Here is a 115,343-nt window from a genome sequence, read left to right on the forward strand (position 1 = left end):
GAATGGCGTAACGATGGCGGCGCTGTCTCCACCCGAGACTCAGTGAAATTGAAATCGCTGTGAAGATGCAGTGTATCCGCGGCTAGACGGAAAGACCCCGTGAACCTTTACTATAGCTTTGCACTGGACTTTGAATTTGCTTGTGTAGGATAGGTGGGAGGCTTTGAAGCGTGGACGCCAGTTCGCGTGGAGCCAACCTTGAAATACCACCCTGGCAACTTTGAGGTTCTAACTCAGGTCCGTTATCCGGATCGAGGACAGTGTATGGTGGGTAGTTTGACTGGGGCGGTCTCCTCCTAAAGAGTAACGGAGGAGTACGAAGGTGCGCTCAGACCGGTCGGAAATCGGTCGTAGAGTATAAAGGCAAAAGCGCGCTTGACTGCGAGACAGACACGTCGAGCAGGTACGAAAGTAGGTCTTAGTGATCCGGTGGTTCTGTATGGAAGGGCCATCGCTCAACGGATAAAAGGTACTCCGGGGATAACAGGCTGATACCGCCCAAGAGTTCATATCGACGGCGGTGTTTGGCACCTCGATGTCGGCTCATCACATCCTGGGGCTGAAGCCGGTCCCAAGGGTATGGCTGTTCGCCATTTAAAGTGGTACGCGAGCTGGGTTTAGAACGTCGTGAGACAGTTCGGTCCCTATCTGCCGTGGACGTTTGAGATTTGAGAGGGGCTGCTCCTAGTACGAGAGGACCGGAGTGGACGAACCTCTGGTGTTCCGGTTGTCACGCCAGTGGCATTGCCGGGTAGCTATGTTCGGAATAGATAACCGCTGAAAGCATCTAAGCGGGAAACTAGCCTCAAGATGAGATCTCACTGGGACCTTGAGTCCCCTGAAGGGCCGTCGAAGACTACGACGTTGATAGGTTGGGTGTGTAAGCGCTGTGAGGCGTTGAGCTAACCAATACTAATTGCCCGTGAGGCTTGACCATATAACACCCAAGCAATTTGAGTCGAAAGGCCAGATTGCGGTGTGTGAAGACGCAATGAACCGAAAGTTCGTATCTCACAAAACACCGATTTCTATCACATCCCCAATTTGCTGAAGCGCGGCCGACTGGCCACGATTCGGTACCCGAATTTCTTGACGACCATAGAGCATTGGAACCACCTGATCCCATCCCGAACTCAGCAGTGAAACGATGCATCGCCGATGGTAGTGTGGGGTTTCCCCATGTGAGAGTAGGTCATCGTCAAGATTAAATTCCGAAACCCCAATTGCGAAAGCAGTTGGGGTTTTGTCTTTAAAGTAGAAACATCAAGAATTCGCTGGCACGTCGTCAACGACGGACTCGCACACAGAATTTCTTGACGACCATAGAGCATTGGAACCACCTGATCCCATCCCGAACTCAGCAGTGAAACGATGCATCGCCGATGGTAGTGTGGGGTTTCCCCATGTGAGAGTAGGTCATCGTCAAGATTGATTTCCAAAACCCCTGTCTGCTAACGCAGACAGGGGTTTTGTCATTTCCGGGACTAGAAAAAAGCGGCAGATGTAAAAAAGCCAGCGCCTGAGTCCAGGGGCTGGCTTTTGCGTATGGGCGAGTACCAATGAGAACGAATTGCTAATTGTCGCAGCGGCAAATGCCACCATCCCACACGCAAGCCAACAAGTGGCGCGCATCGAATTGTTAGGCGACCCTACTGCCCAGGTTTGGCAAGGCGCCGTTACGCCGATAGGCATTATGAGAACAAAGTTTGTTCCACTGTACTGAGGATCACTTTGGAGTGTTTCTGGCCACAACTTCCGGGCTGTTGAGGTAGCGTGTGATGACCTCCACCGCCCGATTCAGGTGATGCTCAAGCAAATTCACCGAGCGGTCGACATCCCGGTCTTGCGCGGCCTGCAACAGCGCTCGGTGATCGTCCTCTGACAGTTTGCCCAACCCCATGGACTCCAGATTGAACCGCAAGAAACGCTCCTCTTCATTCAGACCGTCTTCGACCAGTTTCAACAGTCGGCGATTGGGTGTCCGGCAGTAAAGCGTCATGTGAAAGAGCCGGTTGAGTCGCCCGATCTCCGTGAAGTCGTGCTCGGACTCCAGGGCTTCGATGTATCGACGAGCCTGTTCAACATCCTCTTCCTCAAGCAGCGGCACTGAGAGGCGCAAGGCTTGCGATTCCAGCAGAATTCGCAACGCGTACGTCTCCACGGCGTCGCCCTGGACCAATGGCGCGACAACAGCACCTTTATGAGCGATCACGTTGAGCAGAGCTTGTGCTTCGAGTTGGCGCAAGGCTTCGCGAACAGGCATGCGGCTGACGCCGAACAGGTCGGCCAGATCCTGCTGGCGAAGGGCGGTACCACAGGGAATGCGTCCGTCGAGTATGGCCGAGCGCAGGGTTTGTTCGATCACTGCGCGTGCCAGATGCGAGGGAATCGGCCCATTGACCTGGATACTGCTGAGAGGATTGGGCTTTTTTGTCACTACAACGCACTCTGATTGGCAGATATTTTGGATCCAAAAGACATTAGTGACTGCCTGGCACCTTGTCAATCGGGCAATCGAATGCCTTATTTACAGTTTAGCGTGCCCCGATGATCTCATCGTGCCATTGTCTCTTGGGTTTATCTTCACTCTTCAAGAGCACCCTCCTACCTATCCTGAATGCCTCGTATTGGCGGCGCGTTTAGCGATCCCCGGATTTTTCCCTGATCAGCCGAAGGGCGCCGGCGATTGTGAAGACTACGCTATAGCCAAGTACCTCAGCCTGCGTCTTCTCGGCTTGGTAAGGCAACAAGAAGGTCGGTGGTACCAAGCGCTTGTCGCGCTGACAGGATGTGTTGAAAAACGCCGGCCGAAGATTTCCCGGTCGAGACGACTCACTAGGAGCATGTGCTCAGATGTCTTTGTTCAAACAGCTGTTGATTGCTATCTGTCTGTTCCTGGTTGTCGCTTTCACCGGCAGCTTCATGGTCAGCCTGGAGAGCTCGCGCACTCAGTACGTCAACCAGTTGCGCTCCCACGCTCAGGATGCGGCAACGGCATTGGCGCTATCGCTGACTCCGAATATCGACGATCCGGCGATGGTCGAGTTGCTGGTGAGTTCGATCTTCGACAGCGGTTACTACGCGAGCATTCGCGTCGTCGATTTGAAAACCGATCAGCCTTTAGTCGAGCGCAGTGGCATTCCAGCGGTCACTCATGTGCCGGACTGGTTCGTCGAGCTGATCGGCCTGGAGCCTGCCGGTGGCGATGCAATCGTCAGTCGTGGTTGGGAGCAGGCGGCGCGTGTCGAGGTGGTCAGTCACCCGATGTTCGCCGTCGGCAAATTGTGGCAAAGCGCATTGGGCAGCCTGGGGTGGTTGTTGCTCTGCGGAGCAGTCAGCGCCGGGCTTGGCGCGCTCTTGCTGCGCCGGCAGTTGAGGCCGCTCGATTACATGGTCAAGCAATCCCACGCCATCGCCCGACGGGAGTTTCTCAGCCTGCCGGAACTGCCGCGAACCCCCGAACTGCGTCGGGTGGTGCAGGCCATGAACCAAATGGTCGAGAAGCTCAAGGCGCTGTTTCAGGAGCAGGCCGAGCGCAGTGAAAAGCTGCGGGCCGAGTCCTATCAGGACACATTGACCGGGTTGGCCAACCGACGTTACTTCGAGATGCAGTTGAATGCGAGGGTGAGTAATCCGGAACAGGCCAGCTCGGGTTATCTGCTGCTGTTGCGAGTCAAGGATCTGGCAGGTCTCAATCAGCGCCTCGGTGGCCAGCGCACCGATGAAGTGCTCAAGGCGGTGGGCGAGCAACTGTCTCGCGAGTGCGCCAAATACCCGGAAACCCAGAACCTGGTGACGCGTATTCGGGGTGGCGAATTTGCCGTGCTGGCGCCGGGGTTGGTGCGCGAGGAGGCGTTGCATCTGGCACAACAGCTCGACAGTGCCCTGGCCAGCCTTCACTCCACGGGTGCGACGGATGTGCCGGCTGTTGCGTCGATTGGCCTGGCGCCGTTTGCTCATGGTGATTCACCGCAGGCCGTGCTCAACCTCGGTGATCAGGCTCTGGCCCAGGCAGAAAGCCAGGGAGAACAGAACTGGGCATGCCTGGAGCACAACCTTTCGGCCAGCGTCGGTGATGATCACCATGCCTGGCACCGGCTGCTCGATCAGGCGCTGACTCAGCGGCGTTTCCAGCTTTATTTCCAACCGGTGGTGGCCGCCCAGGACACTCAACTGGTGCTGCATTATAAAGTGTTGTCGCGGCTGCTCGACGATCAGGGCCAGACCATTCCCGCCGGGCGTTTCCTGCCATGGCTGGAGCGCTTCGGCTGGACCGTACGGCTCGATCAAATGATGCTCGAACGGGTGCTGGAGCAAATGGATGAGCATGACCAGTCGCTGGCGCTGAACCTGTCTTCGGCGACCCTGACCGACCCCCAGGCGCAAAACAAAGTCTTCGAACTTTTGCGCGCGCATTCCAATCTCGGTCCGCGCCTGACCCTGGAAATCGGCGAAGAGCAATTGCCCGAACAAGCAGTGCTGGAGCAACTGACTCGACGCCTGCGCGAACTAGGCTTCTCATTGAGTCTGCAACATTTTGGTGGCCGCTTCAGCATGATCGGTAATCTGGCGCGGCTGGGGCTGGCCTATCTGAAGATCGACGGCAGTTACATACGGGCGATTGATCTGGAGACTGACAAGCGCCTGTTCATCGAGGCAATCCAGCGGGCGGCACACAGCATCGATTTGCCGCTGATTGCCGAACGGGTTGAGACACAAGGTGAGTTGTCGGTCATTCGCGAGATGGGCATGTATGGGGCACAGGGGCAGTTGTTCGGTGAGCCCAAGCCTTGGCAGTAAGGTTTCCGAACCGGGTTGTCAGAGCAGCTATCGCCAGCAGGCTTGCTCCCACTCGGGATTTGAATGGTTATCTCGAGGCGGTCCAGCTCGCGATGTGGCTGGAACAGTCACTGAAAAGTGATCAGATCAATCCGCTTTCATCCTCATCAATCAAATGGCTCAAACCACCCAGTGCTTCACGGGCCTGAGTACGGTCCATGAGCTTGGCTTGCGCGGCAATCGGCAGGTCGGTGACACGGATCACGCCTTTGTCTGTCAGCGCCTGAATCAAGTCGTCGAGCACCCGGATCATTTCCGGATCGCTTTGTCTGAGTCGTTTGAGGTTGGAAGCCAGTTTTTTGTTGGCTAACCAATCCTTGAGCTCCGGATGTTCCGCAGGCAGTGTTTCCGTGGCCTCGGGGTAGGCTTGTGCTTCCACACGGACCAGTTGTCCTTCTGCATCGCGTTGCACGTAAAACATTGCGAATCCCTCATAAGTAAGCCGGCACCATGTGACAGCAGCATAGACAATGCCGCGCCAGTAAAGGGATGCCCGAGCAGTGTCAAATTCTTAACTGAATTCGCTCTTTGCTCTTTGCCGTTGAAGTAACTTCATGCTTGTAACTAAGATCTTGATTTGAAAGATTTATATTCAGCTTGTCATTAATGCCCTATATAAATTAGTTCAACTGGTCCGTTAATTGCTTTAACATTTTATGCATTCTATCGAGACCATCCATCTAGATGGGCGCCATTCGCCGAAAATCATGTGCGCCTCTGAATGGTATGCAGGATAATACCGCGCCGTCGTTCAGGCCGCGTAGACCGGCGCTTGTGGTGCGATCAGGGTTCGACGTTCAGATAGCGCGCCAAATAAATAATGCTGTTTTTCCGTCAAAAACATGGCGATAAAAAGATTTTTTTTAATCGCGATCCGATATTACACTTGCGGCAATCAAAATATTGGCGATATCATTTTGATGGCTCGCATTATTGAATTCACGAGCTACATGCTCTTTATGTGCCAGCGACTCGGGTAATCCATTATGAATCGAACAGACGATATATCGAATCTATTCAACAGGTTCGGAGCAAGTGCGGACAGTTATCTCGAGTTCGGAAGTCAATTCGATTACAAGGAAAAGCCTCTCGCGCTGGCACCGATGCCGCAGGCGGCCGTCGTCGTTGAAAGCGTTCAACCGCAGAAAAACATCAATGAAGCTCCGTTGATCAAATCAAAGCTCGCTAACGAGACCCGTATGCCGGCTCGGGATGTTTCGCCGTCTGAGACCCCACTTCGCCACTTGTTGGCTGAAGTGGCATTGGCGCGTCAGGCTGAGGCGCAGGCGCGTAACGAAGAGGCGCTGCGCCAGGTTTTACCTCAAGTTCGTCCAGCCAAGTCACCGGCCCATGTCATTGCGGTGATATCGGCCAAAGGAGGTGTCGGCAAGACAACGCTGTCTTCGGCATTGGCCACCGCTTTGCGGCTGGAAGGCGCAAAAACACTGGCCATTGATCTTGATCCACAAAACGCTTTGCAACATCACTTGGGGGCTCAGCCGGATGTAGCGGGCCTGGGCAGCGCAAGCCTTAATGGTGAAAACTGGAATTCACTGCTATTGACCGGTTCTGCAGGTGCGCTGGTATTGCCTTATGGCGTGGTGACTGAAGCGGAGCGTAGGACGCTGGAGCGCTATCTGGCAAACGATCGTTACTGGCTGGCCGGTCAATTGGCGAAGATGGACCTGGGCGAAAACGATGTGGTGATTCTCGACACTCCCCCTGGTCGCACTGCCTACCTGGATCAAGCCCTGATGGTGGCCGACCAGGTACTCGTTGTCGCGACTGCCGATGCGGCGTGTTTCGTCACGCTTGAGCAGGTGGAGCGGATTCTGACCGAGCACATGTCCGTTGGGCAGGCGCCGAAGTGCAATTACGTGATTAACCAGTTCGACGGCTCTCGCATGTTCTGCCGCGATATGCATGAAGTGCTCAAGCGTCGGCTGGGTTCGAATCTGCTAGGTGTAGTTGCACTGGATCATGCCGTTGGCGAAGCGCTGGCATACGGTCACAATCCTCTGCTGGAGGCCGAATCGTCCAAGGCCTGCCAGGACATGATGATGTTGATTGACACACTCAAGGCGCAGTTGAAATCCATGGATGTTGCAGAGTCATACGCCTCGTGATCAACCCTTCGACACCAGAAACGTCACCCCTGACCCCGTCTCAGCGCTTCGCTCAGGCGGTTTCCGATCGCCTGGACAAAATGCCCGGGTCGTTGCGTCGGGTGATGACCATCGGCGTCACATTGCTGTGCGGCCTGCTGGCGTTGTTTATCATCACAGTCCCGTTCGACTTGTACTCGCAGTGCATTTTCGCCCTTGGCTGCTTTATTGCTGCTCTGCTGCTGCGCAAAGTTCCAGGCCGCCTGACGGTGCTGATACTCATCGGGCTGTCTCTGACCGCTTCACTGCGTTATCTGTACTGGCGGCTCACCTCCACCCTCGGATTTGAGGGATGGGTCGACATGCTGTTCGGTTACGGGCTGGTTCTGGCCGAGCTGTACGCGATGATCGTGCTGGTGTTCGGGTACCTGCAAACCGCGTGGCCCTTGCGCCGCAAACCGGTGTTGATGAGCGCTCCGCCGAGCGAGTGGCCAACGGTCGATGTGTTCATCCCTTCCTACAATGAAACCCTCGATATCGTGAAAGTCACGATCTTCGCCGCCCAAGCCATCGACTGGCCTAGGGACAAGCTGCGTGTGCATGTGCTCGATGACGGACGCCGCGAAGATTTCCGCGACTTCTGCGAGCAGATCGGCGTGGGCTACATCGTTCGTGACAACAACCGTCACGCCAAGGCGGGCAACCTGAACGAAGCGCTAAAAGTTACCAGTGGCGAGTTCGTGACCATTTTCGATGCCGATCACGTACCGACACGCTCTTTCCTGCAAGTTTGTGTCGGCTGGTTCATCAAGGACCCGAAGCTGGCGATGCTGCAAACGCCGCACTTTTTCTTCTCCCCGGACCCTTTCGAGAAGAACCTCAATACCTTCCGCTCCGTACCGAACGAGGGCGAGTTGTTCTACGGGTTGGTGCAAGATGGCAATGACTTGTGGAACGCCACGTTCTTCTGCGGCTCCTGCGCGGTCATTCGACGAGCGCCGTTGCTGGAAATCGGTGGTGTGGCCGTCGAAACCGTGACCGAAGATGCTCACACTGCGCTCAAGCTCAACCGCGCCGGTTACAACACCGCCTATCTTGCCATTCCTCAGGCGGCCGGGCTGGCGACGGAAAGCCTGTCGCGGCACATCAGCCAGCGGATTCGCTGGGCACGAGGCATGGCGCAGATTTTCCGCACCGACAATCCACTGTTCGGCAAAGGCCTGAATCTCGGTCAGCGTCTGTGTTACCTGAACGCGATGCTGCACTTTTTCTACGGTTTGCCGCGCCTTGCGTTTCTCACGGCACCCCTGGCCTTTCTGTTTTTCGATGCGCAGATATTTCATGCCTCGGCGTTGATGATCACGGCCTATGTACTGCCGCACATTCTCCACGCGAGTTTGACCAACTCCAGCATTCAAGGACGTTTCCGGCATTCGTTCTGGAACGAGGTCTACGAGACGGTTCTGGCCTGGTACATCATGGGGCCGGTACTGATGGCGCTGGTCAATCCCAAGTTTGGTGGCTTCAATGTCACCGACAAGGGGGGAGTCATCGAAGAAAAGTATTTCGAGTGGAAGCTGGCTCGTCCTTACATCGTGCTGCTGATCCTGAATGCTGCGGGTCTGATCTACGGAGTGGTCCGGCTGATGGAAGGCGCCGAGGGCGCCACCACCACCATCCTGATCAACCTGGCGTGGACCGTCTACAACCTCATCATCACCAGCGCCTCCGTGGCGGTGGCCAGTGAAACACGTCAGGTGCGCTCCGAGCCGCGCGTGGCAGCGGCTCTGCCGATGCGTCTGACCCGTGCCGATGGCACCACGGTCGAAGGCGTGACCCAGGACTTCTCGCAAAAAGGCCTGGGCTTCCGATTGCAGGGGGGCGACCTTGTACCTCAGGGCGAACGGGTGAAAATTTCGCTGTTCCGCAATCAACAATTGAGTGTGTTCCCGGCGGTCGTCGTTTTCAGTCGCGATGGCCTTCTGGGAGCGCAATTCGACGGGCTGACCCTGCGTCAGCAAAGTGAGTTGATACGCCTGACCTTTTCCCGCGCCGACACCTGGGCCGCGACCTGGGGCGGCGGTCAAGTCGATACGCCACTGGCTGCCTTGCGTGATGTCAGCGGTATTGGCCTGCGTGGCATCTACGAACTCTTCAAAGCCACGGTCATGGAAACACGGCGTCTGTTACGTCGCCGCCGCGCCACCCCACCTTCCCTAGAAAACGTTTTGGACAAGTGATGAACTCGAAGTCTTTCGCTTTCGCTAATCTGCGCGACCGCGCACTGGCACGCCTGGCGTGCGCCTTGCTGGCTTTGGGTGGTGGCACTGCGGTCTACGCCGAAACGGAGCCGGCGGACGTGGCACCGGGTGCCACCGGTTACAGCATGACGCTCAAGCAATTGGGTCGGAACTATCCAATGAGCCTGCGCGGGGTGGAGTCTACCGACAGCGTCAACTTCGATGTGCGCGCCGATTCGATTGTCACGGGCGCCAAGCTGACGTTGCAGTACACCTATTCGCCGTCGCTGCTGGCGGATCTGTCGCAGATCAACGTCATGGTCAACGATGAAGTGGCCGCAAGCCTGCCGTTGCCCAAGGAAAATGCCGGGCAATTGCAGAAGCAGGTGGTCGATATCCCGGCGCACCTGATCACCGAGTTCAACCGCCTGAGTCTGCAATTCGTCGGTCATTACACCATGGGCTGTGAAGACCCGCAGCATTCCAGCCTGTGGGCGAAGATCAGCAACGCAACCGAGCTGAGTATCGAGGTGTCGCCGCTGGCTTTGCCGAACGACTTGTCAATCATGCCGCTGCCGTTCTTCGACCGCCGCGATGCCCGGGCACTGAACCTGCCGTTCGTGTTTGCCGGCACACCGGATAACACCACCCTGGAGGCGGCCGGCGCGTTGTCATCCTGGTTCGGCGCCCAGGCCAGTTATCGCGGAGCGACATTTTCCTCGCGCTTTAACCAGATACCGGCCCATGGCAATGCGGTGGTGCTGCTCAGCGGTCCTGGCGCGCTGCAGGTTGGTGGCTTGAGCCTGCCTGAAGCCAAGGGCCCCACGCTGACCGTGATGACCAACCCCAATGACGCCAATGGCAAGTTGTTGGTGATCATCGGACGTGATGGTGCCGAACTCAAGCAGGCGGCCACGGCGCTGGTGCTCGGTAGCCAGGCACTGTCGGGCAGTAGCGTCGTGATCGATCGTCTCGACCAGGTGCAACCGCGCAAGCCTTATGATGCTCCGAACTGGTTGCCTGGCGATCGTCCGGTCAAACTTGGCGAGCTGCTGCCGGCCAAACAATTCAACGTATCGGGCTACAACCCGGGCGACATCACGGTACCGCTGAACTTTGCGCCAGACCTGTTTACCTGGCGTGATGAAGGTGCACCGCTGCACCTCAAATACCGTTATACGCCGCAAGAGAAATCGACCAACTCGTCATTTATCGTCAGCTTCAACGATGGTTTGATCCAGTCGCAGAACCTGTTGTCCCAGGACAAGCTCGACAGCGGTGTGCTCTCCGCCCTGAAACTCAACGACACACTGGATCGCGAAATCCGCGTGCGCCTGCCATTGAATTCGGTCGCCCTGCAATCGCGTCTGCAACTGCGCTACATGTTCGATTACATCAAACAGGGCGAGTGCGGCGACATCATTATCGACAACATGCGCGGCAGCGTCGATCCGGAGTCGACACTCGACCTGAGTGGCTATGATCACTTCATGGCCATGCCGAACCTTGGCGTCTTCAAGGATGCGGGCTTTCCGTTCACGCGCCTGGCGGATCTGTCGGAAACTGCCGTGGTGCTCCCGGATAACGCGGGTGCTCCCGAGCTGGATGCCTACCTGACCGTGCTCGGCCGTTTCGGCCAGTCCACCGGTTACCCGGCCACTGCTGTGCTGGTAATTCAGGCGGCGCAAATCCAGGCTGCCGCTGACAAGGATTTGCTGGTACTTGCGTCTGGCGCCAACCAACCGTTGCTGACCCAGTGGGCCGATCAGTTGCCTGCTGCCGGTAATGACGGCCAGCAAAGTTTCCATCTATCTGATCTGCCGATGCGCGTGCGTGACTGGTTCAGTCCCGATCCAGAAGCCAATCAACGCAAGGCGCGTTTGGCCCTGGCATTTTCCGGTGGTCAGCCCAGCACCTACCTGACCGGCTTCGAATCGCCACTCAAAAGTGGCCGCAGCGTGGTAGTGATTGCCAGTGGCAAGCCCGCAGGGCTGGCGGACGCGACCAACGCCTTGATCGGTGGCGAGGATTACTCCCAGTCGATCCAGGGCAGCCTGGTGGTGGTTCGCGGCAAAACCATCGAACCATTGGTGGCGGACGAGCAGTATTACGTTGGCAGCCTGAGCCCGATCAAATATCTGCAGTGGATGCTGTCGCGTCATGTGCTTTTGACGATGTTGCTAACAGGGGTTGGTGTATTGCTGCTCAGTTGCCTGGCTTATCTGTCGCTGCGTTCGCGCGCCAAACGTCGTCTTAATGGGTCTTGAGGCCGTGCAGTTGATGAAGCCATTCTCTGCCATGCAAACTCTGGAGCGTTGTGCGCGATGGCTCAGTCTGTCGGCATTGCTGATGGCCTGGCTGTTGCCTGTAACAGCGCGTGCCGAGAGCAATTGCAGTCAGGAGACATGGCCGCTGTGGCAAACTTTCGTCGAACATTTCGTGCAGCCCGATGGTCGGGTATTGGATGCCAGCACACCGCAACGGCATAGCTCATCGGAAGGCCAGTCTTACGCGATGTTCTTTGCGCTGGTGGCCAATGACCGTGTGACGTTCGACAAATTGTGGCGCTGGAGCCAGGACAACCTTGCCGGCGGGGATATCAAGACGAACCTGCCAGGGTGGTTCTGGGGACTGGACGAGAATGGAAGCTGGCGTTTGCTGGACAGTAACTCGGCCTCTGACGCCGATCTGTGGTTTGCTTACGCTTTGCTTGAAGCCGGACGCTTGTGGCACGTCGACGCCTACACCCTGGCTGCGCGGCAGATCTTGCACAACGTCGCGACCCAAGAGGTTGCCGATTTGCCGGGGTTGGGCAAAATGCTGATGCCGGGCAAGGTCGGTTTCATCAAGCCAAACCTGGAAGCGCCCAACCAGTGGCAACTTAACCCCAGCTACATGCCTGTGCCGATTCTGCGTCGCTTTGCCGAATTTGACCCCAAAGGTCCCTGGGCGCAAATCACCAAAAACACCGTGACCCTGATCAAAGCGGTGAGCGCGAAGGGATACGTTGCCGACTGGGTAAGCTATCGCGCCACCGGTGTTAAAAGTGGCGAGTTTATCGTCGACCCGGTGAAAGGTGAGTTGGGCAGTTATGATGCAATTCGCACTTACCTGTGGGTGGGCCTGATGCCCGTTGGCGACAGGTTCCGCAAACCCTTGCTCGACAGTCTCGGTGGCATGGCGCAAGCCACGGCAGTCGATGGCGTTCCGCCGGAGAAAGTCCAAGCGCAAAGCGGGGTGCGAAGCGGTGTCGGGCCTTTCGGATTTTCGGCCGCGCTGCTGCCGTATTTCAAAGCCTTGGGGAACGCATCTTTGCAACAACAGCAGGCTCTGCGCGTGCAACAACTCATGGCACAGAGCCTGACGCCTGAAGCGGTAAAGGCCGCTCAACCACCCTATTACTTTTTTGTACTCAGCCTGTTTTCGCTGGGCTTTATGGACAATCGCTATCACTTCCTCGAACACGGGAAGTTGCAACCGATCTGGGAGATGAAATGCCAGCGCGCCGTCACGCCGTAGCCTTCGGGATACTTGCCGCCCTGATTCACAGCAGCAGTCATGCCGCGCTCAACGACGCAGGCAAGGCGCTGCTGCAGCAGGGGCAGTTCTGGCAGGCACAAGACAACCAGGCCCGGGCGACCGAAGTCTGGAAAAAGCTGCTGTTGATCGATCCACAGCAAGCCGATGCGCTCTATGGTCTGGGTCTGCTTGAGCTCAAAGCCAAGCGTATCGAAGGGGCGAATCAGTATCTGGACAAGCTCAGGCAGTCCCATCCGGGTGAGCCACAGACCTTGCTGCTCGAGCAAGCCATCGCCATGCAGGCCGGCGAAAAAGGCGATGAACTGGAACAGGCGCGGTTGCTGGCCACTGCGGGTGACCTGGATAAGGCAATACCAATTTATCGACAAATTTTTGCTGACAAACCACCGCAAGGTGAGCTTGGACTGGAGTTCTACAGCTACCTTGGTTACACGTCAGGCGGCTGGAGTGAAGCGCGCCAGGGCCTGGAGCGTTTGCTGCAACAGAACCCGGACAACGCCAAGGTCAAATTGGCATTGGCCAAATTGTTGATTCGCAATGAAACCACGCGGGTCGAAGGTATTCGGCGCCTCGGGCAATTGTCGACCCTGCCGGAACTGGGAGGCGAGGCCACCGAAAGCTGGCGTGAAGGCCTGACATGGCTGGGCTCGCCACGGCCTGCTGAAATTCCATTGTTCGAGGCCTATCTCAAGGCAAATCCGGACGATGATGAAGTCCGTACACAAATGAACAGCCGTGGCGCTGCTGCCGTGGCGGCACAACAGAGTCCGTTCTTGGTGCGTGGTTTCAAAGCCTTGCAGGACAATCAGCTCGCGATCGCCGAACAGGCATTTCTCGCACGCCTTAAAGAGCAGTCCCAGGACGCAGATGCCTTGGGTGGCCTTGGCGTCGTGCGCCAGCGTCAGGGCCGTTTCGGTGATGCCAATGAGTTGTTCACCCGCGCTGCTGCCCGTGGCGGCAATCCGCGCTGGCAGTCGGCGCTGGAGAGCAATCGCTACTGGGATCTGCTTGGGCAGGCCGAGAGGGCCAAGGCCAATCATGATTTGCAAAAGGCTCGCAGCTTCCTGCAGCAAGCGATCGCCAGCAAACCGCGTCAGGTTGAGGGCTACGTTGCCCTGGGCGATGTCCAGGCAGAACTGAGCCAGCTGGACAATGCCGAGGCGAGCTATCGCCGGGCACTGACACTGGACAATGACAACCCGGGCGCACTGCTGGGACTGATCACAGTGATGGCCCAAAACGGTCAGGCCAGCCAGGGCTTGAAGATGATTGAGGGGTTGGACCCGGCCCAGCAGCAACGGCTTGGTGATTTGCGTCCGATGCGTGCAGCTGTCGCCGTGGGACAGGCAAAAAATGCCGAAAGCAGCGGTGATTTGAAAGGCGCGATTGCCGCCCAGCAAGAAGCTGTTCGCAATGACCCGAAAAATGTATGGATCCGTTACGATCTGGCGCGTTATTACGCCCAAGCCAAGACCCCGGACAAGGCCCGGCAAACTATGGCAGAACTGCTCAAGGCCGATCCGCAACGTATCGACGCCTTGTACGCCAGCGCCCTGTTGTCGAGCCAGTTGGGTGATTGGACGGCGGCACAAAGTACCCTGGATCGTATTCCGCTGAGCCAGCGCACTACAGCGATGCAGCAACTGGCTGCGCAGGTTCAGGTGCAATCGCTGACAAGCCAGGCTTCGACCTTGGCCAAACAGGGAAATCGTACTCAAGCCATCACCTTGCTGCGCCGCGCCGAACTGGCGGCCAATGGCAAACCTGAGTCCATGGGCCTGCTGGCATCAGCGTATGTGGATGCTGGCGAAACCGAGCATGCGCTGTCGATGCTGCGCAATGCTATCGCGCAGAGCAGTACTCCTTCGCCGGCACTGCGTTTGGCCTATGCCGGTGTGCTGCTCAAAACCGGTGACGATATGCAGGTCAACCAGTTGCTCCATGAGTTGCAGAGCCAGCCATTGTCGCCCGCCGATCAGCGTAGCTACGACGAATTGCTGTATTTGTACGCCATACGCCAGGCCGATTTGCTGCGTGAGAAGGGCGACCTTGTCGCCGCCTACGATACCCTTGCACCTGCCTTGGCCCAGCGTCCAAATGACCCGTTGGCAGTCAGCTCGCTGGCGCGTATGTACCTGGCCAACAACAACGCCCAAAAAGCCATCGAGCTTTATCGACCGTTGCTCGACAAAGCGCCGGATGATCCTCAATTGCAGATAGGCATGGCCCAGGCCTTGAGCAAGTCCGGTGACGCTCGAGGGGCCGAGAAAGCCACGGAAAAGGCACTGGAGCTGGCGCCGAACGATGCACAGATTCTTGCGACCGCCGCAGGCATTTATCGCACCCAGGGCAAGAGCGCCAAAGCGGCTGAACTTTACGCGCGCGCGCTGGCATTGCAGGGACCGGCCAAGGAAGATGCCAATCCTTTTGCCGGCACCGTTGCCGCCAACCCATTCGTGGGCAAAAGCGGTCAACGCAGCCAGTCGCGACTGTCTGAGGCTACACTGTCGCAGATTCCTGCACCGGCTCAGGTGCAGATTGCGACCGCGAGCGAAGAACCTGTCCCTTCCACGCGACTGCCTGCTGCCAATACGCTGGCGATGAACGATGACGCTGAAGCCTATATGCCACAACCGACTCGTGGCAGTGTCGACGCAACCCCTCGTATGGCCTCAACCAAAACCCTGGACCCTCAAGCCGAGGCGCGACAGTCGATGCAGAGCGCCCTCAATCAGATCAACCAGGAGCGCAGCCCGCAAATCACGCAGGGTGCGACCATCCGCAGCAACGACAGTGAGTCTGGACTGAGCAAGATCACTGACGTCGAAACGCCGTTGGAAATAAGCCTGCCGGTGGGTGATGACCGCGTTGCCTTGCGTATCACGCCGGTGTGGTTGAATGCGGGTGGAATGAGCGATTCTGCCCAGACGCGGTTTGGCGGTTTCAGTGATTCGAAGGTTGGCGAACTTCAAGGTTTGCTCGCAACCGGTCCGACGGCCGATCAATTGGACGCGTTCGACGCCAGCATCGACGGATCCGTTGGAAGCCAGAAAGACAGTGGCGTTGGCTTCGCGGTTGCCTACGAGAACCCTTCACTGGGCCTCAAGGCCGACCTGGGCACCAGCCCCGTGGGCTTTCTGTACAGCACCGCGATTGGCGGCATCAGTATCGATCGCTCCTTCAGCGAAGACAGTGATTTTCGCTATGGCCTGAGTCTTTCCCGTCGTCCGGTCAACGATAGCCTGACCTCCTTTGCCGGTACCCGCGATGACCGCAGTGGCTTGAAGTGGGGCGGCGTCACGGCCAATGGCGGTCGCCTGCAGCTGAGTTTCGACAATGGCGACTACGGCGCATACGGTTATGGTGGTGCGCACAAGCTGGTGGGCAACAACGTCGAATCCAACAGCCGAGTGGAAGCCGGTAGCGGGGTGTACTGGTACTTGCTTAACGACGATAGCCATCAACTGACGCTGGGGCTGAACCTCACAGGCATCAGCTACGACAAGAACCAGAACAATTTCACCTATGGCAATGGCGGCTACTTCAGCCCGCAGAACTTCTTCTCCATCGGCGTGCCTGTCGGCTGGTCGCAACGGACCGATCGCCTGAGCTACTCGATAAAAGGTGCGGTAGGCCTGCAGCATATCGAGCAGGACTCCTCACCGTATTTCCCGAACGACAGCGACATGCAGGCGGTACTTGAGCAGGCCTCGCAGATTTATGCCGCGGCGGGTACCAGTGTGCCGACCCACTTTTCGTCGCAGAACAAAACCGGCATCGGCTACAACCTCAATGCAGCCGCAGAATACCGTTTTGGCGACAATGTCTTTTTCGGTGGCAGCCTGGGGCTGGATAACGCCCAGGATTACAAGCAGTGGACCGGCGGCTTGTACCTGCGGTACATGTTCGAAGACTTCACCGGCCGCATGGCGATGCCGGTCAGTCCATACCGTTCCCCTTATTCGAATTGAGTAGCAGGAGTTTCTATCGTGGCAGCATCGATTTTAGCGGGCATGACTATCCTGATGATTGGCGACAGCCACCTGGCGACGCCTGACTATCTGATTTCCAGCCTGCATGACAACCTGGTAGCACAGGGCGCGAAAGTGCATACCCTGGGGATTTGTGGCGCCAATGCTGGCGACTGGCTCAAAGCCACGCCGGGCACCTGTGGTGGTGCCGAGCGCCGCGACAGCGAAAAGACCGTTGTGCTGGGAGGCAAAGCCGCAACCTTGCCGATCAGCCAGTTGCTGGCCAGCGACAAGCCGGACCTGGTTCTGATTGTCATGGGCGACACCATGGCCAGCTACACCAAACCCGCGTTTCCCAAAGCCTGGCTATGGCAGCAGACCACCGCGCTGACCAAGGAGATTTCGGCCAACGGGACCCGCTGTGTCTGGGTCGGACCGAACTGGGGAACCGAAGGCGGCAAATACGGCAAGACGTTTGCCCGCGTCGAAATGACGTCCAAGTTTCTCGCCAGCAACGTTGCACCCTGCAGCTATATCGACTCGTTGCAGTTCTCCAAGCCAGGCCAATGGGCCACGGTCGACGGACAGCATTTGACCGCGCCCGGTTACAAAACCTGGAGCCAGGACATCAGCAAGGCATTGCTCGAAGCACCTGCCGTCAAGGACGCCAAAAAATGACCAAGTTGTCCGCAGCGCTAATCGCCCTCCCGGTGTTGGTGATCAGCACCCTTGCCAGTGCAGAAGTTGCGTTGTATCCCACCGGTCCCAGCGAAGACGCAGCGTTCATTCGCTTCGTCAACGCCAGCACCGCGCCATTGGACGTGATTGCTCAGGCGGGTCAGCCGCCGATGCGCCTGGAAGCGGCGCAACCGGTGTCGCTGTTTTTCCCGGTGCAGGCGAGCAGTCCGGTCAAGGGTACTTTGGTCAGTGGTGCACAAAAACTGGCCATGGACCTGAAAATCGAACCCGGGGAATTCGCCACGGTGGTCGCGATTCCAGACGGTAATGGGATCCGGCAAGTCGCGGTGCGCGAGCAGCCGGACGACTTCAACGGCCTGAAGGCGTCGCTGGCGTTCTTCAACGTCGACGCCGGGTGCCCCGATGCCAGCCTGCGCCCTGCCGGGCGTACTGCCGACCTGTTCAAGGCGGTGCCTGTCGGCAGTCTGCAGCGTCGGTCGATCAACCCGGTAACCCTGTCGGTGCAACTGGTGTGTGCAAACGCCAACGTCGGTAATCCGCTGGATTTGGGCGAGCTCAAGGCGGGCGAGCGTTACAGCGTGCTGCTGGTGCCTTCGTCCACCGGGCCGCGTCTTTTGAACGCCACGGACACTTTGTCTCACTGATCGGATTCTGCCGCCGCCATGGTCTTCGCCTCACTCGAGTTCCTGACGCTGTTTCTGCCTGCGTTCCTGTTGGTGTATGCCCTGGGCAAACCCGCCTGGCGTAACGTCATCCTGCTGATTGGCAGTTGGCTGTTCTATGGCTGGCTGAGTCCGCTGTTCCTGACTCTGCACGTGGTGTTGACCATCGTCGCTTGGGTCGGTGGTCTGCTGGTGGACCGTGCCCGGGACGGTTCAAAGGGCCGGGTGCGGCTGTTGATCGCATTGATCGTCTTCAACACGGCTGTGCTGTGCTGGTACAAGTACGCCAACATCCTGGCCGGAACCTGGAGCGAGCTGATCACCTACTACGGCGCCATGCCGCTGGAGTGGCAGCGGGTGGCGCTACCGGCAGGGCTTTCGTTCATCGTGTTGCAGGCGATCTCATACCTGGTGGATGTCCACCGGCATACGGTGCCGGTGGAGCGCAACTTCATCAATTATGCGACGTACATTTCGATGTTCGGGCACTCGATTGCAGGTCCGATCATTCGTTATGACTGGGTGCGCCGTGAACTGACGCAACGCTATTTCAGTTGGCAGAACTTTTCACTGGGTGCCCGGCGCTTCATGATCGGCATGTGCATGAAGGTGCTGGTGGCGGACACTCTGTCGCCACTGGTGGACGTCGCTTTTCATCTGGAAAATCCGTCCTTTGTCGATGCGTGGATCGGCTGTCTGGCCTATTCGCTGCAGCTGTTTTTCGACTTTGCCGGCTACAGCGCGATGGCGATCGGCCTGGGCCTGATGCTGGGTTTTCACTTCCCGGAAAACTTCAACCGCCCGTACCTGGCCAGCAGCATTCAGGACTTCTGGCGGCGCTGGCATCTGTCGCTGTCGAGTTGGCTGCGCGATTACCTGTACATCGCTCTGGGCGGTAATCGCAACGGCGCCTGGAAGACCTATCGCAACTTGTTCCTGACCATGGCCATTGCCGGTTTGTGGCATGGCGGCGATAGCTGGAACTACCTGTTGTGGGGCTCGGCCCATGGCATCGCGTTGTGCCTCGATCGCTTATGGTCGCGCTCCAACCTGCCAGGCATTCCGCCCTTGTTGTCGCACACTCTGACGCTATTGTTTGTGTTCCTTGCCTGGACCTTGTTCCGTGCCCCTGACTTCCATACGGCGTTGTCCATGTACGCCGGCCAGTTCGGTCTGCACGGCTTCGCCCTGGGCGATGCGCTGGCGGTGACCCTGCGTCCGGTGCATGGTCTTGCGGCCTTGCTCGCAGTGGTGTGCATCGTTGCGCCGCTGTTGCACGGCCGTTATGAGCAGCGGTTTGGCGGCTATGGGTTCTATGCACCAATGGCGGCCTTGTGGCCGGTGGCGGGTTTTCTGCTCTCGTTCGCGTTGATCGCGAGTCGTGAAGCCGTACCCTTCCTGTACTTCCAGTTCTGATGGCCGCGCACATGTCCTCTTCATCCCACGTCCCGGTTCCTCCAAGCGAATTCAATGCCCGCATCAGCAAGATGGCGGGCGTTGCATTTGTCACGTTCCTGGCGGTTGGCTTTGCTTCCTGCGCGTGGCTGTTGCTCAGTGGCAAGGTCGAGATGCTGCCGCCAAAGCTGACGATGGACGACGTGCTGCACGGCGAGGTGACCCACAAGATCGCCAAGCAACTGTCGAAGGCCGTGGTGCCGGAGCTGGCTGCGAACCTTGAGCGTGGCGGCAGCTGGCTGTTGCTGCACGATACCGGTCCGCGGGTACGCTCCGGTTGTGAGCACTGGTTGTTCCTGACTGACGAGATGCGCATCAACCGCCACGCCCAGGCCAATGCAGTGACCAAGGCCGATGTCGTACGTGATGTCCAGCAACGATTGGCCAAACGCGGTATTGCGCTGCTGGTGGCGGTGGTACCGGACAAGAGTCGAATCGCCAGCGCGCAACTGTGTGATCTGCGTCGCCCGACGCAGTTACAGGCGCGTGCCCAGGCATGGGTAGAAGGCTTGAACCAGGCGGGTATCGCCGCCATAGACCTGGCGCCGACGTTGCAGCCTTTGGGTGCCGAGGCCTACCTGCGCACCGATACTCACTGGAGCGAAACCGGATCGGCGGCGGCTGCCAACGCTGTCGCTAAGCAGGTTCAACTGATGGGCATCAGCGCCACGCCGCATAAAGAATTTGAAGTGAAGGTGCAGGCGCCGGCGCGCCGCCCTGGCGATCTGGTTCGCCTGGCTGGCCTCGAATGGCTGCCAGTGAGCTGGCAACCGACGCCGGAAATCGTGGTCGCCACCCAGACAAGCGAAAAGACTGCCCAAGTCCAAGGTGGCGACGATAACCTTGATGACCTGTTCGGTGACGACAACTTGCCGAACGTGGCGCTGATCGGCACTTCATTCTCGCGCAACTCCAACTTCGTCGGCTTTTTGCAACAGGCCCTGGGTGCACCGATCGGCAATTTTGCAAAGGACGGTGGCGAATTCTCTGGTGGTGCCAATGGTTACTTCAACAACCCGGCATTCAAACAAACGCCACCCAAGCTGATTATCTGGGAAATCCCGGAGCGGGATTTGCAGACGCCTTACAGCGAAGCAATTGACTGGGCCGGATAGCGGATTACCTGGGCAATGGCAGTCGTCAAGGACGCAGTGAAAATGCAATATCGTTATTCGTTAACGGTATTTAAATTAAGTTTCTTATACCTATAAAGTTAATCCCCTGCGTACCTGCCGACCAATCGGCGCGCCGCACGACACGAACCAACACGGGACATCCGTGAGTTTCTGATCGACGCGCGCGCCTTTGAGCGTGCCGTGCGTGGGAGTGATTTATGTCTTCAGCTTCAGCTTCGCCAAGTATCGCGCCACAGTTTTTCGACATCCGCCCGTTTGACGGAGCGGTAGGCGCCGAGATCATCGGTCTCGATTTGTCCCGTCCGATCAATGATCAGGATTTCGCCAGCATTCACCGCGCGCACCTGGATCATCACGTGGTGGTGTTCCGCGACCAGCGCATCACTCCTGAGCAACACATTGATTTCAGCCGCCGGTTTGGCGTGTTGCAGATCCATGTGCTCAAGCAGTTTTTGTTGGTCAACCACCCGCAAATCCTCATCGTTTCCAACATCGTCGAAAACGGCCAAAACATCGGCCTCGGCGATGCCGGGAAGTTCTGGCACTCCGATCTCTCCTATAAAGAACTGCCAAGCCTGGGCTCGATGCTGCATGCCCAGGAGCTGCCGTCAGAAGGCGGCGATACATTGTTCGCCGACATGCACAAAGCCTGGGACAGCCTGCCGCTCGCGTTGCGCAAAGCGGTGCAAGGGCGCTCGGCGGCGCACTCCTACACGGCGCGTTACAGCGAGACCAAATTCGAAGGCAACTGGCGCCCGACCCTGACGCCGGAGCAACTCGCCCAGGTCGCTGAAGTCGTCCATCCGGTCGTGCGCACCCACCCGGAAAACGGCCGCAAGGCATTGTTCGTCAGCGAAGGGTTCACCACCCGCATCGTTGGCTTGCCGGAAGACGAGAGTCAGCAACTGCTGACCGAGCTCTATGCCCACAGCGTGTTGCCGCAAAACATCTACCGACATCAGTGGCAGCCCCACGACCTGGTGTTCTGGGACAACCGTTCGCTGATCCACCTCGCCGCCGGATGCCCCAGCCATCTGCGCCGCAAGCTGTATCGCACCACCATCCAGGGCGACGCGCCTTTCTGATTTGTCGGAGATCTGATCATGTCCAAACGTCTTCCATTCGCACCGCTGGCCGCCGCAATCGGCCTGGGGTTCAGCCTGATCGCCGGCAGCCTGGTGGCGCCGACCGTGGCCCACGCCGAGGGTGAAATCCGCATTGCCGAACAGTTCGGCATCGTTTACTTGCTCCTCAATGTGGTACGCGATCAAAACCTGATCGAGAAGTACGGCAAGCAGGAAGGTATCGACATCAAGGTCGACTGGACCCAGCTCTCGGGCGGTGCAGCGGTCAACGATGCGTTGCTGTCGGGCTCGATCGATATTGCCGGCGCCGGTGTCGGCCCGTTGCTGACTATCTGGGATCGTACCCACGGCAAACAGAACGTCAAAGCCGTGGCTTCCCTCGGCAACTTCCCGTACTACCTGGTGAGCAATAATCCCAAGGTCAAAACCATCGCCGACTTCACCGAGAAGGACCGCATCGCGGTACCGGCGGTCGGCGTTTCGGTGCAGTCGCGCTTCCTGCAGTACGCGGCTGCCAAGCAGTGGGGCGACAAGGAGTTCAACCGTCTCGACAAGTACACCATCGCGGTTCCGCACCCCGACGCGACAGCCGCGCTGGTGGCCGGCGGCACAGAGCTGAGCGGGCATTTCTCCAACCCGCCGTTCCAGGATCAGGAGCTGGCCAATTCCAACGTACATGTGGTGCTGAACACCTATGACCTGCTCGGCCCGAACTCGCCGACGGTACTGTTCGCCACCGAAAAATTCCGTGATGAGAACCCGAAAACCTACAAGGCGTTTATCGATGCGCTGACAGAAGCGGCGCAATTTGCGCAGAACGACAAAGGCGCCGCGGCCGACACTTACATTCGCGTCACCAAGGCCAAAATCGATCGCGCCGAGCTGCTGAAAATCATCGACAACCCGCAGTTCGAATTCAGCGTCACGCCGAAAAATACTTACCCTTTGGCCGAGTTCCTGTACCGCGTCGGCGCGATCAAAAACAAGCCGGACTCATGGAAGGATTACTTCTTCCAGGACGCCAAACCGCTGCAAGGGAGCTGACTGAAATGAACGCCCCTTTGCAAGGCCACACGGTCAGCAAACCGATCGCGGCAGCCCAAGCGCTGCTGTCGGTCGATAATGTCAGCCTGGAATACCGCACGCCGCAGCGCGTGGTGCGGGCGACGCATCAAGTCAGTTTCGAGATCGATCCGGCGGACCGCTTTGTCCTTCTGGGCCCGTCCGGTTGTGGCAAGTCGACGTTGCTCAAGGCCGCCGCAGGCTTCATTCAGCCAGTGGAAGGCGAGATCCGTCTGCAAGGCCAGCGCGTCGATGCGCCGGGACCGGACCGGATCGTGGTGTTCCAGGAGTTCGACCAACTGCCGCCGTGGAAAACCGTAAAGCAGAACGTGATGTTCCCGCTGCTGGCATCGAAAACCCTCAAACGCAAGGACGCCGAAGAACGGGCGCTGCACTATCTGGAAAAGGTCGGACTGGCGGCGTTTGCCGATGCCTATCCGCACACCTTGTCCGGTGGCATGAAGGCCCGGGTCGCCATTGCCCGGGCGCTGGCGATGCAGCCGAAAATCCTGTTGATGGACGAGCCCTTCGCGGCCCTGGATGCCCTGACCCGACGCAAGATGCAGGAAGAGTTGCTGCTGCTCTGGGAGGAGGTGCGCTTCACGCTGTTGTTCGTCACGCACTCCATCGAGGAGGCGTTGGTGGTGGGCAACCGCATCCTGTTGCTGTCGCCGCATCCGGGCCGGGTGAGGGCGGAGGTCCACAGCCATCAATACGATTTGCACAGCCTGGGCGGTGTGGCGTTTCAGGAGTCGGCGCGGCGCATCCATCGGTTGCTGTTCGATGAAAACCAGTCGCCGCAAACCGAGCACGAGCTGGATTTTGCCGACATCCGTATCGCTTATTGAGCCAGTTGAGAGGAGGGCCCGATGAGCCATTTATCATCCCCGCGTGAAGAATTCGAAACGCTGTTGCAGCCGCTGACCAGCGTGCCGCTGGAGCGCGAACTGCCGCTTGGCCAGCGCCTGTGGCAACAAGGCTGGCTGCGTAAAAGCCTGATCCTGATTTTGCTGGCGGTGCTTTGGGAAGCCGTTGCCCGCTATCAGAACAATGACCTGCTGTTGCCAAGTTTTTTGCAGACTTCTCACGCTTTATACGAGGGTATGCTCAGCGGTGAATTGCTCGGCAAAGTCTGGATTTCATTAGTGGTGTTGCTCAAGGGTTACCTGATCGGCATCGTTCTGGCGTTTGGCCTGACCACGCTGGCGGTGTCGACTCAATTCGGACGAGACCTGCTCAGTACCCTGACCTCGATGTTCAACCCGTTGCCGGCCATTGCGCTGCTGCCGCTGGCGCTGCTGTGGTTTGGGCTGGGGCAGAACAGCCTGATTTTCGTGCTGGTGCATTCGGTGCTTTGGGCCTTGGCGCTGAACACCTACGCCGGCTTCCTCGGCGTCTCGGAAACCCTGCGTATGGCCGGGCGTAACTACGGTCTCAAGGGCATGCGTTTTGTGCTGTTCATCCTGATTCCGGCAGCACTGCCGTCGATCCTCGCCGGCCTGAAAATCGGTTGGGCGTTTGCCTGGCGTACCTTGATCGCGGCCGAGCTGGTGTTTGGTGCGACGAGCGGCAAGGGCGGGTTGGGGTGGTACATCTTTCAGAATCGCAATGAGCTGTACACCGACAAGGTGTTTGCCGGGTTGGCGGTAGTGATCCTGATCGGGTTGCTGGTGGAGAACCTGGTGTTTGATTCGTTGGAGCGGGTAACGGTGAAGCGGTGGGGGATGGTGCGGTGATCCGTTGATTTTGTGTCGGGTTGGGAAAAGATCGCAACCGTCGGCAGCTCCTACATGGATCTGCGTACATCTGTAGGAGCTGCCGAAGGCTGCGATCTTTTGATCTGCTAGCATTGCGTGTGAATCAACCCTGATCAGTCATGAGTGCTCGCGATGCAGTTGCCAGACATGAACCTGCTAATCGCCCTCGACGCCTTGCTCGATGAGGGCAGTGTCGTGGGCGCTGCGCGGCGGATGAACCTCAGCCCGGCGGCGATGAGCCGGACATTGACACGCATTCGCGAGGCCATCGGCGACCCGATCCTGGTACGTGCCGGGCGAGGCCTGGTGCCGACGCCCAAGGCGCTGGAGTTGCGCGAGCAGGTGCGCAGTGTGGTGGAGCAGGCGGCGTTGCTGTTTCGTTCGGCCGATGCGGTGGAGTTGGGCTCATTGCGGCGGCGGTTCAGTATTCGGGCCAACGACTTTTTTGTCGGCGTTTACGGCGGTAAGTTGTTCGATACCCTCGACCGGCAGGCGCCGCACTGTGAGTTGCGTTTTGTGCCTGAGGGTGATGGCGACGATGAGGCGCTGCGTGAGGGGCGCATCGATTTGAGCATCAGCAACACCCGGCCGCTGACGCCGGAAGTGAAAGTGCAGAATTTGTTTTCCACGCACTTTGTAGGCCTGGTGCGTGAGGATCATCCGCTGTTTGATGAAGAAATCACTGCAGAACGGTATGCCGGATTTTCTCATATCAGCATGTCCCGACGCGGTATCGCGCGAGGGCCGATCGATACCGCACTCAATGCACTGGGGTTGGAGCGTCGGGTGGCAGTGATTGCGCCGAGTTTCCATGCGGCAATGTTCGCGTTGCCCGATTCGGACCTGATTCTGCCGGTACCCAAGGAAGCATTGTTGAGCGTGCGACGGCTGGGATTGAAGCTGCGCTCCTTTGACCTGCCGATCCCGTTGCCGACCTTGATGCTGACCCAGGCCTGGCACCCACGTTTCGACAAGGACCCGGCCCATCGGTGGATGCGCGAAACGGTCAAGGCGTGTTGCGATGAGACGTGGCTCGCCGCGCAACCCGTTTGAAATCCTGCCCAAATCCCTGTAGGAGCGAGCCTGCTCGCGATGAGGGCTGCGCAGGCACATCTTCATCGACTGGCTTGGCGCCATCGCGAGCAAGCTTGCTCCTACAGGGTTTGTATTGTTGCGTCTGGTGCATTTATAAGCTGCCGAGAAGTTGATTTTCGTCAGGCATCACCCTTCCTAAAATGCTTCCGGTACTTTCCTTCCGGAGCTCGCAGTAATGACTTCCCTCACGGTCCCGACGCCAGTCATCGCGACCCGCTCGGCGCCCTCGGCGCAAGTCTTCGGCCCGCGCATCATCATTGGCCTGGTGGGCGTGTTGCTGGCGGTGCTGGTGTCGGGTCTGAACGAGATGGTGACCAAAGTCGCCCTGGCCGATATTCGCGGCGCGTTGGCCATTGGCTACGACGAAGGCACCTGGCTGGTTGCCAGTTACACCGCGACTTCGGTGGCCGCCATGGCCTTCGCGCCGTGGTGCGCGGTGACGTTCTCGCTGCGTCGGTTCACCTTGTGCGCCATCAGCCTGTTCACCCTCTTGGGCGTGCTGTGTCCGTTTGCGCCGAATTACGAAAGCCTGCTACTGATGCGCACCTTGCAAGGCCTGGCTGGCGGCGCTTTGCCGCCGATGTTGATGACCGTCGCCCTGCGCTTTCTACCGGCCAACGTGAAGTTGTATGGCCTGGCCGGTTATGCCCTGACCGCCACGTTCGGTCCGGGCCTTGGAACGCCATTGGCCGGGTTGTGGACCGAGTATGTCGGGTGGCAGTGGACCTTCTGGCAAATCATCGCACCGTGCCTGATTGCAATGGTTGCCGTGGCGTATGGGCTGCCGCAGGACCCTTTGCGGCTGGAGCGTTTCAAGCAATTCAACTGGCGCGGACTGCTGCTGGGGTTTCCAGCGATTTGCATGCTGGTGATCGGCATTTTGCAGGGCAATCGACTGGACTGGTTCGAGTCCGATTTGATCTGCGTGTTGCTCAGTGGCGGACTGTTGTTGCTGGTGCTGTTCTTGATCAATGAATGGTCGCAGCCGATTCCGTTTTTCAAGATGCAGATGCTCGGCATCCGTAACCTGTCGTTCGCCTTGCTGACCCTGGCCGGCGTACTGGTAGTGCTGCTGGCGGTGATCATTATTCCGTCCAGTTACCTGGCGCAGGTCCAGGGTTATCGCCCGGTGCAGACCGCGCCGATCATGCTACTGGCGGCGCTGCCGCAATTGATTGCGCTGCCGTTGGTGGCGGCGTTGTGCAATTTTCGCTGGGTCGATTGTCGCTGGGTGTTGGGTATCGGCTTGAGCATGCTGGCGCTGTCCTGCATCGGTGGTTCGCAGTTGACATCGGCGTGGATTCGCGACGATTTCTATGTGCTGCAATGGTTGCAAATCTTCGGTCAACCGATGGCAGTGCTACCGCTGCTGATGTTGTCCACCGGCAGCATCAACCCGATGGAGGGACCGTTCGCCTCGGCCTGGTTCAATACCGTCAAAGGCCTGTCGGCGGTGATCGCCACAGGCGTGATTGAGGTGCTGACCACGTCGAGGCTGCACTTCCATTCGACGATGCTCGTTGACCGTCTCGGCAATTCTCCCCTGAACGACGACAACGCCTCTGGCCTCGCCCATCGCATACATGAACAAGCGGTGGTGCTGACGGCTTCGGATCTTTATCTGTGCATGGCCGGCATTGCGGTGACGCTGATCCTGCTGATTTTCTGGCTGCCGACGCGGACTTATCCGCCACGCGCGCCGACCTGATTGCTCCACGGAAACTGAAGGTTTTTATGAAGACTCAAGCAAAGCAAAAAATCGCCGTGGCAGTGGCTGCCGCGTTGGCCGTCGGTGTGCTGTTGTATCTGGCAGTGCCTGACCTGTTCGGCAAACGCACGCAGCAGAGTACCAATGACGCCTTTGTTTCGGCTGACTACACCCTGGTGGTGCCGCGGGTGGCCGGGTTCATCAGGCAGGTGCTGGTCGAAGACAACCAGCAGGTCAAGGCCGGGCAGTTGCTGGCGTTGATCGATGACCGGGATCTGCGCGCCGCTGCCCAGGCTGCCGACGCTGAAACCCTGGTCGCTCGGGCGCAACTGCAAAACGCCAAGGCGACCCTTGAGCGGCAGTCTTCGGTGATTGCTCAAGCGCAATCGTCGGTGGTTTCGGCCAAGGCCGAGATGGCATTCGCCGAGCATGAACTGAACCGCTACAACCACTTGGCCGGCGTGGGTGCCGGTACGGTGCAAAACGCTCAGCAAGCGCGCACGCGCATCGACCAGGCCAGCGCTCGGCTGGCGAATGCCACGGCCGTGCTCGCGGCGGAGCGCAAACAGGTGGAGATCCTCGCCGCTCAACGCGATGCTGCCGAAGGCGGATTGAAGCGGGCGCAAGCAGCACTGGAAATGGCCAGCTATGAATTGTCTTACACACGGATCGTTGCGCCTCAGGATGGCATGGTCGGTGAGCGTGCGGTGCGGGTCGGCGCTTATGTCGTGCCGGGGAGCAAGATCCTCGCAGTGGTGCCGTTGGCTCAGGCTTATGTGATGGCCAACTTTCAGGAGACTCAACTGACCGACGTGCAGCCAGGGCAGCAGGTGCAAGTGCGCGTCGACAGTCTCGGGGGCGCGGCGCTCAGTGGTCGGGTCGAGAGCATTGCGCCGGCCACCGGGGTTACCTTCGCTGCGGTTAAACCGGATAACGCCACCGGCAACTTCACCAAGGTGGTGCAGCGGATTCCGGTGAAGATCGTGCTGGAACCGGGGCAGCCATTGGCTGAACGCTTGCGGGTGGGGATGTCGGTTGAGGCGAGTATCGATACCGTCAGCTCGGTGACGTCTGCGCGCGAGGTGACGCAGCGATGAGCTACGTTGATCGTGCTGACGTCATCGCGAGCAGGCTCGCTCCTACCGTTGACCGCATTCACCTGTGGGAGCGGGCTTGCTCGCGAAGGGGTCATCAGGCGCGACCAGTCCTGGGTGCCTTGCTCGCCATCAGTCTCAGCGCCTGCACCGTCGGCCCGGATTTCCAGAAACCTGATGCGCCGAAAATTTCCGAATGGTCCAAGCCCGCCAGAAGCGGACCCAGCCAAGCCATCGCCGAGTCCTTGGGCGAGCGCTGGTGGGAGGTGTTCAACGACCCCAAACTCTCGGACCTTAGCCAGCGCGCATTGACCGACAACCTCGACCTGAAGCTGGCCAGCAGCCGCTTGCAGCAAAGCCGCGCCGTGCGCCAGGTGAACACCGCCAACCGTTATCCCAATACCGCCGCCAGCGGCAGTTACGCACGCAAACGCAACAGTGGCGAAGGGCTGAACGATCCGTCCGGCCATAACGGCGATTCCGCGTTCAACCTGTGGGATGGCGGTTTTTCAGCTTCCTGGGAGCTGGATTTCTGGGGTCGGGTACGCCGCGAAACCGAAGCCGCCGACGCCACCCTGGAAGTCGCGGAGAACGACCGGCGCGGGGTGCTGTTGTCGGTGCTGGCCGAGACCGCCCAGGACTACATTCAGCTGCGCGGCGTGCAAAACACCCGGCTCGTGACCGAACAGAACCTCGACGTCGCTCGCCACAGCCTGAAGCTTTCGCAGCTGCGCCTGGCCGATGGTGTCGCCACCGATCTGGACGTCGCCGAAGCCGCTGCACAAGTCGCAGCCATCGAAGCGCGCCTGCCGGCGCTGGAGCAACGCCAATCGCAACTGATCAACGCCTTGAGCCTGTTGATGGGTGAGCCGCCCCAAGCGCTGGCGGCAGAGTTATCCACAGACGCGCCGGTGCCGCAAACGCCGCGTCAGGTCGCCATTGGCCTGCCGTCGCAACTGGCCGAACGTCGTCCGGACATTCGTCAGGCCCAAGCGCGTCTGCATGCCGCCACTGCGAGCATCGGCGTGGCCAAAGGTGATTTTTACCCGCGCATCACCTTGTCGGGGAACATCGGCTCACAAGCCATGCAGCTGAGCGATTTCGGCTCCTGGGGTTCGCGCTCATTCGGCATCGGCCCGCAATTCAGCCTGCCGCTGTTCGACGGCGGACGCTTGCGCGGTGTGCTTGATTTGCGCGAAGCGCAGCAGCAAGAAGCGGCCATCGCATACCAGCAAACCGTATTGCGCGCCTGGCATGAAATCGACGATCAATTGACGAGCTACAACGCCAGTCAGCTGCGTCGCGACAGCCTCGCTGAAGCGGTGCGCCAGAACCGTATCGCCTTGCAAACCGCACAACAGCAATACGTTGAGGGTGTGGTGGATTTCGTCACTGTACTGACCGTGCAAGGCGCCTTGCTGGCCACGCAGGAGCAGTGGGTTGAGAGTTCGACCGGCGTGTCGTTGGCCGCGGTCGGGTTGTACAAGGCGTTGGGCGGCGGGTGGCAATCGGTCTATCCGCTGACGGCGCAACGCTGAAAACCATTCAAGGTTTCGACGACAAATCCGCCATGCCCTTGAGCAATTCAATCGGCAGGGGAAAGACGATGGTCGAACTCTTGTCGCCGGCAATCGAATTGAGGGTCTGCATGTAGCGCAACTGCATGGCCCCCGGCTGGCGCCCGAGCATTTCTGCCGCCTGCATGAGTTTTTCCGAGGCTTGCAGTTCGCCCTCGGCGTGGATCACCTTGGCCCGTCGTTCCCGTTCGGCTTCGGCCTGTTTGGCGATGGCGCGGATCATCGATTCGTTGAGGTCGACGTGCTTGATTTCGACGTTGGCGACCTTGATGCCCCACGCATCGGTCTGAGCGTCGAGCACTTGCTGGATATCCAGGTTCAAGCGCTCGCGCTCGGCGAGCAGTTCGTCGAGTTCGTGCTTGCCGAGCACCGCTCGCAACGTGGTCTGCGCCAGTTGGCTGGTGGCGGCGAAGAAATCCTCGACCTGAATGATCGCTTTCTGCGGATCGAGCACGCGAAAGTACAGCACTGCATTGACCTTGACCGACACGTTGTCGCGGGTGATCACGTCTTGCGACGGCACGTCCAGCACCACGGTGCGCAAATCGACCCGGACCATTTGCTGGACCACTGGAATCAGCAGGATCAGGCCGGGTCCCTTGACCTGCCAGAAACGCCCAAGCTGGAACACCACCCCGCGCTCATACTCGCGCAGGATACGGAACGTCGATCCCGCCAATGCGATCAGCAATAACAGCAGCGCGACCATACCCAGTTGCACACCCATGTCTATTCTCCGCCCGGCGCCGCGTCAGCCGCGGCCACTTGCAGCAGCAGGCCCTGGCGCGCCACCACCCGCACCCGTTGACCGGGTTGCAGCGGTGTTGTGCTGAGCACTTGCCATTGTTCTCCTTGCAGGTGCACCCAGCCGCCACAGGCGTTGCCGACTTGCACTGATGTGACCGGCGTTTCGCTGCCGACCAGCCCGGCATCACCGCTGACCGTGTGCCGCGGTCGGGTTTTCAGGGCGTGTATCACCAGAAAAACAAGCAGCAAAGCGCTGAGCAATGCCAAGCCGATCATCAACGGCACAGGCACGTCGGTGTTGGTCAGAATCACCGCGCCGATCACGAACATCACGATCCCGCCCAAGCCGATCACGCCGTAATTGGGCAGGGCGGCTTCGGCAATCAGAAAAGCGATGCCAAAGGTGATCAGCCAGATCCCGACCGGGTTGGGAGCCAGCAAGACAACCGTGTCTGCGGCGAACGTCGATCCGCTCAACGCCAACGCCAACGCCAACAGCAACGCAACGGTACAACAACGCGTGTTCACTTGACCCTCCGGGAGAGTCGTGGAGGTGACTATGAATACAGTTTAGTTGAGCCGGGGCTTGTATGAATTTTGCTCAAATGATAGCGGCGTCCGATGAGCGGATTTCCCGCTGCCACCGGCCAGCGGGCCTAGACTTTCAGTACGGTAAAAAGTGTTAAACCATCGTCCGCCAGAAACTGTGGCGGGCACCGAGGTGCATCATGCGTATGGCAAGAACCGTGCAACGCAGCCTGGAAAAGGCGCAATGCGAATATGACATCGTCACTCACCCGCATTCGGCCAGCAGCCTGGAAACGGCGCGGGTCGCGGGTATTCCGGCGGAACGGGTGGCCAAGTCGGTCATCCTCGATGACCACCATGGTCATTACCTGATGGCGGTGCTGCCCGCCAGCCGTCACCTGGACCTGAGCAAGGTCCGCAGCAGCGGCGAATGGCAGGTCTCCCGGGAAAGCAATCTGCCGCACCTGTTCGACGATTGCGAACGCGGCGCCGTGCCGGCGCTGGGTGAGGCCTATGGGCTGGATGTGGTGATCGATCCGTTGCTGACCCGGCAAAAAGACATCTATCTGGAGGCGGGTAATCACACCAATCTGCTGCACATGAACATGCCGGACTTTTTGAAAATGGTGCCGCATGCTGAAGTGCGGGAGTTGAGTCATTGAGTTTGGCGATGTTCATGGCATTGCGTCCGCGAGCAGGCTCGCGCCTACAGAGAGTCACATTTTCCCTGTAGGAGCGAGCCTGCTCGCGATGACCGCGCAGCGCTCGCAAAATTGACCACAGGAGTCCAACATGGAAAACCCAACACACAGCCTCCCATCCCTGTTCAAACAACTCGGCCTGGCCGACGACGCCGAGAGCATCGACAAATTCATCGCCACCCATTCACCGCTCAAGCCTGATTTGCATCTTGCGGATGCGTTCTTCTGGAACAAGAGCCAGGCGGATTTGCTGCGAGCCGAGATTCTGGATGATGCGGATTGGGCGGAGGTGGTGGATCAGTTGGATGTGCTGTTGAGGAAGGGGCGCGGGGTTTAATTTTTCTGATGGATGGCGGTTTGCTCGATCACTGGTAATAGACCGGAATTAAGACCTTATTTGAGGTCTTAATTATGCAGAGTGTATTGGCCGATATGGCCGTTAGCGTCTCGGAGTTGAAGAAAAACCCATCGGCTGTTTTGAATGGTGCCCATGGGGGACCGGTTGCGGTGCTCAATCACAATCGCGTCATGGGTTACATGGTTCCAGCTGATGTTTTTGAGGCCATGATGGAGCGCCTTGATGATTTGGAGTTGGCGGAGATCGTTCGTTCTCGTCGTGACGAGACACCGATTCCAGTGTCACTGGATGACCTATAGGCATCCAGATGCGGCGCTCAAATTTGTTTCAAAACTTGACGATAAATCCCCTCCAATGCCATATTGATAGTTAGCAAACTAACAGTGTGTGTTTTCCCTCGTGTCCGATCCCCTCGACATTCTCCAGATGAACATCAGCAGTTCCATGGTGGTGGCCGCCAGGCATTGGCGCAAAATCTGCCAGACCACGCTGGCCAACCATGGAATCTCCGAAGCTTGCGCCGTACCGTTGCTGATGATCGGTCGGCTGGGCGAGGGCGTGCGTCAGGTGACGGTGGCTCACGCGGCGGGAATGGAGAGTCCGTCACTGGTGCGCCTGCTCGATCAACTGTGCCATGGCGGCTACGTTTGCCGCACCGAAGATGCGCAGGATCGGCGTGCCAAATGCCTGAGCCTGACTGAAACCGGTCGCGAGCTGGTTCAAACGGTTGAAATCGAGCTGGTGCGCTTGCGCCATGTGGTCCTGGACGGCATTGACCCAAGTGATCTGGAAGCTACGCTGCGGGTACTGAGAGCATTTGAAGCGGCCACGCCGCCATCGGTGGGCAACCCTTGAACGGATTTTTCTCTGGCATGCCCCCGGCGCGGGACTGGTTCTATGGTGTACGCACCTTCGCCGCCTCGATGATTGCGCTGTACATCGCGCTGCTCATGCAAATGCCGCGTCCTTATTGGGCGATGGCCACGGTGTACATCGTTTCCAACCCGTTCCTCGGCCCCACCACGTCAAAGGCGTTGTACCGTGCAATTGGTACCTTTGTCGGCGCTGCAGCGGCGGTTTTGTTCGTGCCGATGTTCGTCCAGAGTCCTTACATTCTGGTGGTGGTGATTGCGCTATGGACAGGGACATTGCTGTTTCTGTCGCTGCATTTGCGTACCGCCAACAACTACGCCTTGATGCTGGCCGGTTACACCTTGCCGCTGATTGCCTTGCCGGTGGTGAATAACCCCTTGGCGGTGTGGGATGTGGCGGAAGCGCGGACTGAAGAAATTTTCCTCGGTATCGCCGTGGCAGCCGTGATGGGCGCAATGTTCTGGCCCCGTCGTCTGGCGCCGGTGTTCAATGATTCGGTGAGCAAATGGTTCGCCGATGCATCGAACTACAGCCTGCGATTTCTCAACCGCGACGTGAAACCTGATGAAGTCAGTGCGCTGCGCATGTCGATGGTCGCGAACTTCAACAGCCTGGAACTGATGATCGGACAGTTGTCCCACGAGGGCTCGCTTCCGCAAACCGTGCGCAACACCAAGGAGTTGCGCGGACGAATGATTCACTTGCTGCCGGTGATCGATGCCCTCGACGACGCATTGTATGCGCTGGAACGACGCACTCCCGAGCTTGTGGATAAGTTCTCGCCGTTGCTGGCGGCGGCCACTGAATGGCTCGACCATAAAGATGCGGATCTCGACCGCTGGCGTGCGCTGAAAGACCAGCTCGATGCCCTGCAGCCCGAGCCGCAAGCGCTGGATGATCGCAAGCAACTGCTGTTTTCCAACGCCATCTACCGCCTCGGCGAATGGATCGATTTGTGGCAGGACTGCCGAAGCCTGCAATACGCCATTCAGTGCGAGAGCCAGGACAACTGGCGCGCGGTCTATCGGCACTGGCGCCTGGGTCGGCTGACACCGTTTCTGGATCGCGGCCTGATGTTCTACTCCGCCGCTTCCACCGTCACCGCGATCATTGTCGCTTCGGTGTTGTGGATTCTGCTCGGCTGGACCGATGGTGGCAGCGCGGTGATTCTGGCCGCGGTGGCGTGCAGCTTCTTCGCCTCGATGGACGACCCGGCTCCGCAGATCTACCGGTTTTTTTTCTGGACGGCGATGTCGGTGGTGTTCGCCAGCCTTTATCTGTTTCTGGTCCTGCCCAACTTGCATGATTTTCCGATGCTGGTGCTGGCCTTCGCCGTACCCTTCATCTGTGTGGGCACGCTGACGGTCAAGCCGCAGTTTTACCTGGGGATGCTGCTGACGTTGGTCAACACCTCGTCCTTCATCAGTATTCAGGGCGCCTACGACGCGGACTTCCTCAGCTTCGCCAACTCCAACCTCGCCGGCCCCATGGGCTTGTTGTTCGCGTTCATCTGGACTCTGATCGCCCGGCCGTTTGGTGCCGAATATGCCGCCAAGCGCCTGACCCGTTTCAGCTGGCGCGACATCGTCAGCCTTGCGGAGCCGGCCACGCTGGCCGAACACCGCCAGTTGGGTGTGCAGATGCTCGACCGGTTGATGCAGCATCTGCCGCGTCTGGCCATGACGGGCCAGGACACCGGCATCGCCCTGCGCGAAGTACGGGTGGCGCTGAACCTGCTGGACTTGCTGGCCTATTTGCCACGCGTTTGCGGCACGCCACAAATGTTGTTGCGTCAGGTGGTGGCCGAGGTCGGCGAGTATTTCAAGGCGTGCCTCAAGGCTGGCGAACGGTTGCAGGCACCGAGCCCGTTGCTCATGACCCTCGATCGCACTCGCCGCGCCCTCAACGGTGCCGGTGATGATGAAACCCGTAGGCACTTGCTGCACGCCTTGAGCGGCCTGCGTCTGGCATTGCTGCCGGGCGTTGAGTTTGTCGGCGCCGCCGAAGTCGAAGAACCGCTTCCCCATGGCATCGATGGAGCGCCTTTATGATCGGTGATCTGGATATCAGCGGGGTGTTCCTGCCCACGCTGCTGGTGCTGATGGGCATTACGTACGTGATTTACCTGTTGGTGCACGGGGTGCTGACGCGCCTGCACTTTTACCGTCTGGTCTGGCACCGGGCATTGTTCAACGTGGCTCTCTACGCCGTGCTGCTGGGCGCCGTGGATTCACTCAGTCGATACCTGATGACATGAAAAAACCGTTTTTAACCTTGGGTCGTGTGGTGTTGACCCTGTTGATCGTAAGCTTCGCCGTTGTCGTGGTCTGGCGCATGGTCATGTATTACATGTTCGCGCCATGGACCCGTGACGGGCACATCCGTGCCGACATCGTGCAGATCGCGCCGGATGTCTCCGGGCTGATCCAGCAAGTGGATGTGCGTGACAACCAGATGGTCAAACGTGGCCAGGTGCTGTTCAGCATCGATCCGGACCGTTTCAAACTGGCCCTGCGCCAGGCGAAAGCGGCGGTCGCTGACCGTGAAGAAACCCTGGCCCAAGCTCAGCGCGAAGCCAAGCGTAACAAGGGTCTGGGCAACCTGGTGCCGGGCGAACAGCTTGAGGAGAGCCAGTCTCGCGTGGCTCGTGCACAGGTTGCGCTGATGGAAGCCCAGGTGGCGGTGGACAGCGCGCAGCTCAACCTTGATCGCTCGGTAATCCGCAGCCCGGTGGACGGCTACGTCAACGACCGCGCCCCGCGTGCCCAGGAGTTTGTCAGCGCCGGGCGGCCGGTGTTGTCGGTCGTCGACAGCAACTCGTTTCACATCGACGGCTATTTCGAAGAAACCAAACTGAACGGCATCCATGTCGGCCAGAGCGTCGACATTCGGGTGATCGGCGACAACGCACGCCTGCGCGGCCATGTGGAAAGTATCGTCGCTGGTATCGAAGACCGCGACCGCACCAGTGGCAACAACCTGCTGCCCAACGTCAACCCGGCGTTCAGCTGGGTGCGCCTAGCGCAGCGAATTCCCGTGCGGATCGCCTTCGATGACGTGCCGGCGGATTTTCGCATGATCGCCGGACGCACCGCGACGGTCTCGATTATCGACGACAAAAATCGGGAGCCTGAGCAATGAGCAAGGCCTCGGGTTTGGCGGTTGCAGGCTTAGGCCTGCTGCTGTCGGCGTGCCAGGTGGTCGGGCCGGATTATCACTTGCCCGAAGCGGCCGCCGTCCACCGCGAAGACTTGCAGGGCAACCTGGCGCACGACGCTAAAACGGTGGTGTCGGCACCCGTCCCCAGCGATTGGTGGCGCTTGTATCAGGACCCGCGACTCGACCAGTTAGTGCAGCAGGCCATGGCCTCCAACACCGATTTGCGCGTGGCGGCGGCCAGTCTGTTGCGGGCTCGCGCTCAGGTCGATCAGGCTGAGGCTGCGGGTGGCTGGAGTGGCGGCGTGAAGATGGGCGCCCAGCGTTTGCAGGAATCTGGCGAAGCGTTCCTGCTGCCGGAAAAAGTGCCGGTGGCCAACATCGGTGACATCGGCATCAGTGCCTCGTATCAGTTTGATCTGTTCGGTACGCTGCAGCGTGGCATCGAGGCGGCCAAGGCCAATGCCGATGCGACCCAGGCCGCCGCTGATACGGCACGCATCACCTTGGTGGCCGACGTGGTCCGCGCCTACACCCAAGTGTGTGCGGCCAATGAAGAGCGGGAAATTGCTCAGCACTCTCTTGATCTGCAATCGCAAAGCACTACGCTGATCCAGCGACTGCGCGATGCCGGGCGAGGGGACGAAACCCAGGTCACCCGTTCGCAAACCCAATTCAAATCCTTGCGCGCTGACATGCCGCGCTATGAAGCGGCGCGCCAGGCGGGTCTGTTCCGTTTGTCGATGTTGCTGGCCAAACCGCTGGATCAACTGCCAGCCGGCACCGCGAATTGCGCCGAACTGCCGAAAATCGCCCAATTGGTGCCAGTGGGCGATGGCGCCGCGTTGCTCAAGCGTCGTCCTGACGTACGGCAAGCCGAGCGGCGATTGGCTGCGGCAACCGCCACCATCGGCGTCGCCACCGGCCAGTTGTATCCGGACATCAGCATCGGCGCGACCATCGGTACCGTCGGTACCCTGGATAATCTGGGCGAGCCGTCCACCAACCGCTGGGGTTTTGGACCGTCGCTGACCTGGACTGTGCCGACGAACGGCGCCCGGGCAAAAATCCGCGAAGCCGAGGCGGTGACCCAGGCAACGCTGGCGCATTTCGACGGCGTGGTGCTTAACGCCATTCGCGAGACTCAAACCGGTCTGGCTCAGTACTCCGCGTTACTTCAGCGGCGCGATGCGCTGGCAGACGCCGAACAATCGGCAAAATTGGCCGCCGATCAGACGCACCGCTTCTTCCAGGCTGGCCGCGCATCGTTTTTGGCCGACCTGCAGGCCACCCGCACCTACACTGATGTGCGAGCGCAGTTGGCCACTGCGAACACCCAGGTCGCCATGAGTCAGATCGATTTGTTCCTCGCCTTGGGTGGCGGATGGGAAAGCGGACGAACGCAAGCATCTAACGCCAGCAAACCCTGAGGCCGTTGCTATGCTTTGAAATGTTGGAAGGGCGCCCCGTGCAAAGCGCCCTTGCTTCACACAAGGCTCGCGCAGGTCATGGGGAAACCAATAATGAAAAACCCTTATGCTCTCGGCTTCTGGTGCGCCGTCGTGGCGCTGGTGCTGCTCTCGGCCACGTATTTCTACGGCATCATGCTGGCCCAGCAGATTGACAAGGCGCTGGCGTTCCTCGACAGCGCCGTCGCACTGATTGCCGTAATGTCCGTCGCAGTGGTGGCCTGGGCATCCGTCCAGACGCAACGCATTAAAAAAAGACAACTCGAACAAGGCAAGACTCTGGTGTTGATCTGGGACACCAAGGTTGCGCTGCGCCGTGTCGAAACGGTATTCGATCGCTATTTCTGGGGCAGCTACTGGCAGCCGGGGCGCACGTTTCAGGAAGTCATGGGTGAACTGACTGGCACACCGCTGGAAAAAAGCCTCGAAACCCTGAAAAAGCAGTGCCTTGAACTGGACAAACAAATCGACGACGACGGCCGACACTGGCTCAGTAACGCCCGGGAACTGGCCGATGTCGCCACGGCCATGGCTCGTGAGCGCTATCAACTGGATTTCTGCGACCCGCGCGGCGAAGTGACGGGTGGGGCGGTGATCAATCGCGATTTCGAGGTGCTGGTTTATACCTGGACCGCGCGGCTGAAATCTTTCGATCATCAACTCGATGAGATCGAAGTCCAATACTCCTGATCGCATCAAGATCGCAGCCTTCGGCAGCTCCTACATGAAATGACGAAAATTCCGTAGGAGCTGCCGAAGGCTGCGATCTTTCCTGACCCTACGTTCCCCCCAAATTCCAAGACACTCTTTAACCTTTAATCATTGGGTCGCCCAGCGCGCCTGGTGCTAATCTGCATTCCACTTTTTGCGCAGTCGAGCCGCAACCCGTCTAGGGTTCAGGGAAGACGACATTTTCAACAACGGACATTGAACGGGTCATACATGAATAAATCAGCAGGCGTGCTTCTGGGAATTGTTGTTGCCATTGGCGCCATCAGCGCAGGCGGAGCCTGGTTCACCGGCACCAAAATCGAAGGTGTGTTGAACACCTCCATTGGCGATGCCAACAAGGAACTGCAAGCGGCCATGGTTGGGTCCAACGGCACTGCGTCGCTGGAGCTGGTCTCGCTGGAACGTCATGTATTCAGCAGTACCGCGCACTACCGAGTGAAGGGCGAAGGTGAAATGTTCGGCGAAGCGCCGATCGAGTTGCTGTTCGTCGATCATATCGAGCACGGCCCGCTGCCGTTCTCGCGATTGATATCGCTGAAATGGCTGCCAGTCATGGCGACCAGTCACTACGAACTGGAAAAAACCCCGCTGACCGAGAAGTGGTTCGCCGCCGCCAAAGACAAATCGCCGCTGACCGGTGTGGTCAATATCGGTTACGACAATTCCACCAACGGCACTCTCGAATTGCAGCCGCTGGAAATGGCGCTGGATGACAAATCGAGCATGAAGTTCTCCGGCCTGAATATGGATGTCTCAGCCAGTGCCCAAGCAAAGAAGGTCAAGGCTGACGGCTACATGGACAGCCTGAAAGTGATCACCGTTTCCGAAGATCAGGCGCCGGTGCAGGTCGAGTTGAACGGCCTGACTTTGGCCAGCAACCTGACCAAAAGCACCTACGGGTTCTATAGCGGCGAGAACGTCCTGGAACTGGCCAGCGGCAAGTCGACGTTTGGCGTAAAACAGTCAGTGCTGGACTTCAAGAAATTCGAAATGAAAAACCACACCGAAGAATCGGGGACCAGCGCTTCCGGGCGGGCCGATTACAAGGTGGCCGAAGTCTCCCTGAACGGTAAGACCATCGGTTCTGCGGCATTGGCGATGAGCCTGAAGAACCTCGACATCCCGGCAACCATGTCGTTGATGCAGGTTTACCAGACCAGGCTGCAGCCGTACGAACGAGCGGCTGCGGAAGCGACAGCGGCCGGGTTGCCGGCACCGGAACTGAAGCTGAGCGAGGCTGAAGAGGCGCTGCTCAAATCCAGCCTGGAAAAACTCCTCGCGGCCGGTCCACAGGTTGCCCTGGAAAACCTGTCGATCAATACCGCCAACGGTGAAAGCCGCGCCAGCCTCGTGCTTGATTTGACCAAACCTCAAGCCATTGATCTGCCGACAGAGCAGTTGGTCAGGCAGTTGATCGCGCTGCTGGATTTCAATCTGAAAGTATCCAAGCCGATGCTGGTAGATGTGCTCACTGTGCAATCGCAAATCGACGGCCAGACCGACGCAAAGCTGATTGCCGATCAGGCGACTGCCACGGCGGACATGTTCAGCGGCATGGCGGTGGGTTCGCAATTGGCGAAACTGGACGGTAATGACATCGTCACCAAGCTGCATTACGCCAACAACCAGGTGGATTTCAACGGCCAGAAAATGACCGTTGAAGAGTTCGCCAGCTTCCTGATGAGCAAGTTCGCGGGTGCTGGGCAAATCCAGTAAAAACCGCACCTGCTCTAGGGAAGGTCTCGAATCAGCCGCCACGCCTCATCCAGCGATAGCGGCTGTTTCATCCTTTCGGCGAGCATCGCCAGCGCCTGGTCCTGCTCACAGGCAATCGCCGCGGTCACCACGCCATCCTTTCCAGGCAGGCCAATGAAGGGCGGGTTGAAGGGGTCGCAACACCGTACGGTCGTAACCAGCGCGCGCTTCCCGATCGATCAGGAACATCCGGCCTGCGAAGCCTTTCTCCCGCAACGCAGCGGCGCCCGCGGGTGGCTCACAGAGTCCCCCATCCTCGATCCGAAACCGGGCCTTGTGCCACGGACAGGCCAAGCGCCCATCGCAAACTGCGCCTTCGGCCAACGGCGCCCCGGCATGCGGACATTCACCCTGATAGGCACGCAATTGGTCACCTGCCCGTAGCAGAAGGATTTTCCTGTCTCCCACCTGTACTTCCAGGCCACGGTTTTCGGGCACATCGGCGAAGTTTGCAACGCGATACAGAGTCATGATCGCTCTCCAAACAAACCTTTCCATTATGAGTTTGGCGCAGATTGCGAGGTTCATCCAAAAGCCACTGCCACGGCGCGAACGGTCCGGCTATAGTTTGCACGCCGACCACGGCCCCACACGCACAAGGTGCTCCGGTATGACCCGATTGTCCTCTTTGAACCCTTGGCTCGCGGCCGTGGCAGTCGCCTTTTGCGTGCAATTTCCGGCCAATGCCGCTCAAGAGCGATTCACCCTGAACATACCGGGTGTCTCGGATGACCGTTTGTTCACCTCGGCCGCCGCCAGCGATGCGCCGGGCTGCGGCGGGCATAACGTTTCCCCGGCGCTGAGCTGGAACCCCGGCCCCGCAGGCACCCTTAGCTATGCCATCGTCATGCACGACCCTGACGGTCAGAAAGGCCAGGGCGTCGATCACTGGGTGCATTACGGCATCAAGGCAGGCACTCACCAGATTGCCTCCGGCGTCGGTGCCAAATCAGCGCTTGAAGGCGTGGGCGGCACCAACAGCAAAGGCACCACCGGTTACATCGGCCCTTGCCCGCCAGTCGGCGACAGCGCCCACCACTACATTATCCAGCTCTACGCCCTGGACCTGGCCCCGGACGCCTTGCCTGCCGGCCTGACCCGCGCGCAATTTCTGGAAAAAATCAAAGGCCACGTGCTGAAAAACAGCAGCGTGGTGCGCCGTTACCACCGCTGAAGAATATTCAGAACGATCTGACCCCGCTCGGCGATTTGGCATTGCAGCCCGAAAACGCGCACTATCGGGCCATAGCCGATGCGTTGGAGGATGCCGTGGCAAAAAAAATCGACCGCATCGCCCAAATGCTCAACTGCCCGCAAAAGGGTGAAGAACTGCGGCGAGCCATTACCGAGAGTCGCAAGGATTTTCTGCTGAATCAGCCGGAAGAAGATGTTGTTGAAGACGACGACCTGGAAGAGGAAGTCTTTGAGGACGACGAAGACGATGGTGATTACGACGAGTTTGACTGGACGACGGAATGAAAAAACCGCTTCGGCGGTTTTTTTGTGGGCCACAAAAAAGCCCCAGACCCATAGGCCTGAGGCTTTCTCGTTACAGCGTATGGTGCACCAGGCGGGATTCGAACCCACGACCCCTGCCTTCGGAGGGCAGTACTCTATCCAGCTGAGCTACTGGTGCGATGCGGGCGCCATGATACTCATATGCGCTGCGGGCGTCCATGCTGCTGAATCGCCTGCGTTTTTCGATGCTGGCGCAGGCGTTTGCTACGCTGATCAGAAAAATGAGGCTAAAACGACGTTTTCGTTCTTTTTTTCGAACAGCCTATTGTCCTTTACCCCCTTTGATCCTAGGATTCGTTTGAGATTTCAAACGCTCTTGTCTGGGTGCTGAACCGCACGAGTTGAATCAGTGCGCTATTTATGTGCTTCAGCCCGGTGAATGATTTCCCTGACGGCAGCCTATTGAGGCGCCTTTCTACAATCATAATTCGCTCCGTATTGTTACGGTGCTGTTAAGGAAAGCCGACATGCAGCTTAAAGACACCCAGTTGTTCCGCCAGCAAGCCTTCATCGATGGCGCGTGGGTCGATGCGGACAACGGTCAGACGATCAAGGTCAACAACCCTGCAACGGGCGAAATTCTGGGCACCGTACCGAAAATGGGCGCTGCCGAAACCCGCCGTGCAATCGAAGCCGCTGACAAAGCGCTGCCGGCCTGGCGTGCACTGACCGCCAAGGATCGCGCGAACAAGCTGCGTCGCTGGTTCGAACTGATCATCGAGAATCAGGACGACCTGGCTCGCCTGATGACCATGGAACAAGGCAAGCCATTGGCCGAAGCCAAGGGCGAAATCGTCTATGCCGCTTCCTTCATTGAATGGTTCGCCGAAGAAGCCAAGCGCATCTACGGTGACGTGATTCCGGGCCACCAGCCAGACAAGCGCCTGATCGTGATCAAGCAGCCAATCGGCGTGACCGCTGCCATCACCCCGTGGAACTTCCCGGCTGCAATGATCACCCGTAAAGCCGGTCCGGCCCTGGCCGCCGGTTGCACCATGGTGCTCAAGCCTGCTTCGCAAACTCCTTTCTCCGCCTTCGCCCTGGCCGAACTGGCCCAGCGTGCCGGCATCCCGGCTGGCGTGTTCAGCGTGGTTTCCGGCAGCGCCGGCGACATCGGCAGCGAGCTGACCAGCAATCCGATCGTGCGCAAGCTGTCCTTTACCGGTTCGACCGAAATCGGTCGTCAGCTGATGTCGGAATGCGCCAAGGACATCAAGAAAGTGTCCCTGGAACTGGGTGGCAACGCGCCGTTCATCGTGTTCGACGATGCGGATCTGGATAAGGCCGTCGAAGGCGCGATCATTTCCAAATATCGCAACAACGGTCAGACCTGCGTCTGCGCCAACCGCCTGTATATTCAGGATTCGGTCTACGACGCATTCGCCGAGAAGCTGAAAGTGGCTGTGGCCAAACTCAAGATCGGCAACGGTCTGGAAGACGGCACCACCACCGGTCCGCTGATCGATGAAAAAGCTGTGGCCAAGGTGCAAGAGCATATCGCTGACGCCGTCTCCAAAGGCGCCACCGTGCTGTCCGGCGGCAAGTCCATCGAAGGCAACTTCTTCGAGCCGACCATCCTGACCAACGTGCCGAACAATGCGGCGGTGGCCAAGGAAGAAACTTTCGGTCCGCTGGCTCCACTGTTCCGCTTCAAAGACGAAGCCGATGTGATCGCGATGTCCAACGACACCGAATTCGGTCTGGCCTCGTACTTCTATGCCCGCGACCTGGGTCGTGTGTTCCGTGTGGCTGAAGCCCTGGAATACGGCATGGTTGGCGTCAACACCGGGCTGATCTCCAACGAAGTCGCGCCGTTCGGCGGCATCAAGGCTTCGGGCCTGGGCCGTGAAGGCTCCAAGTACGGCATCGAAGATTACCTGGAAATCAAATACCTCTGCCTGGGCATCTAAGCTCGGCAAGGCATTGCTTCAAGCGCAAAGGGCACGAGAGCGCTGACCCTTTGCGCCGCTTCAAACGGAATTTTATCTGCGGCCGGGAACGCTGTGGCAGTCGATCATCGCATGCTGCCGCCGTTGACTCCCCGCCGCATTTTCCTTGAACCACGCCGCCCGATGAGCGGCGAATGAGGACTTTATGAGCAAGACTAACGCTTCTTTGATGGCCCGCCGTACCGCTGCTGTTCCACGTGGTGTTGGCCAGATTCACCCGATCTTCGCCGAGTCCGCCAAGAACGCGACCGTGACCGACGTTGAAGGTCGTGAGTTCATCGACTTCGCCGGCGGTATCGCTGTGCTGAACACTGGCCACGTGCACCCGAAAATCATCGCCGCCGTGACCGAGCAGCTGAACAAGCTGACCCACACCTGCTTCCAGGTGCTGGCTTACGAGCCGTACGTTGAAGTGTGCGAAAAAATCAACGCCAAGGTCCCAGGTGATTTCGAGAAGAAAACCCTGCTGGTCACCACCGGTTCCGAAGCCGTAGAAAACGCCGTGAAAATCGCCCGTGCCGCCACTGGCCGTGCCGGCGTGATCGCGTTCACCGGCGCTTACCACGGTCGCACCATGATGACTCTGGGTCTGACCGGTAAAGTCGTGCCTTACTCGGCCGGCATGGGTCTGATGCCAGGCGGCGTGTTCCGGGCGCTGTACCCGAACGAACTGCACGGTGTGAGCATCGACGATTCGATCGCGTCCATCGAGCGCGTCTTCAAGAACGATGCAGAGCCACGTGACATCGCTGCAATCATCATCGAGCCAGTTCAGGGCGAAGGTGGTTTCTACGTCGCGCCTAAAGAATTCATGAAGCGTCTGCGTGCACTGTGCGACCAGCACGGCATCCTGCTGATCGCCGACGAAGTACAGACGGGCGCTGGCCGTACCGGTACTTTCTTCGCCATGGAACAGATGGGCGTTGCTGCCGACCTGACCACCTTCGCCAAATCCATCGCTGGCGGCTTCCCGCTGGCCGGTGTGTGCGGTAAGGCCGAATACATGGACGCCATCGCTCCAGGCGGCCTGGGCGGCACTTATGCCGGTAGCCCAATCGCTTGCGCCGCGGCCCTGGCCGTGATGGAAGTGTTCGAAGAAGAGCACCTGCTGGACCGCTGCAAGGCTGTCGGCGAGCGTCTGGTGACTGGCCTGAAGGCCATCCAGGCTAAATACCCGGTGATCGGTGAAGTCCGTGCCCTGGGCGCGATGATCGCAGTCGAACTGTTCGAAAACGGCGACAGCCACAAGCCGAACGCTGCCGCTGTGGCATCGGTTGTGGCCAAGGCGCGCGACAAGGGTCTGATCCTGCTGTCCTGCGGCACCTACGGCAACGTTCTGCGTGTGCTGGTACCGCTGACTTCGCCGGACGAGCAGCTGGATAAAGGTCTGGCGATCATTGAAGAGTGCTTCTCTGAGCTCTGATCACCAAGTGTGACCCGGTTCACAAAAAACCCGCTTCGGCGGGTTTTTTTACGCTCCTTGAAACCCCTCATGCGCATTAACACTGTATCGAAGGGCCTGCATTGGCTAAGGTTCCTGCATTGCCAGGGAGAGCTGTATGACAACGGTTATTTTACCCGCCGTTCCACGCGTATTGATTGCCGAGGCTGACCCTTGGTCCCGGGATCTGCTCAAGGAAGTGCTGTTGAGCGTTCGTTGCGATGCACGGCTGGATTTGTGCGGTGACGGTCAGCAAGCCTTGGCACTGTTGGCGGCCAATCCGTATGACCTGGTGATCGCCGACTGGGAGCTGCCGGGTGTCGATGGCCTGAATGTCCTGCGCAGTGTTCGTCAGCGCAAACGCAATCCTCCGTTGCCGTTCATGCTGATGAGTAGTCGCAACGATAGCGCCAGTGTGCGTGAAGCCCTGCCGCTGGCGCCGGCCGCGTACCTGACCAAACCCCTGAATATGGAAAGCCTGACCCATCGGTTGCAGGGGTTACTGCTCAATGCTGGCGAAGAAGTCTCCTGTGAAGTGCCGGCTCTCGCACCGGGGATGACCTTGCCTGTGTTTCTAGAGCGACGCCGTGAGCTGGCTGAAGGTGCGCCTCTGATGACGGACGTGCAGGTAGCGGTGAAGCGCAGCCTCCACCCCGGCGGCCTCGATCTGAAAGTGCTGGAAGACGAAATTCGTACCGATCCGCAGGTCACGGCTGTGTTGATTGCTGCTGCCAATAGTGCGGCCCAGCATCATGGCGCAGCGGTGCAAACCTTGTCCCAGGCGCTACATCGCTTGGGCACCGGGCAAAGCATGAACCTGATCCTCGGGCTGGCGCTCAAGCGAAGCGCACGGCTTAGCGATCCCTGTCTGGCGGACTACGCCGAGCGTTACTGGGAGCTGTCGTTACACACGGCCGAATTTGCGCGGACCCTGGCGCGCTTGCTCGATCTGGATCAGGAGCGCTGCTACTGCGCCGGCATGCTGCACCGTCTTGGCGATCTGGCGTTGCTTCGTTGTTTGCAGGAATGGAAACAGGCCGGTGGTGAGTTGGATGAGCTGGAGGAAGTGGGCGAGTCGCTGACCAGATTCGGCGCGGCCTATGGCTCGGCGCTGCGCACGCGCTGGCGGTTGCCGCTGGAGTTGCGCGAGCTGATTGCAGCGGCCTATCAGCTCGGTGGCGGGGTTTATTCTCGAGAAGCGCTGGTGATGAACATGGCGGCGCAGATGGCGCGTCTGACAGAGCATGAGGGCATTGAGGAACTGGCGAAGAGCCGGACGGCGCGGTTGCTCAAGATCGGTTTGCCGGAACTGATGCGCCTGCGCAAAAGACAGTCCTGAAGCAAACCTCCTGTAGCAGCGGGCTTGCCAGCGAAACAGGCGTGTCAGTCGATACTGATTTCGACTGACACGCCCGTTTCGCGAGCAGGCTCGCTCCTACAGGTTTTTTGGCTCAGGCCGCAGCAGGGCGCAGGGAGTAGGTCTTCAACTGATCGGCGAAGTCGCGCAGGGATTGAATCCCGCTGGCTTCTGCCTCATGGATCCAGTCCTTGATGGCGGCCAGCATGTCGTGACCATTTGAGCTGGTCTTGACCCAGATCTGCTGCAAGGCCAAGCGTTTCTCGTAAATTACCTTTAATGCCTGGCTGTGCTCGAGCATGTTCTGAATGCGCACGTGGTGTTTGTCATCCAGCAAGCTGGTTTCTCGCGAAAGCAGGCGTTTGGCGCGGTGGAACTGGTGGCGGACCGAGTGATCGACCTTCTCCAGTTCTTGCTTGACCAGCGGGCCGATCACCAATTTGCGGTACTGGGCCATGATCTGAAAGCGGTTGTTGAGGATCGCCATCGCGGTGTCCATGTCCAGATTGCCCTTGCCTTCGACACGGTGGGCGATCGGCGCAACCCGCTGAACCTTGGCCAGGCGCAGGAAGCTGAACACTTGAATCCAGGCCCAGCCCAGATCGAATTCCCACTTTTTCACCGACAGTTTTGCCGAGTTAGGGTAGGTGTGATGGTTGTTATGCAGTTCTTCACCGCCGATCAGGATGCCCCACGGCACCAGGTTGGTCGCCGCATCGCGGCATTCGAAGTTGCGATAGCCGATGGCATGGCCCAGGCCATTGACCACGCCAGCGGCCCAGACCGGAATCCACATCATCTGGATGGCCCAGATGGTGATGCCGATGGTGCCGAACAGCAGCAGGTCGATAGCGCCCATAATGGCAATGCCCAGCAGCGGGAAGCGACTGTAGAGGTTGCGCTCGATCCAGTCCTCGGGGCAGTTCTTGCCGTAGATGCGCAGGGTCTCGGGGTTTTCCGCTTCGGCGCGGTACAGCTCGGCGCCTTTGCGCAGTACCGTGGACAAGCCCTTGATGACCGGGCTGTGCGGATCATCGACGGTTTCGCATTTGGCGTGATGCTTGCGGTGGATGGCCGTCCACTCGCGGGTGTTCTGCGCCGTGGTCAGCCACAGCCAGAAACGGAAAAAGTGCTTCAGGCCGGCATTCAACTCAAGCGAGCGATGGGCTGAGTAACGATGCAGATAAACCGTGACGGCAATGATCGTGACGTGGGTCATCAGCAAGGTGACTGCCACCAGCGACCAGGGCGACAAGCCAAGAAAACCTTCGTACCACATAGGCTATAGGGCCCTCGATAAATAAAAAAACAGCCGTTGCATTATCACTAAGCTCACACAGAAAACCAGTCGGCCTTTCAGATAAGAGTGCCTGGATGTGTCTTTAAACTACAATGCCCACCTTTTTGCAGGGACATGGATCGCCTGATGTCTGCTACCTATCGCGATGCCTTGCGGGCAGCGCTGCTTTACCTCTTGTTTTCGGTTGTCTGGCTGGTGATTGGCGACTGGTTATTGAGCAGTTTCTTCGATAGTTCCGACGAGCGACTGCGCTGGCAACTGATCAACGGTTATGTTTTGGTGCTGTTGAGTGCCGGGTTGATCTTTATCGCTCGAGCTCGACTGTTTCACTGTCTGGGGATCGGCGCGAGGTTGCGTGAGCGTAAAGCCGATCGTGAGCGTCTGCGCCAGGCCGCTGCGGTGTTCGATTGCACCTGTGAAGGGGTGCTGGTTACCAACACCGAGGGCCTGATCGTCCACGTGAATCGCGCATTCATGGACATCACCGGTTATCAGCGCGAGGACGTACTCAATAAAAGGCCCAGTCTGTTCAAATCGGGGCGGCATCCGCCCGATTTCTATCAGGCAATGTTTTCCACACTCGACAGCCTCGGGGAGTGGAGCGGGGAAATCTGGAACCGGCGCAAAAGCGGGGAGATTTACCCGCAATGGCAGACGATTCGTTTGATTCACGACGACGACGGTCGCCCCAGCCATTATGTGGCGGTTTTTTCCGACATCAGTGCGATCAAGAAGTCCGAACACGAATTGATGCACCTGGCGCACCACGACCCACTGACCGACTTGCCGAACCGCCTGCTGTTCACCGATCGTGCCGAACAGGCCCTGGCCTCGGCGCAGATCAACAAGCGCGGCTGCGCATTGCTGATGGTCGATCTGGATCATTTCAAGATGATCAACGACAGCCTGGGGCACACCATCGGCGATCAGTTGCTCAAGGCGGTCGCCGAGCGGCTGAGCGCCATGTTTGGGCCAGGGGTCACCCTGGCGCGGCTGGGAGGTGATGAGTTCGCCGTGCTGGCCGAAAGTTGTCCGCAATTGGTGCAGGCCGCCGCATTGGCTCAGCGGATCATCGATGGCCTCAAGGAGCCGTTCTCTATCGACGGTCATCAGCTGTTTATCAACACCAGCATTGGCATCAGTCTGTTCCCCAGCGATGCGCAGGGTGCCGAACAATTGCTGCGCAACGCCGATTCGGCCTTGTTCAAGGCCAAGAACGCCGGTCGCAACGGCTACGCCCTGTACACCGAAGAGCTGACGGCTCACGCCCAGCATCGTGTCGAGATTGCCTTCGAGCTGCGCCGTGCGCTCGACCAGCAAGAGTTGCGGGTGTACTACCAGCCGGTTCACGACCTCAAGACCAGTCGCCTTGTCGGGGTCGAGGCGCTGGTGCGCTGGCAGCACCCGCAGCGGGGGCTGGTGTCTCCAGCTGAATTCATCCCGGTTGCCGAGCGAACCGGATTGATCGCCGAAATCGATGCCTGGGTCATGGGGCAGGCGTGTCGTCAGATGTGTCTGTGGCAGCTGGACGGGGTGGCGTTGTCGTTTGTGGCGGTCAACGTTTCTTCGCGCTTGTTCGCTCGTCGTGAGCTGTATCAGCAGGTGGCGCAGGTGTTGCGCGAAACCGGGCTGGAACCCTCATATCTGGAACTGGAAGTCACTGAAAGCGCCGTGATGGAGGACCCGGAGGTCGCGCTGGAGCAGATGCATCGACTGCGCGAATTGGGTGTGCGCCTGGCCATCGACGATTTCGGTACTGGTTATTCGTCGCTGTTGCGGCTCAAGCGCTTACCGGTGCAAAAGCTGAAAATCGACCAAGGCTTCGTGGCCGGATTGCCATGGGATGAGGATGACGCGGCCATTGCGCGGATCATCATCGCCCTCGCCCAGAGTATGGGCATGCAGGTGCATGCGGAGGGGATCGAGCAGGTCGAGCAGGCAGCTTTCTTGCTCGAACACGATTGCGATCTGGGGCAGGGTTACTGGTTTGGGCGGCCAGTGCCAGCCGTGCAGTTGGATTGGGCTCGGGCTCCCGAGATTCGCTGAGCAATCCCTGTAGGGGCTGGCTTGCCAGCGATAGCGGCCTTGAATGCGAATGCAAGGTTTGATGGCCGCATCGCCGGCAAGCCGCCTTCTACAGGTTTTGGGTATGGCTGAAAGCGGGCGATTGGCCTCAAGCCCTTGTCCCTTCAGTTAATCTCTTCTGGTTATATAAACATTCTTAAATAGTCTTTTTAAGAATATCCGCGCCTCTCTACTATTGGTTTCACGCCGCAAGCAGTGCCGCCACTGCCAGGCAACCTCTCAGTTGAAGGAGCAGCCCCATGAGCGCATCCCTGCGTAGTGTCGACGGTCAAGACGAAGCCACCATCCTGCGTGAAATCCAGAGTGCCCTGCGCGACCTGCGCTTTGGCGCCGTGGAAATCACCGTGCACAACGCCCAGGTGGTGCAGATCGAGCGCAAAGAAAAATTCCGTTTGCAGCAGCCGGGCCACAAACCGGGGTGAGGCAGATCAGGCATCGCGGTTCCAGATATCCATAAAAAAAGCCATCACCAACAGAATTCCAGGAGCTTTCACCATGTCGTCGATTCGCCATTTCGCCTTGGCCGCCCTGGCCAGCGCCCTTTTTGCCGGTTCCGCAGTTGCCAAGGACTACGAACTGCTCAACGTGTCGTATGACCCGACCCGTGAGCTGTATCAGGAGTACAACGCCGAGTTCATCAAGTCCTGGCAGAAGGATCACGCTGGTGACACCGTGAAGATCCAGCAATCGCACGGCGGTTCGGGCAAGCAGGGTCGGGCGGTGATCGACGGCCTGCGCGCCGACGTGGTGACCCTGGCCTTGGCGGGTGACATCGACGAAATCGCCAAACTCGGTAAAACGTTGCCGGCGGATTGGCAGAAACGCTTGCCCGAAGCGAGCACGCCGTACACCTCGACCATCGTCTTCCTGGTGCGCAAGGGCAATCCTAAAGGCATCAAGGACTGGGGGGATCTGGTCAAGAATGATGTGTCGGTGATCACGCCAAACCCGAAAACCTCCGGCGGTGCTCGCTGGAACTTCCTCGCGGCATGGGCCTACGGCCTGAAAGCCAATGGTGGTGACGAAGCCAAGGCCAAGGCGTATGTGCAAACTCTGTTCAAACACGTGCCAGTGCTGGACACCGGCGCGCGCGGTTCGACCATCACCTTCGTCAACAACGGTCAGGGTGACGTGTTGCTGGCCTGGGAAAACGAAGCGTTCCTGGCTTTGAAAGAGGATGGCGGTGCCGACAAATTCGACATCGTCGTGCCTTCGCTGTCGATCCTCGCCGAGCCGCCAGTGGCATTGGTGGACAAAAACGCCGAGAAAAAAGGCAACACCGAGATCGCCGAGGCGTACCTCAAACACCTGTACAGCCCGGCCGGCCAGGAAATCGCGGCGAAAAACTTCTATCGTCCACGCGACAAGGATGTCGCTGCCAAGTACGCCCAGCAGTTCCCGAAACTGGAGCTGGTGAGCATCGACAAAGACTTCGGCGGGTGGAAAACCGCGCAGCCGAAATTCTTTAATGACGGTGGCGTATTCGACCAGATCTATCAGGCACAGTAATCTTAAATAGCCATCAACGAGCCTCGAATTTCGATTCGAGGCTTTGTGCGTTCTCAACCAAGGACTTTTATGTCGCGTCGTATCTCCCCCGTCATACCCGGCTTCGGGCTGACGCTGGGCTACACCTTGGTGTACCTCAGCCTGATTGTGCTCATACCACTGGCGGCGATGTTCGTGCATGCCGCTCAACTCACCTGGGATCAGTTCTGGGCAATCATTTCGGCACCACGGGTGCTGGCAGCATTGAAACTGAGCTTCGGCACCGCGCTCTATGCCGCGATCATCAACGGCATCATCGGAACACTGCTGGCCTGGGTATTAGTGCGCTATACCTTCCCTGGACGAAAAGTTATCGATGCAATGATCGACTTGCCGTTCGCATTGCCCACGGCGGTGGCCGGTATTGCACTGACGGCGTTGTATACCCCTACCGGCCTGGTCGGTCAGTTTGCAGCGGATCTGGGTTTCAAGATCGCCTACACCCCTCTGGGCATCACCCTTGCCCTCACTTTCGTGACACTTCCATTCGTGGTACGTACCGTACAGCCAGTATTGGCCGATATTCCTCGTGAAGTGGAAGAAGCGGCGGCGTGCCTGGGTGCGAAGCCGTTGCAGGTTTTCCGCCATATCCTGGTTCCGGCGCTGCTTCCGGCGTGGCTGACAGGGTTCGCCCTGGCCTTTGCCCGCGGGGTCGGCGAGTACGGTTCGGTGATTTTCATCGCCGGCAATATGCCGATGAAAACCGAGATCCTGCCGCTGCTGATCATGGTCAAACTCGACCAATACGATTACACCGGCGCTACCTCCATTGGTGTACTGATGCTGGTGGTTTCCTTCATTCTGCTGCTGCTGATCAACTTGCTGCAGCGTCGCATCGAAACCCCATAAGGAGGCGGCACCCATGTCCCAATCGTCTATTGCTGCCGCTTCCTCGAACGCTGCCCGTCGTGGCAGTGCGACGTCGCGGCGAATCCTGATCGGTCTTGGCTGGCTGATTTTTGCGCTTTTCCTGTTGCTGCCCCTGTTCATCGTGGTGTCCCAAGGCTTGAAGCTCGGCCTCGGTGCGTTCTTCTCCGCGATTTTTGAGCCGGACGCGCTGTCGGCACTGAAACTCACGGTGATTGCCGTGCTGATTTCGGTGCCGCTGAACCTGGTGTTCGGTGTCAGCGCTGCGTGGTGCGTGAGCAAGTACTCGTTCCGCGGCAAGAGCATGCTGGTAACACTGATCGACTTGCCGTTCTCGGTGTCACCGGTGATTGCCGGTCTGGTCTACGTGCTGATGTTCGGCGCACAGGGTTTATTCGGCCCCTGGTTGCAGGACCACGACATCCAGATCGTCTTCGCTTTGCCGGGCATCGTGTTGGCGACGATCTTCGTCACCGTACCGTTCGTGGCGCGGGAGCTGATCCCGCTGATGCAGGAACAAGGCACCCAGGAAGAGGAGGCCGCACGCTTGCTCGGCGCCAATGGCTGGCAGATGTTCTGGCACGTCACCGTCCCCAACATCAAATGGGGCCTGATCTACGGCGTGGTGCTGTGTACCGCGCGGGCGATGGGTGAGTTCGGTGCAGTGTCGGTGGTTTCCGGGCACATTCGCGGGGTGACCAACACCTTGCCGCTGCACGTCGAGATCCTCTACAACGAATACAACCACGTGGCCGCGTTCGCCGTGGCGAGCCTGTTGCTGATCCTGGCGCTCTTCATCCTGCTGCTCAAGCAGTGGAGCGAAAACCGTATTAACCGCCTGCGCGCCAGCGCCGCGGAGGAATAATTCATGTCGATCGAAGTGCGTAACGTCAGCAAGAATTTCAACGCGTTCAAGGCGCTGGACAACATCAGTCTGGACATTCAGAGCGGCGAGCTTGTCGCGTTGCTCGGTCCGTCGGGCTGCGGCAAAACCACGCTGCTGCGGATCATCGCCGGCCTGGAGACTCCAGACCAGGGCAACATCGTGTTCCACGGCGAAGACGTCTCCGGCCACGACGTGCGTGATCGCAACGTCGGTTTCGTGTTCCAGCACTACGCCCTGTTCCGCCACATGACGGTGTTCGACAACGTCGCGTTCGGCCTGCGCATGAAACCGAAAAACCAGCGCCCGAGCGAAAGCCAGATCGCCACCAAAGTCCACGAGCTGTTGAACATGGTGCAGTTGGACTGGCTGTCGGACCGCTACCCGGAACAACTCTCCGGTGGTCAGCGTCAGCGGATTGCCCTGGCCCGTGCTTTGGCCGTAGAGCCAAAAGTGCTGTTGCTCGACGAGCCGTTTGGCGCCCTCGACGCCAAGGTCCGCAAAGAGCTGCGCCGCTGGTTGGCGCGCTTGCACGAGGACATCAACCTGACGTCGGTGTTTGTGACCCACGACCAGGAAGAAGCCATGGAAGTGGCCGACCGCATCGTGGTGATGAACAAGGGTGTGATCGAGCAGATCGGTTCACCGGGCGACGTCTACGAAAATCCGGCGAGCGATTTCGTTTACCACTTCCTCGGCGACTCCAATCGCCTGCACCTGGGGGGCGATAATCACGTGCTGTTCCGTCCGCATGAAGTGTCGTTGTCACGGCATGAACTAGAGGATCACCACGCGGCCGAAGTGCGCGATATTCGTCCGCTGGGCGCGACGACGCGGGTGACGCTGAAGGTCGAAGGGCAGAATGACCTGATCGAAGCCGAAGTGGTCAAGGATCACGACAGCCTGGTGGGTTTGGCGAAGGGCGAGACATTGTTCTTCAAGCCGAAGGTCTGGCAGAAAGTCGCCAACATCTGACTCTGGTCGAAGGAAACCCTGTAGGAGCTGGCTTGCCAGCGATCAATGACAACGCGGTGTGTTAGATGCACCGCTATCGCCGGCAAGCCGGCTCCTACAGATCCGTTCAGGCCGCCGTTTTTTTGCGATTGACCCGAACACCGCCTGCCCGCGCCTCGATCTGCTCTTTGAGCTCATGCCGCATCCCCAGCATGAACGCCAGCTCCGCCACCACGAACAACGGCCCGACAATCAACCCGGTCACGTCATCGACAAATGCCGGTTTGCGCCCTTCGTAGTGATGGCCGACAAACTGGATCGCCCAACCGATGACGAACATCGCCACGCCGCTGCTCAACCAGACCAGCGTGCTTTGCTGTGCCAGCAAATGACCTGCCCACACGGACAGCCCGAGCAACACCGTCATCAGCACCCCAAGACGCAACTCCAGACGCAGGTAAAACCACGCTGACGCCAACGACACGAGCACGGCTGGCGAAATCCACACGCCACCCAGTGACCACTCCGGCCGGGACAACAACACCGCGACAGCCACCACGATCAGCGGGATGCCGATAAAGTGCGAGGCGATGTTGCGCGGGTCACGGTGGTAGGCGGCGTATTGACTGAGGTGGTCGACGAGGTTTTTCATTATTGTTCTCCTGTAGGGTGACTGATCATGCCCCGTGGCCACTTCCCGCTCTGTCAGCCAGGCGACAATCTCTAGGAGTTTTCATGGATATGCAGGTCTGGCGTCCACGCCTGATGAGCGGTCAGTGGTTCAGCCATTTGCCTGACTCCCTACAGGATAGTCTGCTGTCGGTGGCCAGGCTTCGGCGCTTGTCACCGGGCCAGCGGCTGTTCAAACGCGGCGATCCACCCTGCGGCCTGTACGCGGTGCTGGAAGGCGCAGTGCGCGTGGGTGCCGTGAGCGAGCAGGGCAAAGAGGCGTTGCTGAGCCTGGTGGAGCCGCCGCACTGGTTCGGCGAAATCTGCCTGTTCGACGGTCAGCCCCGCACCCACGATGCGTACGGCGTGGGCCAGTGCACGCTGCTGCACATCCCCCAAAACACGTTGCTGGCGCTGCTTGATGAGCATCCGCAGCACTGGCGCCAACTGGCGTTGCTGATGAGCCAGAAATTGCGCATGACCTTCATCAACCTCGAACAACTGAGCCTGTTGCCGGCCCCGGCACGGCTGGCGCACCGCTTGCTGATGATCGCCGAAGGCTATGGCGAGACCGCCCCACCGCGCCGCGTCCTGCAACTGCCCCAGGAGCAGCTTGCCGCCATGTTGTCGCTGTCACGCCAGACCACCAATCAGATCCTCAAGGAGTTGCAGGGCCAGGGGATCATCGGGCTGAGTTACGGTGAAATCGAAATCCTCGATGCCGAGCGATTGCGGGTGTTGGCCACAATCTGAAATTCGACACATATCCCTTGAAGGAGCGAGCCTGCTCGCGATGACGGTGTGTCAGTCTCCAGGTATATAGACTGACAGTCCGCTATCGCGAGCAGGCTCGCTCTTACAGTTGATCTGGGTGAATCATCATCCGGATCAATCAGCGCAACCCATCCCGAAACTGACCCGGTGTCATCCCCGTCCAACGCTTGAATGCGCGGCTGAAACTGCTGGTGTCGGCAAACCCGAGCAGATAACTGATCTCGCTCAGCGATACCTGCGGGTCGCGCAGGTGCAGCAGCGCGAGGTTTTCGCGGCTTTCGTTGAGCAACGTATCGAATCGGCATCCTTCGTCGGCGAGGTGCCGTTGCAGGCTGCGCAGGCTCAGGTGCAGGGCTTTGGCGATGTGTTCGGCGCTGGGCTCGCCTTCGGGCAGTTGTTCTTCAATGGCGTCGCGGACCTTGCGTTCCCACGTCAGCGGCTTGAGTTGCGCCAGAGTGCGCTTGAGTACGGTTTCGTTGTGCTCGGCCAGTTCGGGATTTGCGTCATCGAGGTGGCTTTCGAAGTCGGCGAAGGCGAATTCCAGTCGATCTTCGTCGGCGCCGAAATGCACCGGAGATCGGAAAACCTTGTGCCATTGTTGGGCGTCTGGCGGCTCCGGGCGGCGCAGATACGTCGCCAGTGGCGCGTAGTCACGCCCGAGGCGATTGCGGCAAGTGCGCACGTAAATCGCCATGAACGCATCGATGGCTTCGAAGGCCGGAGGCGGATTGCCGACCGGTATTTTCAAGCTGAAATGGTAGCAATCCTCGGCACGGGTCAGCTCCAGCTCCAGGGCATCGCTGACCACCTGGTGATAGCGCACGATCCGCTCGAACACCTCCCGCAGGCTGCCGCTGGCTACCAGCGCATAACCCAACGCATGAAAGGTGGTGGGGCTGACAAAGCGGGAAACGCGCAATCCAATCGCCGGATCGCCGCTGACCTGCACTGCCAACTCCCACAGGCGCGTGGTACCGGACAACGGGTAACGTGCGTTCGGGTCGTCCATCAACTGCGGGTCGAGCCCTGATTGCCGGCACAGGCTGGTGCTGTCGAGGCCAAGCGCGTCGAGTTGCTTGCGCAAGGCACGGGTCCAGCTGGCGAGGGAGGTCGGTTCAGTCATGCTGATTGGCGCTTCCGGTCAACAGGTTGGCGTTCTCGGCTACCGCGTTGCGAGGCTTCGCAAGGCAGGATGCAACCATCAATAACCAGAGGATGGAAGCATGGACGGTACTTCTGCAAGTCCCCAGCGACTGAATGCAGCCCAACGATCAGCACATATTCGCGAAGTGGTGCTGGCCAGAGGCGTCGAACTGCGCCAGCGTTACCCGATTCTCAAGCATCAGGACGCGCTCGGCGCGGGCATTCTGGCCTTCGCGCTGACCGGCATGATCGGTTCGGCGGCGCTCTACATCACCGGGCACATGGCCTGGTGGGCGTGCCTGTTGCTGAACGCGTTTTTTGCGTCGTTGACCCATGAACTGGAGCACGACCTGATTCACAGTATGTACTTTCGCAAACAGAAGGTGCCGCACAACCTGATGATGGGGCTGGTGTGGCTGGCGCGCCCGAGCACGATCAATCCTTGGGTTCGCCGTCATCTGCACCTTAATCACCACAAGGTTTCCGGCACGGAAACCGACATGGAAGAGCGGGCGATCACCAACGGCGAGCCTTGGGGAATCGCCCGTTTGTTGATGGTCGGCGACAACATGATGTCGTCGTTCATCCGCATGCTTCGCGCAAAAACATGGGCGCAAAAGTACAGCATCATCTACCGCACGTTGAAGGTCTACGCGCCGCTGGCGCTGGTGCATTGGGGCGCGTGGTACGTTTTTCTCGGCTTCCACGCCGCGAACGGCATCGCGCATCTGATGGGCGCGCCAATCGAATGGTCGGCGACCACGCTGTCAGTCATGCAGGTGATCGACATCGCGGCAGTGGTGATCATCGGCCCGAACGTGTTGCGCACGTTCTGCCTGCACTTCATCAGCTCGAACATGCACTACTACGGTGATATCGAGTCGGGCAACGTGATGCAGCAGTGCCAAGTGCTTAATGCCCCATGGCTGTGGCCGTTGCAGGCGTTCTGCTTCAACTTCGGCAGCAGCCATGGTATCCATCACTTTGTGGTGAAGGAGCCGTTCTACATCCGCCAGATGACGGTGCCGGTGGCGCACAAGGTGATGCGCGAAATGGGTGTGCGATTTAATGATTTCGGGACGTTTGCGCGGGCCAACCGGTTTGAGCGCAAGGAAGAAGTACAGGGGCAGACTGTGGAGAGTGCGCGCGCTTGATGGCCTCATCGCTGGCAAGCCAGCTCCTACAGGGTTTATCGGTGTGAATGCGATCGTCGTATCACATCAATCACTGTAGGAGTTGGCTTGCCGGCGATGGCGGTAGATCAGGCTGAATCAATCCGGCTGAAACGGCGACTCGCTCAGGATCACTCCGGTCTCATCCACGTACTGCTGCCAATGCCCGATCAAGGCATTGAGCTTTTCCGGCTGACTCGATGCCAGGTCATGAATTTCCCCCGGATCACTGCCCAGGTCATACAACTGCCAGGTCGCCGGTCCTACTGGCCCTGGAATGTAAACTGCCTTCCACTGCCCCTGGCGAATCGCCCTCCGTCCGAACAACTCCCATCCCGTCACGGTGTGCTCGTCATGCACTTGCGCGGTCTCGCCCGACAGGAACCCCAGCCACGATTTACCGCGAACCTCCGCCACGGGTTTGCCATGCCATTGCTTGCCCGGATGGCGCACGCCGGCAAGATCCAGAATGGTCGGCGTGATGTCCATTACCGTGCCAAACCCATGGCTGATCTGGCCTTTGAGCGGCAACTGCGGATAGTGCACCAGCGCCGGTACGCGAATCCCGCCTTCGGTGGTGAACGCCTTGAACAGCCGCGATGGTGCGGTTGCCACCTGCGCCCAGTTCGGGCCATACCAGACGTAGGAATTGGCGCGGCCGATGTTGTCCAGGCTGTTGTCGTAATGCTGGTTGAGATAGGTCAGTAATTGCGGGCCGAATTTCGGGAAAGCCTCCAGCAATGCCCCTTCAGCACCGTTATCGGACATGAACAGAATGAAGGTGTTGTCCAGTTGTCCTTGCTGGCGCAAGTAATCGACGACGCGCCCGATATTCCAGTCCATGCGCTCGACCATTGCGGCGTAAACCTCCATGGCCCGCGCAGAAATCTGCCGTTGCTCATCGCTCAGGGCATCCCATTGTGCAGTCAACTGGATCAACGGATGCGGCTCGACATCGGCCTCGATCAGCCCTAGTTGCTTGAGCTTTTCCAAGCGCTCCAGTCGCAGTACTTCAGGGCCAGCGTCATAACGCCCGCGGTATTTTTCCACCACATCAGCCGGCGCCTGCAATGGCCAGTGCGGTGCGGAAAATGGCAGGTAGGCGAAGAACGGCCGAGTCTGATCGCGCTCCTTGAGGTATTGCAGCAGCTTGTCGCCGAAGGCGTCGGAGGAATAGAAATCCTTTGGCAGTTCATCGATGAATTGGTCGTCTTCGATGTACAGCGCCGGGGTGGATTTGAGTAGTCTCGGCGTCGTTTCATCGTAGGTCGGCTCGAAGCCGTAATGGTTGGCGGCGCCGGGCAGCAGTGAAAAAGAGCGCTCGAAACCCCGGGCGTGGGGTGCCAGTTCTGCGGTCAGGCCCAAGTGCCATTTACCGCTCATCAGGGTCTGGTAACCGGCCTCGCGCAACAGCTCGGGCAGGGCAACGACGCGGTCGTTCAGGTGCCCTTCGTAGCCCGGTTTGCCGATCAGGTCCGGGGTCAGCGCTTCGGCCATGGTGCCGATGCCAGCGATGTGATGATCGGTGCCGGTCAGCAGCATCGAACGGGTCGGCGAGCAGGTTGGCGCGGTGTGAAAATCTGTCAAACGCAGGCCGTTATTGGCCAGGGCATCGAGGTTCGGTGTGTTGATCTCACCGCCGAATGCACCGAGATCGGAAAAGCCCAGGTCATCGGCCAGAATCACCAGAAAGTTGGGACGTTGTGGCATCAAAAATTTCCTTTTTCAGTAGGCAATGAAAGACAGCGGCAGATCGCGGATCTGCACCGGGATGGGCGGTTGGTAGTGATCGTCGCTGGTGAGTTCGTGCAGCAGTTCTTCGCGCAGTTGATGGAAGTCGAAACTGCTGCGCTGACGCGGATGGGGCAGGGCGATGTCGACCACTTGCTTGATCCGGCCCGGACGCGGCTCCATCACCACCACGCGGTCGGCCAGGAAAATCGCTTCCTCGACATCGTGGGTCACCAGGATGGTGGTGATTTTTGCCCGTGTGCGGATCGCCAGCAGTTCGTCCTGCATCTGCTGGCGAGTGAGGGCGTCGAGAGCGCCGAATGGCTCATCGAGCAGCAGAATCCGGGGGCTGGCCACCAGGCCGCGAGCAATCGCCACGCGTTGCGCCATGCCGCCGGAGAGCTGGTGCGGATAGGCGCGGGTGAAGTCGCTCAGGCCCACCAGTTCGATGAAGTCATCGATGCGCTTTTTCTTTTGCGCGGCGCTCAACGGTTCGTTGACCAGGCCCAGGCCGATGTTGTCGGCCACGCTCAGCCACGGAAACAACCGGTGCTCCTGAAAGACGATGCCGCGTTCGCCGCCGATGCCGCTGACGGCTTTTCCGTCCACGGTGATCTGCCCGCGAAACTGCGTATCGAGGCCCACCAACAGCCGCAGCAAAGTGGATTTGCCGCAACCGCTGGAGCCGACGATGGCGACAAACTCGCCCTCGGCAATGTCCAGGTTGAATTCGCGAATGGCCTCAAGTGTGAAGCCGTCGACGTCGAAGGTTTTGCCCACGTGATTGAAGCTGACAATCGGTGCGTTCATGCGTGTCTCCAGCGGGTGACGCGGATTTCCAAGCGTTGGCCAATGAGGTTGAGCAGGGCGCCGGTAAGGCCTACCAGCAACATGCCGGCCATGATCAGGTCCATGCGCAGCAGTTGTTGGGCGCCGATCATCTGGCTGCCGATGCCGCCGTTGGACGGCATGAAATATTCGGCGCCGATCGTGCCGAGCCAGGCGTAGATCAGGCTCAGCCTGAGCCCTGCGAAAATCCCCGGCGCGGCGCCTGGCAATACCAGTCGGCGCAGGCGTTGGCGCAGGTTCAGGCGCAGCACCTGAGCGGCTTCGTTGAGTTGGGGTGAGAGGTTGGCGACGCTGCGTTGAGTGGCGATAAACAGCGGGAAAAAAGCGGCGAGGGCGACGAACACCCACTTGGCCAATTCGCCAAGACCGAACCACGCGGTGAGTAACGGCACCCAGGCGAAAATCGCAATCTGGCGAATGGCGGCGAGGGTCGGGCCAAGCACACGCTCACTGGTGCGCGACAGTCCCAGCAGCAGTCCAAAGGCAAAGCCGAGCCCGCCACCGAGCAGCAACCCGCCAAGAGTCCGACCCAGACTGAGGGCCATGCCACCTATCAGCGTGCCGTCGAGTAGACCGTTCCAGGTGGTTTGCAGGACCGCCAGCGGGCTGACCAGAATATTTGCATCAACCCACTGCCGATCCGAGGTCAATTGCCACAATGCCAACAGCACCAGCGGCAGCAGCCACGGTTGCAAGCGTTGCCAGCCTTGATAACGCGGACCGCGACGGATCTCGGCAGTGGCTGGGTGCGGCCAGTGCACCAGTTTCCTGTCCAGCAGACCGATGCCGCGGTCCATCGCCACGCCGATCACACCGATCACTACGATGCACACGAAGACGATGTCGAGCATGAATAGCTGTCGCGCCCAGACCATCAGGTAGCCGATGCCTTCACTGGAGGCGAGCAGTTCCACGGCGAGCAACGACGTCCAGCCCGCCGCCAACGCAAGTCGCACACCGGCCATGAATGCCGGCAGGGCCGCAGGCAGTACCAGTCGCCGGATCAGCAGTCGCGACGGCAAGCGCAACACGGCGGCGGCTTCGCGCAGTTTCGGTTGCGCATCCCGCACACCGACCAGCGTGTGCAAGGTCACCGGCACCACGATGGCCTTGATCAGCACCACCAGTTTCAGTACTTCGCCGATGCCGAAAAACACCATGAACAATGGAATCCACGCCAGGGTCGGGACTTGCGCCAACCCGGCGAAAGTCGGGAACACCAAGCGCTCCAATCGAGGGCTGAAACCCAGCGCCGCACCCAATGCAGCACCTGCGCTGATTCCGGCCAGGAGCCCCAAGAACAGGCGTTGCAGGCTGATCCCCAAATGGCTCAATAACTCACCTTGGGATAACTCGACCGCGCTGCTCCAGACCAGTGACGGCGCGGGCAGGATCTGCTCGCTCATCCAATGATTGCGGCTGGCGAGCCACCAGAGGGCGAAAAGGGCAGTGGGCAACAACCACGGCAGCAAACGTTGGCCCAGGCTTGGCCAGCGTTGCCTGTTCGCAAGTGACGGCGCGGCCAGCGGCAGGCTGAGAAGGGAAACACGGGCCATGGGTGACCTCCGTTGTCGGGTGAAGATCAAAAGATCGCAGCCTTCGGCAGCTCCTACAGCTATCGACACCCCTCTGTGGGAGCTGCCGAAGGCTGCGATCTTGGAGATTTCGAATTGCTCGGTGGTTATATAAAAAATAAAATCAATGCTATTTGGAGATAAGCGAATCCATTTAAAGCCTGCCGTTACACTCGCATCCAATGCCTTCGATGAATATTTTCGATGCTGTTTTTGCATGCGAGCGTCAGAGCCCCGCAGCGGTTGATTTAGATCGAAAAGATATAAAAATGTGAATTTATAGTATTTAAGTGCTGATGAAGAATCAGCCTAGTTTCAGCTCCTCAACGCCCGTTGCCCCAAGGAGCTACACCCATGAACTTTCCTTTCAAGCGCGTCATCAGCGTCTTCGCCGCACCGGCCCTGGCGGGTTTACTGGCCTTCACCGCCAGCGCCGAAGAGCTCAAGGAAATCCGCATCGCCGTGCCGGACCTCAGCGCCGGCACCCAGCACAGTGGCGGCGGGGTAGTGGACGTTTTGCGTGATCAACAGATCTTCGAAAAAGCCTTCGCCGAACAGGGCATCAAGATTCAGTGGAGCTTCTTCAAGGGTGCGGGACCGGTGATCAACGAGGCGTTTGCCAACGATCAGGTCGATCTGGCGTACCTCGGTGATCTGGCGGCCATCATCGGCAAGTCCAATGGTCTGGACACGCGTTTGCTCAGTGCGACTGCGCGGGACGTGAAGCACTATCTGGGCGTGGTGCCGGGATCAGGGATCAAGACCTTGCAGGACCTCAAGGGCAAACGTGTGGCGATTTTTCGCGGCACCGCCAGCCAGTTGTCGTTTGATGCGGCGCTGGCCAGCCAGGGCTTGAGCGAGAGGGATGTAAAAGTCATTAACCTGGATTTCAACGCGGCCGTCGCGGCGCTTGCAGCGAAACAGATCGACGCATCCTGGAGTGGTTCGGGCCTGACGGCGCTGCAAGCCAAAGGCCTGGCGGAACTGCCATTGAACACCAAGGATCTTGGTGGCGCCGGTAGCGTGCAGGCAGTGCTGGTCGGCACCGGGGCATTTGTCGATGCGCATCCGCAAGTGGTGGCAAAATTGCTCAAGGCCCAACAGCAAGCCGTGGAGTGGTTGACCCAGGACGGCAACAAGGATGCCTACATTCAACTGGTGTCGGGATTGGCGAGTTATCCACCGATCATTCTTTCCCAGGACTTGAAGGATCAGAAACTGAGCGAGGTGTTCCAGTCGACGCTTGATCCGGTGTTCCTTGGCAAGTTGCAGGATGCGGTGGACTTGGCTTCGCAGCAGAAGTTGATTCGCAAGCCGTTCAAGGTGAGCGATTGGGTGGCGCCGGAGTTGGCTGCTGCCAAGCTCTGAATCTTAAAAGATCGCAGCCATCGGCAGCTCCTACATCGATTAGTGTAGGAGCTGCCGAAGGCTGCGATCTCTTGATCTTCAAACAGCAACAGCCATCTGTTGCCTGTCCACCGCCACCAACGTCTCGATCATCGCCCGCGCCGCCGGCGATAGCCGGAACCCGGAGCGACTGACAATCCCGCAGCGCGCATTCATGCTCTCGATGTTCTGCGGCAGATTGCGCCAGTGCAGCAACACCAGCGAACCCTGAGCGCTGTCTTCGACAAACGCCTCCTGCGTACCCACGCCAATCGCGTTCGATTGCAGCACGATTTTCACCAGCGCCGGAAAATGTTCGGTCTGAATGCTCGGGGAGAAATCCACCCGTCCGCTGAGGTTCGCCAGCAGTTTGCGAATGCCCGGAGGAATCATCGTAGTCGCCAGCGGATAGTCGAACATGTCGTTGGTCGACAGGCTTTCCTTGGCCAGCAGTGGATGTCCGGGTCGGCAGAAAAACACCCCGCGTTTGGGCGTCAGTGCCTGGGTCTGGAAGTTCGGATCGGACTCGAAATGGCGGATGTCGGCGATGAAGAACTCGATCTCCTCGCGGCTCAGTGCACGGCTGAGTTTTTCCCAGTTATCCACCTCGAAACACGTGCGCACTTTGGGGTGCGCATTGATGAACTGCGCCACGGCATCCGGTACCAGTTTCACTGCCGGCGCCGGGCCGCAGCCGAAGCGCAATTCGCCGGCATCGAGCTTGGTCATTTGTGTCACTTCAGCACTGAGCAACGCTGCGCCTTGCACCAGGCTGCGGGCGTGTTGCAGCACCATCAAGCCTTCGGGTGTCGGTCTCAAATCCTTGTTGCCGCGATCCACCAGGACGCAGCCGAACTCGTGCTCAAGTCCCTGGATACTGCGGCTGAAAGCGGGCTGAGTAATGCCCATGGCCTCAGCAGCACGAACAAAACTGCGGTGTTCGTCGAGGGCGATGAAGTAACGCAACTGGCGAAGATCCATATGCTTTTCCGGCATCCTAAAAATAGTTCGAAGGCATTTGCGACGAGCGATGACTGAGGTTTTAAATGCAACCTCTTATTCCGTCAACGAAGCATTCAGATATCTATTAGATCTAAATAGAATATAGATAGAGCAGTGTTTCGCGGTCGGTCAACCGCAAGCAGTCCGATGAGGGTCTACCCATGAGCAATGCCGCTTTCGCTGTAAAACCCGCCGTTCAAGCGCTTGAAATCCATCCGGTGGCCGGCCGGATCGGCGCCGAGATTCGTGGCGTACACCTTTCGGGCGAACTGGATGCCGCGACTGTCGAAGCCATTCAACAGGCGCTGCTGCAATACAAAGTGATCTTCTTCCGTGAGCAGACCCAGCTCGACGATCAGCGCCAGGAGGCGTTCGCCCACCTGCTCGGCGAACCGGTGGCGCACCCGACCGTACCGGTTCGCGAAGGCACGCGTTTTCTGCTCGAGCTGGACGGCGCTGAGGGCCAGCGCGCCAGCTCCTGGCACACCGACGTGACCTTCGTCGAGGCCTACCCGAAAGCGTCGATCCTGCGCTCGGTGGTCGCCCCTGCTTTCGGCGGCGACACCCTGTGGGCCAACACCGCTACCGCCTATGACGGGTTGTCGGCGGAGCTGCGTGAGTTGGCCGACAAACTGGTCGCCGTACACAGCAACGAATACGACTACGCGGGCGGCAAGCCAGACGTCTCGGCCGAGAAGCTGGAGCGCTATCGCAAGATCTTCACCTCGACCGTCTACGAGACCGAGCATCCGGTGGTCCGCGTGCACCCGATCAGTGGTGAGAAGAGCCTGTTGCTCGGGCATTTCGTCAAACGCATCAAGGGTTATTCCCAGGCTGATTCGGCGCACCTGTTTGGCTTGCTGCAAAGCCATGTGATCCGCCAGGAAAACATCGTGCGCTGGCGCTGGCAGGCCGGTGATGTGGCGATCTGGGACAACCGCTCCACCCAGCATTACGCGGTGGATGACTACGCAACCCAGGATCGCATCGTGCGCCGCGTGACGCTCAAGGGCGAGGTGCCGGTGGGTGTGAATGGGCAGATCAGCCAGACCGTGAAAGGGCCGGATATCGGCGGCGTCTGAGCTGACGCTATCGCCAGCAGGCTGGCTCCCACAGGGGATTTGTGGCGTACACAAAAACAATGTGGGAGCCACCCAGCCTGCTGGCGATGGCGGCCTGGCAAGCAATACAGAATTTCTTTTGATCGGGAACCGCGCCTTATGAGTCCGTTGCACTTCGCTTCAACCTCGTCACCCCAACGGCTCAAACGCCTGCCACTCGCACTGTTGCTGGCTGGCAGCGCCAGTTGGACCCAAGGCTACGCAGCCGACAGCACCACCCCTGAAACCACCCCGAAAAAATCCGCCACGGCTGACAGCGCACAACTGGAAACCGTGACGGTCACCACTCGCCGCCGTGAGGAAAGCTCGCAGGATGTACCAACGCCAATGAGCGTGGTCAGCGGCCAGAACCTGGAAGCCCAGCGGGTCTATCGCATCCAGGATTTGCAGCAACTGGTGCCCAGCGTCAACGTCGCCTACATGCATGCGCGTCAGTCCAGCGTCTCGATCCGCGGGCTGGGCAACAACCCGGCCAGCGATGGCCTGGAAGGCAGTGTCGGCCTGTACATCGACAACGTATACCTCGGCCGGCCGGGCATGGCGGTGTTCGATCTGATGGACATCGAACAGCTCGAAGTGCTGCGCGGTCCGCAAGGCACGCTGTTCGGCAAGAACACCACAGCCGGCGTGATCAACATCAGCACCCGCGCGCCGACGTTCACCCCTGAACGCAGCATCGAAACCTCGGTGGGTGAGGATGGCTATTTCCAGACCAAGGGCACGATTTCCGGGCCGCTGAATGACGAACTGGCGGGGCGTTTTTCTGCTTATCGCACCCGCAGCGACGGCGACATCAAGAACGAATTCGACGGCCATGATTTGAACGGAGGCTCGCGCGAAGGCTTTCGTGGACAGTTGTTGTTCAAACCCAACGAGTCGTTCAACCTGCGCTGGATCGGTGACTACAACGAGGAAGATTCCAGCGCCGGTACTCGGGTGTTGTACAACACCGGCCCGACCATCAATGGCACCAACCTGTATCAGGCCCGGGCAAATGCGGCGGGTGCGACGCTGGTCGACGGTACGCACCGCAAGGTCAACCTGAACAACGAACAGCACGTCACCGTGCATCAGGGCGGCACGTCGGTCGAGGCCAACTGGGCACTGCCGAGCGACTTCACCCTGACATCCGTCAGCTCCTATCGCTGGTGGAATTTCACCCCGCGCAACGATGATGGCCTGGACGTTTCCGCCTTCTACAACGCCGGTGTTTCGGTGGAGGATAAGCAGTATTCCCAGGAGTTTCGCCTGGCATCGCCCACGGGCGGATTCTTCGATTATGTGGTGGGCGCCTATTACTTCGGCTCCGACCTGGACAACAAATCCTTCACCTATTACGGACCGCAAGCGGACATCTGGAGCGGCACACCCAACGGTGCGCTCAACAATATCAACAGTGTCGGCGACGGACATATCAAAACCGATAGCTTTGCGCTGTTCGCCCAAGGTACCTGGCACCTGACCGAACGTCTTGATTTCACCGCTGGGATACGCGGCACTTATGAAGAGAAAAATGCCTGGGTCACGCGCGATGCGCCGGTCGGTGGCACGGCAGTCACCGGTGCGGCGGCCACAGCCAGGCGCGGTCGTGCCGGCGCTTACGATTCCGGCGATCTGAATCAATACAGTTCCAGCCCTTCGGGTTTGTTGAACCTCAGCTATCGCCTTACCGACGACCTGCTGACCTACGCCACGTTGTCCCACGGCGAGAAATCCGGTGGGGTCAACCTGGCCGTGGGCACGGCGCCGGTGGCGGGTGCTGACTCGTTGCTGATCGGCACTGAGCGGGCGAACAACGCCGAGCTCGGTTTCAAGAGCACGCTCTGGGACCGTCGCCTGCAACTCAACGCCAACGTGTTCTGGACCCAGGTCAACGGCTACCAGACCAACGCCTACGACGAAGCCAACCGCGTGCAATACCTGACCAACGCCGGCTCCGTGCGTTCTCGCGGTGTGGAGTTCGAAAGCACCCTGATTCCGTTGCGTGGCCTGACGTTGAACATCAACGGTTCGTACAACGATGTCAGCTACCTCTCCTACAAGGACGCGCCATGCCCGCCGGAAGTCAGCCTGGCACCGGGCGCTCCAGCGTCTTGTGACCTCACCGGACATCAAGTGGTGGGCGCGTCGAAATGGATCGGCAACGCCAACGGCGAATACAAATGGAACCTGAGCAACGGCTTCGAGGAGTACGTCACCGGCAGTTACGCCTTCCGTTCCAAAGCGGTTGGCACGGTGGAGGATTCCGACTATGGGCAGATACCGAGTTATGCCGTGGTCAACCTGTCCACGGGTCTTCGCGGTGACTTCAAGCAGGGGCAGTGGGACGTGTCGCTGTGGTTGAAAAACGCCTTCGACAAAACCTACTACACGACGCTGTGGACGGCTGCCAATGGAGGTTACGAAGGCCTGCTCGGCACACCACGGACGTTAGGTGTGACCGGTCGTTACGACTTCTGACGGCGAAAAACGATGCCTTGGATGAATACTTTTCATGCCTGTAAGGCATCGGTATTTCGCCTTCGGGCCACAGCCCTTGAACGGCGGGCTCTGGCGGTGAGGTGATGTTTTGCATATTCGTTATCGATCTAAGCATAACAACAAACATTACTTTATGAGCTAAGTGTTCCAGTCAATGATTTCTTCCACCCAGACGTCGTCGGGGGATGTTCAGTACGACGTTTCGGTTATTCGCCAAGAGACCGCAGGGAGTTTAAGCAATGGGCAATGTTCAGACCGCCGCCAGCGCACATGACGTGTTGTGGCGCCCGGCGCACGGTGGCGATTTGGTCGACCTCGGCCGGCCGCACCGTGTGCCCTTGGGTCAGTTGCGTTTGCAACGCACGCCCCAAGGAATCTTGAACCGTCGGGAAACGATCCTGCTGGGGGTGCTGGCGCTGCTGGTGCATGGCGCGGTGATCTATTGGGTCAACCAGCAGCCGACCCCGGCGTTGCCGATCGTGCCGCCGGAAATCCCGCCGATGACCATCGAGTTCTCGCGTCCGGCGCCGCCCGTGGTCGAGCCACCGCCGCCGCAACCGGTCCAGCCAGTTGTGGAGCCACCCCCTCCCGTGGAGGACGAACTGGCTGTAAAACCGCCACCACCCAAACCCGTGCCCAAGCCGAAACCTGTTGCCAAACCGGTCGCAAAACCGGTCCCGAAAGTCGCAGAACAACCACCGGCGCCGCCGCAACCGGCAGCACCCGTTGCGGCCCCGGCACCACCGGCTCCACCTGCACCGGCACCCGTGACACCGGCGTCAGCGAGCGCGGGTTACTTGAAAAATCCAGCGCCGGAGTATCCGTCGCTGGCCCAGCGTCGCGGTTGGGAAGGTACGGTGTTGCTGCGGGTGCATGTACTGGCCAGCGGTAAGCCAGGCGAGATCCAGATTCAGAAAAGCAGCGGCCGCGAAGCCCTCGACGAAGCCGCCTTGAGCGCGGTGAAACGCTGGAGTTTCGTGCCAGCCAAGCAGGGTGATGTCGCACAGGATGGATGGGTCAGCGTGCCCATCGACTTCAAGATTCATTAAACCGAAACCAAATTCGCGCGAAACGTTTACACGAGGACTACACCATGACGTTATTGGCATCTCCACTTGAATCCATCGAAAGCGCGGTGATCTGGCTGCTGGTGGTTTTTTCCGTCGCGACCTGGGGCCTGGCCTTGCTCAAGGGTGTGCAGTTCGGCCGCCTCAAGGCGCAGGATCGCAAGTTTCATAAACAGTTCTGGGCGGCATCGAGTCTCGATTCGGCCGCCGAGTTGAGCGAAACCCAACCCGGCGCTGCGGCGCGTGTGGCACAGGCCGGTTATGCGGCGATCCAGGTCGGTGAGACGCCACAGGCAGCGGATTTAAGCCAGGCGATCAATCATCAGGACCGTCTGGAGCGGGCCTTGCGTCAGCAGATCGTGCGTGAACGTCGGTCTCTGGAGACCGGGCTGGCGGTGGTCGCGAGTATTGGCAGCACCTCACCGTTCATTGGTTTGTTCGGCACGGTGTGGGGAATCATGGAAGCGTTGAAAGGCATCAGTGCAGCTGGCTCTGCAAGCCTGGAAACCGTGGCCGGACCTATCGGAGCGGCGCTGGTTGCCACGGGCGTAGGGATCGCCGTCGCCGTGCCGGCAGTGCTGGTTTACAACTACTTTTTACGTCGTTTGAAACTGACGGCGGCGGACCTCGATGACTTCGCCCATGACTTCTACAGCCTGGCGCAGAAGAGTTCGTTCCGCGTGTTGATTCATCCGACGGCGCACAGGGTTTCGGCCCAGGGCGGCGCGCAGAAAGTGAAGGAGGCGTCCTGATATGGCCTTCTCCACGCAAGACAGTGATGAGGTTCTGAGCGAGATCAACGTGACGCCACTGGTGGATGTGATGCTGGTGCTGCTGGTGGTGTTCATCGTCACCGCGCCGCTGCTGACCAACGCGATACCGATCAACCTGCCCAAGACCGAGGCCGTGGCGCCGGTGGAACAGAAAGACCCGCTGGTGGTGAGCATTGATGGCGCCGGCAAGCTGTTTATCAACAAGGATGAAATCCAGCCGGATTTGCTGGAATTTAACCTGCAGGCGGCCAAGGCCAAGGACCCGGAAGTGCGGGTGCAATTGCAGGCCGATGACGGGGTGAACTACGGCGAAGTGGCACGGGCCATGGCGTCGATCGAGCGGGCAGGGATTACCAAGCTGTCGGTGATTACCGCGCGTTAACAGATTTTTGCTTTTGCGGGGCCGTCTCCTTGGCAGGGTGCGGCCCTTTTTTTATGTCCGGCAAACTCTGTAGGCGCTGGCTTGCCGGCGATGGCGTCCTTCCAGCGGGTAAATTGCTGCCTGACCTACCGCATTCGCTAGCAAGCCAGCTCCTACAAATCATCAATCTAATATTCCTTTAAGGTCTTAATAAATAGCTTCTTATTCCTTAACGAATATAACTCTCCTCCCTATACTCGATCGGGAACAGACACGCAGCCGGAGAGCTCCCCCATGCGCAACGAATCAATTCGCTACCTGATTGTGCCGGGCTGGCAAGGATCGCCAGACGATCATTGGCAAAGCCATTGGCAGAACAGCCTGCCGAACAGTGCACGGGTGGAGCAGGCCGACTGGTTGACGCCGCGACGCGAAGACTGGGTCGCGGCACTGGCCGAGGCGATTGCCGCCGACAGCACGCCGGTGATCCTGATCGCCCACAGCCTGGGTTGCATCACTGTCGCCCATTGGGCTGCAGCGGCACCGGTGCAATTTCTGCGTCAGGTGCGCGGTGCTCTGCTGGTCGCGCCCGCGGATGTCGAGCGTCCGGCCTGTGCGCCGGCCTTGCGCAATTTTGCGCCGATTCCGACGGATCTTTTACCTTTCCCTAGCCAGGTCGTCAGCTCCGACAACGACAGCGCCGTCAGTGCGCCTCGAGCGCTGGAACTGGCACGCAACTGGGGCGCCGAGGCGGGGATTCTGGCCGGAGCGGGGCACATCAACGTCAAGTCCGGTCACCAGCGTTGGGAGCAGGGGTTTGCCTATCTGTACCGCCTGCAAAACCGCATGGAACATCACGCTCTGCGCCGCGCTTGAGTCTTATTTTTCATTAAATCGCCCCCGTCTCCCGGCGGTTTTGGGCGGGAGTCTGCCATGAGTTTTGAAACCTTCGGTCAGCCCTTGCTGACCTTTCCCGATGCAGAAAAAAGTCCCCTGAGCATTCGCGCCAAGGCGCTGGTGTTCGTCGATCCGCGTTCCCGGCAGCTGCGCGAAGACCTGGAGCAACTGGCGCCGCGTTCAATCTCGGTGCTCATCCGTGGTGAGACCGGTTCGGGCAAGGAGTTGCTGGCGCGGCATATCCATCGCGCCAGCGATCGTGGCGGCTTGTTTGTGTCGGTCAATTGCGGCGCCATCAGTCCGACTTACGCCGACGCCGAATTGTTTGGCTACGCCGCGGGCAGCTTTAGCGGATCAGCGAGCAGCCGCGCCGGCTGGTTCGGCTCGGCCAATGGCGGCACGCTGTACCTGGACGAAATCGGCGACCTGCCGCTGCCGATCCAGATCAAATTGCTCGCCGCCCTGGAAAATCATGAAGTCATGCGCGTCGGTGCCCCTCAGCCGAGCCCGGTGGACGTGCGTCTGGTTGCGGCCACCAGCATCGATCTGGCCAAGGCTGTTGCGGCTGGAAAATTCCACGAGCGGCTTTTTCATTACCTCAGCGAAGGCCAACTCGAACTGCCGGCGCTGCGCGAACGTACGGGCGACATCCTGTCCCTGGCCGAATATTTCCTCGGCATCTACAGCCAGCGCCTGGACTTGCCGGTGCCGCTGATCAGTGAGGCGGCGCAGATCGTGCTGGAACGCCATAGCTGGCCGGGTAATACCCGAGAGCTGGAAAACATCATTCACTTTGCGCTGCTGGTAAGCACCGGGGATGAGATTTTGCCGGAGCATTTGAATTTGCCGGAGCTCTCGATTTCTCTGGAGCAGATCGAGAGTCAGATCCGGCAGATTCTCGACAATGGCTCTGTCGCTGACCAGGCAGCCTTGAAACAGTTACTCAAAAACACCGGGCTTTCGTAGGAGCAAGCTTGCTCGCGATCGCGGCGACGCGGTTTTTCTGAACGGACGCCATCGCCAGCAAGCCGGCTCCTACAAAGGAAGATGTGCGAGTTAGAGTTTTATGAACAAAATGGAATATGAAGCTTAATAAACGTTATTGTTCGGGAATAAAAAATCCCGGTATTGTCCGCCTCACGCCAGCGATAGCACTTCACTGGCACTCTCATCTTCAAGCCGTCGCCACAAGCGACTGTGATTTCCGATAAGGACACTGCATGAAAAAGGTTCTGTTGTTCACCGCACTGGCGGCTGCCCTGACCTCGGGCCTGGCCCTGGCGGGCGAGAAACTGGTGGTTGCCGCAACCCCGGTACCACACGCCGAGATTCTCGAACTGATCAAGCCAACCCTCGCCAAAGAAGGCGTGGACCTGGAAATCAAAGTATTCACCGACTACGTTCAGCCGAACGTGCAGGTCGATCAGAAGCGTCTGGACGCCAACTACTTCCAGACCCTGCCGTACCTGAAAAGCTTCAACGAAGGCAAAGGCACCCATCTTGAAACCGTCATCGGTGTTCACGTCGAACCGTTCGGTGGCTACTCGAAGAAAGTCAAATCCCTGGCGGAGCTGAAAGACGGCGCAACCATCGCCATCCCTAACGAAGGCAGCAACAGCGGCCGTGCCCTGATCCTGTTGCAGAAGGCTGGCCTGATCGAGTTGAAAGACCCGAAAAACGCTGTGTCGACGCCCAAAGACATTGCCAAGAACCCACATAACTTCAAGTTCAAGGAACTCGAATCGGCCATGCTCCCGCGTGTGCTGGATCAGGTCGACCTGGACATGATCAACACCAACTACGCGCTGGAAGCGGGCCTGAACCCGGCCAAAGATGCGCTGATCATTGAAGGTGCCGATTCGCCTTACGTGAACTACCTGGTGGCCCGTCCGGACAACAAGGACAGCGTTGCCATTCAGAAACTGGCCAAGGCTTTGACCAGTCCAGAAGTGAAAGCCTTCATCGAGAAGAAGTACAGCGGCGCGGTACTGCCGGCGTTCTGATTCGCGAAGCAAAACCCTTCAAGGTTTCAAACGCCGACGGCTGATCCAGCGTCGGCGTTTTTTTATGGGCGTTTGATTTGGTTGTGAACTGGGGCGACATCAAAAGCCTTCAAGCCACCCTGGCCTCCAACGCCCTGCGCAACGCCATCAGTAATTTCACAACGTCCTGCGGATCCAGCCGTTGCGGCACTTTTGCGTCTGCCATTTTCTCATCCTTGTGATTGCCTGGCCTGGGGAGGCTGCCCAAAGGGGGGCCGTCCTTGGAGGGGTATTTCGAAAAAAAGATCCTTCCTGCGGTGTAGGGGAAAATAGTCGTCTTGCGTCGTCCCGGCAAATCACTGGCCGTTCAGTCTGGCCAATGCCAGGCGGGTTCATCCAGCATCCGCTGGCCGACGATCCCGGTCTGCCCGAGATTTTTCTCCAGCACGATGCAATTGCATTGCGGATCCTCCTGCAACGCTGAAATCAATCGTCGGGCATGTGAGACCACCCACACCTGGCAGTGCTGCGATGCGCGGATGATCAAGCGCGCCAACGCCGGCAGCAGATCTGGATGCAGACTGGTTTCCGGTTCGTTCAGCACCATCAGTGTTGGCGGACGCGGCGTCAGTAATGCCGCGACCAACAGCAGATAGCGCAACGTCCCGTCCGACAACTCTGCCGCCGACAACGGGCGCAATAACCCCTCCTGAAAAAACTCGATGGCGAAGCGTCCGCCGCGCAGCGGTTCGATGTTCAGCCTGGCGCCAGGAAACGCGTCACTGATTGCCGCCCACAACGCCTCGGGATCGCCGATTTCGATGATCGTCTGCAAGGCCGCCGCCAGATCGCGCCCGTCGTGATGCAACACCGGTGTGCGCGTGCCTAATTGAGGTTGCCGAGCGGGCGCATCGGCATCGCTGCGAAAGTGATCGTAAAAACGCCAGCGGCGGATGAATTCGCGAATTTCCAACACCTGCGGCGAAGTCCGCAGGCTGCCGATCTGATCGAACAGACTGTCGAAAGTCGGCGTGTGCTGCGCCAGCACATCCCAACTGCGACTGGCGCGGGCGCGGATCATCGGGCCCTCGCGATCCACCAGCAGACTGGCCGGGCGATAGAACGGCCCGGCCCACAGACATTCGCGCTTGATCTGCGGGTCGAGGCTGAAGCGTGAGGGTATGGGAGCGTGATTGCCGGGCAGCATGAAATGCCCATTGGAATCGGGCAGGCCCAGGCTGATCGAGTAGCCGAAGTCGTCGCCGGCAAACCCCAGGCGCAGGCGTTTGACCCCGTGGCGCACCGTGGCCTCGATCGGCACTTCGCCATTGCGCATGCGCCGAGTGAGAGTTTCCGGCCCCGCCCAGAACGTCGAATCCAGACCGCCTTCGCGAGCCAGGGCGTTGACCACTCCGCCCTGGGCGGTTTCCGCCAACAGTCGCAGGGCGCGGTAAAGGTTGGACTTGCCGCTGCCGTTGGGGCCAGTGATCAGGTTCAGCCGGCCCAACGGGATCACCAGTTTGTTGATCGAGCGATAGTTGGCCACGGCGAGCGTCTGGAGCATGAGGATTCCTGAAGCGATATCAAACAAGTGCGCCATTGTCGGGTACGCCAACGCGTCTATTGCAAGCCTTTTCGACCGAACCCGCTTCGAATTTTTTCTTCATAAGACCATCGTGCAAGGTTCCAACTCTGTTCTAAGCTCTCTGTCGTGTTGTATTTGAAAAAGGCCAAGGAGTTTGCATGGTGGTTCCCGGATTAAAAGTAGTAATGGCCTTGACTGTCGTCACCCTGCTGACGGCTTGCGAAGAGAAAAAACCGGTTCAGGAATACCTCCCACGGGTGTTCGTGCAAGTCGTCAAGCCGGAGGATTTTGCCGCCTCGGTCACCCTCACCGGTGACGTGCAGGCGCGTGTCCAGACTGAACTGTCGTTTCGCGTGGGCGGCAAGATCATCCAGCGTTCGGTCGATGTCGGCGATCGGGTAACGGCCAAACAAGTGCTGGCCCGGCTTGACCCCAAGGATTTGCAGACCAGTGTCGATTCGGCGCAGGCGCAAGTCGTCGCCGAGCAGGCGCGGGTCAAACAGAATGCGGCGGCGTTCGTGCGTCAGCAGAAACTCCTGCCCAAGGGCTACACCAGCCAGAGCGAATACGACTCGGCCCAGGCCGCCTTGCGCAGCAGTCAGAGCGCGTTGAGCGCGGCCCAGGCGCAGTTGGCCAACGCCAAGGACCAGCTGAGCTACACGGCGCTGATTGCCGATGCACCGGGTGTCATTACCGAACGTCAGGCCGAAGTAGGTCAGGTGGTGCAGGCGACCATGCCGATCTTCAGCCTGGCCACGGACGGCGACCGGGATGCGGTGTTCAACGTCTATGAATCACTGCTGGCCGAAAAGCCGAAAGATCAGACCATTGTCATCAGTCTGCTCGATAACCCGGCCATCAAAACCACTGGCACCGTGCGTGAAGTCACCCCCGCCGTGTCGGCGCAGTCCGGTACTGTGCAGGTCAAGGTCGGCCTCGATAAATTGCCCGAAGGCATGCAATTGGGCTCGGTGGTCAGCGCCACGGCCAGGGGCACGGGCAAGTCTGTTGTCGAGTTGCCGTGGTCGGCGCTGACCAAGAACATCAGTGAACCTGCCGTCTGGATTATCGACGACAAGGGCCAGGCGCAGTTGCACTCGGTCACGGTCGGCCGTTACCTGACCGGCAAGGTCATCATCAGCGGCGGATTGAAGGGTGGGGAAAAAGTCATCGTCGCCGGCGGGCAGCTGTTGCACCCAGGCATGGAAGTCGAGATTGCCGAAAATACTTACAAGGATCTGAGTTGGGAGGCCAAGCCATGAAGCCGATATGGGCGTTGTCCATCGGGCTGCTGCTGAGCGCCTGTTCCGAAAGTACGCCACCGCCGGAGCCTGTGCGGCCGGTGCTGTCGATCAAGATCAAGGCTTTGAACGAAGAGGATCTGGGGCGCTTCGCCGGCAGCATTCAGGCGCGCTACGAAAGTAATACCGGGTTTCGCGTAGGCGGGCGAATCGCCAGCCGTAACGTCGATGTCGGCACCGAGGTCGAGAAGGGCACATTGCTCGCCACGCTCGATCCATCCGATCAGCAGAACCAACTGCGTTCGGCCCAGGGCGATCTGGCGAAAATCCAGGCGCAACTGATCAATGCCAAGGCCAGCGCCATGCGCCAGCAAACCCTGTTTGATCGTGGGGTGGGCGCACAGGCGCAGCTGGATGATGCGCTGACTAACCTTAAAACCACCCAGGCGTCCCTCGACCAGGCCCGTGCAGCCGTCGACCAGAGCAAGGACCAACTGAGCTACACCGAGCTGCGTGCCGACCATAAAGCCGTAGTCACGGCCTGGAGCGCTGAAGCCGGGCAAGTCGTGTCGGCCGGGCAGCAAGTGGTGACCCTGGCACAACCGGACATCAAGGAAGCGGTGATCGATCTGCCCGATACGCTGGTTGATCAACTGCCCAGCGATGTGGTGTTTCTGGTCGCTACGCAACTCAACCCGAGCATCAACACCACCGCGACCATTCGCGAAATCGAACCCCAGGCGCAAAGCGCCACACGCACCCGGCGTGCGCGCCTGACTTTGGCTGAAACGCCAGAAGGTTTCCGCCTGGGTACTGCGATCAGCGTCACCTTGAGCTCGGCGATCAAGCCGCGCATTGAGCTGCCCTTGACCGCGTTGCAGGAGGTCGATGGCAAACCGCGCATCTGGGTGATCGATGCACAGAACAAAACCGTTTCCCCCCGGGATGTCACCGTGATCAGCCGTACCGCCAGCACCGTGGTGCTGGCGGGTGGTGTGAAGAATGGCGAGCGGGTGGTCAGTGCCGGTGTAAACAGCCTCAAACCAGGGCAGGCAGTTAAAATCGACGAGGACAGTCAATGAAAGGGCCTTTCAACCTCTCCGAATGGGCTCTCAAGCATCAGTCGTTCATCTGGTATCTGATGTTCGTCGCGTTGCTGATGGGTGTGTTCTCGTATTTCAACCTGGGGCGTGAGGAAGATCCTTCGTTCACCATCAAGACCATGGTGATCCAGAGTAAATGGCCGGGGGCGACACAGGAGGAAACCCTCAAGCAGATCACCGACCGTATCGAGAAAAAGCTCGAAGAGCTCGACTCGCTCGATTACGTAAAAAGCTACACGCGCCCCGGCGAATCGACGGTGTATGTGTACCTGCGCGACACCACCAGTGCCAAGGACATCCCGGAAATCTGGTATCAGGTGCGCAAGAAGATCAACGACATTCGTGGCCAGTTTCCCCAAGGCATGCAAGGGCCCGGGTTCAACGACGAGTTCGGTGACGTGTTCGGCTCGATCTATGCTTTCACCGCCGACGGCCTGACCCTGCGTCAGTTGCGCGACTATGTGGAACAGGCGCGCATGGAGATTCGCGGCGTGCCGGGGCTGGGCAAGATCGAGATGGTCGGCCAGCAGGACGAAGTGCTGTACCTGAACTTCTCCACACGCAAACTCGCGGCGCTGGGCATCGATCAGCTTCAGGTCGTGCAGAGCCTGCAAACGCAGAACGCCGTGACCCCGGCGGGGGTTATCGAGGCCGGGCCTGAGCGGATTTCGGTGCGCACTACAGGGAAGTTCGCTTCGGAGAAAGACCTGGCCGAGGTCAACCTCAAGCTCAACGACCGCTACTATCGTCTGGCCGACATCGCCGAAATCAGTCGCGGTTACGTCGATCCCGCTTCGCCGGAATTCCGTTTCAATGGCAAACCGGCCATCGGTCTGGCGATTGCCATGCAGAAGGGCGGCAACGTCCAGGCATTCGGCAAGGCACTGCACGCCCGTATCGAACAGTTGACTGCCGACCTGCCAGTGGGCGTGGGCATTTACAACGTCTCCGATCAGGCCGTGGTGGTGGAGGAAGCCGTTGGCGGCTTTACCAGTGCACTGTTCGAAGCGGTGGTGATCGTGCTGCTGGTCAGCTTCGTCAGCCTTGGCGTGCGCGCCGGGCTGGTGGTGGCATGTTCGATTCCGTTGGTGCTGGCGATGGTGTTTGTATTCATGGAATACAGCGGCATCACCATGCAGCGGATCTCCCTCGGTGCATTGATCATCGCCCTCGGCTTGCTGGTGGACGATGCAATGATCACCGTGGAAATGATGGTCACGCGTCTGGAACTGGGCGAGACCAAAGAGCAGGCGGCTACGTTTGCCTACACCTCCACGGCATTCCCGATGCTTACCGGTACGCTGGTGACGGTGGCGGGTTTCGTGCCGATTGGCCTGAACGCCAGCTCGGCGGGTGAGTACACCTACACACTGTTTGCGGTAATCGCCTGTGCGATGCTGGTGTCGTGGGTGGTGGCGGTGTTGTTTGCGCCGGTCATCGGCGTGCACATCCTCAGCACCAAGGTCAAAGCCCACGACGGTGAACCCGGGCGCATCGGCAAGGCCTTCAATGGCGGGCTGCTGTGGTGCATGCGCAATCGCTGGTGGGCCATCGGCATTACCGTGCTGTTGTTCGCGTTGGCGCTGTTCAGCATGCGTTTTGTACAGAACCAGTTCTTCCCGTCCTCGGACCGTCCGGAAATCCTGGTGGACCTGAACCTGCCGCAAAACGCCTCCATGGACGAAACCCGGCGCGCCGTCGATCTGCTGGAAGCGACCCTCAAAGGCGATCCGGACATCGTGCGCTGGAGCACCTACATCGGCCAGGGCGCCATTCGTTTCTATCTGCCTCTGGACCAACAACTGCAAAACCCTTTCTACGCGCAGTTGGTGATCGTCAGCAAAGGCGAGTCCCGCGAGGCCATGATGCAGAAGCTGCGTGATCGCCTGCGCAAAGACTTCGTCGGCATCGGCAGCTACGTTCAGGCACTGGAAATGGGCCCGCCGGTTGGGCGTCCGATCCAGTACCGGGTCAGCGGCAAGGACATCGATCAGGTGCGCCGACATGCCATAGACCTGGCCACCGAGCTCGACAAGAACCCGCACATTGGCGAAATCATCTACGACTGGAATGAACCGGGCAAAGTCCTGCGCATCGACATCGCACAAGACAAGGCGCGGCAGTTGGGGTTGTCCTCCGAGGACGTGGCCAACTTGATGAACGGCATCGTCAGTGGTCAGCCGGTGACCCAGGTCGATGACGACATCTACCTGATCAACGTGGTCGGTCGTGCGGTGGATTCCGAACGCGGCACTCCGCAAACCCTGCAGAACCTGCAGATCGTCACGCCAAGCGGCACGTCGATTCCGTTGCTGGCGTTTGCCACAGTGCGCTACGAACTGGAGCAGCCGCTGGTATGGCGACGTGATCGCTTGCCGACCATCACCATCAAGGCGGCGATACGCGACGAGATCCAGCCGACCGACCTGGTGAAAATCCTCAAGCCGTCGATAGATGCGTTCGCCGAAAAATTGCCGGCGGGCTACAAGGTCGCCACGGGTGGTACGGTGGAGGAAAGCGGCAAGGCCCAAGGGCCGATTGCCAAGGTCGTGCCGCTGATGTTGTTCATGATGGCAACGTTCCTGATGATCCAGTTGCACAGCGTGCAGAAGCTGTTCCTGGTGGCGAGTGTCGCGCCGCTGGGGTTGATCGGCGTGGTGATCGCGCTGGTGCCGACCGGCACGCCGATGGGCTTCGTGGCGATCCTCGGGATTCTGGCGCTGATCGGTATCATCATCCGCAACTCGGTGATCCTGGTGACCCAGATCGACGAGTACGAGAAGAATGGGTATACGCCGTGGGATGCGGTGGTACAGGCCACCGAGCACCGGCGTCGGCCGATCCTGCTGACCGCTGCGGCAGCGAGCCTGGGGATGATCCCGATTGCCCGGGAAGTGTTCTGGGGGCCGATGGCCTACGCGATGATCGGCGGGATCGTCATCGCCACCTTGCTGACGCTGTTGTTTTTGCCGGCGCTGTATGTGGCCTGGTACAAGATTCGCGAACCGCAGAAAGAGGTGCAGTAAAAAGTGCGCTCCCACAGGAATTTTGCTGAACCCTGTGGGAGCGAGATTGTTCTGGCAATAAAAACAAAAGATCGCAGCCTTCGGCAGCTCCTACACCCACCTACTGTAGGAGCTGCCGAAGGTTGCGATCTTTTGATTTGTGCATTAGTCAGCGCGCCGCCAGACACTCGCCAACCAAGGCTGCTGCGCCCGCGGCAGCCCCGCTGGCCGGTAGTAATGCTCCAACTCCACAAACCCCGCCTCGGTCAGCAACTGCTGCCAGGCCGTCAGGTCGTGATACGACCCATAACGCGGCCCGTTCCAGCCTTCCTGGTTTTCGCCCCGGGGATTGGAACTGAACAACACCCCACCCGGTTTCAACGCCCCGCGCAATTGCTTCAACACCCGAGGTAACTCCTGACGCGGAATGTGAAACAACACCGCATTGGCAAAAATCCCGTCGAAACGCTCGGCCGGCAGATCGAGCTTCAGGAAGTCCTGCTGCCAGACCTCGCAACCACTGTCCTCACGGGCCATCTGCGCGAGCTTTTCCGAACCGTCGAGGCCGACTGCGCGGTGACCCATGCGCGTAAAGGTTTGCAAATCGCGCCCGGGTCCGCAGCCAAAATCGAGAATGTCGAAAGGCGCCTCGCCCTGAAGGTGTCGCAACAGGGCAGCGATGTTCTGGCTGACGTCGTGATCGCGGGTGCCTTCACGGAAATCTTCGGCGACCGCGTTGTAATGACCCAGAGTGGTGGAGGTGATCTGTTCGAGGTCGTCGGGTGTTTGCTTCATGGTCGGCTGCGCAGGAAAAGGAGATGTGTTGACTATAAGCGCTTTCGCGCTTTGAAAGATCGCAGCCTGCGGCAGCTCCTACACAAGCCATGATCGCAGCCCTAACGTCGGATCACTGCCAATCCCTGTAGGAGCTGCCGAAGGCTGCGATCTTTTGCTCTTCACCTACCGCTTGTTCAACCCCCGCGCCAACCGATCCCCACCCAACTGAATCGCCGCCACCAACACCACCAGCAATACAATCACCGTCAACATGATCTGGCTATCAAACCGCTGATAGCCGTACCGATAGGCAATATCCCCCAGTCCACCGGCACCAATCGCCCCGGCCATGGCCGACGAATTGATCATTGTCACCAGCGTGATGGTGAACCCACCAACAATCCCCGGCAGTGCCTCGGGCAGCAACACGTGCCAAACGATGTGCCAACGCCGGCAACCCATCGCCTGCGCCGCTTCGACCAACCCGTGATCGACCTCTCGTAAACTCACTTCAGCAATGCGCGCAAAGAAGGGTGTGGCCGCAATGGTCAGTGGGACCACAGCCGCCCATACGCCGTAAGTGGTGCCGACGATCAACCGTGTGAACGGAATCAGCGCCACCATCAAAATCAGAAACGGAATCGAGCGAAACAGGTTCACGAATGCACCCAAGGCCCGGTTCAGCGCTGGCGCTTCGTAAATACCACCCTTGGCGCTGGTGACGAGGATCACCGCCAGCGGAATGCCCGCCAACAGCGCAATCAACGACGACACGCCGACCATCAGGAAGGTGTCGATGAAACCTTGCAACAAACGATCAAACCACATAACCCAATACCTCCACGTTTTGCGCCCAATCACTGGCGCGCTGACGCAATTCTTCGGCGTCGAGTGGCGAGCCGGTCACCGCTAATAACAGTTGTCCAATCGCATGCCCCTGAATCCGTTCCACACCCCCTTGCAGCAAACGCACGCGACCACCGAGTGCACTGAACAGCGCGGCCAGGTCTGGCTCGTCGCGTTGGTTGCCGGTGAATTGCAAGCGAAGGACCACGGCGGCATCGCAGGTTTTCGGCTGCGAGTGCAAACGGTTTTGCAGCTCTTCAGGCAGGGTGTGTTGTAACGGCGCGAGTAGCGTCTTACTGACCTCATGTTGCGGATTGCCGAACACCTCCCACACCGGCCCTTGCTCGACGATTCGCCCGTGTTCCAGCACCACGACGCGATCACAGATATCGCGGATCACCGCCATCTCGTGGGTGATCAAAACGATGGTCAGGCCAAGGCGCTGGTTGATCTCGCGCAGCAGGCCGAGGATCGATCGAGTGGTCTCAGGGTCCAGTGCAGAGGTTGCTTCGTCGCACAGCAAAATATCCGGATCATGCACCAGTGCACGGGCGATACCGACACGCTGTTTCTGCCCACCGGACAGCTGCGCCGGGTAAGCCTTGTGCCTGGATTGCAGGCCCACCAGTTCCAGCAACTCACGAACCTTTTTCTCGCGCTGTTCCTTGGGTACTCCTGCGACTTTGAGCGGCAACTCGACGTTCTGCCAAACCGTCTTGGCGGACATCAAATTGAAGTGCTGAAAGATCATGCCGATACGCCGACGCAGGGCCACCAAGCGGTTTTCGTCGAACTCGCCGATGTCGACCTGATCGATCAGTACCCGACCGCTGCTCGGTTGTTCCAGACGATTGATGGTGCGAATCAGCGACGATTTGCCAGCACCGCTGCGGCCGATGATGCCGAACACTTCACCGCGCTGAATCGCCAGGTCGATACCGTGCAACGCGGCCACCGGACCTTGCTGGCCGCTGTAGGTTTTACCCAGATTGATGAAGCGCACATGGGCACGATTGAGTTCGGGATGCAGCTCCGTTTGTGCAGCGCTTGCAGGCTCTGGAATCTCCAGTCGCCGTTGGATCGCGGCGGTCATGCTCAGCTTTCCCAGCCGGCTTGATACAGTTTGCCGTGAGCCTTATCCAGTGCTGCGCGTACGGCCGGCGAGTGCTGGTAGATGTCGACGAACTTGATCAGGCGCGGATCGGTTTTGCTTTTGGGCTGGATCACGAACTGGATCACGTATTCCTTGTGATCAAGACCGTCGAACAGCAGCGCGGAACCGGCATCGAAGGTCTTCGATAGGCGAATGTAGGCCGGGTAACCCTGGACCAGATCGGCGTCGTCGTAAGCACGCACCAGTTGCACGGCTTCGACCTGGAGGATTTTGATTTTCTTCGGGTTGGCGATGATGTCTTCTTCGGTGGCTTTGTATCCGACGCCGGGTTTAAGCGTGATCAGCCCCGCCTTGGCCAGCAACTGCAAACCGCGACCGCTGTTGATCGGGTCGTTGGCGATGGCGACGCTGGCGCCTTCTGGCAGCTCGTCGAAGCTTTTGTATTTCTTCGAGTAGAGGCCGACGTTGTTGATGATCCCGGGCGCGAACGGCACCAGGTCAAAACCTGCGGCAGCCTTGGCGTTTTCCAGGAAGGGGATGTGCTGGAAGTAGTTCACGTCGATATCGCCTGAGGCCAGGCTGACGTTCGGTGCGATCCAGTCGCTGAACTCCACCAGTTCGACTTTCAGGCCTTGTTTGTTGGCTTCCTCGACGGCGGCTTCCAGAGGAATGGCGAAAGCCGCGGTGGTGCCGATTTTCAATGGCGCGTCGGCGGCGAAGGTCACCGAGCTGAAGAGGCCGAGGGCCAGGGCCAGTGCTTTGACTGGGTGAGAGAAGTAGTTCTTTTTCATGATGATATATCCAGTCAGTGCATAAGGTTTGTGGTGCTTGGTCGGGCCTCATCGCTGGCAAGCCAGCTCCTACAGTGGATTTATGGCGTTCACAAAACCCTGTAGGCGCTGGCTTGCCGGCGATTCTTTTAACGGCGAAACGCCGAACCGGTGTGTTGCTCAGGCAAATGCGCCCCTTCGTGAAACAGCTTTTGCCGCAAGCTGCCATCGTCATAAGCGGTCTTGTACGACCCGCGCCGTTGCAGCTCAGGAATCACCAGCTCAATGAAATCCACATAGCTTTCCGGCGTGACAATCCGCGTCAGGTTGAAGCCATCCAACCCCGTCTCGGCGATCCAGGATTCCAGTTCATCTGCCACCTGCCCGGGCGAACCCACCACGGTGATGTAGCGACCACCGAGGGCGTGTTGCTCCAGCAGTTTTCGTCGGGTCCAGTCGTTGTTTTGCAGGTGTTTGGTAGCGGACTGAATGGCGTTGCTCTTCACGTACTGGATCGGTTCGTCGATGGCGTACTCGGAGAAATCGATCCCGGTGGAGGCCGAAAAATGCGCCACGCCGGCTTCGGCACTGGCGTAGCTCAAGTATTCGGCGTGCTTGGCCCAGGCCCGCTCTTCGGTTTCGTCAACGATCACGTTCAGGCCCATGAACACCTTGATGTCTTCTGGGTTGCGCCCCGCTTCGATGGCGCTGGCGCGGACGTTGTCCACTTGAACCTTGGTCGATGCTTTGGTCTGGCCGCTGATGAACACGCACTCGGCATGTCGCCCGGCGAACTGCAGTCCGCGATCCGAACTGCCCGCTTGAAACAACACCGGGGTGCGTTGCGGTGACGGTTCGCAGAGGTGATAACCCTCGACCTGATAGAACTCGCCTTTGTGCTCGACCTTGTGCACCTTTTCTGGCTGCGCGTAGATCCGCTGCTGCGGGTCGTTGAGCACCGCGCCGTTTTCCCAACTGCCTTCCCAGAGTTTGTAGAGCACTTGCAGGTATTCGTCCGCCTGGTCATATCGACGGTCGTGCTCGACCTGTTCGCTCAGGCCCATGGCCTTGGCGGCGCTGTCGAGGTAGCCGGTGACGATGTTCCAGCCCACACGGCCGCGACTCAAATGGTCCAGCGTCGACATGCGCCGAGCGAACAGATAGGGCGGTTCGTAGGTGAGGTTGGCGGTCAGGCCGAAACCGAGGTTTCTGGTCACCGCCGCCATCGCCGAAACCAGCAGCAGCGGGTCATTGACGGGCAACTGGATCGATTCTTTGAGCGGTACATCCACCGAGTTCTGGTAAACGTCGTAGACGCCGACGATGTCGGCAATGAACAAGCCGTCGAACAGGCCGCGCTCGAGCAATTGCGCCAGTTCGGTCCAGTACTCGATGGTTTTATACCGGGTCGATGTGTCTCTTGGGTGCGTCCACAAACCGTGGTTGATGTGCCCGATGCAGTTCATGTTGAACGCGTTGAGCAGGATCTTCTTGCGGGTCATCAGATGGTCCCCCGCAGTGGCGGGTTTTCATCGTTGAGGTAGTAGTTGCCGACGGCGTGATACTTCCAGCGCACCGGGTCGTGCAGGGTATGCACCCGAGCGTTGCGCCAGTGCCGGTCCAGTCCGTGCTCGCGTAGCGTCGCCTGACTGCCTGCAAGTTCAAACAATGTACTGGCGGCGGCGAGAGATATTTCGGTGCTGATGGCGCGAACTTCTGCGACGGCAATCGAGGCGGCTGCGACCGTGTCGGCGGTGGTCTCGAGTTGGGCTTTGTCGAGGAACTCACCCGCGCGTTCCAGTAGTGCTTCGGCGGCGTGCAGGCGGATGCTCAAGTGGCCGAAGCTCTTGAGGGTCAGCGGATCGTCGGAGGCTTTTTCATGGGTGGCATCGATCCATGGACGGGTCTTGGTGCGCACGAAATGCAACGCATCTTCGTAAGCGGCGCGGGCGATGCCGGTGTCGATGGCGGCGTGGAGAATCTGCGCCAACGGTCCGACCGGCGTCGGACGCTCGAAAGCGCTTTGAAAGGGAATGACGTCTTCGGCAGCGACATAGACGTCTTCGAACACCACCGAACCGCTGCCGGTGGTGCGCTGGCCGAAGCCGCTCCAGTCATCAATCACGGTAAGGCCTTTGCTGTTACGCGGCACGAACGCCAGTTGCTGCACGCCGTTTTCATCTACCACGGATGTCGGAATTCGCTGGGCGTAAATCGCGCCCGTGGCGTAGAACTTGCGACCGCTGATGCGATAGCCGATGCCGTCGGGGGTCAGGCTGGTTGTGCGGTCGTGGGCGGTTTTGGTGCCGAGTTCGGCCAAGGCATTGCCGAAGCGCTGGCCGGCCAGAACCTGCGAGTACAAACGTTGTTTCTGCTCGTGGTTACCGTTCACGCGCAGCACTTCCAGTGCGTAAAAGTGGTTTTGCGGTATCTGTCCAAGCGAGCCGTCGGCCTGTGCGATCAGGGCGATTACTTTGGCCAGCGTAACGTTGGAAACACCTGCGCCGCCGTATTCTTTCGGCACGCTGATACCCCACAGGCCCGAGCGGGAAAATACCTCCAGCTCCGCGTGGGGCAAACGGCGTTCACGGTCGCGCAGGGCGCTGTCGCGTTTGAAGTCTTCGGCCAGATCGCTGGCGACAATCAGGGCTTGCTCATCGCTGGTGATGACCGCGACGTGGTGAGAACTTGTCATGTGCTTCTCCAGATGTCTGGTCGTCAGATCCAGGAATGACGGGCCGGCAAGGTGCCGTTCAGGCGGTACGCGCCGACGGCGTAATACTTCCAGCGCACCGGGTCGTGCAGCGTGTGCACCCGGGCATTGCGCCAGTGACGGTCGAGGTTGAATTCGGCGAGGGTTGCGTGGCTGCCGGCCAGTTCGAAGAGTTTTTCGCTGGCCTGCAACGAGATTTCGGTGGTCAGCACTTTGGCTTCGGCCACGGCAATCGAGGCGCGGGCGGCGGACTCGGCGGTGAAGGGCGCGGCGCTAACCTGATCGAGCACCTGCCCGGCCTTGCGCAACAGCGCTTCGGCGGCGTGCAGTTCGATTTTCAGTTTGCCGATGTCGGCGATCACGTAGAGGTCATCGCTGGCTCGTTCGACCTTGGCGTCGATCCACGGCCGGGCGCGTTTTTTCACAAAGTCGATGGCATCGTCGATAGCACCCCGGGCGATGCCGGCATCGATGGCGGCCTGGATCAACTGCGAGACTGCACCCTGGATATTGGGTGTTTCGTTGATCCGCCAGTTATCCACCACCAGTTCAGGATCGACCTTTACGTTGTTGAGCAAAATCGTACCGCTGGCGGTGGTGCGTTGACCGAAGCCCGACCAGTCATCAACGATGCGCAAACCCGGTGTACCGCGTTGGATGAACGCCAGCACTTGTCTGCCGTCCTCGTTCAATGCTTTGACCGCGACCCAATGGGCGAACAGTGCGCCGGTGGAATAGAACTTCTGGCCATTGAGGACGTCGTCAGCGGTGATACGCGCTTTCAGGTCCAGAGTGTTTTTGGTGCTGCGCTCAGGCCCGGCATTGCCGATGCGCCAGCCGTCGAGCACACTTTTGAACAGCAGTTGTTTCTGCGCTTCGGTGGCGCTACCGAGCACCAGATTAAGAATCCCGAACTGATTTTGCGGGATCTGCCCAAGCGCCGGGTCTGCTGCGGAAATGATCGCGAACACCTCGGCCAGGGTGACGAACGAAACCTGCGGGCCGCCGTACTCACGGGGAATGGAAATGCTGCCCAGGCCGCTGCGGGTGAACTGTTCGATTTCAGACCATGGCAGCTTGCGCTGTTGGTCACGTTTGGCGGCTTGCAGGCGGGCGACTTGCGCCAGTTCGTGGGCAGCCTTGATGGCTTGGGCATCGTTGCGCAGCACTTGCGCGGGCAACAACAACGGGGCGATGTCCAGGTCACTCTGGACGATTGCATCTGCCAGACTGGACATCAGTGCTGCTCCTTGGCTGCACGCAATGCCCTGGCGTTCTGCACTGGGGTGATTGTGTTCTGGACCATACCTACCTCACATCTTATGAAAGCGCCGCTTGTGGCCGCGCATGAAAACAAGGATGTCCGGTGGTCCGGTGTATATACCCTAAACTTGTATAAAAAATTTAGAAACTAACTTTTAGGAATATGTATAGAAGGTCAAAAGATCGCAGCCTGCGGCAGCTCCTACAGGGTTGACGACGATGCGCGCGGGAGCTGCCGCAGGCTGCGATCCTTTGATTCCAGGCCAAGACTCATCGCTTGCGGAGTTCGGCAGCCTTGAGCACTTTTTTCGGAAAGACTTTCAGACAAGGATTGGCACAACCAATCTTCAACAAACGGGCCGGCGCCCAGCGAGAGTTGTTGCCCACCCGGTCGAGGATGCAATACGTCACTTCCAGGCGCAGGTCTTCGCCAGCTTCGAGAATGATGGCCGGCGGCACCCAGACCTGAATGGGCTGGCCCACATCACTCGCCTTGAGCCTTGGCAGGTCCATGCGCGCATCACCCCAGCGCAAGGTGATTTCGTCATCGATGGCCATGTTCAGGTACGGCTCAATGGTCAGTGGAACACCGCGGTTGATCTGATTGGCGTTGATCCCCTGACGGCGAATCGCCTCGGGAATGCTGATCGGTGCGAGGCCTTGATTTTCATCGCCGCATAGCAGGGAGGGTTGGCCGCCAGGGCAGTCGAGTTTGATCTGCACTTGCCTGCTGGCAGATACCGTGGGCGCTTGGCCGACCCGCATGATCCGGTAGTGAATGCGCGAAGTACCGTTGGTGACGAAGCTTTCCGGAACCCGTAGCTGCACCGATTGCCCGATATCGCCGGGTGTCAGGGCTTTGGAGGCTACGTAGCAGTTGTCCCAGAACAGTTCGATCAGATCTCCTTCGTCCATGCCGGGGTAGGGCGCCACGTCGATCAGCAGATGCGCCGCGCCGGTGATGTTGATACCGGTCTTGTGAGATTGCGCCAGGGTCGGGGCCACGGGCCCGGGTTTGTTCGAGGTGCTTTTCATGGAGTCTCCTTGAAGTCTTGCAACGAAGTCCGTTTCTGGAAAAACAAAAAACGCAAATGTCGAACAGCAAAACATGTCATTACTTTGAGTTGGAATAATGATTAAGCGTTGTGAGTGTCGCGGCAGGAGTCTAGATAAGAGCGTGCTGGAATAAGTGTCAATGGGAATTATTAGTTAAGGCGGGAGAGGGTGGTTATTCAGAAAGTTCCTACGCTGAAAGGTTAATAAACCTTGGGTCTGTGTCGAATATGCCCGCTAAAACCAGTAGGATTCGGGTTTTTCATCGCAACGCCCCGCCCCTGTAGGAAATAGCCACGCAGCGGCCAATAGCATAATCAAATTGTTGTTTAAATATAAATATGTACCGCTTGCGCTGACAAAAAGTTGTCTAGCGTTCGCCTGTATTTATTTTGGGTTTGAAGAGGGTCGCTGGGTGTGGATGTAACTTCCATCCGTGGAAGTTGTCCGGTGTTGCGCAGGGTGTTAGTTGTGAGCGTTATTTAGGAACTTGCTGAGGAACTGTTTTGTCCGTTCTTCTTTCGGATTGGCAAACAGCGCCTTCGCTTCGCCTTGCTCAACGATCACGCCTTTATCGAAAAACACCACGCGATTGGCCACATCCCGAGCGAAGCCCATTTCGTGGGTGACGATCACCATAGTGCGATTCTCTTCGGCCAGGCCGCGGATGGTCGCCAACACTTCGCCCACCAGCTCAGGATCGAGCGCGGAGGTCGGTTCATCAAACAGGATCACTTCCGGCTCCATCGCCAGCGCTCGGGCAATCGCCACGCGCTGTTGCTGACCGCCGGAGAGACGACGCGGGTAAGCGTCCTCCTTGCCCGCGAGGCCAACTTTGGCCAGCAGCTTTTTACCCAAGGCAATGGCATCGACGCGCGCGATCTTCTTGACGATGATCGGACCTTCGATAACGTTTTCCAGGGCGGTGCGATGGGGGAACAGGTTGAAGTTCTGAAACACGAAACCCACATGCTGGCGCAAACGTCGCACCAGGCTCTGCTGCTGGTTCAGGGGGCGGCTGGTATCGATCTCGATATCGCCGACCTTGATCCGGCCGCTGGTAGGTTCCTCCAGAAAATTCAGGCAGCGCAGGAAAGTGGTTTTGCCCGAACCGCTAGGGCCGATGATCGCTACTACCTCACCTGCCTTTACCTCAAGATCGATGCCGTTGAGCACGACTTGACCCTTGAACTGCTTTGTCAGTTTTTCCACGACAATCATTGGGTCAGGACTCCTGGTCGTGCCGATTGACCCGCGCTTCCAACTGGTTCTGCAGGTGCGACAGCGCGGTTGCGAGAACCCAGTAGATCAGGGCGGCGGCAAGATACATGGTGAAGATTTCGAAGGTACGAGCGGTGATCAGTTGCGCCTGGCGGAACAGTTCCGGCACCTGGATGGTGGCGGCCAGCGCGGTGTCTTTGACCAGCGAAATGAAGCTGTTGCCCAGCGGTGGCAATGCAGTGCGCATGGCTTGCGGCAGGATGGCCCGGCGTAAGGTCTGCGCGCGGGTCATGCCGATACTGGCAGCCGCTTCCCATTGGCCGCGCTCGATGGAGCTGATCGCAGCACGCAGGATTTCACAGGCGTACGCGGCCATGTTCAGCGAGAAGCCGATCAGTGCCGCCGGCAGCGGATCGAGTTCCAGGCCTAACTGCGGCAAGCCGTAATAGATCACGAACAATTGCACCAGCAACGGCGTGCCGCGAAAGAACGACACGTAGATGCGGGCAATCCAGCTCACCAGCTTGAAACGCGACAGACGCATCAGCGCCAGGCCGAACCCCATCACCAGGCCGAAGAACATCCCGCCCAGGCTCAGAATCACCGTGTAGTACGCGCCCTTGAGCAAAAAGGGCGCGGAGTCCAGTGCGAGTTGAAAAGCTTCTTCCATTATTGAGTGACGTCAGCGTTGAAGTATTTTTCCGAAAGCTTTTTCAGAGTGCCATCGGCGCGCAGCTTGTCGATCGCCTTGTTCACCGCAGCCAACAATTCAGGCTCGCCTTTGCGCAGGGCAATGCCGGCTTCCTGGCGGGAGAACGCTTCACCGGCGGCGGTGGTGTCCTTGGCTTTCTTGGCGTATTCCAGCGCGGCCAGGCGGTCGATCAGGATGGCGTCGATGCGGCCGACACGCAGGTCCTGGAACTTGGTTGGATCGTCTTCGTAGGTGCGGATGTCAGCAGTCGGAACATTCTCTTTCACCCACTGCTCGTAGTTGGTGCCCAGGCCTACGCCGACTTTTTTGCCAGCCAGATCCGCGGCACTCTTGATGTTCAGCTCGGTGGCTTTCTTGGTCAGCACCAGTGCCTGAATCCCGGATACGGTGTAAGGCTCGGAGAAGTCGTACTTCTTCTTGCGCTCTTCGGAGATGGTTACCTGATTGATCACTGCGTCCAGACGCTTGGATTCCAGCGCCGCGAGGATGCCGTCCCATTTGGTTGGTTGCAGTTTGACTTTCACGCCCAATTCTTTAGCCAGTGCTTCGGAGAACTCGACTTCGAAGCCGGTCAGTTTGCCGTCGGCATCAACGAAACTGAACGGTGGATAAGTGCCTTCAAGGCCGACGTTGATCACGCCTTTGTCCTTGATTTGTTGCAGTTGCTCACCGGCAACCGCCTGGCCAATCAGGCCGGCGCTCAGTGCCAGGCCCAGCGAACCCACCAGCAGATTTCGACGTAGTGCGGAAAAATTCATGACAAGCCCCTGTGTTTTCTTATGGAAGACGCTTTAGGAAAGTTGGCAAATTCGGGATTTGGACGACTGCGATATCCTGCCTTAAAGCAGCTTATGCGTCTCGCTGCAAATTCGCCTGCGGCGTGACTATAAGATGACGCCTTTAGAATTGAAAATAATGGATATTATTTTTATTATTCTTTAATTGAATATACGTTTTATAAAAAAGATCGCAGCCTGCGGCAGCTCCTACATGGATCGGCGTGCACCTGTGGAAGCTGCCGAAGGCTGCGACCTTTTGAAGTGGTTACAGAAAATCCTTATAGGCAAACAACGCCGGCGCCCCGCCGGTGTGCAGGAAAATAATCGGGCCTTTGTCGAAACGCTGACGCCCGATCCCATCAAGCAACCCGGCCATGGCCTTGCCAGTGTAGACCGGGTCGAGCAGCAAGCCTTCCTGGCTTGCCAGCAGCTTCACTGCTGCCAGTGTCCCGGCGTTCGGCTCGCCATAGCGCGGGCCGAAGTATTCGTCCCATAACTCGACTTTAAAAGCCGCCGGCAGGTTCACGCCCAGCAGTTCGGCGGTGCGCTCGGCCAGGCCTTGTACCTTCGGCAGCTGGTCTTCCTCGCTGCGCGAAACCGTCACACCGATTACTGGCAAATCCGGCAGAGCTTCGCTCAAGGCCAATGCCAGACCGCTGTGGGTTCCAGCGCTACCTGAGGCCAGGACTACTGCGGAGAAAGTCAGGCCGGTGTCTTTGATCTGCTCAGCCAATTCCAGCCCTGCGCGGACATATCCCAGCGCACCCAAGGCATTGGAACCGCCGATCGGCACCAGATAGGGTTTTTTGCCGTTGCTGTGCAGGCGCCCGGCGAGCGCCTGAAGTTGCTCGTCAGCGTTGTCGAGGTTTTCCACCAGCTCGACCTTGGCATCGAACAGGTCGAGCAGCAGTCGGTTGCCATTGCCGGTGTAGTTACTGTCATCGGTGCCCAGCGGGTTTTCCAGCAAGGCCACGCAGCCGAGACCCAGCTTGGCCGCGATCGCAGCAGTCTGGCGTACGTGATTGGATTGCAGCGCGCCCGCGGTGATCAACGTATCGGCACCTTGAGCGAGCGCATCGGCGGCCAGGTATTCGAGTTTGCGCAGCTTGTTGCCACCCAGTGCCAGTGGCGTCAGGTCATCGCGTTTGACATATACGTCGCGGTCCAGCCACGTCGACAGGCGTTCGAGTTTTTCCAGGGCCGTGGGCTGACCGAGCAGGTCGAGGCGATTAAAACGAGCGAGCTGTTGTTTGATCATGGGTCCGTACTGGCGGTGAAAGATCTCAGGACTATAGGCACGGTGTTTTGCTGGGGCAACCGTCAATCTCTTATAGCCAAACGAACTGACCACAGCACAATTGGTTCTTAATTTGCCTCACGACCCTTGCCGTAAAGTAGGCGCCGTCAGTGCGGCCCGACAGTCCGGCCGCCCGTAAGGAGTCTTTACCGTGAGTGAGCGATCAAGCCATTGGCAATTGCAGACCATCGTCAGCGAGTTGCGCACGGCACGTGAACAGTGGCGTACACAAAACGGCCGGGCCAGCGGCGAACAGGGTGGCCGTGAGTTGCCCTCTCGGGCGGCCATGGCGGAGATTCTCGAAGCCTTGTGTGGTGCGTTGTTCCCGATGCGTCTGGGTCCGGTGGACTTGCGTGAGGAAAGTGAAGATTTCTATGTCGGCCATACGCTGGATGTCGCATTAAATGCATTGCTGGCTCAGGCGCGGCTCGAACTGCGCTACGCCGCTCGCCACAGTGCCCAGGCCGAGACTGAAGTCGAAGCCAAAACCATCCAGATCATTCAGGACTTCGCCCTCGCGTTGCCTGGGTTGCGCAGTCTGCTGGACACCGACGTACTCGCGGCCTATCACGGTGACCCGGCAGCACGCAGCGTCGATGAAGTGTTGTTGTGTTACCCGGGCATTCTGGCGGTGATTCATCATCGACTGGCTCACCATTTGTATCGGGCCGGGTTGCCGCTGCTGGCGCGGATCAGCGCGGAAATCGCCCACTCTGCCACCGGTATCGACATTCACCCCGGCGCGCAGATCGGCCGCAGTTTCTTCATTGACCACGGCACAGGTGTAGTGATCGGCGAAACCGCGATCATCGGCGAGCGCGTGCGGATTTATCAGGCGGTGACTTTGGGCGCCAAGCGCTTTCCGGCGGACGAAGACGGTCAGTTGCAGAAGGGGCAGGCGCGGCATCCGATCGTGGAGGATGACGTGGTGATTTATGCCGGGGCGACGATTTTGGGACGGATCACTATCGGCCAGGGTTCTACCATCGGCGGCAACGTCTGGCTGACCCGCAGCGTGCCGGCGGGCAGCAACCTGACCCAGGCTAATCTGCAGCATGATGATGGGGCGCAGAAGTAAGGATGTAACAGCTGTAGGAGCTGTCGAGTGCAACGAGGCTGCGATCTTTTCCAGGCGCGCCACCAACCAAAATCAGAAGATCGCAGCCTGCGGCAGCTCCTACAGAACACCTAAAACCAGAACCGCCGAGCCCTGCGATTAGTCCTTAGCCCCCTATGTATGTTTAACTTGAACGTTCATTCAAGTTAAACCGGTGGTTCGCCGCCCGCTCACAACAGGAGGCTTGCCTTTGCTGAGTCCGATTTCTACAGCCACGTTTTACCCCTGCGAGGTGCACCGTTCATGAGTGCATCGTCCACTCCCGCCAGCGGCCTGGTCCGCATGAATCCGCCGGTTTTCTACTTCTCGGCCAGCTTCATTCTGTTGTTTGGTATCGTTGTCATCGCCATGCCCGAGCAGGCCGGAGCGTGGTTACTGGCGGCGCAAAACTGGGCGGCCAATACGGTCGGCTGGTACTACATGTTGGCGATGACCCTGTATCTGGTCTTCGTGGTGGTCACCGCGTTATCGGGCTACGGCAAGATAAAACTCGGTGCCGACCACGACGAGCCCGAGTTCAGTTACCTGTCTTGGGCAGGCATGTTGTTCGCCGCCGGGATCAGTATCACGCTGTTCTTCTTTTGCGTGTCCGAACCCCTGACCCACATGCTCCAGCCGCCTCAGGGTGAGGCGGGCACCGCGGATGCAGCGCGCCAGGCGATGCAGATTCTGTTTCTGCATTGGGGTCTGCATGGCTGGGGCGTGTTCGCCTTCGTTGGCATGGCGCTCGCGTACTTCGCTTACCGGCACAACCTGCCGCTGGCCCTGCGTTCGGCGCTGTATCCGCTGATCGGCAAACGCATCAACGGCCCTATCGGTTATGCGGTGGACGGCTTCGGCATCATCGCCACGGTGTTCGGCCTCGGGGCCGATATGGGGTTTGGCGTGCTGCACCTCAATTCCGGGCTGGACTACCTGTTCGGCATCGCTCACACCCAGTGGATTCAGGTCGGCCTGATCACGCTGATGATGGGCGCGGCGATCATTGTTGCCGTGTCCGGCGTCGACAAAGGCGTGCGGGTGATGTCCGACATCAACATGCTGCTGGCCTGTGCGCTGCTGCTGTTCGTGCTGTTCGCAGGCCCCACGCAGCATTTGCTCAACACACTGATCCAGAACGTTGGCGACTACCTCGGCGCTTTGCCGATGAAGAGCTTCGACCTCTACGCCTACGACAAACCCAGCGACTGGCTGGGTGGCTGGACGGTGTTTTATTGGGCCTGGTGGATCGCATGGTCTCCGTTCGTGGGCCTGTTCATCGCACGGATTTCCCGTGGCCGGACCATCCGCGAATTCGTCTTCGGCGTGCTGCTGATCCCGCTTGGTTTCACCCTGGCGTGGATGTCGATCTTCGGCAACAGCGCCATCGACCAGGTACTCAATCACGGCATGAGCGCATTGGGCATGTCGGCCATCGACAACCCGTCGATGACGCTGTACTTGCTGTTGGAAACCTACCCGTGGAGTAAAACCGTGATCGCGGTCACGGTGTTCATCAGCTTTGTGTTCTTCGTCACCTCCGCTGATTCCGGCACCGTGGTGTTATCGACACTTTCCGCCAAGGGCGGCAATCCCGATGAAGACGGGCCGAAATGGCTGCGGGTGTTCTGGGGCGCGATGACCGCGCTGGTCACCAGTGCGCTGTTGTTCTCCGGCAGCATCGATGCGCTGAAGTCGGCGGTGGTCCTGACGTCGTTGCCGTTCTCGCTGATCTTGCTGCTGATGATGTGGGGGCTGCACAAGGCGTTTTATCTGGAGTCGCAGAAGCAGATTGCGCAGATGCACTCGCTGGCGCCGGTCTCGGGTTCTCGGCGTGGCAAGGGTGGCTGGCGTCAGCGCTTGAGTCAGGCGGTGCATTTTCCGTCGCGCGATGAGGTTTATCGCTTCCTCGACACGACCGTGCGACCGGCGATTGAAGAGGTGTCCGCCGTGTTCAGGGAAAAGGGCCTGCACGTGGTTACGCACCCGGACCCGGCCAATGACAGCGTCAGCCTGGAAATCGGCCATGGCGACCAGCATCCCTTCGTGTATCAGGTTCAGATGCGTGGTTACTTCACACCGTCTTTCGCTCGGGGTGGCATGGGTTCCAAGCAGCTCAACAACCGTCGCTATTACCGCGCCGAAGTGCATTTGAGCGAGGGCAGTCAGGACTACGATCTGGTCGGCTACACCAAGGAGCAGATCATCAACGACATCCTCGATCAGTACGAGCGGCACATGCAATTTCTGCATCTGGTGCGTTGACTGAGGGCAAGGCGCCGAGGCCGGTCAGGTCTCGGCGCTCAGCACCATGAACAACACCAAGGCCGCCACCGGGATGCTGAACACCATCGTGCCGATCCCCAGTTCCGTGCTTAGCGACTGGCCGGTCGTCACCACGCCGATAGCGCCATTGATAACCGTCATCGCCAACCACAGCACGACAAAACCGTAGGTCAGGGTCTGACGGCTGAAGCCGAGTTTCTCGCCGATGAACAGCATCATCGCGAGCAGAACCAGGCCGAAGGTGATGATGATTGTCGTGTGCATGCTTGCTCCAACCTTGCGATAGGAATCGCCGCTTTGATGCTTTAGCGACTTTGTTCCTGTCGAGTGTGGTTGTGCAAGTGTGAAGTCGGACTGAAGCGAAAGTCAGTCGCTGAAAAAAAATCGCAGCCTGCGGCAGCTCCTACGGGTGTACATCAGTTCCGTGTAGGAGCTGCCGCAGGCTGCGATCTTTTGATCTTAAAACGGTACATCCCCCAATACCGTCGCCCGCTGCATCACCCGTCGTGCCGGGCGGTAGTCGTCCACTGCGTAATGTTGGGTCACGCGGTTGTCCCAGAACGCAATGTCGTCCTGCTGCCAGCGCCAGCGAATGGTGAATTCAGGCCGCGTTGAATGGGCGAACAGGAATTTCAGAACTGCTTCGCTCTCGGTTTCCGACAGCTCGTTGATTTTCGAGGTAAAGCCTTCATTGATGAACAACGAGCGGCGTCCGCTGACCGGATGCGTACGGATCACCGGATGCGACAGCGGCGGATTCTTGCGCCGAGCTTCTTCCCACTGGGCCAGCGCTTCGGGCGTGTTGCCATAGCGCTCCAGCGGGAAGGAGCGGGTGAAATCGTGGGTGGCGGTCAGGCCTTCGAGCAAGTTTTTCAAGGGTGCCGACAAGGCTTCATAGGCTGCAATACCGCTGGCCCACAATGTGTCGCCACCATACTCTGGCAGCAGCTTGGCGCTGAGTACTGCACCCATGGCCGGGGTCGGCAGGAAGGTGACGTCGGTGTGCCAGATCGCGTTATCGCGCACGTCGGTGACGGCAGTGTCGAGGATCAGCACTTCGGGTTGCTCGGGTACGTTCGGGTAGATCGGGTGAATGTGCAGGTCGCCGAAATTGGCGGCGAATCGCGCCTGTTGCTGCGGTGTAATCGGCTGGTTGCGGAAGAACAGCACCTGATGCTTGAGCAGTGCCTGTTCTATGGTGTCGCGCTGCTCCAGGTTCAGTGGCTGGCTGATGTCGACGCCGCTGATTTGCGCGCCGAGGGCAGAACTCAAAGGGGTGATGGACAACTGGCTCATGATGATTCTCTTCAATCCGGTTTACCAACGGTAGGAGCGAGCCTGCTCGCGATAGCGTTGCATCAGTCAAAGCACCGTTGTCTGGCAATCAGCAATCGCGAGCAGGCTTGCTCCTACAGGGTTGTTCAATTATTCAGTGGGCCTGGCCGTGCCACGGCACCAGTTTGCGTTGCAGGGCGCGCAGGCCCATCTCCATCGCGAAGGCGATCAATGCGATCACCAGAATCCCCAGCACCACCACATCGGTGACCAGAAATTGCGCGGCTGACTGCACCATGAAACCCAAGCCGCTGGTGGCGGCAATCAGTTCAGCAGCGACCAGCGTCGACCAGCCCACACCCAGACCGATGCGCACCCCGGTCAGAATGTCCGGCAAGGCACTCGGCAAAATCACATGGCGAATCAACTGCGTCCGGGTTGCTCCCAGCGACTGCGCGGCCCGCAGTTTGGCAGGGTCGACGGTACGCACGCCGGTGGCGGTGGCGATAGCAATCGGGGCGAAGATCGCCAGATAGATCAAGAGCACTTTCGACAACTCACCGATGCCGCACCAGATCACGATCAGAGGCAGATAAGCCAGTGGCGGAATCGGCCGGTAGAACTCGATCAGCGGATCGAGCACACCTCGGGCGATACGGTTGGCGCCGATGGCGATGCCCACCGGCACGGCAGTGAGAATCGCAAAGCCGAGGCCCAGGCCGATACGGCTCAGACTCGCTCCGAGGTGCTGCCACAAGGTTGAATCCATGTAGCCCGAGGTGGCGAGCAGCCAGCCTTTTTGCAGCACGGTGGACGGTGGCGGCAAGAACAGCGGTTCGATCAAACCGCTCGCCGTTACAGCCCACCAGATGAAAACGAGTACGCCCAGCGTCAGCACGCTGATCCAGCGAGTGCTCAGGCTGCGGTGGATCGGACTGACGTTCGCGCCGGGTTTGATCTGCGTCGTGGCGGGAATTTCGTAGCTGCTCATGCGCGCTCCTGCCGCTGGGCGGCACTGCGTTGGGAGAACACTTTGGCGAGTACGTGTTCGCGGGTTTCGATAAAGCGTGGATCAGATTTGATCGAGCGGGCCGACTCGCCAGCGGCATAACGGTGACCGAAATCCAGGCTCAGGCGCTCGACGATTTGCCCGGGGTTTGGCGCCAGCAGAATCAGGTCGGTGGCGAGGAATACCGCTTCTTCAATGTCGTGGGTAATCAGGAACACCGGTTTGGCCGTACGCCGCCAGACCTGCAATAACAGCTCTTGCATCTGTTCACGGGTGAAGGCGTCGAGGGCGCCGAAGGGCTCATCCATCAGCAACACACGCGGGTCGGCGGCAAGGGCACGGGCCAGGCCGACGCGTTGCTTCTGACCCCCAGAGAGTTGCCAGATCCGGCGGCTCTCAAACCCGGAGAGGTCCACCAGCGCGAGCATTTCCCGGGCGCGGATTTCGCGTTTGTCCCGGGCGATGCCGGCCAGTTCCAGACCAAAGCCGACGTTGGCCAGCACGTCCTGCCAAGGCAGCAGCGCATCGTCCTGGAACACCACACCGCGTTCGGCGCTCGGGCCTTTGACCGGCACGCCATCGAGGGTAATGCGCCCGGCGCTGGGCTCGACGAAGCCGGCAATCAGGTTCAACAACGAAGTCTTGCCACTGCCGGACGGGCCGAGGGCGACCAGCAATTGCTGGGGGCCCAGACTCAGGGAAATATCCGCCAGCACCGGTTCCGGGCTGCCGGGGTACTGTGCGCTGATACGCTCCAGCTGTAGCAAGGCCATCGCAGTTAACTCCCGATCAATTAGTGATGAACTTGGCGCTGACGTACGGCGCGTAGTCCGGTAGCACCGCCTCGACCTTGCCTTGCTCCTTGAGGAACGCAGCGGTGTCGGTGATGGCTTTGGTGGTCGGTGCGCCGAGGGTGATCACCTGATCAGCCGCCAGCGGGTAGACGTTGCCTTGCAGCAGCAGTGGAATATCACTGGCCTTGGCGCCGGACAGTTTTACAAGCTTGTCGACGTTGCTTTGATTGGCGAGCCAGGCTTGTGGGTCTTTGCGATAGTTGGCGTAGGCATCGAGTGTCACTTTGGCGAACGCGGTGACAATTTCCGGATGCTTCTCGGCGAAGTCTTTGCGCACGATCCAGGCATCGAAGGTCGGTGCGCCGAACTTGGCCAGTTCGCCGGAGGTGATCAGCACTTTGCCGTTTTCCTTGGCGACACCCAGCGCTGGGTCCCACACGTAAGTGGCGTCGATGTCGCCGCGTTTCCAGGCAGCAATGATCGCGGGCGGGGCGAGGTTGAGGACGGTCACTTTCGATGGATCGATGTTCCAGTGTTTCAGCGCGGCCAGCAGGCTGTAGTGGCCGGTGGAAACGAATGGCACGGCGATTTTCTTGCCGATCAGGTCTTGCGGGGTCTTGATCCCGGAGCCGTCCCGGGCGACCAGGGCTTCTGCGGCGCCGATCTGGGTGGCGATGAGGAAGGTTTCCACCGGCACTTTGCGGGTAATGGCGGCGGTCAGGGGGCTGGAACCGAGGTAGCCGATCTGCACATCACCGGAGGCGATGGCGGCAATGATGTCGGCACCGTTGTCGAATTTGCGCCAGTTGATGTTGGCGTTGGTGGCTTTTTCGTAGCTGCCGTCTGCCTGGGCGACTTTAGCTGGGTCCACGGTGGTCTGGTAGGCGACGGTGACGTCGGCTGCCTGGGCAAAGAAACTCGCGGTAGCCAAAGACGCGGCCGCCAGTAAGCGAAGAGGGAAAGTCAGTTTCATCAGAAAGCTCCTTGTCAGGCGACCGAGTGTCGGCGTGAGAAAGAGACTAAATGATATAAGAATTCGAAAATAAATAACTTTTTCGAATTAGCTTATGAGTGAGAGATGTTTAGGGTGGTTCTTTGTAGGAGCCGGCTTGCTGGCGAACCAGGCAACGCGGTGTGACAGAAACACCGCCTTCGCTGCGATGCGGCGACCCGACAAGCCAGCTCCTACAAGTTTGCGTTGCGCTTGAGGTTAGTTACTGATCGCCAGAATGCTCGCCTGGTACGCCCCGACAAACACATCGAAATCGCCGACTTCGTTCTGTTCCAGCTCAACCTGCTCAGCCAGCGACGAACGCGCCCGCTCCTCAAACTTCGCCTGTTCTTCAGTCGGCAGCGGCTCGCTGCGGAAGAACTCCGCATGGGCCTGGCTCTGGCGCAGGGAGAACTGGGCAAAACTTTCCTTGTGTTCGGCCATCGACGCCAATACCTGGGCCGACGGTGTCAGGGACGGGTCCTGGACCTTGGCCATCTGAGCGTCCAGCGCCTTGCTGTGGGCATCGCCGCCATGGCTCTGATCAAGCAGGGCGGCCAGTGGTGCAATGTTTTCCAACAACTGGCCAGCCCACTCTTTCAGGTCGACCGGTTGCCCGTCACGATGCAGTTGCAGGCCCGGCCGACGCCCTTCCTTGACCACGCTGAGGAAGTTCGACGTCGCGTTGCCGCAACTGGTGTTGGTCAGCAACGGGCTGTCGTTCAGCGCGCAATACAGCAGGAACGCATCGAGGAAGCGCGACTCGGTAAGGTCGATGCCCATCGGCAGGAACGGGTTGATGTCCAGACAGCGTACTTCGACGTACTGGATGCCACGGGCCACCAGTGCCTGAATCGGTCGCTCACCGGTGTAGGTCACGCGTTTCGGGCGGATGTTGGAGTAGTACTCGTTTTCGATCTGCAGGATGTTGGTGTTGAGCTGAACCCACTCGCCGTCCTGATGCGTGCCGATCTCGACATAGGGCGCATAGGGCGTGGCGACCGCTTTGCGCAGGCTGTCGGTGTAGCTCGACAGGTCGTTGTAGCACGGTGTCAGACCGGCCTGGGCGTTGCTTTGGTAACCCAGGTCGCTCATGCGCAGGCTAGTGGCGTACGGCAGGTACAAGGTGTGTGGGTCCAACTGCTCCAGCTGGTGCGAACGACCGCGCAGGAAGCCGGCGTCCAGCGCGGGTGAAGCACCGAACAGATACATGAGCAGCCAGCTGTAGCGGCGGAAGTTGCGGATCAACGCGATATAGGACGACGACTGAAAGTCGCGGTCGGTGCCAACAAAACCTTCGGCCTGCTTGAGCAGCGGCCAGAGTTTTTCCGGCAGGGAAAAGTTGTAGTGAATCCCGGCAATGCATTGCATGGTTTTGCCGTAACGCAGGGCCAGACCCTTGCGGTACACGTACTTGAGCTGCCCGATATTGGACGTGCCGTAATAGGCGATCGGGATGTCTTCCTCGGCCGGCAACGGGCACGGCATCGAGGGGCTCCACAGGTACTCGTTGCCGAGCTTGCTGTAGGCAAAACGGTGAATGCTGTCCAGGCTCGCCAGGGTATCGGCAGGATCAGGCAGGGCCGGGGTAATGAACTCCAGCAGCGACTCGGAATAGTCGGTGGTGATCTGTTCATTGGTCAGCGCGGAACCCAATTCTTCCGGGTGCGGCGTTTGCGCCAGGCGACCTTCGCCGGTCACGCGCAGGCATTCACGTTCGATGCCGTGAAGGCACTGTTCGAGCAGAGAGAGGTTAGCTCGCTCGCCAAGCAGGGCCAGGCGGCGGTTGAGAAGTTCGCTCAAGTTGGATTCCTTCACGCGTCAGTCGCCCCAATATGGGGGTGGGCAAGACGGTCTACAAGGGTGAAGTTAAAACTGGCGTTTTCGCCTGGTTTTTGCATCGAACAGCCGTGACCCCTGTAGGAGCGAGCATGCTCGCGAAGAAGGCAGGGGCGCCGCTGACATCCTGGCAGCCCTGGTCATCGGTGACCTTCATCGCGAGCATGCTCGCTCCTACAGGTTTCTTAGCGCCGAAATTAACTCAAATCGACAACATCTAGCTACAGGGCAGCGAACGTGCCTTGTGCTTTCGCGACCAGTTTGTCGCCCTGCATCACATCGGCCTCGACCACCAATGTGCGGCGCCCCGGGTGGATCACCCGGGCCGTGCACATCACCTCGCCGTCTGAGATGGCGCGGATGTAGTTGATCTTGCACTCGATGGTCGCGCTCTGCTGGTCAAAGCCGTGGGTGCTGGAACAGGCCAGCCCCATGGCAATGTCCACCAGGCTGAACAAGGCCCCGCCGTGCAGTTTGCCGGCGCGATTGCGCAGCTCCGGTTCCAGCACCAGGGCGACTTGCGCCACCCCGGTTTCCAGGCTGTGCAAGCGACAGCCCAGCAGCTTGAAAAAAGCGCTTTCGGTGTAACCGGCGGGGATGTCCATCAACGTTTCTTCAACTGCTTGGCGTTGGCGAACAGCGAAGCCATGGCATTGTTGCTCGGTGCCGCTGACGCGGTTTCTTTGCGTGGAGCAGTGTTCTGGGATTGGCGTGGTGCCGATCCCGGACGTGCGCCTCGAGCGCCATCGATTTTTTCGCCAGGAGTGTCGCTCATACGCATCGACAGGCCCACGCGTTTACGCGGAATGTCGATTTCCATGACCTTCACCTTCACCACGTCACCGGCCTTCACCGCTTCACGTGGATCCTTGATGAACTTCTCCGAAAGCGCAGAGATGTGTACCAAACCGTCCTGATGTACGCCGATATCGACGAAGGCTCCGAAGTTGGTCACGTTGGTCACCACACCTTCGAGAATCATCCCCAGTTGCAGGTCCTTGAGGTCTTCGACGCCTTCCTGGAACTCGGCAGTCTTGAACTCAGGGCGCGGGTCGCGGCCTGGTTTTTCCAGTTCTTGCAGGATGTCGGTGACCGTTGGCAAACCGAAGGTTTCGTCGGTGTACTTCTTCGGATCCAGACGCTTGAGGAACGAGGCATCGCCGATCAACGAGCGGATATCACGGTCGGTTTCAGCGGCAATGCGCTGCACCAGCGGATAGGCTTCCGGGTGAACTGCCGAGGAATCGAGCGGGTTTTCGCCGTTCATTACGCGCAAGAAACCTGCGGCCTGTTCGAAGGTTTTCTCGCCCAGACGTGCGACTTTCTTCAGCGCCGCGCGGGTTTTGAAGGCGCCGTGCTCGTCGCGGTGGCTGACGATGTTCTGCGCCAGCGTTGCGTTGAGGCCGGAGATCCGAGCCAGCAGCGCTACGGAAGCGGTGTTCACGTCGACGCCGACGGCGTTCACGCAGTCCTCGACCACGGCATCCAGGCCGCGCGCCAGTTTCAGCTGCGACACGTCGTGCTGGTACTGGCCGACACCGATGGATTTCGGATCGATTTTTACCAGTTCTGCCAATGGATCTTGCAGGCGACGGGCAATCGACACGGCGCCACGGATCGACACGTCCAGGTCCGGGAATTCCTTGGACGCCAGTTCCGAGGCCGAGTAAACCGATGCGCCAGCCTCGGACACCATGACCTTGGTCATCTTCATGGCTGGGTATTTTTTGATCAGCTCGGCCGCGAGCTTGTCGGTCTCACGGCTGGCGGTACCATTGCCGATGGCGATCAGGTCTACCGAGTGCTTGGCGCACAGGGCGGCGAGAATCGCGAGAGTCTGGTCCCACTTGTTGTGCGGCACGTGCGGGTAAACCGTGGCGTGATCCAGCAGCTTGCCGGTGGAATCGACCACTGCCACCTTGCAGCCAGTGCGCAGACCAGGGTCGAGACCCAACGTGGCACGCGGGCCGGCCGGGGCCGACAGCAGCAGGTCGTGCAGGTTGTGGGCGAACACGTTGATCGCTTCGGTTTCCGCGCCGTCGCGCAGTTCGCCCAGCAGGTCGGTTTCCAGATGGGTGTAGAGCTTGACCTTCCAGGTCCAGCGCACCACTTCGCCCAGCCATTTGTCGGCGGCGCGGTTCTGGTTCTGGATGCCGAATTGCTGGCCGATCATGCCTTCGCACGGATGCATGCTGCCCGGCAGCTCATCGCCGACTTTCAGTGCGGAGCTGAGGATGCCCTCGTTGCGGCCCCGGAAAATCGCCAGGGCGCGGTGCGATGGCATGCTTTTGAGTGGTTCGTCGTGTTCGAAGTAGTCGCGGAACTTGGCGCCTTCCTCTTCCTTGCCGGCAATCACGCGAGCGCTGAGGGTGGCTTCCTGCTTGAGGTAGCTGCGCAGCTTTTCCAGCAGGCTGGCGTTTTCGGCAAAGCGTTCCATCAGGATGTATTTGGCGCCTTCGAGGGCTGCCTTCACATCGGCTACGCCTTTGTCAGCGTCGATGAAGCGTGTGGCTTCGGTTTCCGGACTCAGGGTCGGGTCGTTGAACAGGCCGTCAGCCAAGTCGCCAAGGCCGGCTTCCAGAGCGATCTGGCCCTTGGTGCGGCGCTTTTGCTTGTAAGGCAGGTATAAGTCTTCGAGGCGGGTCTTGGTGTCGGCGAGCTTGATGTCGCGTTCGAGTTGCGGGGTCAGCTTGCCTTGCTCTTCGATGCTGGCAAGGATGCTGATGCGCCGTTCGTCGAGTTCTCGCAGGTAGCGCAGGCGCTCTTCCAGATGACGCAATTGCGTATCGTCGAGGCTGCCGGTCACTTCTTTCCGGTAACGGGCGATGAAGGGGACGGTAGAGCCTTCATCGAGTAGCGCGACGGCCGCTTCGACCTGTTGTGGGCGTACACCGAGTTCCTCGGCAATGCGGCTGTTGATGCTGTCCATAAAACCACCTGAAAAATTGTGAAAGCAGGCTCGCAGGCGCACAGATAGGGCCTCGGCGAGTCTGGTTGAGCGGCCTGGCCTGCGCCGCTACCTGGATCAAAAGGTATCCCGTTGACCCGTGAAATCGAATAATTACTGCCGGCACCGTGAAAATAAAAAGCGGCTACCTGGCGTAACGATCAGACGTTGCCTGACACAAAAGGCCGCGCATTATAACCAGCGTTAAGGCATTCGGGGCCATCGTGGTGTGCAGGTGCAAAGGCCGGTTTTCTGGCGCTCGAGGAAAAATCTGCTAACAATGCACACGGTGCGCACAACGGCAGCTACGCCATAATGCGCGCCGAGATCAAAGGAGCATCCAATGAGCAGCACTGCAAACATTGCTGAAGGCGAAAAAATTCTTATTGTTGACGACGATCCGGGCCTCAGCAGCCTGCTGGAACGTTTTTTCGTCAGCAAGGGCTATCGCGCCCGCGCCGTACCGAACACCGAGCAAATGGACCGCCTGCTGGCACGCGAAGTGTTCAACCTGGTCGTCCTCGACCTGATGCTGCCCGGCGAAGACGGCCTGACCGCCTGCCGCCGTCTGCGCGGCGCAAACAATCAGATTCCGATCATCATGCTGACTGCCAAGGGCGATGAGCTGAGCCGCATCAAGGGCCTCGAACTGGGCGCCGACGACTACCTGGCCAAGCCGTTCAACCCCGATGAATTGATGGCGCGCGTAAAAGCCGTCCTGCGTCGACAGTCGGCTCCGGTGCCAGGCGCGCCGGGCAGCGAAGACGAAAGCGTGACCTTTGGTGACTATGAACTGTCCCTGGCCACCCGCGAACTCAAGCGCGGTGAAGAAGTACACATGCTTACCACTGGCGAGTTTGCGGTACTCAAGGCACTGGTGATGAACGCCCGTCAGCCACTGACCCGCGACAAGCTGATGAACCTGGCCCGTGGCCGCGAATGGGATGCCCTGGAGCGCTCCATCGACGTACAGATTTCCCGTCTGCGCCGGATGATCGAGCCCGATCCTTCCAAGCCTCGCTACATTCAGACTGTCTGGGGTGTGGGCTACGTGTTCGTTCCGGATGGCGCCGCCACCAAATGATTGGCAATTTGTTGTAGGAGCGAGTCGTGCGGGACGGGGCGTTGGCCTTGCCCGCAGACTCGCGATCCGCAATGTGCGAGCATCGCTCTCTCCTGCAAGTGCGTAACGGTTCCCCATGAAGACCCCGGTTTGGTTTCCACAAAGTTTCTTCTCTCGCACCCTCTGGCTGGTGCTGATCGTCGTGCTTTTCTCCAAGGCTCTGACGCTGGTTTATCTGCTGATGAACGAAGACGTGCTGGTTGACCGTCAATACAGCCACGGCGTCGCTCTGGTGCTGCGCGCCTACTGGGCGGCCGATGAAGAGAGTCGCGCCAAGATTGCTGATAGCGCGCCCTTGATTCGGGTAGTGGGTGCCGGCGTCCCGGAAGGCGAGCAACATTGGCCGTATAGTGAGATCTACCAGCGGCAGATGCAGACCGAGTTGGGGCCGGACACCGAAGTGCGACTGCGCATGCATTCTCCCCCGGCGCTGTGGGTTCGTGCTCCGAGCCTGGGTGAAGGCTGGTTGAAAGTGCCGTTGTACCCGCATCCGTTGCGCGGCCAGAAAATCTGGAACGTGCTTGGCTGGTTCCTTGCTATCGGTCTGCTCTCCACTGCTTCGGCCTGGATCTTCGTCAGTCAACTCAATCAACCCCTGAAACGCCTGGTGTATGCCGCCCGGCAACTCGGCCAGGGTCGCAGCGTGCGCCTGCCGATCAGTGATACACCGAGTGAAATGACCGAGGTCTATCGCGCCTTCAACCAGATGGCCGAAGACGTCGAGCAAGCGGGTCGGGAGCGTGAACTGATGCTGGCCGGTGTGTCCCACGACTTGCGCACGCCGTTGACTCGTCTGCGTCTGTCTCTCGAACTGATGGGTGATCGCACCGACCTGACGGATGACATGGTGCGTGACATCGAAGACATGGATGCGATTCTCGACCAGTTCCTGGCGTTCATTCGTGACGGGCGCGATGAGACGGTGGAAGAGGTCGATTTGAGCGATCTGGTCCGCGAAGTCGCCGCGCCGTACAACCAGAACGAAGAAAAAGTGCGTCTGCGCCTGGAGCCGATCCAGCCGTTTCCGCTGCGTCGGGTGTCGATGAAGCGACTGCTTAACAACCTGATCGGCAATGCGCTGCATCATGCAGGCAGCGGTGTCGAAGTGGCGGCGTACGTTTCAGGTGATACCGCCGCACCTTACGTGGTGCTGAGCGTCATGGACCGAGGTGCCGGGATTGATCCGTCGGAGCTGGAGGCGATCTTCAACCCCTTCACCCGAGGCGACCGTGCCCGGGGTGGAAAAGGCACCGGGTTGGGTCTGGCGATCGTGAAGCGGATCGCTTCGATGCATGGTGGCAATGTTGAGTTGCGCAATCGTTCGGGCGGCGGGCTGGAAGCGAGGGTGCGGTTGCCGTTGGGTTTGATGTTGCCGCGGGATGCGGTTTAACGACTGAAAAGATCGCAGCCTGCGGCAGCTCCTACAGGGGTACACGTTGCTCTGTAGGAGCTGCCGCAGGCTGCGATCTTTTGCTTTATCCCTTACCCTTGGTCCGGGTCATGTTCGGCCCGCCATTCTTTTCCAGATGCTCGATGATAATGCCGGCCACGTTCTTCCCGGTGGTAGTTTCGATCCCCTCCAGTCCCGGTGACGAGTTCACCTCCATCACCAGTGGCCCGTGGTTGGACCGAAGAATATCCACACCGGCTACCGACAAACCCATGACCTTTGCGGCGCGCAATGCGGTCATGCGTTCTTCCGGCGTGATCTTGATCAGGCTCGCACTGCCACCACGATGCAGGTTGGAGCGGAACTCGCCCGGCTTGGCCTGGCGCTTCATTGCCGCAATGACCTTGTCGCCGACCACAAAGCAGCGAATATCGGCACCACCCGCTTCCTTGATGTATTCCTGAACCATGATGTTCTGCTTGAGGCCCATGAACGCCTCGATCACTGATTCCGCCGCCGTAGCGGTTTCGCACAGCACCACGCCGATGCCCTGGGTGCCTTCCAGCACCTTGATCACCAATGGCGCACCGTTGACCATTTCAATCAGGTCAGGAATGTCGTCGGGAGAGTGGGCGAACCCGGTGACCGGCAATCCGATGCCCCGACGCGACAACAATTGCAGCGAGCGCAGTTTGTCCCGAGAACGGGCGATGGCGACTGATTCGTTGAGCGGAAACACCCCCATCATCTCAAACTGGCGCAACACCGCGCAGCCATAGAACGTGACCGATGCGCCAATACGCGGGATGACCGCGTCAAAACCTTCAAGCGGTTTGCCACGGTAGTGGATCTGCGGCTTGTGGCTGGCGATGTTCATATAGGCGCGCAGGGTATCGACCACCACCATCTCATGGCCGCGTTCGGTACCGGCTTCAACCAGGCGGCGGGTGGAATACAGACGCGGGTTCCGCGACAGCACAGCGATCTTCATGCAACACCTGTGGAGGAGGTAGATACCGGGAACACCGGCTTGTCTTGTACATACTTAATGCCCGGATTGACTACCAACTGGCCGTCGATCAAGGCTTTGGAACCCAGTAACAGGCGATAACGCATGGACTTGCGGCAAGCCAGTGTGAACTGGACTCTCCAGACCCGGTCACCCATGGCCAGAGTAGTGCTGATCACGTATCGCACCTGCGCATGACCGTTCGAGCTTTTAATGGTTTTCATCGTCACCAGCGGCGCTTCGCAGCGGCGGTGACGCAGTTGCACTACTGTGCCCAGATGCGCCGTAAAGCGCACCCATTGCTCACCGTCTCGCTCGAACGTCTCGATATCGGTGGCGTGCAGGCTGGAGGTGCTGGCGCCGGTGTCGATTTTTGCCCGAAGGCCGGCGACTCCCAAATCAGGGAGCGCCACCCACTCGCGCAGACCGACAACGGTCAAATGGTCAAATGTCTTCAATATTGCTCAACCGGTAGAAACCACGGTGGCCGCAGACGGCCGAATTCGCGGTATTCACGCAGAATAATGGGTAAAAGGCGATAGATATCTACGGCCCGTTTTTCCAGTCTCGCGGGGGAGGTGATGAAATGTCAGCATTGTAGTTCGCGACGACGAAATTCTTGGCACGAGAGAAACGGTAGTACAGTTCACCAATATTTCAGTGTGAGGAAATTCCATGGCACAAAAAAACGAAGAGGACGACAAAGTCCGTCTCGATAAATGGCTGTGGGCTGCGCGCTTCTACAAAACCCGAGCCTTGGCCAAGGCCGCGATTGAAAGCGGCAAGGTGCATTGCCGGGGCGAGCGCTGCAAGCCGGGCAAAGAGCCGCGTATCGGCGATGAGTTTGTGATTCGCACTGGTTTCGAGGAGCGCACAGTGGTGGTTCAGGCGCTGTCGATCGTGCGACGTGGCGCGCCAGAGGCGCAGACCTTGTACGCGGAGACTGAAGCCAGCATCGCCAAGCGCGAAAATGCGGCGGCTCAACGCAAGGCCGGCGCTTTGGGCGTGAGCACCGATGGCAAGCCGAGCAAGAAGCAGCGGCGGGATTTGTTCAAGTTCCGCGGTAATAGCAACGACGACTAAATGTCGCCGCACTTGCAATTGGTCGGTTGCGCATCCATATCCGGTAGGTCGCCAGCGGCGCGTTGTACTAAGCCGTCGCCGCTCGTCGAAAAAATCACACAGCCTCTGACCTGTAGGCCATAACCACATTGCCAGCAGTGTCAGCGCAGGACGTTGCCCAGATCCGGCGCGCGATCCGCCTTGCTTGGATCCGCCCCGGATTGTTCATAAAATGCCTTTCATGGCTGAACATCGCGCACCCAAGCGGTAGCGCAGGCAAATTTCCTTTTTCCCGTAACCTTTTTCATCAATTCAGATACCCAGACCTATGACCGACCAAGCGGATAACGACTTCACCCAGCGCTTCATCTTCGATGACAGCGACACCCGTGGCGAGCTGGTCTCGTTGGAGCTCAGCTACGCCGAAGTCCTGGCCAAACACGCCTACCCGCAGCCGGTTGCGCAATTGCTCGGCGAGCTGATGGCGGCCGCTTCATTGCTGGTCGGCGCGATGAAATTCGATGGCTTGCTGATTTTGCAGGCCCGCTCCGAGGGACCGATTCCACTGCTGATGATCGAGTGCTCCAGCGAGCGCGACATCCGTGGCCTGGCCCGTTATGAAGCGGATCGCATCGCACCGGATGCGACCCTGGCCGACTTGATGCCCGACGGCGTTCTGGCGCTGACCATCGACCCGAAACAGGGCCAGCGCTACCAGGGCATCGTCGACCTTGACGGCGCCACACTGTCCGAATGCTTCACCAACTATTTCGTCATGTCGCAACAAGTCGGCACGCGTTTCTGGCTCTATGCCGATGGCCGTCGTGCCCGTGGCTTGTTGCTGCAACAACTGCCGGCCGACCGCTTGAAAGACGAAGAAGAGCGCGCTGCCAGCTGGCAGCACATCACCACACTTGCCGGTACGCTGAACGCCGATGAGCTACTGAGCCTGGATAACGAAACTGTGCTTCATCGTCTCTACCATGACGAGCAGGTGCGTATGTTTGACGTGCAGAAATTACGTTTCCGCTGCAGCTGCTCGCGCGAACGTTCGGCCAATGCACTGGTCAGTTTGGGTATGGAAGACGCGCAGCAACTGGTGGTCGAACACGGTGGCAACATCGAGATCGATTGCCAGTTTTGCAACCAGCGCTACTTGTTTGATGCCGCCGATGTCACTCAATTGTTCGCCGGCGCGGGCATCGAGACGCCGTCAGATACCCGTCACTAAAACGTTTCAGCGCAGGTAAATTCACTGGCAAGTGCCGGATTAGCGCCGTAACGACAGGAGGGGTCTACTCTTTTTGGCCTTTTCTGGCATAATCCGGCCCACTTTTTTCGCGGTAGTAGTGCACGACTTTCTACTACAAAAACGTTTGGAGCACTCGGCCACTGGCCGACGGGGAACCTCATGACGCAAGCCAACAATGCCGTGTACACCGATCTGAGTGTTGATGATCTGGTTAAAGAAGCTCTCAACCGCGGTGAAGGCGAGCTTGCCGATACCGGCGCACTGGTTGTTCGTACCGGTCACCGTACCGGCCGTTCGCCAGTCGACCGTTTCATCGTTGAAGAGCCTAGCACCCAGGCTGCCATCGCCTGGGGCCCGATCAACCGCAAGTTCCCGGCCGACAAGTTCGATGCCCTGTGGGCTCGCGTCGAGGCGTTCAACAACGCGCAAGAGCACTTTGTTTCCCACGTGCATGTAGGCGCGGCTGAAGATCACTACCTGGCCGTTAAAATGACCACCCAGACTGCCTGGCAGAACCTGTTCGGTCGTTGCCTGTTCATCAACCCGGCCCAGTACAACCCGGCCGGTCGCGAAGAATGGCAAGTGCTCAACGTAGCCAACTTCGAGTGCGTGCCTGAGCGTGACGGCACCAACTCCGACGGTTGCGTGATCCTCAACTTCGCACAGAAGAAAGTGCTGATTGCCGGCATGCGTTACGCCGGTGAAATGAAGAAAGCCATGTTCTCGGTGCAGAACTTCCTGTTGCCTGCCGCTGACGTGCTGCCGATGCACTGCGCCGCCAACATTGGCGAAGAAGGCGACGTGACCCTGTTCTTCGGTCTGTCCGGCACCGGCAAAACCACCCTGTCCGCCGACGAAAGCCGTTACCTGATCGGTGACGACGAACACGGCTGGGGCGAAGGCGTGGTGTTCAACATCGAAGGCGGTTGCTATGCCAAGTGCATCGACCTGTCCGAGAAGAACGAACCGGTTATCTGGAAAGCCATCAAGCACGGCGCGGTCCTGGAAAACGTCGTTATCGATGACGCCAAGCACGCCGACTACGCTGATGTCAGCCTGACCCAGAACAGCCGTGCCGCCTACCCGCTGGAAAACGTTGCCAAGCGTTCCGAGAAGAACCTCGGTGGCGAGCCTAACGCTGTGATCTTCCTGACCTGCGACCTGACCGGCGTTCTGCCGCCAGTGTCGATCCTCAACGAAGAGCAAGCGGCTTACCACTTCCTGTCCGGCTACACCGCACTGGTGGGCTCGACTGAAATGGGTTCGGGCAGCGGCATCAAGTCGACTTTCTCCACCTGCTTCGGCGCACCGTTCTTCCCGCGTCCGGCTGGCGAATACGCTGAGCTGCTGATCAAGCGCATCCGCGGTTTCGGCTCCAAGGTCTACCTGGTCAACACCGGCTGGACCGGTGGCGGCTACGGCGTCGGCAAGCGCTTCAACATCCCGACCACCCGTGCGGTGATCGCAGCGATCCAGAGCGGCGCGCTGATCGGTGCAGAGACCGAGCACCTGGACACCATCAACCTCGACGTGCCAGTGGCCGTACCGGGCGTTGAGACTGGCCTGCTGAACCCACGCAACACTTGGGAAGACAAAGCCGCCTACGACGAAGCCGCCAAAGCACTGGCCGGCCTGTTCATCGAGAACTTCAAGAAGTTCGAAGTGAGCGACGCGATCAAGGCTGCGGGTCCTAATTTGTAAGTGTTGGTTTGAGTGTCTAGTCCTGAAATAGGTTTACACCTGTTTCAGTCTCAAAACGCCCGATGCACCGCATCGGGCGTTTTGTATTTCAAGGCCAGATGTGGCCGCTCCGCGTTGTAGATCAGCACCGATTCATCAACCATTCTCACCGCGTCGGCCAGGTTCTTGGGGCGATGCAGCAAAAACTCCGTCTTCAAAATCCCGTTTATTCGCTCCGCCATCGCGTTCTGATAGCAGTCATAGCCATCGGTCATCGAACAAATGACCCCGTGCTTGGTGTGAAAACGCTGATAAAGGTCGGAGCAATACTGCGCCCCACGGTCTGAGTGATGAACCAGCGGCTGCTTGGTTTTCCTTCCTCCTACAGCCTTCTTCAGCGCTTTGAGCACCGACTCTGTATGCAAGCTCTCATGCACATGATGTCCCACTATTTTGCGCGAGTAGGCGTCGGTGATCAGGCTCAGATAAGCAACGCTCTCCTGGGTAGGCAGATAGGTTATATCCGCAACCCAAACTTGCTCAGGAGCACAGGCAATGATTTGCTGCGGGCCTGCCTTGAGTAGGTTTGGATGGCGGCGAAATCGATGATGGCTGTGGGTGGTCTTGTGGTATGCCCGCTTGCGAGGGACCAATTCTCGCGCTTCTCGCAGGATGCTGAACAGGCGATCGCGCCCCACCCGCAGACTCGTTTCTGCTTCGGCATGCAGCATATAATGCAGCTTGCGTGTTCCCAGCCTTGGCTGGCGCCGCCGCTTTTCCAAGACGAAATCCACGACCTTTTGATCGTCGCCAGCCTTCGCATCAAACGCTCGGTTGCGCTTGTAATAAGCCTGACGTGAAATGCCCATGAACAGGCAAGCCCTGCTGATACTCAGGTCTTTGACTTGCCCTTGCGCGAGGACTTGCCGGGTCGCTTTTTTACGATGGATACACCGTAGTCGTTCTTCAAGACGTTTACGACAGCCTCGAAAAACTGAGCCTTTTGATTGCTCAGTTCAAGCTGTTCTTCAAGCTCTTTGATCCGCTGCTCGGGTGACAGCGGTACCGTGGACTCGGCCATGGAACTCTTCCTCAGCACTCGAATAGACGCGCCTTGGCTCCAATCCTGCCGACCATGCTTGCGTAACCACACCAACACCGTTGACCGACCCTGGATGCCATAGCGCCGTTGAGCCTCTTTATAACTCAACTCGCCCTTTTCGACCTGATCGACCACCGACAATTTAAAAGCCAGCGTGTAATCGCGCTGACTGCGCCTTTTCCCCGAATCCATTGCTCCCTCCTGAAAATAGGTCAGAAGGTGTAAACCTTATTCAGGACGGGACACACAAAACAAAAAGGCCGCATGAAAACCCGAGGGTTGTCATGCGGCCTTTTCAGTACTGCGACGCCTTACGCCTTCGCAGCTGGACGCTTGTCTTCGACTTTCCACTTGCCGCCGTCGTAGAACGCTTTCCAGCCAGTCGGCTTACCGTCGACCTCGGTCTGCACGTACTGCTCCTTGGTTTTGCGGCTGTAACGGATCACAGCAGGCAGACCATCAGGATCTTTCTTCGGCGCTTCGCAGAGGAAATGGTACTTCGGATCGATCTCATCCTTGTGCGGGATAATTTCCTGTACCAGCGGAGCTCGGGTTTCGCGGTTTTTCGGGAACTGGCTGGCCGCCAGGAACAAGCCGGATGCACCGTCGCGCAGGATGTAGGTGTCGTTGACCTTTTCGCATTTGAGCTCAGGCATTTTCACCGGATCCATCTTCGGCGGTGCCGCGTCACCACTCTTGAGCAGTTTGCGAGTGTTCTTGCAGGTCGCATTGGTGCAACCGAAGAACTTGCCGAAACGGCCGGTCTTGAGCTGCATTTCGCTACCGCACTTGTCGCACTCAAGGCTCGGACCTTCGTAGCCCTTGATACGATAGGTGCCCTCTTCGATTTCGTAGCCATTGCAATCCGGGTTGTTACCGCAGATGTGCAATTTGCGCTTTTCATCGAGCAGATAGGCATCCATCGCCGTAGCGCAGATCGGGCAGCGATGCTTGCCGCGCAACACCAGCGATTCCGATTCGCCCTCGTCGTCCGCAGCGATTTCATCGCCAGGCACCAGGTTCACGGTAGCCTTGCAGCGCTCTTTCGGTGGCAGGCTGTAGCCGGAGCAACCGAGGAACACGCCGGTCGACGCGGTACGAATCTGCATCGGACGACCGCAAGTGGTACACGGAATATCAGTCATGACCGGCTGGTTGGCACGCATGCCGTTTTCCGGGTTTTCAGCCACTTCGAGTTTCTTCTTGAAGTCGCCGTAGAACTCGTCCAGCACGTTTTTCCAGTCGCGCTCGCCCTGAGCCACGTCATCGAGGTGCTCTTCCATGCCGGCGGTAAAGCCGTAGTCCATCAGGTTGGAGAAGCTCTCGGACAGACGCTCGGTGACGATGTCACCCATCTTTTCCGAATAGAAACGACGGTTATGCAGCGCAACGTAGCCACGATCCTGGATGGTTGAAATGATTGCCGCATAGGTCGAAGGACGACCGATACCGCGCTTTTCCATTTCTTTTACCAGGCTGGCTTCCGAGTAACGCGCCGGTGGCTTGGTGAAGTGCTGGGTCGGATCAAGCTTGATCAGCTTCATCGCGTCGCCCTGGGCCATGTCCGGCAATACGTCATCATCGCCAGGCTTGGCGATTTGCGGCATGACACGGGTGTAACCGTCGAACTTGAGGATGCGGCCCTTGGCGCGCAGCTCGAAGTCGCCAGCGCCGACAGTGACGGTAGTCGACAGGTATTGCGCCGGCAGCATCTGGCAGGCGAGGAACTGGCGCCAGATGAGCTCGTAGAGGCGCTCAGCGTCACGTTCCATGCCCGACAG

Annotated in this window: 96 protein-coding genes, 1 tRNA gene, 3 rRNA genes and 1 pseudogene (1 of these 101 running past the window's edge); 63 read left to right on the forward strand and 38 right to left on the reverse strand. The window is 59.1% G+C overall.

Annotated features, from left to right (window positions below):
* From AD668_RS16570 to rrf (AD668_RS16580), 3 genes are all read left to right on the forward strand, one after another.
* Positions 1 to 937: ribosomal RNA gene (locus AD668_RS16570) — 23S ribosomal RNA — on the forward strand; the annotation flags it as partial.
* 151 nt (positions 938 to 1,088) lie between these two features.
* A 5S ribosomal RNA gene (gene rrf, locus AD668_RS16575) occupies positions 1,089 to 1,204 on the forward strand.
* A gap of 108 nt (positions 1,205 to 1,312) precedes the next feature.
* A 5S ribosomal RNA gene (gene rrf / locus AD668_RS16580) occupies positions 1,313 to 1,428 on the forward strand.
* A gap of 298 nt (positions 1,429 to 1,726) precedes the next feature.
* Here the strand turns inward: rrf (AD668_RS16580) and AD668_RS16585 are convergent.
* Positions 1,727 to 2,437, reverse strand: coding sequence for a GntR family transcriptional regulator (locus tag AD668_RS16585; protein WP_053160645.1), 711 nt, complete (start codon positions 2,435 to 2,437; stop codon positions 1,727 to 1,729).
* Between the two features lie 416 nt (positions 2,438 to 2,853).
* Between AD668_RS16585 and lapD the strand changes: the two genes are divergently transcribed.
* Complete coding sequence (gene lapD / locus AD668_RS16590) at positions 2,854 to 4,800, forward strand: cyclic di-GMP receptor LapD (protein WP_053160646.1); 1,947 nt, start codon at positions 2,854 to 2,856, stop codon at positions 4,798 to 4,800.
* 121 nt (positions 4,801 to 4,921) lie between these two features.
* Here the strand turns inward: lapD and AD668_RS16595 are convergent, their stop codons facing one another.
* Positions 4,922 to 5,260: a hypothetical protein gene (locus tag AD668_RS16595; protein ID WP_053160647.1), complete on the reverse strand. Its 339-nt coding sequence runs from the start codon at positions 5,258 to 5,260 to the stop codon at positions 4,922 to 4,924.
* A gap of 565 nt (positions 5,261 to 5,825) precedes the next feature.
* Between AD668_RS16595 and bcsQ the strand changes: the two genes are divergently transcribed.
* The 17 genes from bcsQ to AD668_RS16680 all read left to right on the forward strand — a co-directional run bounded on the left by bcsQ (position 5,826) and on the right by AD668_RS16680 (position 29,986).
* Positions 5,826 to 6,965, forward strand: a complete 1,140-nt coding sequence (gene bcsQ / locus AD668_RS16600; protein ID WP_053160648.1) for a cellulose biosynthesis protein BcsQ — start codon at positions 5,826 to 5,828, stop codon at positions 6,963 to 6,965.
* Positions 6,962 to 9,184: a UDP-forming cellulose synthase catalytic subunit gene (gene bcsA, locus AD668_RS16605; protein ID WP_053160649.1), complete on the forward strand. Its 2,223-nt coding sequence runs from the start codon at positions 6,962 to 6,964 to the stop codon at positions 9,182 to 9,184. Before bcsQ ends, bcsA begins: the two co-directional genes overlap by 4 nt.
* Positions 9,184 to 11,451: a cellulose biosynthesis cyclic di-GMP-binding regulatory protein BcsB gene (gene bcsB, locus AD668_RS16610; RefSeq protein WP_053160650.1), complete on the forward strand. Its 2,268-nt coding sequence runs from the start codon at positions 9,184 to 9,186 to the stop codon at positions 11,449 to 11,451. Before bcsA ends, bcsB begins: the two co-directional genes overlap by 1 nt.
* A 13-nt stretch (positions 11,452 to 11,464) precedes the next feature.
* A complete protein-coding gene (bcsZ, locus tag AD668_RS16615; protein WP_156322360.1) occupies positions 11,465 to 12,703 on the forward strand; it encodes a cellulose synthase complex periplasmic endoglucanase BcsZ in 1,239 nt (412 codons plus the stop codon).
* On the forward strand, positions 12,679 to 16,695 hold the full coding sequence (locus AD668_RS16620; protein WP_053160651.1) for a cellulose biosynthesis protein BcsC: 4,017 nt from the start codon (positions 12,679 to 12,681) through the stop codon (positions 16,693 to 16,695). The genes bcsZ and AD668_RS16620 overlap by 25 nt, the downstream gene beginning before the upstream one ends.
* A 54-nt stretch (positions 16,696 to 16,749) precedes the next feature.
* Positions 16,750 to 17,373: an SGNH/GDSL hydrolase family protein gene (locus AD668_RS16625; RefSeq protein WP_053161329.1), complete on the forward strand. Its 624-nt coding sequence runs from the start codon at positions 16,750 to 16,752 to the stop codon at positions 17,371 to 17,373.
* On the forward strand, positions 17,370 to 18,038 hold the full coding sequence (locus AD668_RS16630) for an alginate O-acetyltransferase AlgF (protein WP_053160652.1): 669 nt from the start codon (positions 17,370 to 17,372) through the stop codon (positions 18,036 to 18,038). The genes AD668_RS16625 and AD668_RS16630 overlap by 4 nt, the downstream gene beginning before the upstream one ends.
* 18 nt (positions 18,039 to 18,056) lie before the next feature.
* Positions 18,057 to 19,472: an MBOAT family protein gene (locus tag AD668_RS16635; protein WP_053160653.1), complete on the forward strand. Its 1,416-nt coding sequence runs from the start codon at positions 18,057 to 18,059 to the stop codon at positions 19,470 to 19,472.
* An 11-nt stretch (positions 19,473 to 19,483) separates the two neighbouring features.
* Positions 19,484 to 20,626, forward strand: a complete 1,143-nt coding sequence (locus AD668_RS16640) for a cell division protein FtsQ (protein ID WP_053161330.1) — start codon at positions 19,484 to 19,486, stop codon at positions 20,624 to 20,626.
* Between the two features lie 218 nt (positions 20,627 to 20,844).
* The gene (locus tag AD668_RS16645) at positions 20,845 to 21,732 is read left to right on the forward strand and encodes a TauD/TfdA family dioxygenase (RefSeq protein WP_053160654.1); all 888 of its coding nucleotides are present in this window, start codon (positions 20,845 to 20,847) and stop codon (positions 21,730 to 21,732) included.
* An 18-nt stretch (positions 21,733 to 21,750) separates the two neighbouring features.
* Positions 21,751 to 22,776 (forward strand): ABC transporter substrate-binding protein, encoded by a 1,026-nt coding sequence (locus AD668_RS16650; RefSeq protein ID WP_053160655.1) that lies wholly within the window; start codon positions 21,751 to 21,753, stop codon positions 22,774 to 22,776.
* A 5-nt stretch (positions 22,777 to 22,781) separates the two neighbouring features.
* Positions 22,782 to 23,642, forward strand: coding sequence for an ABC transporter ATP-binding protein (locus AD668_RS16655; RefSeq protein ID WP_053160656.1), 861 nt, complete (start codon positions 22,782 to 22,784; stop codon positions 23,640 to 23,642).
* Positions 23,643 to 23,663: 21 nt separating this feature from the next.
* Positions 23,664 to 24,530 (forward strand): ABC transporter permease, encoded by an 867-nt coding sequence (locus AD668_RS16660; protein ID WP_053160657.1) that lies wholly within the window; start codon positions 23,664 to 23,666, stop codon positions 24,528 to 24,530.
* Between the two features lie 153 nt (positions 24,531 to 24,683).
* Positions 24,684 to 25,604 carry a LysR family transcriptional regulator gene (locus AD668_RS16665; RefSeq protein WP_053160658.1) on the forward strand — a complete coding sequence of 307 codons (921 nt, stop codon included), beginning with the start codon at positions 24,684 to 24,686 and terminating at the stop codon, positions 25,602 to 25,604.
* A 217-nt stretch (positions 25,605 to 25,821) separates the two neighbouring features.
* A complete protein-coding gene (locus tag AD668_RS16670; RefSeq protein WP_053160659.1) occupies positions 25,822 to 27,354 on the forward strand; it encodes an MFS transporter in 1,533 nt (510 codons plus the stop codon).
* 26 nt (positions 27,355 to 27,380) lie between these two features.
* Positions 27,381 to 28,451, forward strand: a complete 1,071-nt coding sequence (locus AD668_RS16675; protein WP_053160660.1) for an HlyD family secretion protein — start codon at positions 27,381 to 27,383, stop codon at positions 28,449 to 28,451.
* Complete coding sequence (locus AD668_RS16680) at positions 28,448 to 29,986, forward strand: efflux transporter outer membrane subunit (protein ID WP_053160661.1); 1,539 nt, start codon at positions 28,448 to 28,450, stop codon at positions 29,984 to 29,986. Before AD668_RS16675 ends, AD668_RS16680 begins: the two co-directional genes overlap by 4 nt.
* Before the next feature lie 7 nt (positions 29,987 to 29,993).
* Here AD668_RS16680 and AD668_RS16685 read toward each other — a convergent pair whose 3' ends face one another.
* Entirely contained in the window at positions 29,994 to 30,752 is a 759-nt protein-coding gene (locus AD668_RS16685) for a slipin family protein (protein WP_053160662.1), read from the reverse strand.
* A 2-nt stretch (positions 30,753 to 30,754) separates the two neighbouring features.
* Positions 30,755 to 31,300, reverse strand: a complete 546-nt coding sequence (locus AD668_RS16690; protein ID WP_053160663.1) for an NfeD family protein — start codon at positions 31,298 to 31,300, stop codon at positions 30,755 to 30,757.
* 200 nt (positions 31,301 to 31,500) lie between these two features.
* On the opposite strand from AD668_RS16690, the gene AD668_RS16695 reads away from it, so the two are divergent.
* The 10 genes from AD668_RS16695 to AD668_RS16740 all read left to right on the forward strand — a co-directional run bounded on the left by AD668_RS16695 (position 31,501) and on the right by AD668_RS16740 (position 40,305).
* Positions 31,501 to 31,962, forward strand: coding sequence for an aminoacyl-tRNA deacylase (locus tag AD668_RS16695; protein WP_053160664.1), 462 nt, complete (start codon positions 31,501 to 31,503; stop codon positions 31,960 to 31,962).
* Positions 31,963 to 32,092: 130 nt separating this feature from the next.
* Positions 32,093 to 32,338 (forward strand): DUF2789 domain-containing protein, encoded by a 246-nt coding sequence (locus AD668_RS16700; protein WP_053160665.1) that lies wholly within the window; start codon positions 32,093 to 32,095, stop codon positions 32,336 to 32,338.
* A 74-nt stretch (positions 32,339 to 32,412) separates the two neighbouring features.
* Positions 32,413 to 32,658: a type II toxin-antitoxin system prevent-host-death family antitoxin gene (locus tag AD668_RS16705; protein WP_053160666.1), complete on the forward strand. Its 246-nt coding sequence runs from the start codon at positions 32,413 to 32,415 to the stop codon at positions 32,656 to 32,658.
* Between the two features lie 127 nt (positions 32,659 to 32,785).
* Positions 32,786 to 33,214: a MarR family winged helix-turn-helix transcriptional regulator gene (locus AD668_RS16710; protein ID WP_053160667.1), complete on the forward strand. Its 429-nt coding sequence runs from the start codon at positions 32,786 to 32,788 to the stop codon at positions 33,212 to 33,214.
* The gene (locus AD668_RS16715; protein ID WP_053160668.1) at positions 33,211 to 35,283 is read left to right on the forward strand and encodes an FUSC family protein; all 2,073 of its coding nucleotides are present in this window, start codon (positions 33,211 to 33,213) and stop codon (positions 35,281 to 35,283) included. The genes AD668_RS16710 and AD668_RS16715 overlap by 4 nt, the downstream gene beginning before the upstream one ends.
* Positions 35,280 to 35,489: a DUF1656 domain-containing protein gene (locus AD668_RS16720; protein ID WP_053160669.1), complete on the forward strand. Its 210-nt coding sequence runs from the start codon at positions 35,280 to 35,282 to the stop codon at positions 35,487 to 35,489. The genes AD668_RS16715 and AD668_RS16720 overlap by 4 nt, the downstream gene beginning before the upstream one ends.
* Complete coding sequence (locus tag AD668_RS16725) at positions 35,486 to 36,373, forward strand: HlyD family secretion protein (protein ID WP_053160670.1); 888 nt, start codon at positions 35,486 to 35,488, stop codon at positions 36,371 to 36,373. The genes AD668_RS16720 and AD668_RS16725 overlap by 4 nt, the downstream gene beginning before the upstream one ends.
* The gene (locus AD668_RS16730) at positions 36,370 to 37,818 is read left to right on the forward strand and encodes an efflux transporter outer membrane subunit (protein WP_053160671.1); all 1,449 of its coding nucleotides are present in this window, start codon (positions 36,370 to 36,372) and stop codon (positions 37,816 to 37,818) included. The genes AD668_RS16725 and AD668_RS16730 overlap by 4 nt, the downstream gene beginning before the upstream one ends.
* A 93-nt stretch (positions 37,819 to 37,911) precedes the next feature.
* A complete protein-coding gene (locus tag AD668_RS16735; RefSeq protein WP_053160672.1) occupies positions 37,912 to 38,547 on the forward strand; it encodes a hypothetical protein in 636 nt (211 codons plus the stop codon).
* A gap of 252 nt (positions 38,548 to 38,799) precedes the next feature.
* Entirely contained in the window at positions 38,800 to 40,305 is a 1,506-nt protein-coding gene (locus tag AD668_RS16740; RefSeq protein WP_053160673.1) for a YdgA family protein, read from the forward strand.
* Positions 40,306 to 40,482: 177 nt separating this feature from the next.
* On the opposite strand, the pseudogene AD668_RS16745 reads toward AD668_RS16740, so the two are convergent.
* A pseudogene (locus AD668_RS16745) lies at positions 40,483 to 40,815 on the reverse strand (Rieske 2Fe-2S domain-containing protein); the annotation flags it as partial.
* A gap of 139 nt (positions 40,816 to 40,954) precedes the next feature.
* Here AD668_RS16745 and AD668_RS16750 point away from each other — a divergent pair.
* Both AD668_RS16750 and AD668_RS16755 read left to right on the forward strand, forming a co-directional pair.
* The gene (locus tag AD668_RS16750; protein WP_053160675.1) at positions 40,955 to 41,518 is read left to right on the forward strand and encodes a YbhB/YbcL family Raf kinase inhibitor-like protein; all 564 of its coding nucleotides are present in this window, start codon (positions 40,955 to 40,957) and stop codon (positions 41,516 to 41,518) included.
* Positions 41,519 to 41,553: 35 nt separating this feature from the next.
* Positions 41,554 to 41,823 (forward strand): hypothetical protein, encoded by a 270-nt coding sequence (locus AD668_RS16755; RefSeq protein ID WP_256220697.1) that lies wholly within the window; start codon positions 41,554 to 41,556, stop codon positions 41,821 to 41,823.
* A gap of 80 nt (positions 41,824 to 41,903) precedes the next feature.
* On the opposite strand, the gene AD668_RS16760 is transcribed toward AD668_RS16755, so the two are convergent.
* Positions 41,904 to 41,980: transfer RNA gene (locus AD668_RS16760), tRNA-Arg, on the reverse strand.
* Positions 41,981 to 42,329: 349 nt separating this feature from the next.
* Here AD668_RS16760 and gabD point away from each other — a divergent pair.
* The 3 genes from gabD (at position 42,330) to AD668_RS16775 (ending at position 46,591) form a co-directional block, all read left to right on the forward strand.
* Complete coding sequence (gabD, locus tag AD668_RS16765; protein WP_053160676.1) at positions 42,330 to 43,772, forward strand: NADP-dependent succinate-semialdehyde dehydrogenase; 1,443 nt, start codon at positions 42,330 to 42,332, stop codon at positions 43,770 to 43,772.
* Between the two features lie 184 nt (positions 43,773 to 43,956).
* Positions 43,957 to 45,234 carry a 4-aminobutyrate--2-oxoglutarate transaminase gene (gene gabT / locus AD668_RS16770; RefSeq protein ID WP_053160677.1) on the forward strand — a complete coding sequence of 426 codons (1,278 nt, stop codon included), beginning with the start codon at positions 43,957 to 43,959 and terminating at the stop codon, positions 45,232 to 45,234.
* Positions 45,235 to 45,370: 136 nt separating this feature from the next.
* On the forward strand, positions 45,371 to 46,591 hold the full coding sequence (locus AD668_RS16775) for a response regulator (protein WP_053160678.1): 1,221 nt from the start codon (positions 45,371 to 45,373) through the stop codon (positions 46,589 to 46,591).
* 112 nt (positions 46,592 to 46,703) lie between these two features.
* On the opposite strand, the gene desA is transcribed toward AD668_RS16775, so the two are convergent.
* Positions 46,704 to 47,888, reverse strand: a complete 1,185-nt coding sequence (desA, locus tag AD668_RS16780; RefSeq protein ID WP_053160679.1) for a delta-9 fatty acid desaturase DesA — start codon at positions 47,886 to 47,888, stop codon at positions 46,704 to 46,706.
* Positions 47,889 to 48,035: 147 nt separating this feature from the next.
* Here desA and dibA point away from each other — a divergent pair, with 147 nt between their 5' ends.
* From dibA to AD668_RS16810, 6 genes are all read left to right on the forward strand, one after another.
* Entirely contained in the window at positions 48,036 to 49,955 is a 1,920-nt protein-coding gene (gene dibA, locus AD668_RS16785; protein WP_053160680.1) for a phosphodiesterase DibA, read from the forward strand.
* Positions 49,956 to 50,233: 278 nt separating this feature from the next.
* On the forward strand, positions 50,234 to 50,416 hold the full coding sequence (oscA, locus tag AD668_RS16790) for a sulfur starvation response protein OscA (protein ID WP_016965985.1): 183 nt from the start codon (positions 50,234 to 50,236) through the stop codon (positions 50,414 to 50,416).
* A 73-nt stretch (positions 50,417 to 50,489) separates the two neighbouring features.
* A complete protein-coding gene (locus AD668_RS16795; protein ID WP_053160681.1) occupies positions 50,490 to 51,503 on the forward strand; it encodes a sulfate ABC transporter substrate-binding protein in 1,014 nt (337 codons plus the stop codon).
* A 69-nt stretch (positions 51,504 to 51,572) separates the two neighbouring features.
* Positions 51,573 to 52,391 carry a sulfate ABC transporter permease subunit CysT gene (gene cysT, locus AD668_RS16800; protein ID WP_053160682.1) on the forward strand — a complete coding sequence of 273 codons (819 nt, stop codon included), beginning with the start codon at positions 51,573 to 51,575 and terminating at the stop codon, positions 52,389 to 52,391.
* Between the two features lie 13 nt (positions 52,392 to 52,404).
* Complete coding sequence (gene cysW, locus AD668_RS16805; RefSeq protein ID WP_053160683.1) at positions 52,405 to 53,274, forward strand: sulfate ABC transporter permease subunit CysW; 870 nt, start codon at positions 52,405 to 52,407, stop codon at positions 53,272 to 53,274.
* 3 nt (positions 53,275 to 53,277) lie between these two features.
* Positions 53,278 to 54,267, forward strand: coding sequence for a sulfate/molybdate ABC transporter ATP-binding protein (locus AD668_RS16810; protein WP_053160684.1), 990 nt, complete (start codon positions 53,278 to 53,280; stop codon positions 54,265 to 54,267).
* A gap of 106 nt (positions 54,268 to 54,373) precedes the next feature.
* Here AD668_RS16810 and AD668_RS16815 read toward each other — a convergent pair whose 3' ends face one another.
* Positions 54,374 to 54,898 carry a DUF962 domain-containing protein gene (locus AD668_RS16815; RefSeq protein ID WP_053160685.1) on the reverse strand — a complete coding sequence of 175 codons (525 nt, stop codon included), beginning with the start codon at positions 54,896 to 54,898 and terminating at the stop codon, positions 54,374 to 54,376.
* Positions 54,899 to 54,981: 83 nt separating this feature from the next.
* On the opposite strand from AD668_RS16815, the gene AD668_RS16820 reads away from it, so the two are divergent.
* The gene (locus tag AD668_RS16820; protein WP_053160686.1) at positions 54,982 to 55,668 is read left to right on the forward strand and encodes a Crp/Fnr family transcriptional regulator; all 687 of its coding nucleotides are present in this window, start codon (positions 54,982 to 54,984) and stop codon (positions 55,666 to 55,668) included.
* Positions 55,669 to 55,807: 139 nt separating this feature from the next.
* On the opposite strand, the gene AD668_RS16825 is transcribed toward AD668_RS16820, so the two are convergent.
* Entirely contained in the window at positions 55,808 to 56,812 is a 1,005-nt protein-coding gene (locus tag AD668_RS16825; protein ID WP_053160687.1) for an AraC family transcriptional regulator, read from the reverse strand.
* 100 nt (positions 56,813 to 56,912) lie between these two features.
* Between AD668_RS16825 and AD668_RS16830 the strand changes: the two genes are divergently transcribed.
* Positions 56,913 to 57,986 (forward strand): fatty acid desaturase, encoded by a 1,074-nt coding sequence (locus AD668_RS16830; RefSeq protein WP_053160688.1) that lies wholly within the window; start codon positions 56,913 to 56,915, stop codon positions 57,984 to 57,986.
* A gap of 117 nt (positions 57,987 to 58,103) precedes the next feature.
* On the opposite strand, the gene AD668_RS16835 is transcribed toward AD668_RS16830, so the two are convergent.
* Genes AD668_RS16835 through AD668_RS16845 form a run of 3 tightly spaced genes read right to left on the reverse strand, consistent with a single transcriptional unit; the run spans position 58,104 to position 62,140 of the window.
* Positions 58,104 to 59,714, reverse strand: coding sequence for an arylsulfatase (locus AD668_RS16835; RefSeq protein ID WP_053160689.1), 1,611 nt, complete (start codon positions 59,712 to 59,714; stop codon positions 58,104 to 58,106).
* A gap of 15 nt (positions 59,715 to 59,729) precedes the next feature.
* Positions 59,730 to 60,545 carry an ABC transporter ATP-binding protein gene (locus AD668_RS16840; RefSeq protein ID WP_053160690.1) on the reverse strand — a complete coding sequence of 272 codons (816 nt, stop codon included), beginning with the start codon at positions 60,543 to 60,545 and terminating at the stop codon, positions 59,730 to 59,732.
* Complete coding sequence (locus AD668_RS16845; protein ID WP_053160691.1) at positions 60,542 to 62,140, reverse strand: ABC transporter permease; 1,599 nt, start codon at positions 62,138 to 62,140, stop codon at positions 60,542 to 60,544. Before AD668_RS16845 ends, AD668_RS16840 begins: the two co-directional genes overlap by 4 nt.
* A gap of 372 nt (positions 62,141 to 62,512) precedes the next feature.
* Here AD668_RS16845 and AD668_RS16850 point away from each other — a divergent pair, with 372 nt between their 5' ends.
* The gene (locus tag AD668_RS16850; RefSeq protein ID WP_053160692.1) at positions 62,513 to 63,526 is read left to right on the forward strand and encodes an ABC transporter substrate-binding protein; all 1,014 of its coding nucleotides are present in this window, start codon (positions 62,513 to 62,515) and stop codon (positions 63,524 to 63,526) included.
* 78 nt (positions 63,527 to 63,604) lie between these two features.
* Here AD668_RS16850 and AD668_RS16855 read toward each other — a convergent pair whose 3' ends face one another.
* The gene (locus tag AD668_RS16855) at positions 63,605 to 64,525 is read right to left on the reverse strand and encodes a LysR family transcriptional regulator (protein WP_053160693.1); all 921 of its coding nucleotides are present in this window, start codon (positions 64,523 to 64,525) and stop codon (positions 63,605 to 63,607) included.
* 182 nt (positions 64,526 to 64,707) lie between these two features.
* Between AD668_RS16855 and AD668_RS16860 the strand changes: the two genes are divergently transcribed.
* The 8 genes from AD668_RS16860 to AD668_RS16895 all read left to right on the forward strand — a co-directional run bounded on the left by AD668_RS16860 (position 64,708) and on the right by AD668_RS16895 (position 73,249).
* On the forward strand, positions 64,708 to 65,628 hold the full coding sequence (locus tag AD668_RS16860; RefSeq protein ID WP_053160694.1) for a TauD/TfdA family dioxygenase: 921 nt from the start codon (positions 64,708 to 64,710) through the stop codon (positions 65,626 to 65,628).
* 138 nt (positions 65,629 to 65,766) lie between these two features.
* Positions 65,767 to 68,127 (forward strand): TonB-dependent receptor, encoded by a 2,361-nt coding sequence (locus tag AD668_RS16865; protein WP_053160695.1) that lies wholly within the window; start codon positions 65,767 to 65,769, stop codon positions 68,125 to 68,127.
* Between the two features lie 260 nt (positions 68,128 to 68,387).
* Positions 68,388 to 69,197: an energy transducer TonB gene (locus AD668_RS16870; protein WP_053160696.1), complete on the forward strand. Its 810-nt coding sequence runs from the start codon at positions 68,388 to 68,390 to the stop codon at positions 69,195 to 69,197.
* Between the two features lie 44 nt (positions 69,198 to 69,241).
* Complete coding sequence (locus tag AD668_RS16875; RefSeq protein ID WP_053160697.1) at positions 69,242 to 69,967, forward strand: MotA/TolQ/ExbB proton channel family protein; 726 nt, start codon at positions 69,242 to 69,244, stop codon at positions 69,965 to 69,967.
* Position 69,968: 1 nt separating this feature from the next.
* Positions 69,969 to 70,370 carry a biopolymer transporter ExbD gene (locus tag AD668_RS16880; protein WP_034148436.1) on the forward strand — a complete coding sequence of 134 codons (402 nt, stop codon included), beginning with the start codon at positions 69,969 to 69,971 and terminating at the stop codon, positions 70,368 to 70,370.
* 273 nt (positions 70,371 to 70,643) lie between these two features.
* Positions 70,644 to 71,225 carry an alpha/beta hydrolase gene (locus AD668_RS16885; RefSeq protein WP_053160698.1) on the forward strand — a complete coding sequence of 194 codons (582 nt, stop codon included), beginning with the start codon at positions 70,644 to 70,646 and terminating at the stop codon, positions 71,223 to 71,225.
* Between the two features lie 57 nt (positions 71,226 to 71,282).
* Entirely contained in the window at positions 71,283 to 72,212 is a 930-nt protein-coding gene (locus AD668_RS16890) for a sigma 54-interacting transcriptional regulator (protein ID WP_053160699.1), read from the forward strand.
* Between the two features lie 254 nt (positions 72,213 to 72,466).
* Entirely contained in the window at positions 72,467 to 73,249 is a 783-nt protein-coding gene (locus AD668_RS16895; protein WP_053160700.1) for a MetQ/NlpA family ABC transporter substrate-binding protein, read from the forward strand.
* A 346-nt stretch (positions 73,250 to 73,595) separates the two neighbouring features.
* On the opposite strand, the gene AD668_RS16900 is transcribed toward AD668_RS16895, so the two are convergent.
* Positions 73,596 to 74,792 carry an AAA family ATPase gene (locus tag AD668_RS16900; protein WP_053160701.1) on the reverse strand — a complete coding sequence of 399 codons (1,197 nt, stop codon included), beginning with the start codon at positions 74,790 to 74,792 and terminating at the stop codon, positions 73,596 to 73,598.
* A 179-nt stretch (positions 74,793 to 74,971) separates the two neighbouring features.
* Here AD668_RS16900 and AD668_RS16905 point away from each other — a divergent pair, with 179 nt between their 5' ends.
* Genes AD668_RS16905 through AD668_RS16915 form a run of 3 tightly spaced genes read left to right on the forward strand, consistent with a single transcriptional unit; the run spans position 74,972 to position 80,183 of the window.
* Complete coding sequence (locus AD668_RS16905) at positions 74,972 to 76,075, forward strand: efflux RND transporter periplasmic adaptor subunit (protein WP_053160702.1); 1,104 nt, start codon at positions 74,972 to 74,974, stop codon at positions 76,073 to 76,075.
* Positions 76,072 to 77,136, forward strand: coding sequence for an efflux RND transporter periplasmic adaptor subunit (locus AD668_RS16910; RefSeq protein WP_053160703.1), 1,065 nt, complete (start codon positions 76,072 to 76,074; stop codon positions 77,134 to 77,136). Before AD668_RS16905 ends, AD668_RS16910 begins: the two co-directional genes overlap by 4 nt.
* Positions 77,133 to 80,183, forward strand: a complete 3,051-nt coding sequence (locus AD668_RS16915; protein WP_053160704.1) for an efflux RND transporter permease subunit — start codon at positions 77,133 to 77,135, stop codon at positions 80,181 to 80,183. Before AD668_RS16910 ends, AD668_RS16915 begins: the two co-directional genes overlap by 4 nt.
* A gap of 144 nt (positions 80,184 to 80,327) precedes the next feature.
* Here the strand turns inward: AD668_RS16915 and AD668_RS16920 are convergent, their stop codons facing one another.
* The 12 genes from AD668_RS16920 to AD668_RS16975 form a co-directional block, all read right to left on the reverse strand.
* Positions 80,328 to 80,957, reverse strand: a complete 630-nt coding sequence (locus tag AD668_RS16920) for a bifunctional 2-polyprenyl-6-hydroxyphenol methylase/3-demethylubiquinol 3-O-methyltransferase UbiG (RefSeq protein WP_053160705.1) — start codon at positions 80,955 to 80,957, stop codon at positions 80,328 to 80,330.
* Positions 80,958 to 81,122: 165 nt separating this feature from the next.
* On the reverse strand, positions 81,123 to 81,767 hold the full coding sequence (locus AD668_RS16925) for a methionine ABC transporter permease (RefSeq protein ID WP_053160706.1): 645 nt from the start codon (positions 81,765 to 81,767) through the stop codon (positions 81,123 to 81,125).
* On the reverse strand, positions 81,757 to 82,878 hold the full coding sequence (locus AD668_RS16930) for a methionine ABC transporter ATP-binding protein (protein ID WP_053160707.1): 1,122 nt from the start codon (positions 82,876 to 82,878) through the stop codon (positions 81,757 to 81,759). Before AD668_RS16930 ends, AD668_RS16925 begins: the two co-directional genes overlap by 11 nt.
* Before the next feature lie 2 nt (positions 82,879 to 82,880).
* Positions 82,881 to 83,690 carry a MetQ/NlpA family ABC transporter substrate-binding protein gene (locus tag AD668_RS16935; RefSeq protein WP_053160708.1) on the reverse strand — a complete coding sequence of 270 codons (810 nt, stop codon included), beginning with the start codon at positions 83,688 to 83,690 and terminating at the stop codon, positions 82,881 to 82,883.
* A 128-nt stretch (positions 83,691 to 83,818) separates the two neighbouring features.
* On the reverse strand, positions 83,819 to 85,171 hold the full coding sequence (locus AD668_RS16940) for an LLM class flavin-dependent oxidoreductase (protein WP_053160709.1): 1,353 nt from the start codon (positions 85,169 to 85,171) through the stop codon (positions 83,819 to 83,821).
* Positions 85,171 to 86,364, reverse strand: coding sequence for an SfnB family sulfur acquisition oxidoreductase (locus AD668_RS16945; RefSeq protein ID WP_053160710.1), 1,194 nt, complete (start codon positions 86,362 to 86,364; stop codon positions 85,171 to 85,173). The genes AD668_RS16940 and AD668_RS16945 overlap by 1 nt, the downstream gene beginning before the upstream one ends.
* Positions 86,365 to 86,387: 23 nt before the next feature.
* Positions 86,388 to 87,620, reverse strand: coding sequence for an SfnB family sulfur acquisition oxidoreductase (locus AD668_RS16950; protein ID WP_053160711.1), 1,233 nt, complete (start codon positions 87,618 to 87,620; stop codon positions 86,388 to 86,390).
* 295 nt (positions 87,621 to 87,915) lie between these two features.
* The gene (locus tag AD668_RS16955; protein WP_053160712.1) at positions 87,916 to 88,680 is read right to left on the reverse strand and encodes a hypothetical protein; all 765 of its coding nucleotides are present in this window, start codon (positions 88,678 to 88,680) and stop codon (positions 87,916 to 87,918) included.
* A gap of 483 nt (positions 88,681 to 89,163) precedes the next feature.
* On the reverse strand, positions 89,164 to 89,919 hold the full coding sequence (tcyN, locus tag AD668_RS16960) for an L-cystine ABC transporter ATP-binding protein TcyN (protein WP_053160713.1): 756 nt from the start codon (positions 89,917 to 89,919) through the stop codon (positions 89,164 to 89,166).
* 4 nt (positions 89,920 to 89,923) lie between these two features.
* Positions 89,924 to 90,589, reverse strand: a complete 666-nt coding sequence (tcyL, locus tag AD668_RS16965; protein WP_053160714.1) for a cystine ABC transporter permease — start codon at positions 90,587 to 90,589, stop codon at positions 89,924 to 89,926.
* On the reverse strand, positions 90,589 to 91,389 hold the full coding sequence (gene tcyJ, locus AD668_RS16970; RefSeq protein WP_053160715.1) for a cystine ABC transporter substrate-binding protein: 801 nt from the start codon (positions 91,387 to 91,389) through the stop codon (positions 90,589 to 90,591). Before tcyJ ends, tcyL begins: the two co-directional genes overlap by 1 nt.
* Before the next feature lie 286 nt (positions 91,390 to 91,675).
* Positions 91,676 to 92,668, reverse strand: a complete 993-nt coding sequence (locus AD668_RS16975; RefSeq protein ID WP_053160716.1) for a D-cysteine desulfhydrase — start codon at positions 92,666 to 92,668, stop codon at positions 91,676 to 91,678.
* 190 nt (positions 92,669 to 92,858) lie between these two features.
* Between AD668_RS16975 and epsC the strand changes: the two genes are divergently transcribed.
* A complete protein-coding gene (gene epsC / locus AD668_RS16980) occupies positions 92,859 to 93,785 on the forward strand; it encodes a serine O-acetyltransferase EpsC (RefSeq protein ID WP_053160717.1) in 927 nt (308 codons plus the stop codon).
* A 321-nt stretch (positions 93,786 to 94,106) separates the two neighbouring features.
* The gene (gene betT / locus AD668_RS16985; RefSeq protein WP_172681840.1) at positions 94,107 to 96,068 is read left to right on the forward strand and encodes a choline transporter BetT; all 1,962 of its coding nucleotides are present in this window, start codon (positions 94,107 to 94,109) and stop codon (positions 96,066 to 96,068) included.
* A gap of 24 nt (positions 96,069 to 96,092) precedes the next feature.
* Here betT and AD668_RS16990 read toward each other — a convergent pair whose 3' ends face one another.
* From AD668_RS16990 to AD668_RS17030, 8 genes are all read right to left on the reverse strand, one after another.
* Positions 96,093 to 96,353: a hypothetical protein gene (locus tag AD668_RS16990; protein ID WP_053160719.1), complete on the reverse strand. Its 261-nt coding sequence runs from the start codon at positions 96,351 to 96,353 to the stop codon at positions 96,093 to 96,095.
* Between the two features lie 195 nt (positions 96,354 to 96,548).
* Positions 96,549 to 97,385, reverse strand: coding sequence for a taurine dioxygenase (gene tauD / locus AD668_RS16995; RefSeq protein ID WP_053160720.1), 837 nt, complete (start codon positions 97,383 to 97,385; stop codon positions 96,549 to 96,551).
* A gap of 133 nt (positions 97,386 to 97,518) precedes the next feature.
* Complete coding sequence (gene tauC / locus AD668_RS17000; protein WP_053160721.1) at positions 97,519 to 98,355, reverse strand: taurine ABC transporter permease TauC; 837 nt, start codon at positions 98,353 to 98,355, stop codon at positions 97,519 to 97,521.
* Positions 98,352 to 99,146: a taurine ABC transporter ATP-binding subunit gene (gene tauB / locus AD668_RS17005; protein WP_053160722.1), complete on the reverse strand. Its 795-nt coding sequence runs from the start codon at positions 99,144 to 99,146 to the stop codon at positions 98,352 to 98,354. Before tauB ends, tauC begins: the two co-directional genes overlap by 4 nt.
* 16 nt (positions 99,147 to 99,162) lie before the next feature.
* Entirely contained in the window at positions 99,163 to 100,140 is a 978-nt protein-coding gene (tauA, locus tag AD668_RS17010) for a taurine ABC transporter substrate-binding protein (RefSeq protein WP_053160723.1), read from the reverse strand.
* 237 nt (positions 100,141 to 100,377) lie between these two features.
* The gene (gene gshA / locus AD668_RS17015) at positions 100,378 to 101,961 is read right to left on the reverse strand and encodes a glutamate--cysteine ligase (RefSeq protein ID WP_053160724.1); all 1,584 of its coding nucleotides are present in this window, start codon (positions 101,959 to 101,961) and stop codon (positions 100,378 to 100,380) included.
* A gap of 257 nt (positions 101,962 to 102,218) precedes the next feature.
* Positions 102,219 to 102,602: a PaaI family thioesterase gene (locus AD668_RS17025; protein WP_053160726.1), complete on the reverse strand. Its 384-nt coding sequence runs from the start codon at positions 102,600 to 102,602 to the stop codon at positions 102,219 to 102,221.
* Positions 102,602 to 104,926: a Tex family protein gene (locus tag AD668_RS17030; protein WP_053160727.1), complete on the reverse strand. Its 2,325-nt coding sequence runs from the start codon at positions 104,924 to 104,926 to the stop codon at positions 102,602 to 102,604. Before AD668_RS17030 ends, AD668_RS17025 begins: the two co-directional genes overlap by 1 nt.
* Before the next feature lie 361 nt (positions 104,927 to 105,287).
* Between AD668_RS17030 and ompR the strand changes: the two genes are divergently transcribed.
* Together ompR and AD668_RS17040 are read left to right on the forward strand one after the other, a co-directional pair.
* On the forward strand, positions 105,288 to 106,028 hold the full coding sequence (ompR, locus tag AD668_RS17035) for a two-component system response regulator OmpR (RefSeq protein ID WP_020795794.1): 741 nt from the start codon (positions 105,288 to 105,290) through the stop codon (positions 106,026 to 106,028).
* Between the two features lie 115 nt (positions 106,029 to 106,143).
* The gene (locus tag AD668_RS17040; RefSeq protein WP_053160728.1) at positions 106,144 to 107,457 is read left to right on the forward strand and encodes an ATP-binding protein; all 1,314 of its coding nucleotides are present in this window, start codon (positions 106,144 to 106,146) and stop codon (positions 107,455 to 107,457) included.
* Positions 107,458 to 107,542: 85 nt separating this feature from the next.
* On the opposite strand, the gene rimK is transcribed toward AD668_RS17040, so the two are convergent.
* Together rimK and AD668_RS17050 are read right to left on the reverse strand one after the other, a co-directional pair.
* Complete coding sequence (rimK, locus tag AD668_RS17045) at positions 107,543 to 108,448, reverse strand: 30S ribosomal protein S6--L-glutamate ligase (protein ID WP_053160729.1); 906 nt, start codon at positions 108,446 to 108,448, stop codon at positions 107,543 to 107,545.
* Positions 108,445 to 108,906, reverse strand: coding sequence for an ATP-dependent zinc protease (locus AD668_RS17050; RefSeq protein WP_172681841.1), 462 nt, complete (start codon positions 108,904 to 108,906; stop codon positions 108,445 to 108,447). The genes rimK and AD668_RS17050 overlap by 4 nt, the downstream gene beginning before the upstream one ends.
* 235 nt (positions 108,907 to 109,141) lie before the next feature.
* Here AD668_RS17050 and AD668_RS17055 point away from each other — a divergent pair, with 235 nt between their 5' ends.
* The 3 genes from AD668_RS17055 to AD668_RS17065 all read left to right on the forward strand — a co-directional run bounded on the left by AD668_RS17055 (position 109,142) and on the right by AD668_RS17065 (position 112,481).
* Positions 109,142 to 109,549, forward strand: a complete 408-nt coding sequence (locus AD668_RS17055; RefSeq protein ID WP_053160731.1) for an RNA-binding S4 domain-containing protein — start codon at positions 109,142 to 109,144, stop codon at positions 109,547 to 109,549.
* A gap of 307 nt (positions 109,550 to 109,856) precedes the next feature.
* On the forward strand, positions 109,857 to 110,759 hold the full coding sequence (gene hslO, locus AD668_RS17060; protein ID WP_053160732.1) for an Hsp33 family molecular chaperone HslO: 903 nt from the start codon (positions 109,857 to 109,859) through the stop codon (positions 110,757 to 110,759).
* A 180-nt stretch (positions 110,760 to 110,939) separates the two neighbouring features.
* Positions 110,940 to 112,481 (forward strand): phosphoenolpyruvate carboxykinase, encoded by a 1,542-nt coding sequence (locus tag AD668_RS17065; RefSeq protein WP_053160733.1) that lies wholly within the window; start codon positions 110,940 to 110,942, stop codon positions 112,479 to 112,481.
* Between the two features lie 50 nt (positions 112,482 to 112,531).
* On the opposite strand, the gene AD668_RS17070 is transcribed toward AD668_RS17065, so the two are convergent.
* Together AD668_RS17070 and topA are read right to left on the reverse strand one after the other, a co-directional pair.
* A protein-coding gene (locus tag AD668_RS17070) for an IS3 family transposase (protein ID WP_172681774.1) occupies positions 112,532 to 113,754 on the reverse strand; the annotation gives its coding sequence in 2 pieces (ribosomal slippage) (positions 112,532 to 113,403 and positions 113,403 to 113,754; 1,224 coding nt in all).
* Between the two features lie 119 nt (positions 113,755 to 113,873).
* Positions 113,874 to 115,343, reverse strand: partial view of a type I DNA topoisomerase gene (gene topA, locus AD668_RS17080; RefSeq protein ID WP_053160734.1) — the 3' portion only. The gene runs 1,158 nt beyond the window's last position; 1,470 of the gene's 2,628 nt are visible here — the last part of the coding sequence; its start codon lies off the right edge, out of view — the gene reads right to left on this strand; the stop codon is at positions 113,874 to 113,876.

The organism is Pseudomonas sp. P1.8 (assembly GCF_001269805.1).
In the GTDB taxonomy this organism is placed as follows: domain Bacteria; phylum Pseudomonadota; class Gammaproteobacteria; order Pseudomonadales; family Pseudomonadaceae; genus Aquipseudomonas.

Coding starts and splice junctions, on each gene's coding strand:
- lapD (WP_053160646.1), top strand. CDS start 2,854: ATGTCTTTGTTCAAACAGCTGTTGATTGCTATCTGTCTGTTCCTGGTT.
- AD668_RS16595 (WP_053160647.1), bottom strand. CDS start 5,260: ATGTTTTACGTGCAACGCGATGCAGAAGGACAACTGGTCCGTGTGGAA.
- bcsQ (WP_053160648.1), top strand. CDS start 5,826: ATGAATCGAACAGACGATATATCGAATCTATTCAACAGGTTCGGAGCA.
- bcsB (WP_053160650.1), top strand. CDS start 9,184: ATGAACTCGAAGTCTTTCGCTTTCGCTAATCTGCGCGACCGCGCACTG.
- bcsZ (WP_156322360.1), top strand. CDS start 11,465: ATGAAGCCATTCTCTGCCATGCAAACTCTGGAGCGTTGTGCGCGATGG.
- AD668_RS16620 (WP_053160651.1), top strand. CDS start 12,679: ATGCCAGCGCGCCGTCACGCCGTAGCCTTCGGGATACTTGCCGCCCTG.
- AD668_RS16625 (WP_053161329.1), top strand. CDS start 16,750: ATGATTGGCGACAGCCACCTGGCGACGCCTGACTATCTGATTTCCAGC.
- AD668_RS16630 (WP_053160652.1), top strand. CDS start 17,370: ATGACCAAGTTGTCCGCAGCGCTAATCGCCCTCCCGGTGTTGGTGATC.
- AD668_RS16635 (WP_053160653.1), top strand. CDS start 18,057: ATGGTCTTCGCCTCACTCGAGTTCCTGACGCTGTTTCTGCCTGCGTTC.
- AD668_RS16640 (WP_053161330.1), top strand. CDS start 19,484: ATGTCCTCTTCATCCCACGTCCCGGTTCCTCCAAGCGAATTCAATGCC.
- AD668_RS16645 (WP_053160654.1), top strand. CDS start 20,845: ATGTCTTCAGCTTCAGCTTCGCCAAGTATCGCGCCACAGTTTTTCGAC.
- AD668_RS16650 (WP_053160655.1), top strand. CDS start 21,751: ATGTCCAAACGTCTTCCATTCGCACCGCTGGCCGCCGCAATCGGCCTG.
- AD668_RS16655 (WP_053160656.1), top strand. CDS start 22,782: ATGAACGCCCCTTTGCAAGGCCACACGGTCAGCAAACCGATCGCGGCA.
- AD668_RS16660 (WP_053160657.1), top strand. CDS start 23,664: ATGAGCCATTTATCATCCCCGCGTGAAGAATTCGAAACGCTGTTGCAG.
- AD668_RS16665 (WP_053160658.1), top strand. CDS start 24,684: ATGCAGTTGCCAGACATGAACCTGCTAATCGCCCTCGACGCCTTGCTC.
- AD668_RS16670 (WP_053160659.1), top strand. CDS start 25,822: ATGACTTCCCTCACGGTCCCGACGCCAGTCATCGCGACCCGCTCGGCG.
- AD668_RS16675 (WP_053160660.1), top strand. CDS start 27,381: ATGAAGACTCAAGCAAAGCAAAAAATCGCCGTGGCAGTGGCTGCCGCG.
- AD668_RS16680 (WP_053160661.1), top strand. CDS start 28,448: ATGAGCTACGTTGATCGTGCTGACGTCATCGCGAGCAGGCTCGCTCCT.
- AD668_RS16685 (WP_053160662.1), bottom strand. CDS start 30,752: ATGGGTGTGCAACTGGGTATGGTCGCGCTGCTGTTATTGCTGATCGCA.
- AD668_RS16695 (WP_053160664.1), top strand. CDS start 31,501: ATGCGTATGGCAAGAACCGTGCAACGCAGCCTGGAAAAGGCGCAATGC.
- AD668_RS16700 (WP_053160665.1), top strand. CDS start 32,093: ATGGAAAACCCAACACACAGCCTCCCATCCCTGTTCAAACAACTCGGC.
- AD668_RS16705 (WP_053160666.1), top strand. CDS start 32,413: ATGCAGAGTGTATTGGCCGATATGGCCGTTAGCGTCTCGGAGTTGAAG.
- AD668_RS16710 (WP_053160667.1), top strand. CDS start 32,786: ATGAACATCAGCAGTTCCATGGTGGTGGCCGCCAGGCATTGGCGCAAA.
- AD668_RS16720 (WP_053160669.1), top strand. CDS start 35,280: ATGATCGGTGATCTGGATATCAGCGGGGTGTTCCTGCCCACGCTGCTG.
- AD668_RS16725 (WP_053160670.1), top strand. CDS start 35,486: ATGAAAAAACCGTTTTTAACCTTGGGTCGTGTGGTGTTGACCCTGTTG.
- AD668_RS16730 (WP_053160671.1), top strand. CDS start 36,370: ATGAGCAAGGCCTCGGGTTTGGCGGTTGCAGGCTTAGGCCTGCTGCTG.
- AD668_RS16735 (WP_053160672.1), top strand. CDS start 37,912: ATGAAAAACCCTTATGCTCTCGGCTTCTGGTGCGCCGTCGTGGCGCTG.
- AD668_RS16740 (WP_053160673.1), top strand. CDS start 38,800: ATGAATAAATCAGCAGGCGTGCTTCTGGGAATTGTTGTTGCCATTGGC.
- AD668_RS16750 (WP_053160675.1), top strand. CDS start 40,955: ATGACCCGATTGTCCTCTTTGAACCCTTGGCTCGCGGCCGTGGCAGTC.
- gabD (WP_053160676.1), top strand. CDS start 42,330: ATGCAGCTTAAAGACACCCAGTTGTTCCGCCAGCAAGCCTTCATCGAT.
- gabT (WP_053160677.1), top strand. CDS start 43,957: ATGAGCAAGACTAACGCTTCTTTGATGGCCCGCCGTACCGCTGCTGTT.
- AD668_RS16775 (WP_053160678.1), top strand. CDS start 45,371: ATGACAACGGTTATTTTACCCGCCGTTCCACGCGTATTGATTGCCGAG.
- desA (WP_053160679.1), bottom strand. CDS start 47,888: ATGTGGTACGAAGGTTTTCTTGGCTTGTCGCCCTGGTCGCTGGTGGCA.
- dibA (WP_053160680.1), top strand. CDS start 48,036: ATGTCTGCTACCTATCGCGATGCCTTGCGGGCAGCGCTGCTTTACCTC.
- oscA (WP_016965985.1), top strand. CDS start 50,234: ATGAGCGCATCCCTGCGTAGTGTCGACGGTCAAGACGAAGCCACCATC.
- AD668_RS16795 (WP_053160681.1), top strand. CDS start 50,490: ATGTCGTCGATTCGCCATTTCGCCTTGGCCGCCCTGGCCAGCGCCCTT.
- cysT (WP_053160682.1), top strand. CDS start 51,573: ATGTCGCGTCGTATCTCCCCCGTCATACCCGGCTTCGGGCTGACGCTG.
- cysW (WP_053160683.1), top strand. CDS start 52,405: ATGTCCCAATCGTCTATTGCTGCCGCTTCCTCGAACGCTGCCCGTCGT.
- AD668_RS16810 (WP_053160684.1), top strand. CDS start 53,278: ATGTCGATCGAAGTGCGTAACGTCAGCAAGAATTTCAACGCGTTCAAG.
- AD668_RS16815 (WP_053160685.1), bottom strand. CDS start 54,898: ATGAAAAACCTCGTCGACCACCTCAGTCAATACGCCGCCTACCACCGT.
- AD668_RS16820 (WP_053160686.1), top strand. CDS start 54,982: ATGGATATGCAGGTCTGGCGTCCACGCCTGATGAGCGGTCAGTGGTTC.
- AD668_RS16825 (WP_053160687.1), bottom strand. CDS start 56,812: ATGACTGAACCGACCTCCCTCGCCAGCTGGACCCGTGCCTTGCGCAAG.
- AD668_RS16830 (WP_053160688.1), top strand. CDS start 56,913: ATGGACGGTACTTCTGCAAGTCCCCAGCGACTGAATGCAGCCCAACGA.
- AD668_RS16835 (WP_053160689.1), bottom strand. CDS start 59,714: ATGCCACAACGTCCCAACTTTCTGGTGATTCTGGCCGATGACCTGGGC.
- AD668_RS16840 (WP_053160690.1), bottom strand. CDS start 60,545: ATGAACGCACCGATTGTCAGCTTCAATCACGTGGGCAAAACCTTCGAC.
- AD668_RS16845 (WP_053160691.1), bottom strand. CDS start 62,140: ATGGCCCGTGTTTCCCTTCTCAGCCTGCCGCTGGCCGCGCCGTCACTT.
- AD668_RS16850 (WP_053160692.1), top strand. CDS start 62,513: ATGAACTTTCCTTTCAAGCGCGTCATCAGCGTCTTCGCCGCACCGGCC.
- AD668_RS16855 (WP_053160693.1), bottom strand. CDS start 64,525: ATGGATCTTCGCCAGTTGCGTTACTTCATCGCCCTCGACGAACACCGC.
- AD668_RS16860 (WP_053160694.1), top strand. CDS start 64,708: ATGAGCAATGCCGCTTTCGCTGTAAAACCCGCCGTTCAAGCGCTTGAA.
- AD668_RS16865 (WP_053160695.1), top strand. CDS start 65,767: ATGAGTCCGTTGCACTTCGCTTCAACCTCGTCACCCCAACGGCTCAAA.
- AD668_RS16870 (WP_053160696.1), top strand. CDS start 68,388: ATGGGCAATGTTCAGACCGCCGCCAGCGCACATGACGTGTTGTGGCGC.
- AD668_RS16875 (WP_053160697.1), top strand. CDS start 69,242: ATGACGTTATTGGCATCTCCACTTGAATCCATCGAAAGCGCGGTGATC.
- AD668_RS16880 (WP_034148436.1), top strand. CDS start 69,969: ATGGCCTTCTCCACGCAAGACAGTGATGAGGTTCTGAGCGAGATCAAC.
- AD668_RS16885 (WP_053160698.1), top strand. CDS start 70,644: ATGCGCAACGAATCAATTCGCTACCTGATTGTGCCGGGCTGGCAAGGA.
- AD668_RS16890 (WP_053160699.1), top strand. CDS start 71,283: ATGAGTTTTGAAACCTTCGGTCAGCCCTTGCTGACCTTTCCCGATGCA.
- AD668_RS16895 (WP_053160700.1), top strand. CDS start 72,467: ATGAAAAAGGTTCTGTTGTTCACCGCACTGGCGGCTGCCCTGACCTCG.
- AD668_RS16900 (WP_053160701.1), bottom strand. CDS start 74,792: ATGCTCCAGACGCTCGCCGTGGCCAACTATCGCTCGATCAACAAACTG.
- AD668_RS16905 (WP_053160702.1), top strand. CDS start 74,972: ATGGTGGTTCCCGGATTAAAAGTAGTAATGGCCTTGACTGTCGTCACC.
- AD668_RS16910 (WP_053160703.1), top strand. CDS start 76,072: ATGAAGCCGATATGGGCGTTGTCCATCGGGCTGCTGCTGAGCGCCTGT.
- AD668_RS16915 (WP_053160704.1), top strand. CDS start 77,133: ATGAAAGGGCCTTTCAACCTCTCCGAATGGGCTCTCAAGCATCAGTCG.
- AD668_RS16920 (WP_053160705.1), bottom strand. CDS start 80,957: ATGAAGCAAACACCCGACGACCTCGAACAGATCACCTCCACCACTCTG.
- AD668_RS16925 (WP_053160706.1), bottom strand. CDS start 81,767: ATGTGGTTTGATCGTTTGTTGCAAGGTTTCATCGACACCTTCCTGATG.
- AD668_RS16930 (WP_053160707.1), bottom strand. CDS start 82,878: ATGACCGCCGCGATCCAACGGCGACTGGAGATTCCAGAGCCTGCAAGC.
- AD668_RS16935 (WP_053160708.1), bottom strand. CDS start 83,690: ATGAAAAAGAACTACTTCTCTCACCCAGTCAAAGCACTGGCCCTGGCC.
- AD668_RS16940 (WP_053160709.1), bottom strand. CDS start 85,171: ATGACCCGCAAGAAGATCCTGCTCAACGCGTTCAACATGAACTGCATC.
- AD668_RS16945 (WP_053160710.1), bottom strand. CDS start 86,364: ATGACAAGTTCTCACCACGTCGCGGTCATCACCAGCGATGAGCAAGCC.
- AD668_RS16950 (WP_053160711.1), bottom strand. CDS start 87,620: ATGTCCAGTCTGGCAGATGCAATCGTCCAGAGTGACCTGGACATCGCC.
- AD668_RS16955 (WP_053160712.1), bottom strand. CDS start 88,680: ATGAAAAGCACCTCGAACAAACCCGGGCCCGTGGCCCCGACCCTGGCG.
- tcyN (WP_053160713.1), bottom strand. CDS start 89,919: ATGATTGTCGTGGAAAAACTGACAAAGCAGTTCAAGGGTCAAGTCGTG.
- tcyL (WP_053160714.1), bottom strand. CDS start 90,589: ATGGAAGAAGCTTTTCAACTCGCACTGGACTCCGCGCCCTTTTTGCTC.
- tcyJ (WP_053160715.1), bottom strand. CDS start 91,389: ATGAATTTTTCCGCACTACGTCGAAATCTGCTGGTGGGTTCGCTGGGC.
- AD668_RS16975 (WP_053160716.1), bottom strand. CDS start 92,668: ATGATCAAACAACAGCTCGCTCGTTTTAATCGCCTCGACCTGCTCGGT.
- betT (WP_172681840.1), top strand. CDS start 94,107: ATGAATCCGCCGGTTTTCTACTTCTCGGCCAGCTTCATTCTGTTGTTT.
- AD668_RS16990 (WP_053160719.1), bottom strand. CDS start 96,353: ATGCACACGACAATCATCATCACCTTCGGCCTGGTTCTGCTCGCGATG.
- tauD (WP_053160720.1), bottom strand. CDS start 97,385: ATGAGCCAGTTGTCCATCACCCCTTTGAGTTCTGCCCTCGGCGCGCAA.
- tauC (WP_053160721.1), bottom strand. CDS start 98,355: ATGAGCAGCTACGAAATTCCCGCCACGACGCAGATCAAACCCGGCGCG.
- tauB (WP_053160722.1), bottom strand. CDS start 99,146: ATGGCCTTGCTACAGCTGGAGCGTATCAGCGCACAGTACCCCGGCAGC.
- tauA (WP_053160723.1), bottom strand. CDS start 100,140: ATGAAACTGACTTTCCCTCTTCGCTTACTGGCGGCCGCGTCTTTGGCT.
- AD668_RS17025 (WP_053160726.1), bottom strand. CDS start 102,602: ATGGACATCCCCGCCGGTTACACCGAAAGCGCTTTTTTCAAGCTGCTG.
- AD668_RS17030 (WP_053160727.1), bottom strand. CDS start 104,926: ATGGACAGCATCAACAGCCGCATTGCCGAGGAACTCGGTGTACGCCCA.
- ompR (WP_020795794.1), top strand. CDS start 105,288: ATGAGCAGCACTGCAAACATTGCTGAAGGCGAAAAAATTCTTATTGTT.
- AD668_RS17040 (WP_053160728.1), top strand. CDS start 106,144: ATGAAGACCCCGGTTTGGTTTCCACAAAGTTTCTTCTCTCGCACCCTC.
- rimK (WP_053160729.1), bottom strand. CDS start 108,448: ATGAAGATCGCTGTGCTGTCGCGGAACCCGCGTCTGTATTCCACCCGC.
- AD668_RS17055 (WP_053160731.1), top strand. CDS start 109,142: ATGGCACAAAAAAACGAAGAGGACGACAAAGTCCGTCTCGATAAATGG.
- hslO (WP_053160732.1), top strand. CDS start 109,857: ATGACCGACCAAGCGGATAACGACTTCACCCAGCGCTTCATCTTCGAT.
- AD668_RS17065 (WP_053160733.1), top strand. CDS start 110,940: ATGACGCAAGCCAACAATGCCGTGTACACCGATCTGAGTGTTGATGAT.